This window comes from Boseongicola aestuarii (assembly GCF_900184815.1).
Lineage (GTDB): Bacteria > Pseudomonadota > Alphaproteobacteria > Rhodobacterales > Rhodobacteraceae > Boseongicola > Boseongicola aestuarii.
This window is the reverse complement of the sequence record NZ_FXXQ01000005.1, coordinates 115,343-227,934: the sequence shown is the minus strand read 5'-3', so window position 1 is coordinate 227,934 and position 112,592 is coordinate 115,343. Positions and strand designations below refer to the sequence as shown.

At 58.4% G+C, this 112,592-nt stretch carries 104 protein-coding genes, 1 tRNA gene, 1 pseudogene and 1 riboswitch (2 of these 107 running past the window's edge); of the genes and pseudogenes, 57 read left to right on the top strand and 49 right to left on the bottom strand.

Annotated elements, in window-relative coordinates; genetic code table 11:
• The 3 genes in view from BOA8489_RS09535 to BOA8489_RS09525 are tightly spaced (at most 7 nt apart) and all read left to right on the top strand, a layout consistent with a single transcriptional unit that may run on beyond the window.
• Positions 1-835, top strand: partial view of a biotin/lipoyl-containing protein gene (locus tag BOA8489_RS09535; protein WP_093973788.1) — the 3' portion only. The gene continues 137 nt to the left of window position 1, outside the view; the window shows 835 of its 972 coding nt (coding positions 138-972); its start codon lies off the left edge, out of view; it ends in the stop codon at positions 833-835.
• Between the two features lie 7 nt (positions 836-842).
• A complete protein-coding gene (locus tag BOA8489_RS09530) occupies positions 843-2,279 on the top strand; it encodes an NAD-dependent succinate-semialdehyde dehydrogenase (protein ID WP_093973787.1) in 1,437 nt (478 codons plus the stop codon).
• Between the two features lie 2 nt (positions 2,280-2,281).
• On the top strand, positions 2,282-3,157 hold the full coding sequence (locus BOA8489_RS09525) for a 2-oxo acid dehydrogenase subunit E2 (protein WP_093973786.1): 876 nt from the start codon (positions 2,282-2,284) through the stop codon (positions 3,155-3,157).
• A 157-nt stretch (positions 3,158-3,314) separates the two neighbouring features.
• Here the strand turns inward: BOA8489_RS09525 and BOA8489_RS09520 are convergent, their stop codons facing one another.
• Entirely contained in the window at positions 3,315-4,541 is a 1,227-nt protein-coding gene (locus tag BOA8489_RS09520; protein WP_093973785.1) for a urate hydroxylase PuuD, read from the bottom strand.
• A 97-nt stretch (positions 4,542-4,638) separates the two neighbouring features.
• Here BOA8489_RS09520 and BOA8489_RS09515 point away from each other — a divergent pair, with 97 nt between their 5' ends.
• A complete protein-coding gene (locus tag BOA8489_RS09515; protein ID WP_093973784.1) occupies positions 4,639-5,559 on the top strand; it encodes a LysR family transcriptional regulator in 921 nt (306 codons plus the stop codon).
• Here the strand turns inward: BOA8489_RS09515 and uraH are convergent.
• Positions 5,556-5,909 carry a hydroxyisourate hydrolase gene (uraH, locus tag BOA8489_RS09510; RefSeq protein ID WP_093973783.1) on the bottom strand — a complete coding sequence of 118 codons (354 nt, stop codon included), beginning with the start codon at positions 5,907-5,909 and terminating at the stop codon, positions 5,556-5,558. The genes BOA8489_RS09515 and uraH overlap by 4 nt on opposite strands.
• Positions 5,910-6,052: 143 nt before the next feature.
• Between uraH and puuE the strand changes: the two genes are divergently transcribed.
• Genes puuE through BOA8489_RS09495 form a run of 3 tightly spaced genes read left to right on the top strand, consistent with a single transcriptional unit; the run spans position 6,053 to position 9,418 of the window.
• Positions 6,053-7,471 (top strand): allantoinase PuuE, encoded by a 1,419-nt coding sequence (puuE, locus tag BOA8489_RS09505; protein WP_093973782.1) that lies wholly within the window; start codon positions 6,053-6,055, stop codon positions 7,469-7,471.
• Positions 7,468-7,953: an ureidoglycolate lyase gene (locus tag BOA8489_RS09500; RefSeq protein WP_093973781.1), complete on the top strand. Its 486-nt coding sequence runs from the start codon at positions 7,468-7,470 to the stop codon at positions 7,951-7,953. The genes puuE and BOA8489_RS09500 overlap by 4 nt, the downstream gene beginning before the upstream one ends.
• A gap of 22 nt (positions 7,954-7,975) precedes the next feature.
• Positions 7,976-9,418 carry an alpha/beta hydrolase gene (locus BOA8489_RS09495; RefSeq protein ID WP_093973814.1) on the top strand — a complete coding sequence of 481 codons (1,443 nt, stop codon included), beginning with the start codon at positions 7,976-7,978 and terminating at the stop codon, positions 9,416-9,418.
• Here BOA8489_RS09495 and BOA8489_RS09490 read toward each other — a convergent pair.
• The gene (locus BOA8489_RS09490; RefSeq protein ID WP_093973780.1) at positions 9,413-10,228 is read right to left on the bottom strand and encodes a bifunctional allantoicase/(S)-ureidoglycine aminohydrolase; all 816 of its coding nucleotides are present in this window, start codon (positions 10,226-10,228) and stop codon (positions 9,413-9,415) included. The two genes, BOA8489_RS09495 and BOA8489_RS09490, sit on opposite strands and share 6 nt — an antisense overlap.
• Positions 10,229-10,537: 309 nt before the next feature.
• On the opposite strand from BOA8489_RS09490, the gene BOA8489_RS20170 reads away from it, so the two are divergent.
• The gene (locus BOA8489_RS20170; RefSeq protein WP_176440257.1) at positions 10,538-10,945 is read left to right on the top strand and encodes a P-loop NTPase family protein; all 408 of its coding nucleotides are present in this window, start codon (positions 10,538-10,540) and stop codon (positions 10,943-10,945) included.
• Here BOA8489_RS20170 and BOA8489_RS09480 read toward each other — a convergent pair.
• Positions 10,942-12,177: a mandelate racemase/muconate lactonizing enzyme family protein gene (locus tag BOA8489_RS09480; RefSeq protein ID WP_093973778.1), complete on the bottom strand. Its 1,236-nt coding sequence runs from the start codon at positions 12,175-12,177 to the stop codon at positions 10,942-10,944. The genes BOA8489_RS20170 and BOA8489_RS09480 overlap by 4 nt on opposite strands.
• 39 nt (positions 12,178-12,216) lie before the next feature.
• On the opposite strand from BOA8489_RS09480, the gene BOA8489_RS09475 reads away from it, so the two are divergent.
• A complete protein-coding gene (locus BOA8489_RS09475; RefSeq protein ID WP_093973777.1) occupies positions 12,217-12,651 on the top strand; it encodes a GNAT family N-acetyltransferase in 435 nt (144 codons plus the stop codon).
• A 249-nt stretch (positions 12,652-12,900) separates the two neighbouring features.
• On the opposite strand, the gene BOA8489_RS09470 is transcribed toward BOA8489_RS09475, so the two are convergent.
• The 6 genes from BOA8489_RS09470 to BOA8489_RS09445 form a co-directional block, all read right to left on the bottom strand.
• Positions 12,901-13,980, bottom strand: coding sequence for a zinc-binding dehydrogenase (locus BOA8489_RS09470; RefSeq protein WP_093973776.1), 1,080 nt, complete (start codon positions 13,978-13,980; stop codon positions 12,901-12,903).
• 103 nt (positions 13,981-14,083) lie between these two features.
• Positions 14,084-15,286 (bottom strand): TCR/Tet family MFS transporter, encoded by a 1,203-nt coding sequence (locus BOA8489_RS09465; RefSeq protein ID WP_093973775.1) that lies wholly within the window; start codon positions 15,284-15,286, stop codon positions 14,084-14,086.
• An 89-nt stretch (positions 15,287-15,375) separates the two neighbouring features.
• Positions 15,376-16,164, bottom strand: coding sequence for a 3-oxoadipate enol-lactonase (gene pcaD / locus BOA8489_RS09460; RefSeq protein ID WP_093973774.1), 789 nt, complete (start codon positions 16,162-16,164; stop codon positions 15,376-15,378).
• Between the two features lie 15 nt (positions 16,165-16,179).
• Entirely contained in the window at positions 16,180-17,160 is a 981-nt protein-coding gene (locus BOA8489_RS09455; protein ID WP_093973773.1) for a threonine ammonia-lyase, read from the bottom strand.
• Positions 17,139-17,960 carry an alpha/beta fold hydrolase gene (locus BOA8489_RS09450; protein ID WP_093973772.1) on the bottom strand — a complete coding sequence of 274 codons (822 nt, stop codon included), beginning with the start codon at positions 17,958-17,960 and terminating at the stop codon, positions 17,139-17,141. Before BOA8489_RS09450 ends, BOA8489_RS09455 begins: the two co-directional genes overlap by 22 nt.
• Positions 17,960-18,646: a haloacid dehalogenase type II gene (locus BOA8489_RS09445; RefSeq protein WP_093973771.1), complete on the bottom strand. Its 687-nt coding sequence runs from the start codon at positions 18,644-18,646 to the stop codon at positions 17,960-17,962. The genes BOA8489_RS09450 and BOA8489_RS09445 overlap by 1 nt, the downstream gene beginning before the upstream one ends.
• A gap of 195 nt (positions 18,647-18,841) precedes the next feature.
• Here BOA8489_RS09445 and BOA8489_RS09440 point away from each other — a divergent pair, with 195 nt between their 5' ends.
• The 6 genes from BOA8489_RS09440 to BOA8489_RS20750 all read left to right on the top strand — a co-directional run bounded on the left by BOA8489_RS09440 (position 18,842) and on the right by BOA8489_RS20750 (position 25,778).
• Complete coding sequence (locus BOA8489_RS09440) at positions 18,842-19,270, top strand: FKBP-type peptidyl-prolyl cis-trans isomerase (RefSeq protein WP_093973770.1); 429 nt, start codon at positions 18,842-18,844, stop codon at positions 19,268-19,270.
• Between the two features lie 41 nt (positions 19,271-19,311).
• Entirely contained in the window at positions 19,312-20,562 is a 1,251-nt protein-coding gene (locus tag BOA8489_RS09435; RefSeq protein ID WP_093973813.1) for an MFS transporter, read from the top strand.
• A gap of 9 nt (positions 20,563-20,571) precedes the next feature.
• A complete protein-coding gene (gene neuC, locus BOA8489_RS09430; protein WP_093973769.1) occupies positions 20,572-21,753 on the top strand; it encodes a UDP-N-acetylglucosamine 2-epimerase in 1,182 nt (393 codons plus the stop codon).
• 25 nt (positions 21,754-21,778) lie between these two features.
• Positions 21,779-22,837 (top strand): nucleotidyltransferase family protein, encoded by a 1,059-nt coding sequence (locus tag BOA8489_RS09425; protein WP_093973768.1) that lies wholly within the window; start codon positions 21,779-21,781, stop codon positions 22,835-22,837.
• Positions 22,834-23,598 (top strand): hypothetical protein, encoded by a 765-nt coding sequence (locus BOA8489_RS09420; RefSeq protein WP_093973767.1) that lies wholly within the window; start codon positions 22,834-22,836, stop codon positions 23,596-23,598. The genes BOA8489_RS09425 and BOA8489_RS09420 overlap by 4 nt, the downstream gene beginning before the upstream one ends.
• 185 nt (positions 23,599-23,783) lie before the next feature.
• On the top strand, positions 23,784-25,778 hold the full coding sequence (locus tag BOA8489_RS20750; RefSeq protein WP_245813757.1) for a glycosyltransferase family 2 protein: 1,995 nt from the start codon (positions 23,784-23,786) through the stop codon (positions 25,776-25,778).
• 12 nt (positions 25,779-25,790) lie between these two features.
• Here BOA8489_RS20750 and BOA8489_RS09410 read toward each other — a convergent pair whose 3' ends face one another.
• The 10 genes from BOA8489_RS09410 to BOA8489_RS09365 form a co-directional block, all read right to left on the bottom strand.
• Positions 25,791-27,689: a beta-galactosidase gene (locus tag BOA8489_RS09410; RefSeq protein ID WP_093973766.1), complete on the bottom strand. Its 1,899-nt coding sequence runs from the start codon at positions 27,687-27,689 to the stop codon at positions 25,791-25,793.
• Between the two features lie 88 nt (positions 27,690-27,777).
• Positions 27,778-28,632 (bottom strand): SMP-30/gluconolactonase/LRE family protein, encoded by an 855-nt coding sequence (locus BOA8489_RS09405; protein WP_093973765.1) that lies wholly within the window; start codon positions 28,630-28,632, stop codon positions 27,778-27,780.
• Positions 28,629-29,234 (bottom strand): 2-dehydro-3-deoxy-6-phosphogalactonate aldolase, encoded by a 606-nt coding sequence (locus BOA8489_RS09400; protein ID WP_093973764.1) that lies wholly within the window; start codon positions 29,232-29,234, stop codon positions 28,629-28,631. The genes BOA8489_RS09405 and BOA8489_RS09400 overlap by 4 nt, the downstream gene beginning before the upstream one ends.
• Positions 29,231-30,142 (bottom strand): 2-dehydro-3-deoxygalactonokinase, encoded by a 912-nt coding sequence (locus BOA8489_RS09395; RefSeq protein WP_093973763.1) that lies wholly within the window; start codon positions 30,140-30,142, stop codon positions 29,231-29,233. Before BOA8489_RS09395 ends, BOA8489_RS09400 begins: the two co-directional genes overlap by 4 nt.
• Complete coding sequence (locus BOA8489_RS09390; RefSeq protein ID WP_093973762.1) at positions 30,142-30,909, bottom strand: SDR family NAD(P)-dependent oxidoreductase; 768 nt, start codon at positions 30,907-30,909, stop codon at positions 30,142-30,144. Before BOA8489_RS09390 ends, BOA8489_RS09395 begins: the two co-directional genes overlap by 1 nt.
• Positions 30,910-31,013: 104 nt before the next feature.
• Positions 31,014-33,095 (bottom strand): alpha-galactosidase, encoded by a 2,082-nt coding sequence (locus BOA8489_RS09385; protein WP_176440256.1) that lies wholly within the window; start codon positions 33,093-33,095, stop codon positions 31,014-31,016.
• Positions 33,095-33,943, bottom strand: a complete 849-nt coding sequence (locus tag BOA8489_RS09380) for a carbohydrate ABC transporter permease (protein ID WP_093973761.1) — start codon at positions 33,941-33,943, stop codon at positions 33,095-33,097. Before BOA8489_RS09380 ends, BOA8489_RS09385 begins: the two co-directional genes overlap by 1 nt.
• Positions 33,943-34,299: an MmcQ/YjbR family DNA-binding protein gene (locus tag BOA8489_RS09375; RefSeq protein ID WP_093973760.1), complete on the bottom strand. Its 357-nt coding sequence runs from the start codon at positions 34,297-34,299 to the stop codon at positions 33,943-33,945. The genes BOA8489_RS09380 and BOA8489_RS09375 overlap by 1 nt, the downstream gene beginning before the upstream one ends.
• Positions 34,296-35,219: a carbohydrate ABC transporter permease gene (locus tag BOA8489_RS09370; protein WP_093973759.1), complete on the bottom strand. Its 924-nt coding sequence runs from the start codon at positions 35,217-35,219 to the stop codon at positions 34,296-34,298. The genes BOA8489_RS09375 and BOA8489_RS09370 overlap by 4 nt, the downstream gene beginning before the upstream one ends.
• A 118-nt stretch (positions 35,220-35,337) precedes the next feature.
• Positions 35,338-36,603 (bottom strand): ABC transporter substrate-binding protein, encoded by a 1,266-nt coding sequence (locus BOA8489_RS09365; RefSeq protein ID WP_093973758.1) that lies wholly within the window; start codon positions 36,601-36,603, stop codon positions 35,338-35,340.
• Between the two features lie 151 nt (positions 36,604-36,754).
• Between BOA8489_RS09365 and BOA8489_RS09360 the strand changes: the two genes are divergently transcribed.
• The 8 genes from BOA8489_RS09360 to BOA8489_RS09325 all read left to right on the top strand — a co-directional run bounded on the left by BOA8489_RS09360 (position 36,755) and on the right by BOA8489_RS09325 (position 44,685).
• The gene (locus BOA8489_RS09360) at positions 36,755-37,567 is read left to right on the top strand and encodes an IclR family transcriptional regulator (RefSeq protein ID WP_093973757.1); all 813 of its coding nucleotides are present in this window, start codon (positions 36,755-36,757) and stop codon (positions 37,565-37,567) included.
• Entirely contained in the window at positions 37,567-38,625 is a 1,059-nt protein-coding gene (locus BOA8489_RS09355) for an ABC transporter ATP-binding protein (protein ID WP_093973756.1), read from the top strand. The genes BOA8489_RS09360 and BOA8489_RS09355 overlap by 1 nt, the downstream gene beginning before the upstream one ends.
• Positions 38,626-38,784: 159 nt before the next feature.
• Positions 38,785-39,300 (top strand): rRNA maturation RNase YbeY, encoded by a 516-nt coding sequence (gene ybeY / locus BOA8489_RS09350; protein ID WP_093973755.1) that lies wholly within the window; start codon positions 38,785-38,787, stop codon positions 39,298-39,300.
• Positions 39,300-40,187, top strand: a complete 888-nt coding sequence (locus tag BOA8489_RS09345) for a transporter associated domain-containing protein (RefSeq protein WP_093973754.1) — start codon at positions 39,300-39,302, stop codon at positions 40,185-40,187. Before ybeY ends, BOA8489_RS09345 begins: the two co-directional genes overlap by 1 nt.
• 3 nt (positions 40,188-40,190) lie before the next feature.
• Positions 40,191-41,714 (top strand): apolipoprotein N-acyltransferase, encoded by a 1,524-nt coding sequence (gene lnt, locus BOA8489_RS09340; protein WP_093973753.1) that lies wholly within the window; start codon positions 40,191-40,193, stop codon positions 41,712-41,714.
• 16 nt (positions 41,715-41,730) lie between these two features.
• Positions 41,731-41,782, top strand: a riboswitch (SAM-SAH riboswitch).
• A 6-nt stretch (positions 41,783-41,788) separates the two neighbouring features.
• Positions 41,789-42,970 carry a methionine adenosyltransferase gene (gene metK, locus BOA8489_RS09335; protein WP_093973752.1) on the top strand — a complete coding sequence of 394 codons (1,182 nt, stop codon included), beginning with the start codon at positions 41,789-41,791 and terminating at the stop codon, positions 42,968-42,970.
• Between the two features lie 99 nt (positions 42,971-43,069).
• Complete coding sequence (locus BOA8489_RS09330; protein WP_093973751.1) at positions 43,070-43,693, top strand: (d)CMP kinase; 624 nt, start codon at positions 43,070-43,072, stop codon at positions 43,691-43,693.
• A complete protein-coding gene (locus tag BOA8489_RS09325; protein ID WP_093973750.1) occupies positions 43,690-44,685 on the top strand; it encodes an aldo/keto reductase in 996 nt (331 codons plus the stop codon). The genes BOA8489_RS09330 and BOA8489_RS09325 overlap by 4 nt, the downstream gene beginning before the upstream one ends.
• Before the next feature lie 61 nt (positions 44,686-44,746).
• Here the strand turns inward: BOA8489_RS09325 and BOA8489_RS20420 are convergent, their stop codons facing one another.
• Both BOA8489_RS20420 and BOA8489_RS09320 read right to left on the bottom strand, forming a co-directional pair.
• Complete coding sequence (locus BOA8489_RS20420; protein ID WP_176440255.1) at positions 44,747-44,893, bottom strand: hypothetical protein; 147 nt, start codon at positions 44,891-44,893, stop codon at positions 44,747-44,749.
• A 3-nt stretch (positions 44,894-44,896) separates the two neighbouring features.
• Positions 44,897-45,157 (bottom strand): hypothetical protein, encoded by a 261-nt coding sequence (locus tag BOA8489_RS09320; RefSeq protein WP_093973749.1) that lies wholly within the window; start codon positions 45,155-45,157, stop codon positions 44,897-44,899.
• A gap of 100 nt (positions 45,158-45,257) precedes the next feature.
• On the opposite strand from BOA8489_RS09320, the gene BOA8489_RS09315 reads away from it, so the two are divergent.
• Positions 45,258-46,175 (top strand): LysR family transcriptional regulator, encoded by a 918-nt coding sequence (locus BOA8489_RS09315; protein WP_093973748.1) that lies wholly within the window; start codon positions 45,258-45,260, stop codon positions 46,173-46,175.
• A gap of 1 nt (position 46,176) precedes the next feature.
• Here the strand turns inward: BOA8489_RS09315 and BOA8489_RS09310 are convergent, their stop codons facing one another.
• Positions 46,177-46,356, bottom strand: a complete 180-nt coding sequence (locus BOA8489_RS09310) for a hypothetical protein (RefSeq protein WP_093973747.1) — start codon at positions 46,354-46,356, stop codon at positions 46,177-46,179.
• Between the two features lie 441 nt (positions 46,357-46,797).
• Here BOA8489_RS09310 and rpsA point away from each other — a divergent pair, with 441 nt between their 5' ends.
• The 5 genes from rpsA (at position 46,798) to BOA8489_RS09280 (ending at position 50,560) form a co-directional block, all read left to right on the top strand.
• Complete coding sequence (rpsA, locus tag BOA8489_RS09305; protein WP_093973746.1) at positions 46,798-48,477, top strand: 30S ribosomal protein S1; 1,680 nt, start codon at positions 46,798-46,800, stop codon at positions 48,475-48,477.
• Between the two features lie 332 nt (positions 48,478-48,809).
• Positions 48,810-49,091 (top strand): integration host factor subunit beta, encoded by a 282-nt coding sequence (gene ihfB / locus BOA8489_RS09295; RefSeq protein WP_093973744.1) that lies wholly within the window; start codon positions 48,810-48,812, stop codon positions 49,089-49,091.
• A gap of 13 nt (positions 49,092-49,104) precedes the next feature.
• Positions 49,105-49,449, top strand: coding sequence for a LapA family protein (locus BOA8489_RS09290; RefSeq protein ID WP_093973743.1), 345 nt, complete (start codon positions 49,105-49,107; stop codon positions 49,447-49,449).
• Positions 49,450-49,475: 26 nt separating this feature from the next.
• Positions 49,476-50,117 carry a phosphoribosylanthranilate isomerase gene (locus BOA8489_RS09285; protein ID WP_093973742.1) on the top strand — a complete coding sequence of 214 codons (642 nt, stop codon included), beginning with the start codon at positions 49,476-49,478 and terminating at the stop codon, positions 50,115-50,117.
• Complete coding sequence (locus tag BOA8489_RS09280) at positions 50,114-50,560, top strand: GNAT family N-acetyltransferase (RefSeq protein WP_093973741.1); 447 nt, start codon at positions 50,114-50,116, stop codon at positions 50,558-50,560. The genes BOA8489_RS09285 and BOA8489_RS09280 overlap by 4 nt, the downstream gene beginning before the upstream one ends.
• A gap of 108 nt (positions 50,561-50,668) precedes the next feature.
• Here the strand turns inward: BOA8489_RS09280 and BOA8489_RS09275 are convergent, their stop codons facing one another.
• On the bottom strand, positions 50,669-52,816 hold the full coding sequence (locus BOA8489_RS09275) for a transglycosylase domain-containing protein (RefSeq protein ID WP_093973740.1): 2,148 nt from the start codon (positions 52,814-52,816) through the stop codon (positions 50,669-50,671).
• A 264-nt stretch (positions 52,817-53,080) separates the two neighbouring features.
• Here BOA8489_RS09275 and BOA8489_RS09270 point away from each other — a divergent pair, with 264 nt between their 5' ends.
• From BOA8489_RS09270 to BOA8489_RS20415, 4 genes are all read left to right on the top strand, one after another.
• Positions 53,081-53,419 (top strand): P-II family nitrogen regulator, encoded by a 339-nt coding sequence (locus BOA8489_RS09270; protein WP_093973739.1) that lies wholly within the window; start codon positions 53,081-53,083, stop codon positions 53,417-53,419.
• A 24-nt stretch (positions 53,420-53,443) separates the two neighbouring features.
• Positions 53,444-54,748: an ammonium transporter AmtB gene (locus BOA8489_RS09265; RefSeq protein ID WP_093973738.1), complete on the top strand. Its 1,305-nt coding sequence runs from the start codon at positions 53,444-53,446 to the stop codon at positions 54,746-54,748.
• A gap of 196 nt (positions 54,749-54,944) precedes the next feature.
• Positions 54,945-55,151, top strand: coding sequence for a hypothetical protein (locus BOA8489_RS09260; protein ID WP_093973737.1), 207 nt, complete (start codon positions 54,945-54,947; stop codon positions 55,149-55,151).
• Between the two features lie 129 nt (positions 55,152-55,280).
• Positions 55,281-55,454 carry a hypothetical protein gene (locus BOA8489_RS20415; protein WP_176440254.1) on the top strand — a complete coding sequence of 58 codons (174 nt, stop codon included), beginning with the start codon at positions 55,281-55,283 and terminating at the stop codon, positions 55,452-55,454.
• On the opposite strand, the gene trpA is transcribed toward BOA8489_RS20415, so the two are convergent.
• Complete coding sequence (gene trpA / locus BOA8489_RS09255; protein WP_093973736.1) at positions 55,451-56,242, bottom strand: tryptophan synthase subunit alpha; 792 nt, start codon at positions 56,240-56,242, stop codon at positions 55,451-55,453. The genes BOA8489_RS20415 and trpA overlap by 4 nt on opposite strands.
• Before the next feature lie 200 nt (positions 56,243-56,442).
• Here trpA and BOA8489_RS09250 point away from each other — a divergent pair, with 200 nt between their 5' ends.
• The 5 genes from BOA8489_RS09250 to BOA8489_RS09225 all read left to right on the top strand — a co-directional run bounded on the left by BOA8489_RS09250 (position 56,443) and on the right by BOA8489_RS09225 (position 60,040).
• On the top strand, positions 56,443-56,637 hold the full coding sequence (locus tag BOA8489_RS09250) for a hypothetical protein (protein WP_093973735.1): 195 nt from the start codon (positions 56,443-56,445) through the stop codon (positions 56,635-56,637).
• A 70-nt stretch (positions 56,638-56,707) separates the two neighbouring features.
• On the top strand, positions 56,708-57,805 hold the full coding sequence (gene ychF / locus BOA8489_RS09245) for a redox-regulated ATPase YchF (RefSeq protein ID WP_093973734.1): 1,098 nt from the start codon (positions 56,708-56,710) through the stop codon (positions 57,803-57,805).
• Entirely contained in the window at positions 57,805-59,154 is a 1,350-nt protein-coding gene (locus BOA8489_RS09240; RefSeq protein ID WP_093973733.1) for an amidase, read from the top strand. The genes ychF and BOA8489_RS09240 overlap by 1 nt, the downstream gene beginning before the upstream one ends.
• A gap of 73 nt (positions 59,155-59,227) precedes the next feature.
• A tRNA-Ser gene (locus BOA8489_RS09235) sits at positions 59,228-59,317 on the top strand.
• Positions 59,318-59,632: 315 nt separating this feature from the next.
• Complete coding sequence (locus BOA8489_RS09225) at positions 59,633-60,040, top strand: dehydroquinate synthase/iron-containing alcohol dehydrogenase family protein (RefSeq protein WP_217897937.1); 408 nt, start codon at positions 59,633-59,635, stop codon at positions 60,038-60,040.
• 23 nt (positions 60,041-60,063) lie between these two features.
• On the opposite strand, the gene BOA8489_RS09220 is transcribed toward BOA8489_RS09225, so the two are convergent.
• The 5 genes from BOA8489_RS09220 to BOA8489_RS09200 are packed head-to-tail and all read right to left on the bottom strand — an operon-like array spanning position 60,064 to position 66,398.
• Positions 60,064-61,077 (bottom strand): 2-hydroxyacid dehydrogenase, encoded by a 1,014-nt coding sequence (locus tag BOA8489_RS09220; protein ID WP_093973731.1) that lies wholly within the window; start codon positions 61,075-61,077, stop codon positions 60,064-60,066.
• On the bottom strand, positions 61,074-62,444 hold the full coding sequence (gene pbfA / locus BOA8489_RS09215) for a (R)-1-hydroxy-2-aminoethylphosphonate ammonia-lyase (RefSeq protein ID WP_093973730.1): 1,371 nt from the start codon (positions 62,442-62,444) through the stop codon (positions 61,074-61,076). The genes BOA8489_RS09220 and pbfA overlap by 4 nt, the downstream gene beginning before the upstream one ends.
• Positions 62,445-62,489: 45 nt before the next feature.
• Positions 62,490-63,947 (bottom strand): phosphonoacetaldehyde dehydrogenase, encoded by a 1,458-nt coding sequence (gene phnY / locus BOA8489_RS09210; RefSeq protein WP_245813755.1) that lies wholly within the window; start codon positions 63,945-63,947, stop codon positions 62,490-62,492.
• A complete protein-coding gene (gene phnA, locus BOA8489_RS09205) occupies positions 63,944-65,203 on the bottom strand; it encodes a phosphonoacetate hydrolase (RefSeq protein ID WP_093973729.1) in 1,260 nt (419 codons plus the stop codon). Before phnA ends, phnY begins: the two co-directional genes overlap by 4 nt.
• A 13-nt stretch (positions 65,204-65,216) precedes the next feature.
• Complete coding sequence (locus BOA8489_RS09200; RefSeq protein WP_093973809.1) at positions 65,217-66,398, bottom strand: 2-aminoethylphosphonate--pyruvate transaminase; 1,182 nt, start codon at positions 66,396-66,398, stop codon at positions 65,217-65,219.
• Positions 66,399-66,502: 104 nt separating this feature from the next.
• Here BOA8489_RS09200 and BOA8489_RS09195 point away from each other — a divergent pair, with 104 nt between their 5' ends.
• The 10 genes from BOA8489_RS09195 (at position 66,503) to BOA8489_RS09145 (ending at position 78,469) form a co-directional block, all read left to right on the top strand.
• Positions 66,503-67,363 (top strand): LysR substrate-binding domain-containing protein, encoded by an 861-nt coding sequence (locus BOA8489_RS09195; RefSeq protein ID WP_093973728.1) that lies wholly within the window; start codon positions 66,503-66,505, stop codon positions 67,361-67,363.
• Between the two features lie 148 nt (positions 67,364-67,511).
• The gene (locus BOA8489_RS09190; protein ID WP_093973727.1) at positions 67,512-69,068 is read left to right on the top strand and encodes a sulfatase-like hydrolase/transferase; all 1,557 of its coding nucleotides are present in this window, start codon (positions 67,512-67,514) and stop codon (positions 69,066-69,068) included.
• A gap of 218 nt (positions 69,069-69,286) precedes the next feature.
• On the top strand, positions 69,287-71,326 hold the full coding sequence (locus BOA8489_RS09185) for an ABC transporter substrate-binding protein (RefSeq protein WP_093973726.1): 2,040 nt from the start codon (positions 69,287-69,289) through the stop codon (positions 71,324-71,326).
• Positions 71,327-71,443: 117 nt separating this feature from the next.
• Entirely contained in the window at positions 71,444-72,451 is a 1,008-nt protein-coding gene (locus tag BOA8489_RS09180; RefSeq protein WP_093973725.1) for an ABC transporter permease, read from the top strand.
• Positions 72,452-72,456: 5 nt separating this feature from the next.
• Positions 72,457-73,611, top strand: coding sequence for an ABC transporter permease (locus tag BOA8489_RS09175; RefSeq protein ID WP_093973724.1), 1,155 nt, complete (start codon positions 72,457-72,459; stop codon positions 73,609-73,611).
• Positions 73,608-74,606: an ABC transporter ATP-binding protein gene (locus BOA8489_RS09170; RefSeq protein WP_093973723.1), complete on the top strand. Its 999-nt coding sequence runs from the start codon at positions 73,608-73,610 to the stop codon at positions 74,604-74,606. Before BOA8489_RS09175 ends, BOA8489_RS09170 begins: the two co-directional genes overlap by 4 nt.
• The gene (locus BOA8489_RS09165; RefSeq protein WP_093973722.1) at positions 74,603-75,610 is read left to right on the top strand and encodes an ABC transporter ATP-binding protein; all 1,008 of its coding nucleotides are present in this window, start codon (positions 74,603-74,605) and stop codon (positions 75,608-75,610) included. Before BOA8489_RS09170 ends, BOA8489_RS09165 begins: the two co-directional genes overlap by 4 nt.
• 301 nt (positions 75,611-75,911) lie before the next feature.
• Positions 75,912-76,691, top strand: coding sequence for an SDR family NAD(P)-dependent oxidoreductase (locus tag BOA8489_RS09160; RefSeq protein WP_093973808.1), 780 nt, complete (start codon positions 75,912-75,914; stop codon positions 76,689-76,691).
• 396 nt (positions 76,692-77,087) lie between these two features.
• Positions 77,088-77,294 carry a hypothetical protein gene (locus BOA8489_RS09155; protein WP_141138264.1) on the top strand — a complete coding sequence of 69 codons (207 nt, stop codon included), beginning with the start codon at positions 77,088-77,090 and terminating at the stop codon, positions 77,292-77,294.
• A gap of 386 nt (positions 77,295-77,680) precedes the next feature.
• Positions 77,681-78,469 (top strand): inositol monophosphatase family protein, encoded by a 789-nt coding sequence (locus tag BOA8489_RS09145; RefSeq protein WP_093973719.1) that lies wholly within the window; start codon positions 77,681-77,683, stop codon positions 78,467-78,469.
• Here BOA8489_RS09145 and BOA8489_RS09140 read toward each other — a convergent pair.
• The 3 genes from BOA8489_RS09140 to BOA8489_RS09130 are packed head-to-tail and all read right to left on the bottom strand — an operon-like array spanning position 78,466 to position 82,784.
• A complete protein-coding gene (locus BOA8489_RS09140; protein WP_093973718.1) occupies positions 78,466-79,539 on the bottom strand; it encodes an ABC transporter ATP-binding protein in 1,074 nt (357 codons plus the stop codon). The genes BOA8489_RS09145 and BOA8489_RS09140 overlap by 4 nt on opposite strands.
• The gene (locus tag BOA8489_RS09135) at positions 79,536-81,755 is read right to left on the bottom strand and encodes an ABC transporter permease (protein WP_093973717.1); all 2,220 of its coding nucleotides are present in this window, start codon (positions 81,753-81,755) and stop codon (positions 79,536-79,538) included. The genes BOA8489_RS09140 and BOA8489_RS09135 overlap by 4 nt, the downstream gene beginning before the upstream one ends.
• A 3-nt stretch (positions 81,756-81,758) precedes the next feature.
• A complete protein-coding gene (locus BOA8489_RS09130) occupies positions 81,759-82,784 on the bottom strand; it encodes an ABC transporter substrate-binding protein (protein ID WP_093973716.1) in 1,026 nt (341 codons plus the stop codon).
• A gap of 248 nt (positions 82,785-83,032) precedes the next feature.
• Here BOA8489_RS09130 and BOA8489_RS09125 point away from each other — a divergent pair, with 248 nt between their 5' ends.
• Positions 83,033-83,671 (top strand): HAD family hydrolase, encoded by a 639-nt coding sequence (locus BOA8489_RS09125; RefSeq protein ID WP_093973715.1) that lies wholly within the window; start codon positions 83,033-83,035, stop codon positions 83,669-83,671.
• An 82-nt stretch (positions 83,672-83,753) separates the two neighbouring features.
• On the opposite strand, the gene BOA8489_RS09120 is transcribed toward BOA8489_RS09125, so the two are convergent.
• Positions 83,754-84,635 (bottom strand): isocitrate lyase/PEP mutase family protein, encoded by an 882-nt coding sequence (locus BOA8489_RS09120; protein ID WP_176440253.1) that lies wholly within the window; start codon positions 84,633-84,635, stop codon positions 83,754-83,756.
• A 309-nt stretch (positions 84,636-84,944) separates the two neighbouring features.
• On the opposite strand from BOA8489_RS09120, the gene BOA8489_RS09115 reads away from it, so the two are divergent.
• Entirely contained in the window at positions 84,945-86,786 is a 1,842-nt protein-coding gene (locus BOA8489_RS09115; RefSeq protein WP_176440252.1) for an extracellular solute-binding protein, read from the top strand.
• A gap of 153 nt (positions 86,787-86,939) precedes the next feature.
• On the opposite strand, the gene BOA8489_RS09110 is transcribed toward BOA8489_RS09115, so the two are convergent.
• From BOA8489_RS09110 to BOA8489_RS09055, 13 genes and pseudogenes are all read right to left on the bottom strand, one after another.
• Positions 86,940-87,803, bottom strand: a complete 864-nt coding sequence (locus tag BOA8489_RS09110; protein ID WP_093973713.1) for a sugar phosphate isomerase/epimerase family protein — start codon at positions 87,801-87,803, stop codon at positions 86,940-86,942.
• Entirely contained in the window at positions 87,800-88,753 is a 954-nt protein-coding gene (locus BOA8489_RS09105; RefSeq protein ID WP_281256181.1) for an NAD(P)-dependent oxidoreductase, read from the bottom strand. Before BOA8489_RS09105 ends, BOA8489_RS09110 begins: the two co-directional genes overlap by 4 nt.
• 721 nt (positions 88,754-89,474) lie before the next feature.
• Positions 89,475-89,777: pseudogene (locus BOA8489_RS09100) on the bottom strand (TetR-like C-terminal domain-containing protein); the annotation flags it as partial.
• 78 nt (positions 89,778-89,855) lie between these two features.
• Positions 89,856-90,014 carry a TetR/AcrR family transcriptional regulator gene (locus BOA8489_RS20410; RefSeq protein WP_176440251.1) on the bottom strand — a complete coding sequence of 53 codons (159 nt, stop codon included), beginning with the start codon at positions 90,012-90,014 and terminating at the stop codon, positions 89,856-89,858.
• An 89-nt stretch (positions 90,015-90,103) separates the two neighbouring features.
• A complete protein-coding gene (locus BOA8489_RS09095) occupies positions 90,104-90,931 on the bottom strand; it encodes a 3-oxoadipate:acetyl-CoA acetyltransferase (RefSeq protein ID WP_093973710.1) in 828 nt (275 codons plus the stop codon).
• Between the two features lie 9 nt (positions 90,932-90,940).
• Positions 90,941-92,266 (bottom strand): aspartate aminotransferase family protein, encoded by a 1,326-nt coding sequence (locus tag BOA8489_RS09090; protein ID WP_093973709.1) that lies wholly within the window; start codon positions 92,264-92,266, stop codon positions 90,941-90,943.
• Positions 92,267-92,275: 9 nt separating this feature from the next.
• Positions 92,276-93,247, bottom strand: a complete 972-nt coding sequence (locus BOA8489_RS09085) for a C45 family autoproteolytic acyltransferase/hydrolase (protein ID WP_093973708.1) — start codon at positions 93,245-93,247, stop codon at positions 92,276-92,278.
• Positions 93,248-93,256: 9 nt separating this feature from the next.
• Positions 93,257-94,714: a biotin carboxylase gene (locus BOA8489_RS09080; RefSeq protein ID WP_093973707.1), complete on the bottom strand. Its 1,458-nt coding sequence runs from the start codon at positions 94,712-94,714 to the stop codon at positions 93,257-93,259.
• Between the two features lie 15 nt (positions 94,715-94,729).
• Positions 94,730-97,474: an aminotransferase class I/II-fold pyridoxal phosphate-dependent enzyme gene (locus BOA8489_RS09075; protein WP_093973706.1), complete on the bottom strand. Its 2,745-nt coding sequence runs from the start codon at positions 97,472-97,474 to the stop codon at positions 94,730-94,732.
• 66 nt (positions 97,475-97,540) lie between these two features.
• Positions 97,541-98,515 carry a carbon-nitrogen hydrolase family protein gene (locus BOA8489_RS09070; protein WP_093973705.1) on the bottom strand — a complete coding sequence of 325 codons (975 nt, stop codon included), beginning with the start codon at positions 98,513-98,515 and terminating at the stop codon, positions 97,541-97,543.
• Between the two features lie 68 nt (positions 98,516-98,583).
• On the bottom strand, positions 98,584-99,015 hold the full coding sequence (locus BOA8489_RS09065) for a universal stress protein (RefSeq protein ID WP_093973704.1): 432 nt from the start codon (positions 99,013-99,015) through the stop codon (positions 98,584-98,586).
• Positions 99,016-99,027: 12 nt separating this feature from the next.
• Positions 99,028-101,799 (bottom strand): TRAP transporter permease, encoded by a 2,772-nt coding sequence (locus BOA8489_RS09060; RefSeq protein ID WP_176440250.1) that lies wholly within the window; start codon positions 101,797-101,799, stop codon positions 99,028-99,030.
• A 102-nt stretch (positions 101,800-101,901) separates the two neighbouring features.
• A complete protein-coding gene (locus BOA8489_RS09055) occupies positions 101,902-102,858 on the bottom strand; it encodes a TAXI family TRAP transporter solute-binding subunit (protein ID WP_093973703.1) in 957 nt (318 codons plus the stop codon).
• Positions 102,859-103,236: 378 nt separating this feature from the next.
• Here BOA8489_RS09055 and mgtE point away from each other — a divergent pair, with 378 nt between their 5' ends.
• Both mgtE and BOA8489_RS09045 read left to right on the top strand, forming a co-directional pair.
• Complete coding sequence (gene mgtE, locus BOA8489_RS09050; protein ID WP_093973702.1) at positions 103,237-104,619, top strand: magnesium transporter; 1,383 nt, start codon at positions 103,237-103,239, stop codon at positions 104,617-104,619.
• Between the two features lie 54 nt (positions 104,620-104,673).
• Entirely contained in the window at positions 104,674-106,287 is a 1,614-nt protein-coding gene (locus BOA8489_RS09045) for an FMN-binding glutamate synthase family protein (protein ID WP_093973805.1), read from the top strand.
• Positions 106,288-106,349: 62 nt separating this feature from the next.
• On the opposite strand, the gene gabT is transcribed toward BOA8489_RS09045, so the two are convergent.
• The gene (gene gabT, locus BOA8489_RS09040; protein WP_176440249.1) at positions 106,350-107,732 is read right to left on the bottom strand and encodes a 4-aminobutyrate--2-oxoglutarate transaminase; all 1,383 of its coding nucleotides are present in this window, start codon (positions 107,730-107,732) and stop codon (positions 106,350-106,352) included.
• Positions 107,733-107,959: 227 nt separating this feature from the next.
• Here gabT and BOA8489_RS09035 point away from each other — a divergent pair, with 227 nt between their 5' ends.
• The gene (locus BOA8489_RS09035; RefSeq protein WP_093973701.1) at positions 107,960-108,514 is read left to right on the top strand and encodes a cupin domain-containing protein; all 555 of its coding nucleotides are present in this window, start codon (positions 107,960-107,962) and stop codon (positions 108,512-108,514) included.
• 174 nt (positions 108,515-108,688) lie between these two features.
• Entirely contained in the window at positions 108,689-108,994 is a 306-nt protein-coding gene (locus tag BOA8489_RS09030) for an oligopeptide/dipeptide ABC transporter ATP-binding protein (protein WP_245813750.1), read from the top strand.
• A gap of 48 nt (positions 108,995-109,042) precedes the next feature.
• On the opposite strand, the gene BOA8489_RS09025 is transcribed toward BOA8489_RS09030, so the two are convergent.
• Positions 109,043-109,915 (bottom strand): MurR/RpiR family transcriptional regulator, encoded by an 873-nt coding sequence (locus BOA8489_RS09025; RefSeq protein WP_093973700.1) that lies wholly within the window; start codon positions 109,913-109,915, stop codon positions 109,043-109,045.
• Between the two features lie 118 nt (positions 109,916-110,033).
• Here BOA8489_RS09025 and BOA8489_RS09020 point away from each other — a divergent pair, with 118 nt between their 5' ends.
• The 3 genes in view from BOA8489_RS09020 to BOA8489_RS09010 are tightly spaced (each overlapping or abutting the next) and all read left to right on the top strand, a layout consistent with a single transcriptional unit that may run on beyond the window.
• The gene (locus BOA8489_RS09020) at positions 110,034-110,813 is read left to right on the top strand and encodes an N-formylglutamate amidohydrolase (RefSeq protein WP_093973699.1); all 780 of its coding nucleotides are present in this window, start codon (positions 110,034-110,036) and stop codon (positions 110,811-110,813) included.
• On the top strand, positions 110,813-111,370 hold the full coding sequence (locus BOA8489_RS09015; protein ID WP_093973698.1) for a TRAP transporter small permease subunit: 558 nt from the start codon (positions 110,813-110,815) through the stop codon (positions 111,368-111,370). The genes BOA8489_RS09020 and BOA8489_RS09015 overlap by 1 nt, the downstream gene beginning before the upstream one ends.
• Positions 111,370-112,592: the 5' portion of a TRAP transporter large permease gene (locus BOA8489_RS09010; protein WP_093973697.1), read on the top strand. Its footprint extends 106 nt past the window's final position; the window shows 1,223 of its 1,329 coding nt (coding positions 1-1,223); its start codon is at positions 111,370-111,372; its stop codon lies beyond the right edge, outside the window. Before BOA8489_RS09015 ends, BOA8489_RS09010 begins: the two co-directional genes overlap by 1 nt.

The following is a 112,592-nucleotide window of genomic DNA, read 5'->3' as shown; positions in this document are numbered from 1 at the left end:
GGAGGTCGAAGCGACGAGCGACGGATATCTCGCCGGTATCCGCGCAGAAGAGGGTGCGGACATTCCGGTTGGGGATATTATCGCGATGATCGTAGAGACCGCGGATGAGGTGGCGGAACATGCCTCCGCGTCCGTTGAGACGACCGAGACGTCCAAGAGTGCCGAGGGCGAGGTTGAGCCTGAAGCCAAGCCCGAGCCGGAGGCGGCGGTGACGAAGACCGAGGAGACGGTGCCAAATGAGTCTGTCGAAACGCCTGCGGCGGCCCCGCGCGCCACGTCGGGGCCGGTTCTGGCCTCGCCACTGGCCAAGCGACTGGCCAAGGAGCGTGGTGTCGATCTGGCAGCCTTGCGTGCCAGTGGTTTGCCCGAGCCGATCCATGCCGCCGACCTGTCACGCTCTGTGGCGGGCGGACAGTCTCAACTGAGCGCGCGGGTCGTCGCAGACGCCTTGGCGGCGCTTCTTCAACGCTCGCAAAACGCGGATCGCACAACGCTGTTGGCGGCCTTCACAGCCGGGGCGTGGCGTCAGGTGTTCGATACTGTCGACGTCACAATTGCCATTCGTGGACTTGACGGAGCGACTGCTCAATATCCCGCACCTCGCGATGGTGAAACTGGCACAGCGGCGGCGATCTCGCTGGTCGATCTTTGCGACACGCGCCTACAGGCCTATGCGCCAGCAGGTGGCGGGATCACGATTTCGGTCGGCGAAGGCGATAGCCACTTCGCACTGACGCTATCCTTCAACGAGGCGTCTTTGCCGATGCCACATGCCATCACGCTTCTCGACGCAATCGCGGCACGGGTCGAAGACCCGATCCGCCAACTCATCTGAGAGACCCATGAAAAACCTTAAAAACCAACTTTATATCGGCGGCGAGTGGCGTGACGCCTCGGATGGCGGGACATTTGATGTCCTCAATCCGGCTGACGAAACGGTCCTTTCCACCGTCGCTTCCGGCACGGTCGAGGACGCGATGGCCTGTCTGGATGCCGCCGAAGCCGCTTTCAAGCCCTGGGCCGCGAAAAGCCCGCGCGAGCGGGGTGAAATCCTGCGTCGGGCTTTTGAGCTGTTTACAGACAAACTGGACGAGATTGCGCGGCTTATCACGCTGGAGAACGGCAAGGCAGGGTCCGATGCGATGGGTGAGGCAAAATATGCGGCCGAGTTCTTCCGCTGGTATGCCGAGGAGGCGGTCCGATCGGAAGGGTATCTCGGCATGGCGCCTTCGTCTGGTGCACGGCTCATGGTGCATCAGAAACCGGCTGGAATCGGGGTGTTGGTAACTCCTTGGAACTATCCGGCGGCCATGGGCACCCGCAAAATCGGCCCCGCCCTCGCGGCGGGCTGTCCGGTGGTCCTGAAGCCCGCGTCCGAGACACCTTTGACGATGCTTGCGCTGATGCCAATTCTTGAGGAGGCGGGCGTGCCGCCGGGCGTTGTGAACATTCTTCCGTCGCGGTCCTCGGGCGCGGTTGTCGGCGCGATGCTTGCGGACCCGCGTGTGCGGGTGGTCAGCTTTACCGGGTCGACTGAGGTCGGACGCAAGTTGTTGCACGCAGCGGCTGACAACGTTGTGAAACCGGCCATGGAGTTGGGTGGCAACGCGCCGTTCATTGTCTGCAAGGACGCCGATATCGAAGCGGCGGCGGATGGTTTGATGGTCGCTAAAATGCGCAATTTGGGCGAGGCCTGCACGGCGGCGAACAGGATCTACGTGCACCGGGATGTAGAGGCGCCTTTCGTCGAGGCTTTCACCGCAAAGATGGCGGCGCTCAAGATCGGGAATGGTCTGGATGAAAGCGTCGATGTCGGCGCGCTTGTGAATGCCGAAACCCGCGACAAGGTCGATTTCTTCGTCCGTGACGCGGTCGACAAGGGGGCCACGTTGCGCCTTGGCGGGACGCGCCCGAACGGCCCGGGGTATTTCTACCCGCCGACGGTTTTGACAGGCGTGCCCGACGATGCCGCCTGTTTGCGCGACGAGATTTTCGGGCCGGTTGCGGCTTTGCAGACCTTTGAGGATGAAGACGAGGTTATCGCGCGGGCCAATCACACCGAATACGGTCTGGTGGCTTATCTTTACACCGCCGACATGGCGCGCGGGATGGGACTTGCCGAACGGCTTGAGTTCGGAATGGTCGGATTGAACCGGGGACTTGTGTCCGATCCGGCCGCGCCTTTCGGAGGCGTAAAGCAATCCGGTCTGGGCCGCGAAGGCGGCAAGGAAGGCATGCTGGAATTTCAGGAAACCCAATATATATCGACCGAGTGGTAGGTATGGCCGCGATTGCCAGTCCATCCGTTCGTAAGCTGGCCGCGGACCGTGGCGTGGATATCGACGCGCTGGCGGCTGAACTTGGCCGAGAGACCATCGCGCGCGAGGATGTGCTGGGGCAGACGGCTCCGCGCGGTGGCAGAGCGGTAACTTCTTCGTCCGGTTACTGGGACGTGGATCACGGCGATTGGGGGCCGGTGACTGTCGAGCCGCTGAACAGGATGGCGAAGGTCGCCTCGGCAAATCTGACTGCCGCGCAACAGTTGATCCCTGCCGTCACGCATCATGACAGCGCCGACGTGTCCCGCCTTGAGGCAACGCGCAAGGCATTGAAGGCGGAGGGCATGAGTGTCACCGCGCTGGCGTTTCACGTGGCGGTTCTTGCGCGATGTCTGAGGGAATTTCCTCGATTTAACGCGTCGTTATCGCCGGATGGCGAGTCGCTGATTTTGAAGGGCTATGTTCATATCGGGATCGCCGTCGATACACCGCATGGGCTTGCCGTTCCTGTCTTGCGCGATTCCGACAAGATGCGATTGTCTCAGATCGGCGGTGCAATACGGGACTTGGCGGGGCGTGCGCGGGACCGAAAGCTGAGAGGTCATGAAATGGGCGGAGCGTCGATGACCATCACCAACCTTGGTGGCATCGGTGGCGAGGCCTTCACGCCCATCGTCAACCCGCCCGAGGTCGCAATTCTAGGAATCACCCGAACGGACATTAGACCGGTCTGGGACGGCACGGCGTTCCGCCCGGTGCCAATGACCCCGCTTGATTTGTCGTATGATCATCGCGTCATCAATGGCGCGGATGCGGCAAGGTTTCTTACGCGCTATTGCGAGTTATTGGCGCAACCGGACGATCTGTTGGTGGGCTAGGGGTGCATCAATGCGTTTCTCAAATCCCGCGGGGCGAAACACTGCCGGATCATGGCACGAATCCGGTGATAGCCTTCGCACCGCACCCTCGGCCGAACTGAGTTCCGCACAAAAAACTGTTGCCTCGCTCGAAACGTCCGGGATTGTCCCATAGTCTTCAATTTGCAGCGCGGTACCATGCGACGATAGCGGCCCTGCTTTCAGCATCCATTTCGAAGGCGTTCGGGGGAGGCATGGCGTGGCTTATACCCGCTTGCAGGAAGATCTGGCTGGCGTGGCGCGCAACGTCGCCGTGGGTTTCCAGAACCACGCCCTTGGGTGCCCATCTGATACCATCCCAAACGGGCTCACGCGCGTGGCACATCGAGCAATTGCCAAGGATGACGTCGTATGCCTCGCTGAACCCGGCGGCCGAGGCAAACTTTTCCTCGTAGGGCGTGAGCGCGCGGGCTTCGGCTTCGTCGTATGTGTCGTGCATGTTGGTGGTAGAAAGCCAGGCGATGATGATGAACAGGATCACCGTCACGGCCCAGGTCCAATGCGGGCCTTTTCCGGTTTTGTGCATCGTGTTGAAGTAGTGCCGGATGGTTACGCCGGTGAGGAAGATCAGGCTGGCGATGATCCAGTTGTATTCGGTCGCGAAGGCCAGAGGGTAGTGGTTTGACAGCATAAGGAAGATGACCGGAAGCGTCAGGTAGTTGTTGTGTGTCGAGCGCAGCTTTGCGATTGCGCCGTATTTCGCGTCCGGTGTGCGGCCTTCCTGAAGGTCTTTCACCACGATGCGCTGATTGGGCATGATGATGAAGAAGACGTTGGCCGTCATGATCGTAGCCGTGAACGCACCTAGGTGGAGAAGCGCTGCGCGGCCAGTGAAGACCTGATCATACCCCCATGACATGATGACGAGGATCACGAAGAGCAGAAGCATTAACGCTGTTGGGTGGTCGCGAAGTTTGGATTTGCACATGAAATCATAGGCGATCCATCCGATTGTAAGGGATGCGGCGGAAATCAGGATACCCTGCCAAAGAGCAAGGTCAGCTTTTGTTGGGTCGAGAAGGAAGAGTTCGCCGCCAACCCAGTAAACGATCATCAAAAGGGCCGCCCCGGAGAGCCAGGTCGTGTAGCTCTGCCATTTGTGCCATGTCAGGTGTTCCGGCAGGCGGGCCGGGGCGACGAGGTATTTCGTGGTGTGGTAAAAGCCGCCGCCGTGCACTTCCCATTCTTCGCCGTATGCGCCTTCTGGCATGTCATCCGCGGGCTTCAGCATCAGGTCGAGTGCGATGAAGTAGAACGACGCGCCGATCCAGGCCATCGCGGTGATCACGTGCAACCAGCGGACGGCAAAGCCGATCCAATCCCACATCACAGCGAAGTCATACATGCGTCGTCTCCTTGAGGTCCTGTGCATCACACTAGGCGGACTGCTATTATTCTGCTATTGACCCTAAAAATCTAAGAGCATCAAAAAAATCCGAATAATGTCTTATCTTGATAATATCCGAACCTTTGTGCGCGTCTATGAGTTGGGCAGTATGTCGGCAGCCGGACGCGATTTGCGGATCTCGCCGGCGGTGACCTCGGCGCGGATATCGCAGTTGGAAGAACATCTGAGTGTGCGGCTTTTCCAGCGCACAACACGGAGTTTGACACCGACCGAGCATGGCAAAGCATTCTACACCGGGGCGCGCGAGGTTCTGGAATCCGTCGAGAACGCCGAGGCGCAGGTGGTGAATATCACCGACAATCCCAAGGGTTCGCTTTATGTGTCGGCACCACTTGGGGTTGGGCGGCGTCTGCTGGCACCCTATGTGCCGGATTTCATTGACGCTTACCCGGAGGTGACGGTGCGCCTGCGCCTGACGGATCGGTTGGTGGATTTGACGACGGAAGGGCTCGATCTGGCGTTCTTTCTAGGCCAGCCCGAAGACAGCAACCTTCGTATTCGAAAGATCGCGGATGTGCAGCGGGTGTTTTGTGCCTCGCCGGGATATGTCGAAAAGCGCGGGCATCCTGAAAGCGGGCAGGCCTTGGTTGATGATCGCCACGAATGTTTGAACCTGCGGTTTCCGGGCGCACCCGAGTTTCAATGGCGCGTCGTCACCGAGGAAGGCCCGCAGCGTTTGCGAGTGTCAGGGCGGTATGAGTCCGATGACGGGGATGTGCTGACAGACTGGGCACTGGCGGATCGAGGCGTTGTGATGAAACCCTTGTTCGAAGTCGCCGAACATTTGAAGGCCGGGCGGTTGGTGTCGGTCGCAACAAAGACGCCGCCCGAGCCCATTCAAATGGCGTGTTTGTTCACTCACCGCAGGCGTCAGGACCCGAAAGCCCGGCTGTTCATGGAATTCATGGTCGAGCGGATCGGGGCCGGGATTGCGGCGGCTGATTTCGGGGCCTAACTGCCGCGATAGGTGGAATAGCCAAACGGCGAGAGCAAAAGCGGCACGTGATAGTGCGACGCTTCGGACATGCCGAACCGGATCGGGATTTGATCGAGAAAGCGCGGGCTTTCGGGTGGTACGCCCATTGCGTCCAAATATGGGCCGGTATGGAAGACCAGTTCGTAGGTTCCCATAGCAAACTCGTCAGTGGGCAGGATTTGCTCGTCGGTGCGCCCATCGCTGTTGGTCTTGAGGGACCGCAGATGCGTGCGGGTCTCGCCGTCGAGACGGTAAAGGTCGATCAGAAGTCCTGCGGCGGGTTTGCCGTTCGCCGTATCAAGAACGTGGGTCGTGAGGTATCCGGCCATAATTTTTGCTCCCGTTTCGCTTGACGTAACATCGCGGTTTGTCAGGCTCTATACAAACCGGAAGGGCTGATACAGTCTTTCAAAAATTTGTTGAGAAACAGATCGACTGTTTTGGAATAGAACGGTCTGGCTTTGAAAAGGGGATGCCATTGTCTCGATATCCGCGCGATATGACTGGTTATGCGGGCCAGGAGCCCGTCGCGAACTGGCCGAACAGGGCAAAGATCGCTGTTCAGATTGTCGTTAACTATGAAGAGGGCGGCGAGAACAACGTCCTGCATGGAGATGCGGCGTCGGAGGCGTTTTTGTCCGAGATCGTTGGTGCGGCAGCTTGGCCGGGGCAGCGGCATTGGAACATGGAGTCGATTTACGAATACGGTGCCAGGGCCGGGTTCTGGAGGTTGCACCGGTTGCTGAAAGACCTCCCAGTGACGGTTTACGGCGTGGCGACGGCATTGGCGCGCGCTCCGCATCAGGTGGCGGCCATGAAAAACGCGGGCTGGGAGATCGCCAGTCACGGGTTGAAGTGGATCGAATACAAGGATTTCAGCGAGGCGGACGAGCGCGCGCATATGGTCGAGGCGATTGCTTTGCATACCGAGGTCGTTGGGGCGCGTCCCCGTGGGTGGTATACTGGGCGGTGTTCCGGGAATACGGTTCGGCTTGCGGCGGAAGAAGGCGGGTTTGCTTACGTCGCTGATTCCTATGCGGATGATCTGCCCTATTGGTCCGAGTTCGGGCGTCGGGATCAGTTGATCGTGCCCTATACGCTTGATTGCAACGATATGCGGTTTGCCACACCTCAGGGCTTCAATTCTGGCGATCAGTTCGAGGCGTATCTGAAAGACAGCTTTGATGTGCTTTACGCCGAAGGGGTCGCGGGCGCGCCGAAGATGTTGTCGATTGGTCTGCATTGCAGGCTTGTCGGGCGGCCTGGTCGGGTGGCGGCGTTGAGGCGGGCGCTGGATCATATGGCGGCGCATGAGGGAGTCTGGTTCGCGACCCGGCTGGAGATTGCCGAGCACTGGGCGGCCCAGCACCCGGCGCGCCGTATCCGGCGACCTTCCCAGATGAAGCGTGAGGAATTCGTCAGTGCATTTGGGGGCATTTTCGAGCATTCCCCTTGGATCGCCGAAGGGGCCTTTGATCTGGAATTGGGGCCGACGCACGATACGGCAACGGGCGTGCACAGTGTCTTGTCGAGGGTCTTTCGGTCGGCGACGGAGGAGCAGCGCCTTGGCGTTCTGACAGCACACCCTGACCTTGCGGGCAAACTGGCCGAGGCCAAGCGTTTGACGGCGGAATCGACGGCCGAGCAGGCGTCTGTGGGTCTTGATGCGCTGACGGACGAGGAGCGGGCGAGCTTCACGCGGTTGAACGATGCATATGTCGCGAAATTCGGGTTTCCGTTCATCATCGCGGTGCGAGACAACACGAAAGCCTCGATCATGATGGCCTTTGAAGCACGGATCGAGAATGACCGCGACACCGAGTTCGCGACCGCCTGTCGGCAAGTCGAACGCATCGCTGAATTGCGTTTGATTGAAAAGTTCGGGGCATGAGAGTGCCGATCCGCCTTGAACCCCTGACGGTGGAGGCGTTTCAACCGTTTGGTGATGTGATCGAGGTGACCGGCGCGCCGGACAAGATCATCAATCAAGGGCTTTGCGGGCGGTTTCACGACCGCGCAACATTTGATTTCAGCGATGGACGTGCGGGTTTGAGCCTGTTCAAAGCCGAGCCACGCGCGCTGCCCCTGACGTTGGAAATGGTCGAGCGCCATCCGGACGGAAGCCAGGCGTTCATTCCGATGAGCGAGCATGCCTTTGTCGTCGTCGTGGCGCCCGATCAGAACGGGACGCCGGGTCGGCCATTGGCGTTTCGCACCAAAATAGGTCAGGCCGTAAATTATCATCGCGGGACGTGGCATGGGGTTCTTGCTCCGTTGCATGAACCCGGACTTTTCGCTGTCATCGACCGCATCGGGAGCGGCTCCAACCTTGAAGAGCACTGGTTCCATGCGCCTTTTGTGATCGAGGCATAGGGCGGTATCGGTGGGATTGGCGGTGAGAACGATTGCGGCGTTTGCGGTCGCGCTAATCTCGCTTTGGGTTCTGGAGGTCGCACGCAATGGCGTGGACATCCAGCAGACATGGGTCGGCCAGACGCCGGTGACGATCTACGCCGCACCGGACGCCACCGGGCCTGCGGTTTTTGTCGCCCATGGATTCGCCGGATCCCAACAAATGATGCAAGGTTTTGCGCTGCCGTTGGCGCGGGCAGGATATCGGGTCTTTGCATTCGAATTTCTGGGTCACGGACGGCATCCCCTGCCGATGTCGGGGGATGTGACAACAGTCGAGGGAACGACGCGTTTTTTGATGGACCAGACAAACGAGGTCATTGACGCCTTGAAGGACGACGCTTCGCCAGTTGCCTTGCTTGGCCATTCGATGGCCACCGACGTTTTGGTGCGTGTAGCCACCGAACGTTCGGACGTTGGCCCGGTCGTGCTGATTTCGGCATTTTCGCAGGTGATCGACGCTGTGACGCCGCAAGACCTGTTGCTGGTGACCGGCGCATGGGAGCCGGGGTTGCGCGGGTTCGCGCTTGAGGCCTTGCAGATGGTCGTCCCTGAGGCGTCGGAAGGCGACACTGTCAAGAACGGATCAATCACGCGGCGTGCTGTGGCCGCACCGTTCACTGAACATGTCTCGATCCTGCAGAGCCGCGTTGCGCGGGCCGAGGCAGTCGCGTGGTTGGATGAGTATTTCGCACGGACATCGCGCGTTACGGTCTTGCCGACGGGTTTTGCGATCATCGGGCTGCTTGGCGGATTGGTGGTACTGTTCCCTGCCATTGCGCGGCTTTTGCCCCGCCGCGAGGTCTTTGCCGCCAGTCTTACAAAGGCGCAGTTGGCCGCGAGTGTGCTGGTGCCTGCAAGCGTCACGCCTTTGGTGGCAGGGGCGATTGAATTGGAGGTCTTGCCGGTTCTTGTAGCCGACTATCTGGCGCTGCATCTGCTGATCTTCGGTGTGCTACAGATTGTCTTGTTGCGATTTTGGGGCGTTGGGATCGGGCGGTTTTCCTGGTGCACTCTGGTTTTGCTGTTGGCGTGGTGCGGGGTTTTTGCCGTGGCGCTGGACCGATATGCGGCGAACTTCTGGCCGTCATCCGGACGGCTCTGGGTCATTTCTGCGATCCTGCTTGGCGCTTTGCCCTATATGCTGGCCGATGCCGTTCTGACGACGCGTGCGCCATTCTGGCGACGGTTGTTCGTGCGACTTGGATTTCTGGTGTCACTGGCTATCGCCGTCGCGCTTGATTTCGAAGGATTGTTCTTTCTTATCATGATTGCTCCCGTGCTTGTGCTTTTCTATCTGGTGTTCGGCACGGTAGGGCGACAGGCGGCGTACCGCGCGGGGCCCTTGTCGTCGGGCATCGCGCTTGGGATGGTTCTGGCGTGGGCCTTGGGCGTCAGTTTTCCGATGTTTCAGGCAGTATCATAGCTTCATGTGCCGGTTCACGTCCTTGTAGAGCAAGTAGCGGAACTTGCCGGGGCCACCTGCATAGCAGGCCTGAGGGCAAAACGCGCGTAGCCACATGTAATCGCCAGCTTCGACCTCGACCCAGTCTTGATTGAGGCGGTAGGCCGCCTTGCCTTCGAGCACGTAAAGACCGTGTTCCATGACATGGGTTTCGAGGAAAGGGATTACGGCGCCGGGTTCGAAGGTGACGATCGTGACGTGCATATCATGGCGCAAGTCAGTTGGATCGACGAAGCGCGTGGTTGCCCATTTGCCATCTGTTCCGGGCATCACGGTCGGAGCCACGTCCTGGTCGCGGGTGATGATGGCGTCTGGTTCGTCAAGGCCGTCGATGGTCTCATAGGCTTTCCGAATCCAGTGGAAACGGCTGACGGATCCGGAGGTGTTGTGAAGCGTCCAGACGGATTTAGGCGGCAAATAGGCGTAACCGCCGTGGGGCAGGTTGTGCGGCGTGCCGTCGATGGTCAGCTCGACCTCGCCTTCCACCACAAAGAGAACGCTTTCGACACCGGATTGCGTTTCGGGCTGATCCGAGCCTCCGCCGGGCGAGACTTCCATGATGTACTGCGAAAAGGTTTCCGCAAAGCCGGTCATCGGCCGAGAGAGCACCCAAAGACGGGTTTGGCTCCAAAACGGCAGAAAGCTGGTCACGATATCGCGCATCGTGCCTTTCGGGATCACAGCGTAGGCTTCGGTAAAAATGGCGCGGTCGGTCAGCAGTTGGTTCTGTCCGGGATGGCCACCTGTCGGAGAAAAATACTTTGGAGACATATGCTTGCTTTCGATGCGTCGGTGCGAGGGGTCAGTATGTTGCCGAGATGAGCTTTCGGCCAGCCGTACAAATTCGATGACACCTTTCGGGATGGTTTGAAAATCCCGCGCGGGCGTCTTGTTGTGCCAAAGTAAGTGAAATTTAATGATAAGTGTACGCTAAATGGGGCGAAATGGATTGGAAACGCGTGGTTTGAAAGTCTTGTTCGTGCATCAGAACTGTCCGGGGCAGTTCAAACATCTGGCACCGGCGATGGTCGAACGGGGCCCATCGGGTTTGCCGGCAGTTTTCACAGGGATCTCAGTGGGTTGCAGAACACGCGATTCGTGGCGCGGGTCTATGGCGTGGATACGAACCGGCTGGAGACTTTCGTGCGCGAGATGGCGGAGCTTGGCGATCATTTTCGATTGCCGTTTCGTACATATTCGGCCGGGATGAAGGCGCGGTTGGCATTTGCGGTGTCGATGGGGATCGACTTTGATACCTATCTGATCGACGAGGTTACAAGCGTCGGGGACGCGGCGTTTCGGGCGAAGTCTGAGATGGTTTTGGCCGACAGAATCCGGGATCGGGCGGCGATTGTAGTGTCGCACAACCTGCCGCTGCTCGCGCGGATATGCTCGGCTGCGGTGGTTCTGGAACAGGGTCGGGCGGTCTGGTTCGACGATGTGGACGCGGCCATTGCGACTCATCAAGGCGCGTTGGTGCCCGGTTAGTCGGGTTTGTGGACCGGCGCGCCGCCTTCAAAGGCGTTGGGGGCGGCGTAGCTGATCGGATCCTCCTGCATTTCAAGGTGTAGCCCCGTGCCGGTGTAAGGGTGCGCGCGAGCGAGAGCTTCGTCGACATCGATGCCGAGGCCGGGCGTGGTGGGCGCGCTGATGTAGCCGTCTTCCACGGTAATCGTGTTGCGGATCAGTGCCTTGTGGTAGTCGGTTTCGATGGTTTCGGCCATGAGGATGTTTGGGATGGACGTGGCGAAGTGGACGTTGGCGGCCCACTCGACGGGGCCGGCATAGAGATGCGGGGCCATTTGGGCGTTGTAGGTTTCGGCCAGCGCAGCGATCTTCTTGGTCTCCCAGATACCACCGGATCTCCCCAGAGCAGGTTGCAGGATATTGGCGGCGCCAGCGGCGAGGACGGCGGCAAATTCTGCTTTGGTTGTAAGACGTTCGCCGGTTGAGACGGTAATCGAAGTCGCGCGGGCGACCTCGGCCATTGAGGCGACGTTGTCGGGGGGGACAGGTTCTTCGAACCAGAGCGGGTTGTAGGGCTCGATCGCTTTGGCAATGCGGATGGCGCCGCCGGTGGAGAACTGGCCGTGCGTGCCGAAGAGGAGGTCTGCGCGGGGGCCCACAGCGGCGCGTATGGCGGCGCAGAAGGCGACCGAGGTCTCGGTGTCGTGGAGTGAGGGTTGGTGGCCTCCGCGCAGCGTATAGGGTCCCGCGGGGTCGAACTTGACCGCTGTGTAGCCGCGCTTGACGAGGTCTATCGCGCTTTCGGCGGCCATGTCGGCGTCGATCCAGAATTCTGGCAGGCGGTGGTGCGCCATTGGGTAGAGGTAGCTGTAAGCGCGGACGCGGTCGTTCATGCGACCACCGAGGAGCGCGTAAACGGGGCGGTCGCGGTCTTTGCCCAGGATGTCCCAGCAGGCGATTTCAAGGCCCGAAAAGGCACCGATGACGGTGGGATCGGGGCGCTGGGTGAAGCCGGCAGAGTAGGCGCGGCGAAACATTCGTTCAATGTTTTCAGGGTTTTCGCCTTCCATGTGGCGGGCGAAGACGTCCGTGATCACGGCGCGCATGGCGTCGGGGCCGACGGCGGAAGCGTAGCATTCGCCCCAGCCGGTGACCCCGGTATCCGTCGTGACCTTGACGAGTATCCAGTAGCGGCCACCCCATCCGGGGGCTGGCGGAGCGGTGACGATGATGTCAAGATCACGGAGTTTCAATGGCTTGGCCCTTTGTCGCTTGTCGCGTGAGTATGTGAGATGAACCCAATCACCATTCGCAATCTTGGTCCAGAGGATGCGCATGTTCTTGAGCGTGTGCGCGACGGTGTATTTGACGACCCCATCGATCCGTCATGGGCATTTGGCTTTCTGGCGACGCGGGTAAACGAGATCGTCGTGGCGCTGGATCAGGGGGAAGTCATTGGTTTTGCAAGCGGAACCGTGCTGATGCATCCCGACAAGCCGTTTTCGTTCTTTGTGAATGAGGTCGGAGTTCATGAGGATTATCAGCGCCGTGGGATCGCCACGCGGTTGATGAACCGGTTGTGCGATCTGGCGCGTGACAGGGGGTGTGAGGGCATTTGGGTGGCGACGGAAGACGACAACGACGCGGCGCGGGGGTTGTATCGGAGTCTTGGGGCGCGCGAGACTTCGGGGGTTGTGGTTTTCGACTGGGATCATCCGGATCTTTGACGTGGGATGGGCCGGGTGTCCGGTTTTCTTCGGGTCGGGTGATTCGTTGTTAAGACATTGGCGAATTTGTGGATTTGGCCACGACGGTAGCACGTCGGTTTAACGTCGGTATTGCGTCGGTGCGACCGTTCGCAAGTTGCTCTGGTTAACGCAACGCGCGCTGGAATTTGGGTGTCTCGCCGTTTGGATATTTGAAAACAGGTGAAGATCGTGGCGGAGTGCTTTGGTATCTAACGGTAATGCCCGATCTTAGTCGAAGAGGATGACATTTCGGCGCGCGGTGCCTGATTTGGTGTCGGCGATGGCCTCGTTGATCTGGTCGATGGACCAGCGGCCCGAGATCAGTTCGTCGAGTTTCAGGCGGCCTTGCAGGTAGAGATCGGCGAGCCAGGGAATGTCGCGCGCCAGCACCGTGTTGCCCATTTTGGAGCCGACCATGGACTGGCAGGCGGAGGCGAAGTTGCCGGGCTCGTAGGTGGAGGCGGCGCCTGTCGGCGGCATTCCGACCATGACGAGGCGGCCACCCGGTGCGAGGTAGCTCGGAGCATCGGTATAGACGCGGGCTACGCCAACGCTGACGAAGACCGCGTCCGCGCCTCGGCCGGTGATCTCGCGCAGGCGGTCCCAGGGGGCGGGGTCGGAGGCGAGGATGCCGTGGGTGGCGCCGAAGGCGCGTGCGTCGCTCAGTTTTTCTGCCGACAGGTCCACGGCGACGATGCGACGCGCGCCCGCGATGACCGCGCCCTGAATGGCGTTGAGGCCGACGCCCCCGGCACCGATCACGACGACGTCTTCGCCCGCCTGAAGGTTGGCGGTGTTGACCACGGCGCCGACTCCTGTGATCACGCCGCAGGACAGAAGCGAGGCGACGTCGAAGGCGATGGCCTCGGGGATGGGCGCGATCTGGCTTTGGTCGACGACAACCTTTTCGGCGAAGGCGCCGGAATACATCGCCTGTGTGACAGGCGTGCCATCGGAGAGTGTGAGGGGGGCAGGGCCGGTGGGGCGTTCGCAGATCACCGGTTTTCCGGCGCTGCAAGTCGGGCAGGTGCCGCAGGAGCGGATCAGTGTGACAATGACGCGGTCGCCGATATTGTAGCCTTTGGCGTCCGGGCCAAGGGAGGTGATTTCGCCGGCCGCTTCGTGGCCGTAGATGGCGGGCAGCGCGCCGCCCCAGTGGCCATCGATATAGGTAATGTCCGAGTGGCAGATCGCGCAGGCCCGGAGCGTGACTTCGACGTCTCGGCCGGAGGGGGCGGCGAGGTGGACGGTCTCGATTTTCAGTGATTCGCCAAAGGCATGGCAGACAGCGGCGCGGATTTTGGTCATGGGGTGGGCCTTTAGAGACGGGTTTTCATCAGGGTGTCGGTTTTCGGGGTGCGCGGCGTGTCGGAAACCGACTTCGGATGGCGCGAAACGGTCAATCTTTGCCTTAAACGGTTTGTTGACGCCTGCCGGCCAGAAAGACCAGGGCGCAGACGAGCATGAGGAACATCGAGACGAGGAAGGGGGCGCCAGGCAGGTAGAAGGCAGCGTCCTGGCGGGCGAAGGTGGCGAAGATTTGCGTCATGATCAGGGGTGAAATGATCGTGGCCAGCGCGGCGGTCGACGACAGTACGCCCTGAAGTTCACCCTGGCTATTGTCGGAGGTTGCGCGTGACATCATGCCTTGAACGGCAGGGGTGACGACGGCTCCGAGGGCTGTGAGCGGGATAAAGAGGATTGCCAGCGTGCCGCTTTCAATGAAGGCGAGGACGAGGAAGGCGAAGAAATTGAAGGCGAGGCCGTAGAGGATGGTGCCGCGGTCACCGAACCATCTGAGGATGAGGCGGATGAGGCCGCCTTGCACCAGCGCCATGGCGATGCCGAAGGCGCCGAGCGAGAAGCCTATCATGCGGGGCGACCAGCCGAAGCGCTCTTCGGTGAAAAAGGCCCAGATGGCGGGGTAGACCATGAAAGCGACCTGGTAGAGGAAAAAAAGCCATAAGAGGCGGCGCAGTTGCGGTGTGGCCGAGACGTTTTTGAAGGCACCGAGCGGGTTTGAGCGCGCGAGGGACAGAGGGCGGCGGTTTTCGGGTTTCAGGGTTTCGGGCATGACGAAATAGCCGAAAATGAGGTTTGTCGCGGCAAGGGCGGCGGCGGCATAAAAGGGCGCGCGTGTGCCGAATTCGGCGAGAAGGCCTCCGAGGAGGGGGCCGAACACGAAGCCCATGCCGAAGGCGGCGCCGATCATGCCGAAGCGGGCGGCTTTTTCTTCGGGTTTCGAGATATCGGCCATGAAGGCGGTGGCAGTGGATTGGGTCGCCGCGGCGATCCCGCCGACCATGCGGCCCACAAGCAGAACCCAGAAGGCTCCGGCCAGCGCCATGACGATGTAGTCCAGCGCCATGACCAGAAGCGAGATCAGCATGACGGGGCGGCGGCCATAGCGGTCGGACAATGCGCCGATGACGGGGCCGAAAAGGAACTGCATGAAGGCGAAGGCGGTGACGAGGACGCCACCGTAAAGGGCGGCGTCTGCGAGGGAGATGTCGGAGACTTCGCGCAGCAGGGCGGGCATTACGGGCAGGATCAGGCCGATGCCCATGGAATCGATCACTGTGGTCGCGATGACGAAAATCAGGGGCAGGCGCATTAACGGCTTTCTGCGGTCAGGTCGGGATGGTGATATGCAAGGCGGGGCTGCACGGGAACCGGAGTAAACGCGGATGGTTCGGGTTTTCGCTAAATGTGACCGATCTCTGTGAGGAAAGTCGTGAGAGTCTCGGCGTATTCCTCGGGTTTGTCGACGCAGGGCACGTGTCCGGCCCCTTTGATGAGTTGGAATTTCGCGCCCTTGATGAGCTCGGCGGTTTCGCGCACCAAATCGGGCGGCGTCGAGCCGTCTTCGCTGCCCGCGATGGCGAGCGTGGGCAGGGTCAGGCTGGCTGTCGTCGTGTAAAAATCGGTGCCGGCGATGGCGGCGCAGCAACCGACGTACCCTTTGATCGGTTGGCGCGCGAGCATGGCGCGCCAGGCGCTAAGCTCGGGCGTGCGGCGGAATTCCTTGCCGAACCACATCTCCATCACGGTATCGGCGATGCTGTCGAAGCCGTCGGTGGCGACCGTGTCGATGCGGGTTTGCCAGGTTTGAACCGTGCCGATCTTCGCGGCCGTATTGGACAAGACCATGGCGCGCACAAGGTCCATGCGTTTGACCGCAAGGCCCTGGGCGATCAGCCCGCCGATGGAAAGTCCGACAAAGACGCAGTTCTTGACACCGAGGTGATCGATCAGGGCCTCGGCATCGGAAATCAACGCGCCCATCGAATAAGGTGGGTCGAGCACATCGGTCAGGCCGTGGCCGCGCATATCGTAGCGGATCAGGCGCAGGGATTTCGGCAGACGGTCGATGACCTTGTCCCAGAGCCTAAGGTCAGTACCGAGCGAATTGGCGAAAACCACGGCATGACCATGCGGGTCCCCGTCGTCGCGGTAGTGGGTCTTTAGACCATCGAGATCGGCAATCAGCATGAGATCTTCCTTGCGTTAAGCATATTTCTCCAATGCCATACGAAACAGTGGCGCGTCTACATTGCCGCCGGACGCGACGGCAATGACGTCCCGCGAATCCGCGCGGTGGAAGAGGGCAGCGGCAAGGGCGACGGCGCCGCCGGGTTCAAGCACGATCTTGAGGCGCGTGAAGGCGATGGCCATCGCGCGAAGGGCGTCATCGTCGGAAACGACGACGCCCGGTCCGCAGTGGGCGGCGAGAATTGGAAAAGTCAGATGGCCCGGGCTTGGGGTGATGATGGCGTCGCAGATCGACCCGGATCGGCGGGGGTTCGTCTGGATCGTACCGGTCGCAAGCGAACGGGTCACATCGTCGAAGCCTTCCGGTTCGACCGGGCGCGGCGTCAAGTCGGGGGATTTCGCAGCCAGAGCAATGGCGATGCCGGACGTCAGACCGCCGCCACCGCAGCAGATCAGAACGTCGGCGCCGTCAATGCCGGCAAGCCGGGACTGTTCGGCAATCTCAAGTCCCGTGGTGCCCTGACCTGCAATCACGTTGGGATTATCGAATGGCTTGATCAGAGAGAGGCCGCGTTCGGCGGACAGGCGCTCGCCGATTTCGTCGCGATCTTCGGTCTCGCGGTCGTATAGCACAACTTCGGCACCAAGCGCGCGCGTGTTAACGATCTTTAACGACGGAGCGTCTGACGGCATGATGATGACAGAGGTTGCGCCCAGTTCGCGGGCCGCCAGCGCGACTCCCTGAGCATGATTTCCGGACGAGAACGCGATCACTCCGGCCGCGCGCTGGGCGTCGCTAAGTGCGGCAACGGCGTTGCGCGCGCCGCGGTATTTGAAGGAACCGGTCTTCTGCAGGCACTCGGCCTTGACGAAGATGCGACGCCCGAATTCAGCGTCCAGAAGGGGCGCGTTCAACAATGGCGTGCGTTCGGCATGGCCCTTCAGCCGGGCCGCTGCAGTTTCGATATCACTGATCAGGGGAGACGTGTCAGCCATGTGTTCAGGACCTTTAGCGAGTTGGGTTCATCGAGGAAGGGAACGTGGCCGCGATCCTGCACGTTTGCGAATAGAATGTCGGGTCGCCTGCGCCTCATTTCCTGCGTTGTTTCGGGCGAGAGCAGATCGGAATTCGCGCCCCGGATCAATGCCAGCGGCAAACCTTCCATCGCGTCGAAGAGTGGCCAGAGGTCCGGCATCGGCTGGGTTCCGGCGGCCAGGACTGCGTCGCGCAAGGCGGGATCATAGTTAATTTTGAGGCCGTTTTCGGTTTTGACATAGTGTTTTTCGACTTCTTCCAGCCAACGGCTTTCGGGAACGTCGTGAAAGCCAGAAAGGAGGCGCGCACGCATCGCGGCGGCGTCCTGATATGTGGTCTCGGAGGGGTTCTTGCCGATGTAGTTCCTGATGGTGTCAAGGCCCGCAGCGGCCAGTTCAGGGCCGATATCCACGAGGCACACGCCGCTAAGGCGGGACTTTGCGGTGGCGGCCAGAAGCATGGCGATCAGACCGCCACGCGATGTGCCGAGGATTGCCGCTTTTTCAAGGCCGAGGTGGTCGAGGAGGGCCAGTGCGTCACCCGCTTCGACCGGGATCGTATAGGTCTCGGGCCCCGACCATTCAGACTGACCTCGCCCCCGGTAATCCATTCTTATCAATCGGGTATCAGGCAAGTGGGGGGCAACATAGTCAAAGTCGCTGCCGTTTCTCGTCAAGCCCGCCAAGGCCAAAACCGGCGTGCCATGACCCTGATCGGTATAGTGAATACGCGCGCCGTCTGGGGCAAGAAATTCGGGCATCAGAGCGTGCCCGCAAGGTCGGGAATGCCGCTGAGATCGGGAAGGATATGTCCGGGGACGCCGGGAAGCCGGTCGACCGGTTCACTGGCGCGATTGATCCAGGCGGTCTGAAATCCGTAGGCCGCCGCGCCCGCCGCATCCCAGCCGTTGGCCGACACGAAAAGGACCTGCTGGGGCGTGGCCCCGAGGCGTTTTTCAACCAGATCGTAGACGGCTTTTGCAGGTTTGAAGATCTTAACGTCGTCGACCGAGATGACAGCGTCGAGAGACTCGCGCGTGCCGGAGAAATCGACGGCACCATCCAGCATTTCAGGCGAACCATTGGACAGGATCGCGGTGTTGAAACCGGTGGCTTTCAGCAAGGCAAGAACGGTGTGCGCCTCTTTGTAGGCGGGCAGTTCCCAGTAGAGCGCAAGGAGCGTTTCGCGCAGCACTGGGTCGTCGATTTCGGCGGCCTCCATAGCCCAGTCGAGCGCATCCTTGGTAACCTGCCAAAACGGAACGTAGGTGCCAGTCACGGCCCGCAGCCAGCTGTACTGAAGTTGTTTCAAGCGCCAGTCCGCCGCAAGCTTGGGCCAGATCGCCGCCAGTTGGTCCTGACCGGTTTGTTCCGCGGCGCGCCGGGCAGCGGCGGAGACATCGAACAGGGTTCCGTAGGCATCAAAGACGCAGGTGGTGACGGGCATTTTGCTCACTCCTTTTTCGGGCGAGACACTGGCACGCGCTCCGCGTTGAGAAAAGGGCAGTCGGGCACGATTGGGGTTAAGATTGGTAAATTATCGCGACTTTTGGGCGCCGTTAACGTTTATGAACAGACGCGGCGCGCAAAAATTGTTAGGTTGCGACACGTTCTATTCAAATTCTTACGGAAAGAGACGCTTATGACTGCTGCAAAATCGGGCGACACCGTTCGTATTCACTATACCGGGACACTTGCTGATGGATCGACGTTCGACAGTTCGCAAGGGCGGGATCCGCTGGAGTTCAAATTGGGAACCGGACAGGTGATTGCGGGTTTCGATGCGGCCGTGGACGGTATGAGTGTGGGCGAGGAAAAGACGGTCGAAATCGAGGCGGAAAAGGCCTATGGGCCGCATAATCCGGACGCGCTTCAGGCGTTTCCGCGGGAAAAAATCCCGGACAATATTCCACTGGAAATCGGGACTCAGCTGCAGCTTCAGTCGTCGCAAGGCAACCCGATGATGGTGACGGTTTCCGAAGTTACCGAGACCGAAGTGATCCTTGACGCGAACCATCCGCTTGCGGGCAAGGACCTGACGTTTCAGATCGAGTTGGTCGAAATTGCCTGAGGCCCGAGCCCGCGTGATCGCACGCCATTGTGTCGGCTGAAATGACCGCGCAATCGGGAGTGGCGCGCAATATTGCGCTTTATCCTTGGTTCAAGTTTTTCCAGAATTTGCTGTTCTGGCAGGCGGTATGGTTTCTGTTCTTTCAGGACGTCCTGTCGGCTGCCGAGGCGGTAATCCTGTATGCGATTTACGATTTGGCAACCACGGTTTTCGAGGTGCCGTCGGGTTATTTTTCGGATCGCATAGGGCGCCGACTGACGCTGTTGACAAGCGCATTGGCGGCAGTCGCCGCGGCGTTCCTGTTGTTGCTGGGATCGTCGTTCGAGGCCTTTGTTCTGGCACAGGTTCTGTGGGGGATCAGTGCGGCGTTCGTGTCGGGCACGGACAGCGCGATCTTGTACGAGTCGCTGGCGGCGGCAGACCGATCTGACGAGGTAGAGACGCAGGAGTTGAGGGCCTGGCGCTTTTCGTTTTCGGGCCTGGCGGCCTCGGCGATTACGGGGGGCGCGATGTCCCTTGTGGCCTACGATCTGGCTTTCGCGGCGTCCGCTGTGGCGATGATTGCCTGGGCGATTTGCGCATTTCTGATGGTGGAGCCGCCACGCGAGGAGGCCAGCCAGATTACGGAAACTCTCAGAATTGTTCATTTGAAAGAAGCGTTTAGAAATCCGGTTCTGATCTGGTTGTTCGTTCTGAGCACTTTGATGTACGGCTTCAGCCATATCCCGTTTGTCTTCGGTCAGCCCTTTATTTTCGAGGCTTTGGACGCGCGGGGATGGTCGGGTGAGGCGCCGTTTGTGAGTGGCTTTGTGTCGACCGTGATGATGCTTGTGTCGGTCGCGGCGTCGTGGCTGGTGCCGGCGCTGCGCAGGCGCATCGGGTTGGCGGCAATCCTGCTTTTCGCCATGTCTATTCAGGTTGGATTGGTGGGCGTTCTGGCGACCACGAACTCGGTTCTGGCGGTGGCTTTCCTGTTCTTGCGCATGGTGCCGTCGTCGATCCATGGCCCTCTCTTGATCGCCCGCGTGCAACCCGTCTTGAACGACGACAGCCGGGCGACATATCTGTCGATAAAGAGCCTCGTGGGGCGTCTGATGTTCGCGGGTTCGCTTTGGTTGGCAGCGAAAGCCACAACCGACATCGGATTGATGTCCTATCGCGAAATCCAGACCGTTCTGGGCTGGTATTTCGTCATCGGCCTGATCGCGTTTTGCGGACTTTGGATCATGGCCCGACGCGTTTCGATTGAACCGCCCGCATCGGTTATGGCGGCGGCCGTTAAAGAAGGTTAATACCCCTCCATGACACGTCGTATCGCCGTATTTACCGGAAACAGGGCAGAATACGGGCTATTGAGCCCGGTGCTTCAGGCCATTTCGAAAGAGCCTGCTCTTAAGCTGCAGTTGATCGTGGGAGGTGCGCATCTCGATGCAACCTATGGGAGAACGCGCGACGAAATCTTGGCGGACGGATTTGAGATTTCCGCCGAGGTCTCTGCCGGTTTGGGGGAGGATACGGCGCGGGCCATTGGCGAAGGTATTCTTGCGGTAGCCGATGTTCTGGACGACCTGAAGCCCGATGTTGTGGTGGTTTATGGGGACCGATTTGAGGCCTTCGCCGCTGTGATCGCCGCGTCGCAATCGAATATTCCGGTTGCGCATATCGAGGGTGGAGACAAGACCGAAGGCGGTGCTTTGGACGATTCTGTGCGCCATGCCATGACGAAACTTGCGCATATTCATTTTGCGACCAATCCGAAGGCTGCCCTGCGGATCGCCGCTATGGGCGAAGAAACCTGGCGAATTCATGATGTTGGCTTGCCGGGGATCGATAGGATCAAGGCCGGCGATTTCCCGGACGCGGACGAGGTGGCGTCAACGCTTGGATTGGATTTGAGCCGTCCCGTGATCTTGTTCACGCAGCACGCGATCACGACTGAACCCCATCTTGCGGCCGCGCAGCTTGCGCCCAGCCTTGCGGCAATGGAGCGCGCTATCGCTGAATACGGTGCGCAGATCGTCGCGACTTATCCCAACAATGACGACGGCGGCGAGGTAATTCTTGAGCGACTGAAGGTGTGGGCCGATAAGCAGCCACAGGTTGTATTGCGACAGAGTCTAGGGCGCGCGCTATACCACGGTACGCTGAATGTTGCGGGGCGGATTACACGGGGTGCTTGCATTGGCAATTCATCAAGTGGGCTGAAAGAGACCCCGGCTTTCGCCTGTCCAACAGTGAATATCGGGACGCGTCAGTCCGGTCGATTGGCGGCTGAAAACGTTCTGAATGTTGATTATGATGAAGAAGAGATCTCGAATGCATTGACGCGCTGCATAGCCGATGACGAGTTTCGATTGATTTCGGCCACCTGCGCGAACCCGTATGGAGACGGAAATACCGGTCCAAAGATCGTTGAGGTTCTGAAAACAATGGATATTTCCGATGCACGGCTTTTGCAGAAGAAACTGACGCTGGACCCTTAGGCCGCTTCGCGCGAGGATGCCATTTATGGATAACGAAACGTTAAAGGCTCTTACGATCACGCGCGATGTTTCGGTGCGCGACGCGATCGCGACGATTGACAGGTCGCGCCGCCAGGTTGCCTTGGTAATTGATGCGGACGGCCGGCTGATTGCGACCGTGACCGACGGGGACGTTCGGCGGGGGATTTTGCGTGGCGTCGATCTGGACGGGCCGGTGTCTCAGGTAATGCACGAGTCGCCGACAGTTGTGCGCGAAGGCGAAAATGACCGCGAGGTCCGACGTCTTATTCGGGACCGGAAACTGCAGCATATTCCGGTAATCGATGCGTCCGGTCGATTGACCGATCTGGCGACGGTCGATGAATTGTTCGGAGTGGCACCACGGGACACGCGGGTCGTTTTGATGGCTGGCGGTTTGGGAACGCGGTTGCGTCCTTTGACCGAGAAGATTCCAAAACCGATGTTGCCGGTGGGGGGCAAGCCGCTTTTGGAACAGATCTTGGGCGTGTTCGTGGACCAGGGATTCCAGCACATCTCAATCTCTGTTAATTATCGCAAAGAGATGGTTCAGGATCATTTCGGTGACGGCTCGAAGTTCGGCGTGGATATCGACTACATCGAAGAAAACGAGCCGATGGGAACCGCTGGCGCCCTGTCGCTGCTGAAAGAGCGACCCACACGTCCGTTCATCGTCATGAACGGCGATCTTCTGGTATCTTTACGATTTGACAGACTATTGAAATTCCACAAGGAAATGTCTGCAATCGGCACGATGGTCGTCCGTGAGTATGAGTATCAGGTGCCTTACGGAGTGGTTCGCGCGGACGGTGACCTGATGATCGGTATCGACGAAAAACCGACCGAGCGGTGCTATGTGAACGGCGGTATTTACGTTTTGTCGCCCGAGGCGCTTGAGGCTGTCCCTGACGGTCAGGCTCTGGACATGCCGACGCTGTTAACGAACCTTAAGGATGACAAGAAACGCGTTGCCGTCTTCCCGATGAGTGAATACTGGCGCGATATCGGCCGCATCGACGATCTGGAAGCGGCGCGAACGGAATTCGATACAATTTTCCGCAAATGAACCGGTCGTCGAAAGAGCCGCCCCACACACTGTTTATCGGTGCGCCCACGGCGCTTGGTCATGCGCTGAATGCTTTGGTGCGCGGGCAGACCGTTTCGCTGGGAAGCGCGGGTGTGGCTGCCCATCCGAACAAGATCGTGACTTATGCTTTGCGGGCGGCGATCGGCGATCGCCCCGACCCCACACACTTGAACGCGCTGGTTTCCACGGCGTCTGATAGACACCTTTTCCTGTCAGCTTTGTTTGCGTTGGGGCGGCCCAGGACGGCGCTGCGGGACAACGAATTGTTCCCCGAAGCGGAGAGGATGCTTGGCGAAATATCGGCTGTGCTGGGCGATCATGTGGAGCGCGTGGTACTGGCGATCGAACCAGTGCATCACCTGCTTTTGTCGGTGGAGCGGGAACAGGTTTTCTCGCGGCCGGGGGGCGTAAAATGGGACGCCCTTTACGAGGTGAGCTGGGCGGATCTGGTAGATGTTGTCGCGACGTGTTTTGGCGGGGCCGAGCTGGTGGTTCTGACACCTTTTTCGGTTGGAAATGGTGCTGCGCCGATTTTGTATTATCTCTTTGGAAACAAAGGATTTGATCTGGCAAGTGAGGCCGCGGGCGAGGGCTTTTTGCGGGCTGCGCAGCGGGTGCCTGTACCGGACGAAATCAAAGCACATACCGGGCTTGATCGCGTCGCTTGTGACCTTCTCTTGCAACGTTTTGACGAGGACGTGGCCACGATTTCCAGACGTTCTCGGGTACGGGTTTTCTGAGCGTGGGCGCGGAGTTCAAACGACGTCATCTGGAGGCTTGTGAAACGTCGCACGGGTGGCTTTTGGCGGCGACGGCTGCGGCGGGAAAGGGATATCGGACTTACTTGTCAGGAGCGCCTGACGAGACGATCTGCACATCGCTCGCAGAGAGACTGCTGTGGCACCGGCAGATCGGCGGAGGGGTAATGGCTGTCACTTCGGATACTGACGGCTGCGTGCCTGCAGAAACCGATTTATTTAACGCTAAACGATGTTTGCTGGCGCTGAGGAATGGCGAGAGCGTCGATGCGACGATGGATTGGGTGGGATACCATTCCGCTTTCGGTGTGAGCGGCATTCTGGTTTTTGATCGCGCCGCGCCCGGTGAAGACGAGGAGTATGCGTCTGAGTTAGAGGCACGATTAACGGCATTGGGGGACGGGGCGCCTTTCGTTTTGTATGTCACGGCGTCGCGACCGATGGGGCGGTCGGGGGCCGCGGATGCGCGGCTTGCGGCGACAGCTCCGGTGGCTCCGGGACATATCCAGGCGCAGGTTCACGCGCCTGATCCATGGCATGGAGAGTTCAGCGAAACGGTCCTTTTGGAGACGTTGAGGCGGCGGTTTCTGGGGAAGGCGGCGTCGGTTGCTTTTCTTAACATTTCGGACCTTTTGCTGACCGGGCGACGCGGTGAAACGGCTTTCGACCGGGCGGAGGCATTGCCGGGACGATGTTATCTTTTGGAGGGGAAAGAGTATTATCCATGGCGGCTGCGAGGGGACGAGGCGCGGCATGTTGATCATGTGCATTTCCGACGCGATGAACCGCGCAAGGTGACGCGGTGGTGCGTTGCGCCGACGACTTTGGAGGACCCGTCGGTCTGGCGGATGATCCGGGTCGGTGGGGCGCGCGGCGTGGTCGAGGGCGCGCGGTTTGTGCGGGCCATGGGGGTTGCTTATCCGGGAGCGAAGGTCGGTCAATTGGTGCAGAAATCGGCTTTGGTCGAGGACTTCGGCGTGAGATCGGCTCTGGAGGAAGCGTTTGGAGACAAGGCTTTGGCCGCTCCGGTGCGCGTTGAGCCGGCGTCTGGCGGCAACGGTGTGACGGTTGTGACAGCGATGAAGAACGAGGGCCCGTTTATCCTTGATTGGATTGCGCATCACCGCGTTGTCGGGGTGGATCGGTTTTTGGTCTATACGAATGATTGCGATGACGGGACGGATGAGGTTCTGGACGCCTTGGCCAAAGAGGGTGTGGTCGTGCGGCGGGATAATCCTTATCGCGAAACCGGGAATGTCCCCCAGCACGCGGCATTTCGGGCGGCGGAATCCGAGCCGATTTTGACCGATGCGGAGTGGTGTCTGACGCTGGATGTGGACGAATACATCAATGTTCACAAAGGTGAAGGAACGCTTCAGGATTTGTTTGCCGCGACCGACGGTGCGAACGTGATTTCTATGCCCTGGCGGTTGTTCGGAAATGGGGATCTTGAGGGGTTCGAGGACGCGCCGGTGACGCATCAGTTTCATGCCTGTGCACCGGAGTTTTGTTCGCGGCCGCATCAGGCCTGGGGATTCAAGTCGATCTATCGCAACGCCGGTCTTTTTCGGCGTTTGGGGGTGCATCGCCCTAAAGGGATCATGGATGAGAGCCGGTTGCGTTGGGTCGGTGGAGACGGTCGGCCCTTGCCAGCGAAAATGTGGAAAAACGGCTGGCGGATGACATCGGGGACCTGGGGTTATGATCTGGTCACGCTGAACCATTATGCGGTGAGGAGTGCGGAGAGTTATCTGGTGAAACGGGACCGGGGGCGGGTCAATCACGTCGATCGGGGGCAGGGTGTTGCCTATTGGTTTCGGATGAATCACAACGCGGTCGAAGACTCTTCGATACGTCGGTATGACGCGCGGGTCGCGGAGGAGCGAGCGCGTTTGGCGGCTTTGCCTGGGGTCGGGGAGACACATGAGGCTTCGGTGGCCTGGCATCGAGAGCGGATCGCCGAGCTGATGCAAGTCGATGAATTTGCAGAGTTATATGGCGAAATTACCGGAGTCCGGCTGCGGCATTTGTCACGGATGTTGAAGCATTTCGGGTCGAATGTCTTTTTGTCCGGACCGGATGTTATTCCTGACGAGGTGCTGGAGCGGCCCGCCTCTGGGGACTGGCAGTTCACCATTTCCAAGCCGAAGCGCGCCGATTAGTTTAACGTTAAACTAAATGTCGACCCAGTGTAGTCCTGCCGGGGGAATGACAATGCCTCGCCAGTGCACAGGGGCTGCGCCATAGTTGAAGGCGAAGCGATGTGTGGCGGTATCGCGCACACGCAGGCCGGGTGGGAGGACTTCGAGATAAAGGCCCGCTGCGGGCGCTATGAGTTTCAGGATGTGGTCCCATGCGGCGCGGTCGGGCCAGCCGGCGAGGTAGTGCAGGGTGCCCGAAGTGACGAGGGCGGGGTGGTCGTTTTTGGTTTTGAGCGTGACGTTTGCGGTGCCTTCGAGGCGTTCGGACCAGTGGACGAAACTGCCAGCGTCTTCGAGCAGGTCCTGCGCGCCGGGGGGGATGCTTTCGACGAAGGTCACCGTTGCGTCGAGGCCGGGCAGATTTGGCGGAAGCGGGACGGGGATGGCACCGTCTTGGTCTTTTGATCCCGAACGGGGCCCGACGATGACGTGGCCATCGTGTTCTGCGAGGCGGGTTTTCAGGGTGTCATCCATGATGGCGAGGCCGGGGGCGACGACGAGTTTGTAGCCGGCCAGATCGGCGTCTTTGGGCAGGATATCGATGGACAGGCCCGCGCGGCGCAGGGCGCGATAGGCGTCGAGGACAAGGCGGAAATAGCTGAAGTCCGCACCTTGGGGTTGGGTACCGAAGACCCAGTCAGCCTCATAATCGAAAAGGAAGGCGACGTGCCCTTGGGCGGGGATGACCTCGCCAAAATCTTTGATTTCGCGCGCAACTTGTGCGGCTTCGGCGAGGGCCGGGGCTGCGACGCTGTCGGGGCGCAGGAGGCCGGCATGGTTTTGTTCCTGAGCGAAGGGGGCCTGGCGCCAGCGGAAATAGCAGACGGCTTCTGCTCCGTGGGCGATGGCCTCCCAGGCCCAAAGGCGGGCCATTCCGGGGAGCGGTGCGGGGTTCCAGGGCGCCCAGTTCACGGGACCAGGTTGTTGTTCCATGATCCACCAGCGCCCGCGGCCGACGGCGCGGTAGAGGTCGTGGTGGAGAGCCTGATTGTCGGGATCGCCTTGGCGCAGGTAGCTGGTCTTGTCGGCTTCGTCGGCCTCGAGCCGATCAGAGAGGAAGCCGATGGGGTAGCTGTCCCAGCTGGCGATATCGAGGTCTGCTCCGAGTTTGAAATGGTCGAATGTCAGCTCGCGGCCCATGTAGTTGTGGATCAGGGGTTTGTCAGTAAGGGGGCGGAGCGTGTCGGTCTGGACCTTGTTGAAGGCGATGACCTGATCGGAAGAATAGCGTTTGAAATCAAGGACGTGGGCGGGGTTCGGTTCGGTGGTGGTGAGGTTTGGCAGGTCGATCTGGTCGAAGTCGTCGTAGTCCATGGACCAGAAGACATTGCCCCATGCGCGGTTCAGGGCGTCGGTGCTTTGGTATTTCTGGGCGAGCCAGTTGCGAAAGCCCGATAGAGCGGCTTCGGAATAGCTGAGGGTGGTATTGTGGCAGGCGTATTCGTTGTCGATCTGCCAGGCGTGGACGTGTTCGTGGCGGCCGTAGCGTTCGCCAAGAATGCGGGCGATGCGGGCGCTCTCGGCGCGGTAGCCTTCATGGCTGAAGCAGTAGTGGCGGCGGGAGCCGAATTTGCGGATCTGGCCTGAGACGTCGCGGGCCAGCATGTCGGGATGTTTGTCGATCATCCAGCGGGGCGGGGTGGCGGTGGGTGTGCCGAGGACGACTTTGAGGCCAGCGTTTCCAAGTGTGTCGATGGCGCGGTCGAGCCATGCGAGGTCAAGTTGACCCGGTTTGGGCTCCATGCGGGTCCAAGCGAATTCGCCGATGCGCACCCACGTGAGGCCGGTGTCGACCATGCGTGCGGCATCGGTTGCCCAGATCTCTTCTGGCCAGTGTTCGGGGTAGTAGCAGACGCCTAGGGTGGGGTTCATTCTTTTGTCGCCTCTCCCGAGGCGATCCGCCGGGAGGGCGCTGCCCTCCCGGACCCACCCGGGATATTTATGGGCCAATAATAGGAGGTCATAGGAGGACTTGGTGTTCGGCCTGGCCTTTGGTGGTGGTTTCCATCGAAAAAACTTTGCCGTGGTCGCCTGATTTGGCGCGGTCTGCCTCCGTCACGCGACCCCCGGCGGTGGTGCAGAAGAGCGTTGTGAGGTCGGCTCCTCCGAAGGCGGGGCAGGAGGTGTGGGCGGCGTTGATCTTGACCTCATCGAGGAAGGTGCCGTCGGGGGCATACTTGGCGATGCGCCAGCCGTTCCACTGGGCGTTCCAGATGTTGCCATCTGCGTCGATGACCGCGCCGTCTGCGCCGAAGGGTTTGCCAGAGAGGTCGAGCCAAACCTCAGGCTCGCCTGTGGGCCAGCCCTCGGCGTCGAGGGAGACGCGTTTCATCAGGTTGTCGATGGTGTCGCAATAGTAGGCCTGGGATTTGTCGGGCGTGAAGCAGATGGCGTTTGGGATGGTGATCTGGTCGAAGAGGGGGCGTATTTCGCCTTTGTAGTAACGATAGATCGTGCCTGCGGGGGTGCGTTCGTGTTTCGCCATGGTGCCGATCCAGAAGCCGCCATAGGGGTCGGCGCGCCCGTCGTTGGAGCGGGTTTCGGGGTTGTCGGCTTCAAGCGGAACGATGTCTTCCTGGGCTCCGGTTTCGACGTTGAAGCGGAAGAGGCGGGTTTCAGAGGCGGCGAGGAGGTGGGTGTCGTCGACCCAGCCTGCGGCGGAGACGTCTTCGTCAAAGCTCCACGTGCGGGTTTTGCCGTCTTCTCGGGTGTGGAGTTTCTGGCCGTGGATGTCGAACCAGTAGAGTTGGCCGCGCAATGGGTGCCATAGCGGGCCTTCGCCGAGTGAGCAGATGGTGTCGTCGTAGATGTTCATGCGGTAATCTCGTCCCATGCGGCGACGGTGTCGCGGGCCTTGGCGGCGATGTCTGCGACGGGGTCACCCGGTTTGTAGAGGAAGGAGCCGAGGCCGAAGCCGTTTGCGCCGGCTTTCAGCCAGTTGGCGAAGTTTTCGGGGCCGACGCCGCCGACCATGTAGACTTGGGTTTCGGAAGGCAGGACGGCGCGCAGGGCTTTGAGGCCGTCTTGCCCCATCTGGAAGGCGGGGAAGACCTTGAGTCCATCCGCGCCCCATTTCAGGGCGTTGAAGCATTCGGTTGGCGTGAGCACGCCCGGAAAGGAGTGCATTCCCAGGGCTTTGGTTTCTTTAACGACGGATTTGTCGACGTTGGGGGAGACGACGAGTTTGCCGCCTGCCTTGCGGACCCGTTTGACATGTTTAGCGGTCAGCACCGTGCCGGCGCCGATCAGAGCGTGTTTGCCGTGGGCCTGCGCCATTCGGGCGATGCTTTCGAAGGGGTCGGGCGAGTTCAGGGGGACTTCGATGCGGTCGATGCCGGCGTCGATGAGGGCGGCGGCGACGTCTGCGGCTTCGCGGCGGTCGATGCCGCGCAGGATGGCGATCAGGGGGCGGCTCATTCGGCTGGTTCCTGTGTCAGGGCGCGAGCGGCGCTGAGGCCTGCAAGCGTGGTTTCTTTGGCGTCGGCGATGTGGCTTGGCGCGCCTTGGGTCTGGAGGGCTGTGGCGTAGTGTTCCGAGAGGGTCGGATCGCCGATCAGGACGATGTTCTGCCCGAGCCAGTAGGGGCGCGCGGCGGCGAGTTCGGCGCCGATAAGGAGGCCCGAGAGGCGGGCTTTGGCGCGGCCGGGATCCGTGGCGTTCAGGAGTTGGTCGGCGCGGATGGCGAAGAGATTGGCGGCCATGGCTTCGGGGCGCGACAAGGTGTCGGTGACGGCTGTGGCGAAGGCCTCGTCGTGCCAGCCCGCGCCGACAGAGTGGCGCAGGACAGAGGTTTTCGCAATGAGACCAAAGAGTTCCCCGGTCATGAAGGTGCGGAAGGAGACGACTTCGCCCGCCGAAATGTGGACCCATTTGGTGTGGGTGCCGGGCAGACAGGCGACGCCGTCGAAGTTGGGCATGGCCGCTAGGAGGCCTGCGATCTGGGTTTCTTCGCCGCGCATGACGTCGGGGGTGTCGGTCTGTTTCAGTCCGGGGATGACGTGGACGTTGATGCGGGGATCTGCGGTTTGGGGTTTGGCGAAGGGTTGACCGTGGGGTTTGCAAGGGACGGTGCCATAGGGGGCTTCGACCCAGCCCTGACGCGCGCCGACCATGCCGCAGGCGAAGACGGGGGTTTTGGCAGTGCCAAGCCAGGGGTTGATGAGGGCAAGGAGGGCGGGTTCGAACTCGGGCTTCGTGAGCGATCCCATGCCCTTGTCGGATGTGGCCTCGGCGATGGCCTGATTGTCGCGCATCGCCCATGCGCGCAGGTTCGACGTGCCCCAGTCGACGGCGATCCAGTCGGCGTATGTGGTGCGGCCTGACATTACCCGGTGACGACCACGCCACCATCAACGACCATGGCTTGACCTGTCATGGCGCTGCTGGTTTTGGAAGCCATGAACAGCACCGGGCCGACAATGTCGTCGGGTTTCAAGTGTTCTTTCAGACACATACGTTCCATGTGTTTGGCGAGGCCTTCCGGGGTTGCCCATTTGTCCATCTGTTTGTCGGTCAGGACCCAGCCGGGTGCAATAGCGTTGCAACGGATATTATCGGGGCCGAACTCGCGGGCCATGGAGCGGGTAAGGCCGTTGATGCCGGAATTGGCCGAGGTATAGGCGGGGTAGTCGCCCATACCCATCATGTAACTGATTGAACTGAAATTGATAATCGAGCCGTGTCCGGCTTTTCGCATGCCGGGGATCACGGCCTGACCGGCAAAGAAGTAGGCTTTGAGGTTGATCGCCATCATCCAGTCCCAGAAGTCCTCGGTGACGTCGAGGGTATTGTGGCGTTCGTCGTTGGCGGCGTTGTTGACGAGGGTGGTTATGGGGCCGTGGGCCTCGGTTGCCTCGGCAACGCGTTGTTTCAGAAGGTCTGTTTTGGTGATGTCGCATTGCAGGAACAGCGGGCGGTTGCCGGTTTTTGCTTCCATTTCGTCGACAAAGGCGGAAGCGTCGGAGCGGCCGACGAAAGCGACCTTCGAACCCTGGCGGAGGAAACCTTCGGTGAGGTTCGCGCCGATGCCGGAGCCGCCGCCGGTGATGAAGACGGATGCGTTTTTCAGGTCAGGGAAGATGGCGTCGGTCATGGTGAATGCCTTGTCTGTGGAGCGTCGGTGTTACGTTGGTGCGTTGGTGCGGGGCGTAAGAGATTATTAGCCTCCGGCGGTGGTATTTTGAAAAGGGTGAAGCATTAAAGGCGTTCTCCTTCGACAACCCACATGGTTTCGGGGAAGGACCAGGGGAGGGTGAGGCCATGGCTCATGAGGTACTGGCCGGACAGGGTGACTGCGCCTTCTTTGAGGGCCGGGGTGCCGCGTGAAAGGGTGGAGGCGGACGTGCGGTTGATGAGGGTGACTTTGTAAAGCGCGTCCCGATCCAGGCGGGTGAGGCGCAGGGGGCGGGGGACGATCTGGGTGGAGGTTGTCGCTTTGCCGGCGAAGACCACGAAACGCGTGCCGTCGCGGGCGGCTTGTTGTTCGGCGATGACGGCGGGGTCCGAGCTGTCGAGGCGCAGGATGTCGGCGGTCGTCATCCAGTGGCGGTTGTGTTTCCACCATGCGGTGACTTCGGTCAGAACGGAGACTTCGTCGGCCGTGAGTTCGCGGGGGTCCATCTCGAAGCCCATGTGACGCTGGGCCGCGACCCATGCGCGAAAACGGATGTCAAGGTGGCGGCCCGAGGTGTGGCAGATGCGGGGGCCGACGTGGCTGCCGGTAATGGCGGCAGGCAGGAAAAGCGCGGCGTTGTGCTGCATCTGGAGGCGCTCGAGTGCGTCGTTTGAATCGGAAAGCCAGACGCGTTGGGTGCGCTGGAGGATGCCGAAGTCGATGCGCGCGCCACCAGATGCGCAGCTTTCAATTTCGACGTCCGGGAAGTCGGCGCGCAGACGATCGATAAGCGCGTAGGAGCCCCGGGTTTGCGACGCGTCGGGCATGGGCAACACGCGGTTGTGGTCCCATTTGATGTAGTCGATCGGGTATTCGGTAAGGATAGCGTTCATGCGGTTGTAGATGAAGTCGCGTACGTCGTCGCGGGACATGTCGAGGGCCATTTGCTGGCGACCGAGGATTTGATCCTCGGACCCGGCGGCCCAGTCGGGGTGGGCGCGGAACAGGTTCGAGTTCGGGTTGATCATTTCCGGTTCGAACCAGATGCCAAAAGCCATATCGAGGCTGTGGATGTGGTCAATGAGCGGGTGCAGGCCCTCGGGGTATTTCCGGGGGTCGACTTCCCAGTCCGACAGGGATTGCGTGTCGTCGTCGCGGTTGCCGAACCAGCCGTCGTCGAGGACGAAGCGTTCTGCTCCAAGCTTGGCGGCGCGGTCGGCGATGTCTTTCAACACGTCGAGTTTGTGGTCGAAATAGACTGCTTCCCAGCAGTTGTAGTGCACCGGGCGTGGGCGGTCAGCGTGGGGCCAGGTGACGATGCGGTCCCGGACCTGACGCTGGTAGCTGACGGCGACTCCATTGAGACCGTCGGAGGAATAGACCGCGTAAAGGGGAGCGGTCTTGAAGTGGGTTTGGGGTGCCGGTTCCATGCGGGCGGCATGGCCGAACTGAATTTGGCGGCGGCCGTCGGGGAGTTCCTCGGCGACCATGCGGTGACCGCCGGACCAGCCGTAGTGAAAGCCCCATGCTTCGCCTTGCGTGTTGGTCGCGCCTGCGCCCAGCACGATGAGCGCGGGGAAATGTTCGTGGCCTGTGCGCCCGGTGCGGTTTTCACGGTAGCGGATGCCCGGAGACCATGCGGTCTTGTTCAGTTGGAATTCGCCGCACCAGCGCCCGGAGACGTCGATCATCTCGGCACTGTTTTGCGGCGCGGGCAGGACCGGGGCCGACAGCCAGTGAAGGTGGACGGGGGTGGCGGCGTTGATCTCGGATGTCAGTGTCAGGACGTGGGTTTCAGGGTCCAGCGCGATTTTCGCGGTATAGGTCAGTCCGTTGTCGGCATCGGCGTAGGTGAGCGCGAGGGACTGTTCGGTGGTTTCCTCGCTGGCGTAGCAGAATTTCGGCAAAAGTGGTGTGCCGTCGTGGCTGCGCAGGATCAGGCCCGGCTGACCCGGAAAGGTGCGCACGGCTTCCGGGCAGATTGAAAGATCGGGGTTCTCGTCGAGCATGCCGCCGGTCACGTCGAGGCGATGGGCCTCGGCCAGCGTTTCGAGGGTTTCGTTGCTTGGCAGCGGCGCGCCCCAGTAGATAACTTCCGGCAAGCGCGCGCGACGGGCGGCCAGGACAAGTGTCTGCCGGTCGTCGTCCAGTCTCCAGGTTTGCATTATTTCACGGCACCAAGTGTCAGGCCTGCGATGAAGTGCTTTTGCATGAGGAAGAACATCAGCACGGGGGGCAGGGCAGCGACAATAGAGCCCGCGCTCATCAGATGATAGGCGGCGCGGAATTGCGCGTTGAACGATGTGATACCGGCGGTGACAGGCTGGCTTTCGGGGCCTTGCGTCAGCACCACGGCCCAGAAGTAGTCGTTCCAGATGAAGGTGAAGATCAGCACAGCGAGGGCCGCGAGGGCGGGTTTCATCAGCGGCAGGACGACGTACCAGAAGATACGCCATTCCGCGATACCTTCGACGCGGGCCGCTTCGATCAGCGGGAAGGGCAGTTGGCGGATGAAGTTTCGCATGAAAAGGGTGCAGAACCCGGTCTGAAAGGCGATGTGGAACAGGACGAGGCCGGTTTTCGTGTTGTAGAGCCCCATGTCGAGGGTGAGGTCGCGCACGGGCACCATGAGGATCTGAAACGGCACGAAGTTACCCGCGACGAACATGAAGAAGATCCAGATGTTCGATTTGAAGTTGTAGATGCCAAGGGCGAAGCCGGCCATTGCCGAAAGGGCGACGGCACCGATCACTGTCGGGATGGTGATCAGGAACGAGTTCAGCATGTAGCGCGGCATGTCGGAGTTGAAGAACACCATGCCGTAGTTGGTGAAGCCCTCGAATGAGCCGGGCATGCCCCAGTAGTTGCCTTGGGTGAAGTCGGTGTCGGGTTTGATCGAGAACACGGCGACGGCGATCAGTGGCAATAGCCAGACGATCAGCGCGATCGGCAGGAAGGTTTTGTAGGCGATCTGATTTGCGACGGGGCGTTTCTGGATTGGGGTAGGGAACATCAGATGGCCTCCTCGCGGGTGGGCAGGGTGCTTTGGGCTTTTTTGGTGAGGCCCGAGCGGATGGTGTCGTAGCTGACGGCGATCCGGTGTTTCAACTCGTCTTTTGTGGTTGTGTTGGGCAGGTGGATCCAGCTTGCGTGCATGTATGGCGCCTTGGTGCCGACGCCTGCGTCTTTCAGCATGGTCGCTGTTTCAAGGTCGGGGCATTTCACCGAGATGCCTTTGTCGTTGCTGCCCATGAGGGCGAACATCTTGCTGCCGACTTTCCAGACATCGTCGCCGGGGCCGAAGGGTTCGGACCATTCCGCGCCCGGCATCGCTTTGCAGAGTGCGTTTGCTGTGGCGCGGAAAGTCATCGCGCGCGCTCCTCTTGCCACATGGACCACAGGAAGTAGGCGATGAAGACAAGCATGATGAGGAACAAAACGACCGCGATGGCCGCGCCGTAGCCCATGCGGAAGCCGAATTCGGCGAGAGCTTTTTCGAACATATAGAACGACAGCACGCGGGTCTGGCCGAAGGGGCCGCCGTTGGTCATGATCGAGATAAGATCGAACGAGCGCAGAGCGCCGATGATCGTCACGACGAAGGCGATGAAGGTCGCGGGCTTCAGTTGGGGAACGATCACATACCAGAGCATCTTCCAGCCCTTTGCGCCATCAAGGCGGGCGGCTTCGACCTGTTCGGGGTCAACGGCGTTGAGGCCTGTAAGGTAGAGGATCATGCAATAGGCGGTCTGCGGCCAGAGGCCTGCGGCGATGATGCCGTAGGTGGCAAGTGTCGGGTCTCCGAGGACGTTGATGGGGCCAAGGCCAACGAGGCCGAGGATACCGTTCAGAAGGCCTTCGTTGGGCAGGTAGAACCATGAGAACACCAGGCCGACGACGACTTGTGAGATCACGAAGGGAAAGAAAAACAGGGACTTGTAGAGGCGGATGCCGGTCACGGTCTGGTTCAGGAACAGTGCGATGAAGAGGCCTGCCGGGATGGCGAGAAGGTAGAACACCAGCCATTTCACGTTGTTCCAGAGCGAGACTTCAAAGGCGGGGTCGTCGGCCAGTTGGACGTAGTTATCAAGGCCGACCCAGGTTTTCTCGCCCAGGCCGTCCCAGTTGTAGAAGGACAGGTTGATCGACTGGAAGATCGGAATGATGACGTAGACCGCGAAGAACAGGATTGCCGGCGCGAGGAACAGCCAAGGGGTGACGGCGATCTCGTTGCGCTTGTACCAGCCTCGGCCCTGACGGTCGATTTCGGTTTGCGGAGCTAATGTCATGGATGGTTCCCTTCGCTCGGGCGGCACATGCGGAAAGCCCTTTTCGGGGGATTTGCGGATGGGTCGCGTGGGGCGGTGGGGGTGGCCGGGCAACCCAGAGGTCGCCCGGCCGAAGTCTTTACTGATAGACGCGCTGACGCACGCTTTCGAGGCGGTTCAGGATGTCGTCCAGATTATCAGGGAACACCATGAATTCCTGGAAACCCTGCATCGCTTCGGCGGCCATTTCAGCCGGGAAGTCGCGGTCGAAGAACTGCGCAACACCGCCCGGGCTGTTGGTCGAGAGCATCGCGAAGCCTTCGTTCAGGAACTTGTCGTTGTCCACAGCCGAAGCTGCGTTCACCGGAAGCTGGCCTAGGTTCTGACCGTTGTTGATTTCGGTCTGAACGTTTGACGAAACAACGAAGCGCAGGAATTCACGTGCGGCTTCCTTGTTGGTGGCACCCGACGGTATGTGGAAAGTGTCGGTTGGCGCATCTTCCGCCAGTGCAACGTCCGGGTTGATCGCCGGGAACTGGTAGAAGTCCAGTTGGTCGTCGGTAAGGCCTGCTTCGCGCAGCGGTGCTACGGCGAAGTTACCCATCAGGTAGCCGGCGCTTTCGCCGTTGACCATGAAGGGCAGGGCTTCCTGCCACGAGTAGTTCTGGTGGTTTTCGACGAAGGCACCCATATCGATCAGCTCGCGCCAGTTGGCGAAGGTCTGACGCACGCGGTCATCGGTCCATTCGACATCGCCTGCGGCCATGTCCATGTGGAAGTCAAAGCCGTTGGTGCGCAGGTTCAGGTAGTCGAACCAGCCGCCAGCCGTCCAAAGGAATTTGGAGCCGATGGTGAAGCACGAGCGACCCGAGTCGACGATGGCCTGGCAGTTTGCCTTGAACTCGTCCCAGTTGGACGGCTCGGACAGGCCCAGCTCTTCGTAGATGTCTTTGCGATAGTAGACACCCCACTGGTAGTACGTATACGGCACGCCCCACTGTTTGTCGTCGATGGTCATCGCGCCTTTGGTCGAGGCCAGATTTTCGGCGATTTCCGGTTCGGCCCAGAGGTCCGATACGTCTTCGAACAGGCCAGCTTCTACGTAAGGGCGCATCCGGTTCGCAGCATACCATGTCGCGACGTCTGGTGCGTCAGCGGTCAGGAAGTTCCGGATTTGCGTCTTGTACGCTTCGCGGTCAATCACGGTCGTCTCGATGTTGAGATTCGGGTGAATTTCAGCGAAATCCGCGATCATCGCTTCCATGGTCGCACGGGGCGCCGGGTTCGATGTGTCGAGGAAGATTTTAAGGTCGCCAGACAGGCCGTGGCCGTCTGCGATTGCCCCGCCTGCCGTGATGGCAGTGAGGCCGAGCGCCGCGACGGACGCCTTGAACATGGAACGCATTGGTTTCCTCCCTGAGAGTTCCATTATAATTTGAGTTCCATTATTTGAAACTCGGTTTTGCATATTGAAATCTTAACACGGAATCGGTAAGGGTTGTCAACAGGCCGCAGAAGGAGACGCTGAATTACAGCGCGCGGCAAGGGAGGATAGCATGGCTGATCGTTCGGCCGGGGACGGAACCGTCGGAAAAGCACTGGAAGTGCTGGATCGCGTTGCCGCGTTCGGTCGTCCCGTGCGGTTTACCGAATTGCTGGAGGACTCTCCGTATCCGAAGGCCACGCTTTACCGTTTTGTTCAGACGCTGACCAATCAGGGCATGTTGTCGTACGACTCCGAGCGGCAGACCTATGCGATGGGTATCCGTCTGGTGCGGCTGGCGCATGTGGCCTGGCGGCAGTCGTCTTTGGCGCCGATGGCGCGCCCGCATCTGGATGCTTTAGCCGAAGAGGTGGGCGAGACGGTGCATCTGGCGCAACTCGATCATGCACAGGTGCTTTATGTCGACAAGCGCAATGCAAGTCGGCCGGTCGAGATGTATTCCTCGGCGGGCAAGGTCGGTCCTGCCTATTGCACCGGCGTTGGCAAGGTGATGCTGGCCTATCTGGACGAGGCGGTCTTGGCACCCATACTGGAACAGCAGAGCTTCCACCGGTTTACCGAGCATACTTTGACGGATGCAGAAGCGCTGAAAGCCGAGTTGCGTGCGATCCGCCAGATCGGGTACGGATTTGACCGCGAAGAGCATGAGCCGGGCATCATCTGCGTCGCCGTGCCGATCCTGACGGCTGGCGGGCGTGCGCTGGGCGCGCTTTCGGTGACCTCGACAACCGAGCGTAATTCTCTGGCGGGCCTTGAAAAGCGCGTCTCCCGCATTCAGCAAGCGGCCCGGTCCATCGCGCAGGTATCGCGGGACTGGGGTTTTCCGGACCAACATTCATCCAACAGACAAGTGGAGACCAACTGATGTCAGGCGTAACGCTTAATGAAGTGATCAAACGGTACGGTGATGTTCAGGTGATCCACGGTGTGGATCTTGAGATCGAGGACGGCGAGTTCTGTGTCTTCGTCGGGCCGTCGGGTTGCGGCAAGTCGACACTATTGCGCATGGTTGCGGGGCTGGAAGAGACCACGGGTGGCCAGATCAACATCGGCGCGCGGGATGTGACGCGGCTTGATCCAAGCGAACGCGGTGTGGCGATGGTGTTCCAGACCTATGCGCTTTATCCGCATATGACGGTCGGCGAAAACATGGGGTTTGGCCTGAAGATGAACGGTCACCCGGCGGCCGAGATCAAAGAGAAAGTGTCGGAAGCGAGCCGCATTCTGAAGCTTGATCCTTATCTGGATCGCAAACCGGCGGCCTTGTCGGGCGGTCAGCGCCAGCGTGTGGCGATCGGACGTGCGATTGTACGGGGGCCGGAAGTCTTCCTTTTCGACGAACCCCTGTCGAATCTCGATGCGGAATTGCGCGTCGAAATGCGTGTCGAAATTGCGCGTCTGCACAAGGAAATCGGTGCGACGATGATTTACGTTACACACGATCAGGTTGAGGCGATGACCCTGGCCGACAAGATCGTGGTGTTGCGTCTGGGCGTTATCGAGCAGGTCGGAGCACCTTTGGATTTGTATCGTGATCCCGACAACAAATTCGTTGCAGGCTTTATTGGTTCGCCTGCGATGAATTTCATGAAAGGCACGGTCAAGGGCGGTGTGATCGAGGTTCCCGCGCTGGAGATGACTGTGAATCCTGACATCACATTGCCATCCGAGGGGACGGATGTGATCGTCGGTTTGCGCCCCGAACATGCGGCGATCGACAGTTCCGGCGATGCCTTCACTGTCGAACTGACCGAGGCGCTGGGCGGAGTCAGCTATGCCTATCTGACGGCGAAAACGGGCGAAAAGCTGATCATCGAAGAGCGCGGGGACACGCGTTCCAGCATCGGCGATACGGTGAGTCTGAGTTTCGAGATGCGGCGGATTTATGCTTTCAACGCCGAGACGGAAGCGCGGATCAGATAGGACGGGTGCCTCCGGCGGGGATATTTCAGCCAAAAAGAAGCGATAATCTAAGACAAATTGCCCTTTCTTTGCGACTGAAAAATCCCGGGTTGAGCGCGTTCAGCGCGAGGGGCAGAGCCCCTCTGGCGCTACGTCAGGATTATTGGCAGAAGGCGCGGCATGAGCGTGGATGTAATCATTGAGGACGACCGCTGGGGGACGGCGGGGCTTGAGGCGTTGGCCGAGCGTGCGGTTGGGGCGACTTTGCGGCATGTGGGATTGGAGCCGGAAGCGTGGGAGATTGCGGTTCTGGCAGCGGATGATGCACGTATTTCGACTTTGAACGAGGGGTTTCGCGGCAAGGCGGCTGCGACCAATGTGTTGTCCTGGCCTTCGGCGGAGCGTGGTGCTTTGGCAGAGGGGATGCGGCCGGATTTGCCGGTTGGCGATCCGGAGTTGGGCGACCTTGCACTGGCCTTTGAAACCTGCGTCGAAGAAGCCGCAGCGGGCGGTCTTGCGTTTGATGCCCATATCACCCATCTGGTCGTTCACGGAACGTTGCATATTTTGGGCTACGATCATGTGAGAGATGGTGATGGTGACTTGATGGAAGCCACCGAAATCGCGATACTTGAGGCACTTGGAATTGCGGACCCCTATTCGGGGAACGGTTCCGGGGGTGATGGAAAGGATTGATGGGCGAACAGGGCGAAGGGTCCTCTGGTGCGGCGCAAAGCGCGCATGAGGGTGACGAGGATGAGAGTTCGAGGGGCTTTTTCGGACGCATTATTGATGCGCTGAGCGGCTCGGACGAGGCAGGAGATGACTCGCGCCGACCTCGGTTGGTCGAAGGGGGCGCGTCTTTTACCGGCGGACTTGCGAACCTGACACGCTTGCGCGTCGAGGATGTGATGATCCCGAAGGTCGAGGTCATCGCCGTCTCGAACGACATTGCGAAAGACGATCTGGTTGCGGTCTTCGCTGAAAGCGGACTGACGCGTTTGCCGGTATTCAAGGGAACATTGGACACGCCGGTGGGCATGGTTCATCTGAAGGACTTTGCGTTGAAGCACGGCTTCAACGGCAAGGGAGAGCGGTTCGTTCTGTCCAAGATGCTGCGGCCCTTGCTGTATGCGCCGCCGTCGATGCCGATCGGGGTTCTGTTGCAGAAAATGCAGACCGATCGGATGCATATGGCGTTGGTGATCGACGAATACGGTGGCGTTGACGGTCTGGTGACGATCGAGGATCTGATCGAGCAGGTCATCGGCGAGATCGAGGACGAGCATGACATCGCCGAGGGGCATTTCTGGACCGTAGAGTCGCCGGGATGTTATCTGGCGCAGTCGCGCACACCGATTGACGATTTCGAGGCGGAGATCGGAGAAAAGCTGATCGAGCCGGAGATGGAAGAAGAGATCGATACGCTTGGCGGTCTGGTCTTCATGCTGGCGGGTCGGGTGCCTGCCCGGGGCGAGGTCGTGAAGCATCCGGGCGGCGTTGACTTCGAGGTCGTTGATGCGGATCCGCGGCGGATCAAGCGGCTTCGGGTTCGATTTCGCACAGCTAAGGCGGCCGAGTAGAGCGTGAGCAGGCGCAGACTTCTGGGGCTGTCGTTTCTGGCGGGGGTGCTGGCGGCTTTGGGGCATGCGCCGTTTGGGCTTTGGCCGGTGTCTCTGGCCGGTTTTGCTTTGCTAATTTGGTGTGTTGCCGGGGCGCTGCCCCGGACCCCGGGATATTACAGCCAAAAAGAAGGGCATCGAGCTTTTGCGGCGTGGGCGGCCTGGGCCGGGGGGGTCGGGTATTTTGCGCTGTCCTTGTCGTGGATTGTCGAGCCGTTTCTGGTCGATGTGGCGCGACATGGGTGGATGGCGCCGTTTGCGTTGGTATTGATGGCCGGTGGGCTGGCGTTGTTCTGGGCGCTTGCGGGTTGGATCGGGGCCGGGCGGGTTTTGATCTTTGTGGTGGCTTTGGCGGCGGCTGAGATGCTGCGGGGGCATGTGTTGACCGGGTTTCCCTGGGCGTTGCCGGCTTACGTTTGGGCGGACACGCCGATGCGGATGCTGGCGTCGCTGGTCGGGCCTTATGGGTTGAGTTTCATCAACTTGTTTCTGGCCGCTCTGCCGGTTTTGCTGCGGGGACGGCAAGGCCCGCGACCGATTTGGCAGGGGACGGGTATTCTGGTCTTGTTTCTGGCCGTGGCGGGGTTGCAGGGGTATGGGCTTTTGCTGAAGGCCAGTCCTCAAAGCAGTTATGATCTTGGGACGGTGCGACTGGTGCAACCCAATGCGCCGCAGGATGAAAAGTGGGATCCCGAGCGGGCGCATCTTTTTGTGGAGCGTCAGATTGGGTTTACGGCGGCACCGAAAGAGGGTGTGGATCTGATCGTCTGGCCGGAGACGGCCTTGCCTTATCGGCTGGATCGCGCGGCGCCGGTTCTGGGGCAGATTGCCGGGGCGGCGGAAGGTGTGCCGGTGGCCACGGGCATCAACCGGAGCGAGGCCGGGCGCAATCACAATGCATTGATTGTCATCGGGGCCAATGGGCAGGCCGGGGAAGTGTATGACAAAGTGCATCTGGTGCCGTTCGGGGAGTATATTCCGTTCGGGCAGGTGGCGCAGCTGGTGGGCCTCAGGTCATTTGCGGCGCGGGACGGCTATGGGTTTTCGCCCGGGGCGGGCGTTCGGTTGATCGAGACGTCTTTGGGCCGGGCTTTGCCGCTCATTTGTTATGAGGCGATATTTCCAGGGCATGGGCGCGGGCTGGAGCGGCCCGACTATCTTTTGCAGATCACCAATGATGCGTGGTTCGGCACGGTCTCGGGGCCGTATCAGCATTTGGATCAGGCGCGGTTTCGTGCCGTGGAGCAGGGCTTGCCTTTGATCCGCGTGGCGAACACGGGCGTGTCGGCGGTATTCGATGCGACGGGCGAGGTGGTGTCGTCTCTGGAGCTGGGCGAGGCGGGGTTTGTGGATGTCGCGGTGCCGAAGGGGCGCGGGGCCACGCTTTATGCGCGCAGTGGTGATCTTCCTGTGGCCGTTTTCCTTTTGGTAACTCTGGGCGCGCTAACTGTCGCGGCGCGGCGCAACGGGATTGCAAAGCCTTCGTGAAGGCTTTAACGCGGGTGCACTGTCACAACGGCTTCCTGACGTGACAGGCTGAATCTCATAACGGAGCACGATCCATGAACCGCCAGAACTATATCTTCACGTCCGAGAGCGTCTCGGAGGGGCATCCCGATAAGGTGTGCGATCGCATTTCGGACGCCGTGCTGGATGCGTTTTTGACCGAGGAGCCGGAAGCGCGGGTGGCGGCGGAGACGTTTGCGACCACGAACCGGGTGGTGATCGGCGGTGAGGTGGGTCTGAGCGATGCCGGGCGGCTGGACGAGTATCTCGGGCGGATCGAGGCGATCACGCGCGAGTGCATTCGCGATATCGGCTATGAGCAGGACGAGTTTCATCACGCCACCTGTCAGGTCACCAATTTGTTGCATCGCCAGTCGGCGCATATCGCGCAGGGTGTGGATGCCTCGGGCAACAAGGACGAGGGTGCGGGCGATCAGGGGATCATGTTTGGCTATGCGGTGAAGGAAACGCCGGAGTTGATGCCAGCACCCATTCACTATGCCCACGCGATCTTGAAGCGTCTGGCGGAAGCGCGCAAATCCGGTGATGAGCCGACGCTGCGCCCGGATGCGAAGAGCCAGTTGTCGCTGCGCTATGAGAATGGCAAGCCGGTTGAGGTGACCTCGATCGTTTTGTCGACGCAGCACGCACACGAGAGCCAGACGAGTGAGGACATTCGCGCGATCGTGGAGCCTTATATCCGGGAAGTGTTGCCGGATGGTTGGTTGACGGAGGCCACCGAGTGGTGGGTCAATCCGACGGGTGTCTTTGTGATTGGCGGTCCTGACGGGGACGCGGGGCTGACCGGGCGCAAGATCATCGTCGATACATACGGGGGCGCGGCGCCGCATGGCGGCGGTGCCTTCTCGGGGAAGGACCCGACGAAGGTGGACCGTTCGGCGGCTTATGCGGCGCGGTATCTGGCCAAGAACGTCGTCGCGGCAGGCATGGCCGAGAAGTGTCTCATTCAGTTGTCTTATGCGATCGGGGTTTCGAAGCCTTTGTCGGTTTATGCAGATACGTTCGGGACCGGTGATGTTGCGCCGGAGCGGATCGAGAAGGCTGTGCGCGCGACAATGGATCTGAGCCCGCGCGGTATTCGCGAGCATCTGGAGCTGAACAAGCCGATTTATCAGCGCACGGCGGCCTATGGGCATTTCGGGCGTGCGCCGGAAGCGGATGGTGGGTTTTCCTGGGAGAAGACCGATCTGGTGGACGCGCTGAAGCGCGCGGTCTAGGCTTTGCGCCGGGCCTTTGGCCCGTCGCGGTGGGTGGGGGACGCTGTCCCCCACGACCCCCTGGGATATTTTTTGAACAAGAGAAGGGCTGGTCGGATTTTGCGCTTTACGGTTGCGATTGATGGGCCTGCTGCTGCCGGGAAAGGCACAATTTCGCGTGGCCTGGCGGAGCGGTTCGGATTTGCGCATCTGGACACCGGATTGTTGTATCGCGCGACCGGGCGGAAGGTTCTGGAAACCGGGTTGGCGCCTGAGGCGGCGGCGCGGGCTGTCGGGCCTGAGGATTTGGCGCGTGATGGTTTGAGAACGCAGGCCGTGGCTGAGCTGGCGTCTCGGGTGGCGACTGTGCCTGAGGTGCGACACGCTTTGGTGGCGTTTCAGCGCGATTTTGCGCGTCGGGACGGTGGGGCGGTTTTGGATGGGCGCGATATCGGAACGGTGATTTGCCCGGACGCAGAGGTGAAGCTTTATGTCACCGCCAGTGCCGAGGTGCGGGCGCGACGGCGGTTCGAGGAGTTGCGCGCGTCGGGTCAGGCGTCAGATTACGAGGATGTGCTGGACGAGGTTCTGAAACGGGATGCGCGCGATATGGGGCGCAAGGATGCGCCGATGCGGGCGGCGGAGGATGCGGTTCAGATCGATACATCCGAGATGGATATTGATGATGCTTTGGCGGCGGCGGTGGCTGTGGTCGAGGCGCGATTGCAGGGACGAGGGACATGAAGACAACGACGCTTGGGGTGAACGGGCCAGAGATCACGCAGTTTGGGTTGGGAGCAATGTCCTTTGCCGGGGCTTATGGCGGGACCACACAGGAGAAGTCGAACGAGGTGTTGGACGCCTGTTATGACGCCGGTGTGACGCATCTGGACACGGCGAATATTTATGGCGAGGGGCGTTCGGAAGAGATTTGCGGTGAGTGGCTGAAGGCTCGTCCGGGGATGCGCGACAATTGGGTGATCGCGACCAAGGCGGGGATTATTCTGGGCGATCCGGGTCGGCGGTTCAACAACGAGGGCGCTTACCTGGAGGCGGAGCTCGATGGGTCTTTGAAGCGGCTTGGGATTGACTACGTTGACCTGTTTTATGTGCATCGTCGCGAGACGGCCATTCCGATCGAGGAGGTTGCGGGTTCGCTTGGGCGGTTGGTTGAAAAGGGCAAAGTCAAGGGGATCGCCTTTTCCGAGATTGCGCCGAATTCCTTGCGCGAGGCGCACGCTGAGTTTCCGGTGACGGCTGTGCAGTCGGAGTATTCCTTGTCGACGCGGGTGTGTGAGATGGGTCTGGTGCAGACCTGTGCGGAGTTAGGCGTGACCTTGGTGGCGTTTTCGCCGGTGGGGCGGTCGTTTCTGACGGATGCGCCGTTCACGCGCGAGGCCTTGGAGGGCATTCCGTTCCTCAATGGCAATCCGCGTTTCATGGAGCCGAATTATTCGAAGAATCTGGAGGCGGTGAAGCCGTTTCTGGCCTTGGCGCGCGAGATGGGGGAGCCGGCGGCGGCTTTGGCTGTGGCGTGGTGCCGGGCGAAGGGTGACCATGTGGTGCCCATTCCGGGGACCAAATCGGTGCCGCATCTGGCGGAGTTGATCCGGGGGGCGGAGTTGGATTTGTCGGAGACGCAGGTTCAGGCGATCGAGGCGGCGCTGCCTCTCGGGTGGGCGCACGGGGATCGGTACAACGAGACGCAGTGGGTCGGGCCGGAGAAGTATGGCTGAGACCTGTCGCCTTTCTATCTGAATGCGCCCGGAGCTGGTCTGGCTCCGGGCGTTTTGCGTTTTAGCGCCGGCTGATCGGCGGATACATGAAGAACGGCAGGTCTTGCTGGGAGCAGACGAAGTCGATGAGGAGATCGTCGGTGGACTTTGTGGGGCGCGGGGCCGGGGTACCGTCGATAAGGCGGATGATGAGTTTTGTGAGGCGCATGGATCAGGCCTCGAGGAAGTAGTCTAGTTGTTCGATGAAGCCGCGCTCGCGCATGAAGGTGTCGCCGTCGGCGGAGCGGGAGGCGGCGCGTAGGCCGTCGAGGTCGGTGACATTCATCACGACGGCAATTTGGTTCTTGTCTTCGGGATGGGCGAAGGCACCGGCGATGGTGGCGTATTGGCCGAACTTGGCGTCGTGTTCAGCGATCCAGTCTTCGCGCTTTTTGCTGGGGTCGATGCGGGCGATTGAGATCATGCGGGTCATGGTGTGTCCTTGCTGTTGATGTGGTGATTTCACATTGCAGCATGAGGTATTGCGAGATAATCCGTGATTTCTGTGTTTTATTGTTCTATGAGATCGCACAATGTTGGATCAGATGCATAGAATGGCCGTTTTCAAGGCCGTGATAGACGCCGGCTCGTTTCGGGGGGCAGCGAAGAAGCTGGGGCTGTCGCCTTCAGTGGTTAGCCATCATGTGAGTCAGTTGGAGGATCATCTTGGCTTTGCGCTGCTCTATCGCACGACCCGACGGATATCGCTGACGGATGCAGGGTCGGAGTTGCTGGAGAGCGCGCGGCGGATGACGGACGCGGCGGAGGCAGGACTGGGGGCGATGTCGCGGCGGCGGGAGCAACCCGAGGGACGTCTGAGGATCACCATGCCGTCAGGGTCGGCGCATCCGCTCTTTCAGGGATTTCACGTCGCGATGGTTGCGCAGTTTCCAAAGCTGCACCTGACGCTGCACTTCGGGGATACCCTCGTCGATCTTGAGGGGTCGCATTATGATCTTGCGATCCGGGGCGGGTTTCGGGGTCTGGCGGATTCGCCGTACAAGGCGCGCAGAGTATATCGCGACGAGGTCTGGTTGGTGGCGAGTGCTGCGTATGTGGCCGAGCGCGGGATGCCACAGAGTTTGGACGACATTGCGGGATGGGACTGGATCGAGAGCCCGGAAGGCGCGGTGCCGAAGGTGGTGTTGGCGGAACCGTCGGAGTCCGTGCCGGACATGCCGGTGCGGGTCACGATGGATTCGGTCATTATGGGCGCGGCGTTCTGTGAAGCCGGATTTGGGGTGTTCGCGTCTGTGCGCTGCGACCTGATTGGTCCGGTGAGCGAAGGGCGCCTGGTGAGGCTGTTGCCGGATCTGGTGCTGAACCCGGTGGAGCTTTATGCGGTTTGGCCTGCAAATGTGGGGCCGGATAGCCCCGTGCATCTGGTGGTCGACCATCTGGTGACGCATTTGCAGGCCTACACGGAACGCGTGGCGGCGTTGGCGCAGTGACCTAGCCGCCGACGTAGGTGCCGCGAGGGCGGAAGAAGACCTTTTGATTGTGCAGACGGCCCAGAAGATCGTGGATCCGGCGTTTGTCGATGTCTTGGTCGCGCTTGGCTTTGTGCAGCGCGGTCTCGATCAGGTCGAGATCTTCGACGTCGAGTTCAAACTTCGTGTTCGGCTTCGGCATGGGATTGCGGTCTCCTGTTTTCGTAGTGGTGCAAATAGGCGGAGAATGACCGCTTTCAAGGAATTATCTCCATGTTTTCAGTGTGTTCTATGGTATACAGTATGGGCCGCATCGCTCGGAATCGGGATTTTGTATGTTTTCAGATAAGTAAAGCGAAGGCAGGTGCCTTGGTCGGTGGCGGGGTTGCAGGCGCATATCGGCCGCGAAGTCGCTGAAAGGCTTGCGTTACAGGGCCAATCGCCCTATGAAGCGCGCGTCAAAGCGGTGGTTACAATCGTGAGCGCAGAGACTTGAGTAGGGTCGGTTACCGCCGGCCCTTCTATTTTGCGTTTACGCGGAGCAACCGCAGACCAAACCGTCTCACCCAAGGTGGGCATGAACCAAGACCGGCGGAGACAACCGCGCGGCCAGACAAAACCGTAGATAGGAAACGAAAAACGCATGTGCGCTAAAGCAACTATGGAGGAATTCGAAGCCCTCCTTTCAGAAAGCTTCGAAATGGACACACCCGACGAAGGGTCTGTCGTCAAAGGCAAAGTCATCGCAATCGAAGCGGGCCAAGCCATCATCGACGTCGGCTACAAAATGGAAGGCCGCGTTGAACTGAAAGAATTCGCCAACCCCGGTGAAGCCCCAGAAATCGCAGTTGGTGACGAGGTCGAGGTGTTCCTTGACCGTGTCGAAAACGCGCGTGGTGAAGCGTCGATCAGCCGCGACAAAGCCCGCCGCGAAGCTGCATGGGACAAGCTGGAAAAGGCATATGCCGACGAAACCAAGGTCGAAGGTGCTATCTTCGGTCGCGTCAAGGGCGGCTTCACGGTCGATCTGGGCGGCGCGGTTGCGTTCCTTCCCGGCAGCCAGGTGGACGTCCGTCCTGTGCGCGACGCTGGCCCGTTGATGGGTCTGAAGCAGCCGTTCCAAATCCTGAAAATGGACCGTCGTCGTGGCAACATCGTTGTCTCGCGTCGTGCGATCCTTGAAGAAAGCCGCGCCGAACAGCGTGCTGAAGTCATTGCGAACATCACCGAGGGCGATGCCGTCGACGGTGTGGTCAAGAACATCACCGAGTACGGTGCGTTCGTAGATCTGGGCGGTGTCGACGGTCTGTTGCACGTCACGGACATGGCATGGCGTCGTGTGAACCACCCATCCGAGATCGTACAGATTGGCGAGACGGTGAAGGTTCAGATCATCAAGATCAACAAAGATACCCACCGCATCAGCCTTGGCATGAAGCAGCTTCAGGACGATCCATGGGATGCGGTCGAAGCGAAATACGCGCTTGGCACAACGCATCAGGGCCGCGTGACGAACATCACCGATTACGGTGCGTTCGTTGAGCTGGAAGCCGGTGTCGAAGGTCTGGTTCACGTTTCCGAAATGTCCTGGACGAAGAAGAACGTCCATCCCGGCAAGATCGTGTCGACGTCTCAGGAAGTCGAAGTCATGGTTCTGGAAATCGACAGTGCAAAGCGCCGTGTATCGCTTGGTCTGAAGCAGACACAGCGTAACCCATGGGAAGTCTTTGCGGAGACGCACCCTGTCGGCACGAATGTCGAAGGCGAGGTCAAGAACATCACCGAATTCGGTCTGTTCATCGGGCTTGAGAACGACATCGACGGCATGGTTCACCTGTCGGACCTGAGCTGGGATCAGCGCGGCGAAGACGCCATTCAGGACTTCCGCAAGGGCGACACGGTTCAGGCCGTTGTCACCGAAGTGGACGTCGAGAAAGAGCGTATCTCGCTGTCTGTGAAGGCACTGGATGACAGCTTCACCGAAGTTGTAGATGGTGTGAAGCGCGGCTCGATCATCACTGTTGTCGTGACATCCATCGAAGACGGTGGTGTCGAGGTCGAATACGAAGGCATGAAGTCGTTCATCCGTCGTTCCGACCTGTCTCGTGATCGTGCCGAACAGCGCCCTGACCGGTTTGCGGTAGGCGACAAGGTTGACGTGCGCGTCACCAACGTCGACGCCAAGACCCGCCGTCTGGGTCTGTCGATCAAGGCCCGCGAGATTGCAGAAGAGAAAGAGGCCGTTGAACAGTATGGTTCCTCGGACTCGGGCGCTTCGCTTGGCGACATCCTTGGCGCGGCCTTGAAGGGCGACGACAAGTAAGAACGTTCCCGGCTTTCGGGATGGAAGGGCCCGCGGTTTTCACCGCGGGCCTTTTGCTTTTCCGGGTGGCTGTCGGGGCGTCGACTGACGCGGAATCCGGCACGAATCGCATCCCCCGCCGCGGAGCAGAAAAAACGCCCGCGCAATTTTCGAACCCGCCGAAATCACGGCTGGTTCGCGTTTTCCCACGTTTTTCAGGGCGATAGAGCAAATTTTCGGCGCAAATGAGATGCCATATTGGTTTTTTCTGCTGCGGTTTGCGCCTATAGTCTCTTTACCTACTGCGTCCGCCAGAGACGCGGAGCAATGCAAAACAACCCAAGGGGGGATACATGATCAGATCAGAACTGGTCCAAAAGATCGCAGACGAAAATCCCCACCTGTATCAACGCGACGTCGAACGGATTGTGTCGACGATCTTTGACGAGATTATCGATGCCATGGCACGCGGCGACAGGGTAGAGCTGCGCGGCTTTGGCGCGTTTTCCGTCAAGAAGCGGGATGCCCGCACTGGCCGCAACCCGCGCACCGGTGAAAGCGTTCAGGTGGAAGAAAAGCACGTGCCGTTCTTCAAGACCGGCAAACTTCTTCGCGACCGTTTGAACGGAAAATAGGACAGAGGCGTCTATGCGCTATCTACGCTATGCAATACTGGCCGCGCTTGCGATCGTCATGGTGACGGTCGCAATCGCGAACCGGGGGCCTATTACCTTGCGGCTGCTGCCCGAGGAACTGACGGGGCTGTTCGGGTTTTCGTGGCAAATCACCTTGCCCGTGTTCGTGGTCCTGTTGATTGCGGTCATGTTCGGCGTGGTGCTTGGGTTCGTCTGGGAGTGGATCCGCGAGCACAAGTATCGCCGAGACGCTGTGGTGGAGCGCCGCTCACGCGTAGAGTTGGAGCGTGCCATTGGGGCGGCCGGGCAGAAGCAGAAACCCGGTGATGACGTATTGGCCTTGCTCGAGGGCAAATGACCGCCTGCCGAGGTTGAGCGCCTGAAATGACACGACGAACACGTACCAAAATCTGTGGCTTGTCCACGCGCGAAACCGTGGTCGCCGCTGCCGAAGCTGGCGCGGCATATGTGGGCTTTGTCTTTTTCGCAAAATCGCCACGCAACGTGACGATCGCGCAAGGGGCTGCCTTGTCGCTGGCCGTGCCGCCCGGTGTTGCGAAGGTGGCTTTGGTCGTGGATGCAGATGACGCGTTCCTGAACGCGCTGACCAGCGGCGTCGGTTTGGACATGTTGCAGCTTCACGGACACGAGGACGTCGCGCGGGTGGCCGAAGTGCGCGCGCATTTTGGGTTGCCGGTGATGAAGGCGGTTGGTGTTTCGCAGGAGGGCGACCTTGATGCGGTGCGGGCCTACGGCGAGGTTGCCGATCAGGTGCTGATCGACGCCAAGCCTGCGGCGGGGGCCGATTTGCCGGGGGGCAACGGGCTTGCGTTCGATTGGCGCCTGCTGGTCGGGCAGAGGTTCGCCTGCCCCTGGATGCTGGCTGGCGGACTGACGCCCGAAAATGTGGCCGAGGCGGTTGCTCTGACAGGGGCGCGGCAGGTCGATGTGTCATCGGGCGTGGAAAGCGCCCCCGGCATCAAGGACATTGCCGCGATCAAGGCTTTCATTGAGGCGGCTGGATGACTTTGGCGTTCCGCGTAGCGGGTCGGCGCGACGTTGCGGCTGCCGTTGAACTACTGCGCGATGACGGCCTGGGGCAGATGCGCGAAACCGCGACGCCCGAAATCTATCTTGCGGCCTTTGCCGATATGATGGCGATGCCGGGCAATCGCCTGATCGTTGGCGAGCGTGAGGCGCGGATCATCGCGACCTATCAGATTACGATCATACCGGGCATATCACTGGCGGGTGCGCGGCGCGCCCAAATCGAAGGTGTTCGCGTTGCGTCGGGCTTCCGTGGGCAGGGAATCGGGGCGCTTCTTGTAGAAGATGCCGAAAAACGCGCGCGCGCTGCGGGGGCGGTCTTATTGCAGCTCACTATGAACAAAAATCGCGACGAAACGCGCCGGTTCTATGAACGGGCTGGGTTCGTGGCCAGTCATTTCGGGTTCAAGAAGGCGCTCTGACGCCTGCAATTCCGGCGGCTTTCTTTTTGGCGAAAATATCCTGGGGAGCGCGAGGGGCAAAGCCCCTCGCATGGATCGCCCGCGATAGCGGGGGAAAGACAGCTAACCTCAGTTGCCGAACAACTCGTTCAGGACGTTCAGGATAACGCGCTCGACCGTGTTGTCACCGCCGCGGTTCCCGTCGCGGCGCGGGCGCTGTTCGGTTGCGACCTGACGGGACGGGGCAGGCGCGGCCATCGGCAGGCTGCGCGCGGGCAAGCCTTCGTGAACGCGCGTCATGGTTTCGTGCCAAATCTCGGCGGGCAGACCACCGCCCGTGACTCCTGACAGCGGCGTGTTGTCGTCGTACCCCATCCAGACGCCCGCGACGTAATCTGCGGTGAAGCCGATGAACCAGGCGTCACGTGCGGCCTGGGTCGTGCCGGTCTTGCCTGCGGCCGGGCGGCCATCGAGGCGGGCGCGGGTGCCGGTACCGCGGTAGATCACTTCGCTCATCATATAGGTTAGCTGGCGTGCCGCCTCTTCAGTGATGACGCGCTCGCCGATGCCGCCTTCCTGTGACAAAAGCGGATCGCTGTCGCCCTTCAGGCTGAGTTCGACAAGGCCGTAGGGGGCCACGGAAGAACCACCGTTCAGGATCCCTGCGTAGGCGCCTGTCATTTCAAGCAGCGTGGATTCGGATGTGCCAAGCGCAAGCGCAGGGCCGACTGCAAGGTCGCTTTCGATGCCGAAGTCCGAGGCGATCTTGACCACCGCTTCGCGACCGACGCGGTCGAAGACCTTTACGGCGGGAATGTTGAGTGATTGGGCGAGCGCTTCGGTCAGGGTAACCAGGCCTTTGTAATCGCGGGAATAGTTCGAGGGACACCATTGGCCCGAGCCGGGGACGTCCATGCAGAGGGGTTCATCGGTGACGGTGTCGTTCGGAGAATATCCAAGGTCGAGGGCCGCGCCGTAGACAAAGGGTTTGAAGGCCGATCCGGTTTGGCGCTTGGCCTGTATCGCACGGTTGAACTGGCCAGCGATACCGCGGAATTTGCGCCCGCCGACCATGGCGCGCACGGCGCCGTCGGCGCTCATCACGACGATGGCGGCTTGGGCTTCACTTCCCTCGCGGACCTTGTTGTCGAAGACCCATTGCAGCGCCTCTTCGGCGGATGTCTGGATTTGCTGGTCGAATGTCGTCCGGATCACCACGTCCTCGGTGGTGTCGTCGGTCAGGAAGGCCGGCCCCTGGTCCATGACCCAGTCGGCAAAGTAGCCTCCGGCGCGGGCTTCGGCGGCCTCGGACAGGGTGGCGGGGTTGGCGCGTGCGAAGCGGGCTTCGTCTGCGGTGAGTTTGCCCTGATCTTCCATCAGGCCGATGATCAGGTTCGCGCGATCGCGCGAGCGTTGAAGGTTGGCTGTTGGTGCATAGCGCGTGGGGGCGACGAGGAGGCCTGCAAGCATCGCGGCTTCGGAGGGCAGAAGCTCGTTCGCGGAGCGGCCGAAATAGCGTTGTGCGGCGGCTTCGAACCCGCGTGAGCCAGCGCCGAGATAGGCGCGGTTGAGATAGATCGTCAGAATATCGTCTTTGGAATAGCGCAGTTCCATTGCCATCGAATAGACGGCTTCTTTCATCTTGCGCACCAGCGTCGTGCGGCGGCAGTCGGTTTCGAATTCGGCCTCGGACATGCCACTGGTAGGGTCAAAAGGCGTGCCGAGGCAGAGGAGTTTCGCCGTTTGTTGGGTGATGGTCGAGCCGCCGTGGCCGGACAGGGGGCCGCGTCCTTCCGAAAGGTTGATGCGGATCGCGCTGGCGATGCCGCGCGGCGAGAGACCGAAGTGGCTGTAAAAGCGGCGGTCCTCGGTGGCGATGATGGCGTTCTTGAGAAAGGGCGAGACGGTTTCGGCGGTGATCTGGCCGCCGAATTGTTCGCCGCGCCAGGCAAAGACCTGGCCTGTGCGGTCCAGCATAGTGACCGAGCCGCGTGCGCGGCCATCAAGAAGCGTGTTCACCGGTGGCAGCGTAGCAGCATAGAAGACGACGGCACCGCCGACCAGCATAGTGGCGATGGCCGTGACGCGCCACCCGATACCCCAGACAAGCCGGAGCAGAAACCGAAATAGCCACACGAACGGATTGCGCGACCGCGTGCGTTGCACGGGTTTCTTGCGTCTGGTTCTGGTCGTGCGGGGTTTTGCTGCTGCTGTTGCTTTTTTCGACTGTCTTTTGTCTGCAACCAGCGGCGGCCGCCCTTTGCCCGTGCCACTCATACCGATGGGTCCAATACTGCTCTGGTATCTAACATAGGCACTGAATCACAAAATGTAGAGAGCGATTTCCGCTCGGTCCGTTGCGTCAGGGCGTTATCTGAATGACTAAAATTTAATCGAAACGCCTAATTTGTGCAAAAATTGTGCAAGTCGGTTGTTTTTTGCCCTGCAAACAACCCCTCGGTTCCTTGCCGCCGCGGTGCGGCAACGCTCTTTGTTGCCCGTGATGCGAGCGCAGGGGCTCGCTTAGTCGGAAGGGGAACGATGAAACTTATCATTGCAGCAATTAAGCCGTTCAAGCTGGAGGAGGTGCGCGAGGCGCTCACGTCCATCGGTGTGCGCGGCATGATGGTGACCGAGATCAAGGGCTTCGGCTCGCAGTCGGGACACACAGAAATCTATCGCGGCGCCGAATATGCCGTGAACTTCGTGCCGAAGGTCAAACTTGAGATCGTGGTCGCAGCCAGCATGGCGGATCAGGTCGTCGAGACCATCGCGACAACGGCAAAGACCGACAAGATCGGTGATGGCAAAATCTTCGTTCTCGATGTGCAAAGCGCTCTGCGTGTCCGCACGGGCGAGACGAACGACGACGCAATTTGATCCGCGCAGAAGGGGATACGCGAAATGAACTATAAAACACTCATCACTGCGACGGCTGGTGCGGCTTTGCTGCCGACCTTCGCTTTGGCGCAAGACGCAGCGCCTGACATTCAACCTTACATCCTGACCACGCTTTTGTTCCTTGTTGGTGGTTTTTTGGTGTTCTGGATGGCAGCTGGTTTTGCCATGCTGGAAGCGGGCCTTGTGCGTTCCAAAAACGTGACAATGCAGCTTACAAAGAACATCGCCTTGTTCTCGATTGCTTCTGTTATGTACTGGCTGGTCGGGTTCAACCTGATGTATCCGGGCGAGTTCAACGGCTACTTTGCCTTCAACTTCGTGCCGACATCTCTGGAGCCGGTTGGTCTGGCGGCGGCTGATGCCTCGCTTGATTATGCATCCGTCGGTTCGGACTTCTTCTTCCAGTTGATGTTCGTCGCCGCAACGGCGTCGATCGTGTCCGGTGTTCTGGCCGAGCGCATCAAGCTGTGGCCGTTCCTGGTCTTCGTTGTCGTCCTGACGGGCTTTATGTATCCGATCACGGGTTCGTGGCAGTGGGGCGGCGGTTGGCTGTCGGAGATGGGTTTCTCTGACTTCGCCGGTTCGACGATCGTTCACTCGGTTGGTGGCTGGGCTGCTTTGGCTGGTGCCTTGGTGCTTGGCGCGCGTATCGGCAAGTACAAGGACGGCAGAGTGCATCCGATGCCCGGCTCGAACCTTGCGCTGGCGACTTTGGGTACGTTCATCCTGTGGCTTGGTTGGTTCGGTTTCAACGGTGGTTCGCAGCTTGCTGCCGGCACCGTGGGCGACATCACGGACGTCTCGCGCATCTTTGCCAACACCAACATGGCGGCAGCTGCTGGTGCGATCGCAGCTCTGCTGATGACGCAGGTCATGTACAAGAAAGTCGACCTGACGATGGTTCTGAACGGCGCGCTTGCCGGTCTGGTGTCGATCACTGCCGAGCCTCTTGCGCCAACCTTGTTCGGTGCGCTGTGGATCGGTGCGGTCGGTGGTATCATCGTGGTCTTCACGGTTCCGATGCTGGACAAGCTGAAGATTGACGACGTGGTCGGTGCGATCCCGGTTCACCTGTTCGCAGGCATCTGGGGCACCATTGCGGTTGTCTTCTACAACAGCGACGCGAGCCTTGTGGTTCAACTGACGGGTATCGTCGCTTACGGTGTGTTCACATTCGTTGTCAGCTACATCCTCTGGATGGTGCTGAAGGGACTGATGGGCATCCGCGTTAGCGAAGAAGCCGAAATCCAGGGTCTCGATACATCCGAGCTTGGTATGGAAGCCTATCCAGACTTCTCGAAAGGCTGATCTCCCTTCCATTCAGTCAATTGAGTAAACTTGACCCGGGCGCGCGCGCCCGGGTTTTTTAATGCTTGGACGGCAGTCGGAATACGGCGGATCCGAGGTGAAATTGAGGCGTAAATGCCCTCATTGCGCCCAAATATGGCCACATAGATAATCTATAAACCTAGCTGTAAATCTTTTGTGTTGTGAGTGTTGTGTTATGAGTGAGATTTGGCTTCACCTTCCCTATGTCTTGTATTCCGTGCCGTTTATCGTGGCTGCGGGTGTGCTTATCAAAGCGCGTCGGGATGCGCGTCGTGAAGAGCATGTCGCCGACTACGAGCGGTTCATCTGGCCTGACCAGCCGGAAGAGACCGAAGTGGCGGATCGTCCAGTTCATCGTCGCTATATCTCTTACAGCAGTTAATCGGTAGGGCCCGCGCTGACGGCGAGGCCGTGGCTTTTGGCCTGACCTGTCGTTGTGTCCGCTGTCCGATTTCGCCAGCGGTGCGAGCCCTGAATTTCCATCCGGGGGCGAGTTACGAGGAATGTTGTTATGGAAGTACTGACTTTGGCCGGAATTATCTTGTCGGCATCGATATTGGAGTCTTTTTTGGGTGTGATCTTCGGGCGCCGGAAACCGGAAGATCCAGAGGACGCACCTTTGGACACGCTGATGGAGCAGCGGTATTCGCGGCTTGGCTCGGAATACGACGAGATCGAGGCTTAGGCGCTGTGCGCGCCATCCGCGAGTGACTTTACAAAGGACAGCACATCGGCCGGACTTTGACCTTTTGCAATCTTTTCGACAATCGCCGAGCCGACCACCGCGCCGTCTGCGACGCGCGCGATGTCGGCGGCCCCCTCGGGGGTCTTGATGCCGAAGCCCACGATGATGGGCAAATCGGTTTGCGATTTAATCCGAGCGACTTCGGGGCCGACATCGGTAGCGACCGCGTTGGCCGCGCCGGTGATCCCTGTGATCGAGACGTAGTAGACGAAGCCCGAAGTGTTCTGGAGCACCTTCGGCAGGCGTTTGTCGTCTGTTGTGGGAGTGGCGAGGCGGATGAAGTTCAGGCCCGCTTTCTGGGCCGGGATGCAGAGTTCGGCGTCTTCTTCGGGTGGAAGGTCCACCACGATCAGCCCGTCGATGCCGGCCGCCTTGGCATCTTGGAGGAATCTGTCCACGCCGCGAGAGTAGATCGGGTTGTAGTAGCCCATGAGCACGATCGGGGTGGTATCGTCGCTTTCACGGAAGGCGCGGGCGAGATCAAGTGTGCGTTGCAGCGTCATGCCGCCTTCGAGGGCGCGCTGGCCGGCAAGTTGGATCGTGGCGCCGTCGGCCATCGGGTCGGTAAAGGGCACGCCCAGTTCGATCACGTCGACACCGGCGGCAGGCAGGCCGCGCACGATCTCGAGCGAGGTGTCGTAGTCGGGGTCGCCAGCCATCACATAAGTGACGAAGGCCTTTTGGCCTCTGGAGGCGAGGTCGGCGAATTTGGCGTCGATCCGGGTCATGGCGGTGTACTCTTGTTGGTCAGGGTTTTAAGTCGCTCAACTGGCGGTGGGATGCAAGTGTTGCGCCGCCATTTTGGGTGTCGCGGGGAGGGAGATGCAGTCCCCCGCCTCCCTTTGGTCGGCGTCTTGGATATTTTCGCCAAAAAGAAGGGGTGGCGGCGGAGTGGACAGGAGCCGGGTGGTTTCTTATGTGAAGGAGTATGAATTATATTCTTGCGATCCTTTTGCCGCCTTTATCGATTGTTTTTGCCGGCCGGCCATTTCTGGCGATTGTCGTGTTTCTGATCTGGGTGCCGGCGCTGCTTTTCTCGGGCGGGTTGACGCATCCGATGTTCATTCTGCTGGCATGGTTCATCATTTTTCAGGCCGCGACGGCGCGGGCGAGGCGTGATTAGGGCTGCGGCGCTTGCCTCTTTCGGGGGTGGGGGGTAGAGCCATCTCGCGACATGCCAGGGAGAGCGTCAGATGGGCTTCAAGATGGGAATTGTGGGACTGCCTAATGTGGGCAAGTCGACGTTGTTCAATGCGTTGACGCGCACGGCGGCAGCCCAGGCGGCGAATTTTCCGTTTTGCACGATCGAGCCCAATGTGGGCGAGGTGGCGGTGCCTGATGCGCGGCTGGACCGGTTGGCGGAGATCGCCAAGTCGAAGTCAATCATTCCCACACGGATGACGTTTGTGGATATCGCGGGATTGGTGAAGGGGGCCTCGAAAGGTGAGGGGCTTGGAAACCAGTTTCTGGCGAACATTCGCGAGGTAGACGCGATTGCGCATGTTCTGCGGTGTTTCGAGGATGGCGACGTCACTCATGTTGAGGGGCGCGTCGATCCGGTGGCTGATGCGGAGACAATCGAGACCGAGTTGATGCTGGCGGATCTGGAAAGCATCGAGCGACGCTTGCAGAACATCGTGCGCAAGGTGCGTGGTGGCGACAAGGAAGCCGTGCAGCAGGAACGGTTGTTGAATGAAGCGCGCGCTGTCCTGGAGGCCGGTCAGCCGGCGCGGACGGTTGACGTCGCTGACGAGGATGCGAAGGCTTGGGGGATGTTGCAGCTTTTGACCTCGAAGCCGGTGTTGTTCGTGAGCAATGTGGCGGAGGATGAGGCCTCGCAAGGCAATGCGCAGTCGGCGCGCGTGGCCGAGATGGCGGCGGCGCAAGGCGCGGCGTCGGTGGTGATTTCGGCGAAGATTGAGGAAGAGATATCGCAGCTTGAGCCGGACGAGGCCGAGATGTTTCTTGAGGAGCTTGGGTTGGCTGAGGCCGGATTGGATCGGCTGATCCGGGCGGGCTATGAGTTGTTGAATTTGCAGACCTACTTCACCGCCGGGCCCAAGGAGGCGCGGGCATGGACTATTCCGGCCGGCACACGGGCACCTCAGGCGGCTGGCGTGATCCATGGAGACTTCGAGAAGGGGTTCATTCGCGCCGAGACCATTGGTTATGAAGATTACATCACTTTGGGGGGCGAGCAGCCTTGCAAGGACGCGGGCAAGATGCGCGCCGAGGGTAAGACTTATGTGGTGAAGGACGGGGATGTCCTGCACTTCCTGTTCAATAATTAATGGCAGTTTTTCAGACAGTTGGGGCGTCTGGCGCGCCTTTGGAGAGTGCGCTGTCGTTGCGTGACCAATTGGCGTCAGGTGATTTGAAGGCGCTGGCGTTGGTCGATCGCTGCATTTCCCGTATCGAAGCGCGTGAGGCGGATGTGCGGGCATGGGTGTGGGTCGATTTCGAGTTGGCGCGGGACGAAGCACGGCGATTGGATGCGCATCGTGCCGCTGGAGGCGTTTTGGGGCCTTTGCATGGGGTGCCAGTGGGTTTGAAGGATGTGATCGATACGGCAGGGATCGCGACCGAGAATGGCTGTGCTTTGGACAAGGGGCGGGTGCCGGAGCGGGATGCGTTTGTCGCGGAAAGGCTGCGCGCAGCAGGTGCGATCATGATGGGCAAGACCGTCACGACCGAGCTGGCCTATTTCACGCCCGGAAAGACGCGCAATCCGCACGATCTGGGGCATACGCCCGGCGGGTCCTCGTCGGGTTCGGCAGCAGCTGTGGCGGATGGCATGGTGCCTTTGGCCGTCGGCACGCAGACGGGCGGGTCGGTTGTGCGGCCTGCGTCGTTTTGCGGGGTCACGGGCTTCAAGCCGACATTCGGGGCGATCCCGCGGCGCGGGGTTCTGAACCAGTCCGAAACGCTTGATACTTTGGGCGTGTTTGCAGCAGATCCTTTGAGCGCGGCGATGGCGGCGGAGGTGCTCTTTGGGCATGACCCGGCCGATGCGGCGACGCGGTCGATTGAGGCGCCTGCGTTGCTTGCGCCTGCGAGGGCGGATCTGGGGCGCTCGCCTCGGTTCGCGTTTTTGCGGCCTCAGGCCTGGAGTCGGGTGGAGCCGGAGTATCGAACGGCGCTTGAGGCGTTTGCCGCGGGTTTGGGTGAGGCGGTTATGGTCCGCGATTTGCCGGACGTTTTCCAGACTGCGGAGGCAAATCGCCGGTTGATCAATTTCGCCGAGATGGCGGTGAATTTTCAGCATTATGTAGAGCGCGATGTGAGTGCGCTGGGCGCCGAGACTCAGGCGGCAATTGCCGAAGGGCGAGCCATTGCGGCAGCGGACTATGAGGCGGCGAAGGGCTGTCGGGCGGCGTTGAATGCGGCTCTTGCGGGCATTTTCGAAGCGGTCGACGCGATCCTGTGTCCGTCGTCGCTGGGGCAGGCACCGGTGGGTTTGGCGTCGACCGGAGATTCGGTGATGAACGGACTTTGGACGATGGCGGGCACGCCTGCGATCAACCTGCCATTGCTGCGCGCTACAAGCGGCTTGCCGCTTGGGGTGCAACTGGTTGGGCGCGTGGGCGAGGACGCCGGAATGCTGCAGATTGCCAACTGGCTTTACGCACGGATGGCCTGAGGGCCACGCAAAAATGCGAAGTGGTTCAATTCTTGCTTGTTTCCGGCGTGGCGAACCTGTTAGAGCCGTCAGCGGAGACGTGGCCGAGTGGTCGAAGGCGCTCCCCTGCTAAGGGAGTAACGGGGAAACTCGTTCGAGGGTTCGAATCCCTTCGTCTCCGCCACTGACCCCAGTTTCTGTGGCAATTTCATTTTCTTCCCTATTATGTCGCGATTTTTCCGAGGCTTGCCGTGGACGTTCGGCGTCGGAGACGTATGTCATCGACGCAGTCTTCCCATTCTGTGCTGCTCGTCTCTGTCGGGTGCATCACGCGCTTCGGTTCACACTTGGCTGGCGCGGTGTCGAGGCCAGGCTGATCGCCGGCGATCACAAACCGACCCCAGATCAAACCTTGCTGCGCGCTCTGGCATATGCGGCTTGTGAATGCGTATTTGCAGTGCGCCTATGCAGACGGGGCGATTAGGAAGCGCGGGTTCAAATGATGTCTGCGGTCGCCATGGGCGCGACTGCTTTTCAAAAAGGGTTGGGAGGGGTCCATGCTTTGTCGCATCCCTTCGGCGCGATTTATCATACGTATCATGGCACCATGAATGCGGTCTGCATGCCGGCGGTTTTGCAGTTTAGCAGGCCGGCCATTGACGGCGCGATCGGGCAGGCGGCGGCCTATCTTGGAGTGTCCGAGGAATTCGATGGGTCTTGCGCTTTTGTGGACGATTTGATCGCTTCACTGCAAATTCCGCCGTCGCTTCTCGGATTGGGTATTGAAGTCCCTGACATTGAGCGGATCGTTTCAGGCGCGCTAGAAGATCCGAGCACAGGCGGTAATCCCGTTGAGATCACGGCTGAAAACACGCGAGAGATTTTGTTAAAAATCTTTTGCGTTTAGGCGCTTAAAGCGAGGGTTTTGCGTCAGTCGCGAAAGCGAACGTTGGTGCTTTGGGCGCGTAAGCGCGGGTCCTGCGACGCTACTTGCACGGGGCGTCCGTCCAATATTTCGAAGCAGCGCTCAAGTGTTTCGGCTTCGAGCCGGTGCATTGCTTCGGTTGTATAGAAAGTCAGGTGCGGGCTCAGGATAACGTTGTCGCGGCCAAAGAGCGGGCTCAATGGATGGTCGTTCAAGGCCAGCGGTTCGGCACTGAAAACATCAAGGCCTGCTCCGGCAATCTCGTTTTTATCCAGCGCTTGGATCAAGGCTTGTTCGTCGACAATCGCGCCGCGTGAGACGTTTATCAGGTAGGCGCTTGGCTTCATTGCTTTGAAGGCGTCGGTGTCGATGAGATGGTAGGTTTCGTCGTTCAGGACAGAATGGATTGAGACGAAGTCGCTTTGAGCCAGCAGTTCGTCGAGCTTTTCGCATCGCGTTACACCGGCCGCGTCAAACACGCTTTGCTCTGTGTGCGGGCTGTAGCCGATGACGTTGGCACGGAACCCGGCACCCGCCATTCGCGCCATGGAGCGTCCGATCCGACCGAGGCCAATGATGCCAACCGTGCTCTCGGCGAGGTCGCGGGCAAGCCAGCGCTCTTCGGGCCAAGCCCAGCCTTTCGTCTGCATTTGGTGGTGCAAAGCGGGCACGCGTTTGGCCAAGGAGAGCATCATCGTGAACGCACCCTCGGCCACAGTTTCTTCCGCGTATTCCGGGATATTAACCACGGGAATACCGCGCGCGATGGCGGAGGGGATGTCAATTGCGTCGATCCCGACACCGTACTTGACGATGCCCTTCAAGTTCTTTGCAGCCGCGATGACAGCCGACGTGATCGGCTGATAGCACATGAGCAAAAGATCAGCTTGCGCGACAGCGCGGCAGAGATCGCTTTCGCTGATACCGTCCGGTAACAACGTCAGGTCGTGGCCAGCTTTTCGAAGCTCAGCGTCCAAATGCGGCGTGCACAATTCTGAGTCTGTGCGAACGATCTTCACGCCGCGACATCGCGGATTGCTGTTTCGACAATGCCAAGGGCGCGGTCCAAGTCTTCCTGCGCGATTGTCAGTGGTGGAGAAAGCGTCAGTACGGAACCGGAGCTGATTTTGAAGCTCAAGCCCTGTCCCAGACAGGCATAGTAAATCTTCTCAGCCGTTTGATTGTCGGGTTCGCGTGTGTCGCGGTCTTTGACAATCTCAACTCCGAACATCAGGCCGCGTCCTCGGATGTCGCCAACGGCCGGGTGATCCCCGAGGGCGTCCTGTAGCCGGTCCATTGCTTTGCGTCCCAAGTGATTGGAGCGCTCCACCAGGTTTTCGTCTTCGATGATATCCAATGTGGTGAGCGCCGCCCGTGCAGTGACGGGGTTCTTTTCGTGCGTGTAGTGGCCGATTGCGAAATCACCGCAAACATCCAGATCGTTGCGAGCAATCACGGACGCAATTGGCAAGACGCCGCCTCCAAGCGCTTTTCCGAGCGTCACAATGTCCGGAATGATGTCGTCATGGTCAAAGGCAAAGAAACGACCTGTCTTGCCCAATCCCGTTGGAATTTCGTCCATAATGAGAAGCGCTCCGTGGCGATGGCAGGCATCGCGTACGGCCTTCCAATATCCGGGAGGAGGCACTACGGGAACGGCCCGCATCGGTTCGGCGATCACGGCCGCAACATCGCCTTCGCGGCCAAGAACATAGTCGACCATTTTGGCGCAAGCCAATCCGCAGGCCTTTGGTCCGGGGTGGCCGTAAGCGCAGTGGTAGCAATGAAACGGCGCCACGTGTTCGGCACCTGGCATCATTGGACCGGCGATATGACTACGAAACGTGGCTTCGCCGCCGACAGAGGCGGAGCCAAAACCCGCACCGTGAAAGGCGTCCCAAAAGCTCAGAGTTTTGAAGCGCCCGGTGGCTGCGCGGGCGATCTTGAGCGCGACTTCGTTGGCGTCCGAGCCGCCGGTGGTGAACAAGACTTTGTTCAGATCGCCGGGTGCCAACTGCCCCAAGCGTTCTGCCAGTTCAACCGAAACGTCATTTGTAAAGCGACGGGGAGAAAATGGCAGTTCGTTCAGCTGGGCCGTGATAGCCGCAATTAGGCGAGGGTGACCGTAACCGATGTGGTGCACCGAATTTCCATGGAAATCCATGTAGCGCCGACCGGCGGTGTCCTCGACCCAGATGCCCTCAGCCTTGGCGATTGTGGCAACGCATGGAGACGACAAGGACTGATGCAGAAACGCGTCCGAATCCCGCGCCAAGAGGCGTTGCGTTGGTGCGTGAGTCTCGCGCGCAGCCCAAGCCGCGCGCGCGGCGCTTGTATTGGCCTCGCCCTCTGTGTGGTGGCCGATTTCATCGTTCTCTTGTTTCAAAGTATCCCCGCCGGAGGCAGTGGTTTTTTGAAGAAAAAGCGCACTCTAGTTTGGCCATGGCAGCGAATAGGTCTTCACGTTCGTGAAGAATTTCATCGCTTCTATAACGCCTTCTTTCACACCGTTGCCACTGTCCTTGATCCCTCCGAAAGGAGACATCTCAATGCGGTATCCGGGCTGCTCCCAGATATTGCAGGTGCCGACATCCAAGCCGTTGATGTAGGCAATGGCACGGTTCAGGTCATTGGTGCAGACGCCCGAGGACAATCCAAATTCGGTGGAATTGGAGATCCGCATTACTTCGGCGTCGTCGTCTGGAACGCGCACGATTGGGATGATGGGTCCAAAGGTTTCTTCCATCACCAATTCGCTATTGTGAGGCACCTTGTCGACCACAATCGGCGGCAAAAGAGCGCCGTTGCGGCCCGGGTGATAGAGAATCTCTGCGCCGTCACTTTCTGCCATAAAGACGCGTTTTTCAAAGAGCTCCGCCGCGGCAGCGTGGATAACACAGCCGAGTTCCGTCGCTGGGTCTTGCGGGTCGCCGAACTTGATTTTCTTGGCCTTCTCCAAAACGAGCGGGACGAATTTGTCCGCGACGCTTTCTTGGACAAGAATGCGCTTCACAGCGGTGCAACGCTGGCCTGAGTTACCAGTTGCGCCCGCAACGGCAATCGTTGCTGCCTTGTCGAGGTCGGCGTCGCTCAGGTCATTGCACACAATGAGAGGGTCGTTGCCGCCAAGCTCGAGTGCCTGACGCTTGTAGCCGGCTTTATTTGCGATGATTTTGCCAACGGGCACACCGCCGGTGAAGGTGATGATGTCGATGTTTTTGTTGGTGATCATCTCGTCGCCGATATCTTCGGGCAATCCGGTGACGATCTGGAACATCTCGGGCGGCAGACCGGCCTCGTAGAGGATGTCGGCCAAGGCAATCGCCGTGAGGGGGGTCAACTCGGTTGGTTTGCACACCATGCAATTGTTCGTCGCGATAGAGGGTGCGATTTTGTGGCTGACCATGTTCAGCGGGTGATTGAAGGGGGTGATCGCCGAGATGGCCCTTACGGGTTCGCGTTTGGTGAAAATCTTGCGCTCTTTGCCGTTGTGGGTCAGGTCACAGGAGAAGATCTCGCCATCGTCGTTCATCGCCTGAGCGGCCGCGAATTGGTAAACGTCCTGCGCGCGCTTGGTTTCGTAGATTGCGTGTTGGTGGCAAATGCCCAGTTCCAGCGTGAGCCATTTCGCCAAGAACTCGCGCTTTTCGCCGATCAGTTCACCGGCGCGCTGAAGGATTTGGCTGCGCTCGTAGCGGCTGAGTTTGGACTTGTAGTTTGCGGCGATCTCGAAGGCTTTGGCGGCGTGCTCAGCGGTCCCGGCGGGCACAGTGCCGATCACTTCGTCGGTGTAGGGGTAGTGCACGTTGATGACTTTGTCGGTGAAAACAACTTCACCGCCGATGCGCATTCCTTCGTGACGAATGTCTGTTTTGTCCATTTTGTTCATGCGTCTTGCTCTTCCAGTGCTGCTGCTTGTGCTGCGTAATAGAACGCATCAAAATTTCGAAGGGTCGGTGCGGTTGGCAGGTCGATCTTCCGGTTAACGATGAAAGGGACGGCCTGTTCGGTCAAGCCGCCGTGCGAGCGCAATGGCTCTTTAAGGGCGGCGAGATCGTGGCGGTGGGCCGAGGTGCCGATGGTCATGTTCTCGGTGGAGACCATGACAATATCGCCGATGCGATCTCCGGGGAGTTCAAAGCGTTCGATTGCCTCTTCTTTGGTAAGCACTTCGAGCATTTCGGGAAGCGCTTTGAGGCGGGCGATGATGTCGGCTTGATCGGCCTGGGAGGGCAAGTAGGCTGTGGCAAAGCTGCCCAAGGCACCGTGGTGGACCACGTAGGGGTCAGTGATGGGCAGGATCACGCGGGCGGCGGCTTTGCCCAGCCACGCATCGAGCAAGTCTTGGACATAGATCACGGCGGGGTCGCCGTTGGCGTCGTGTTTGGGTTTCATGCCGTGGTCGGCGGTTACCACGATGGCCGCGCCCATTGCGTCGAGCTCGGCGAGGTAGCGATCGAACATGGCGTAGAAGTCTTTGGCGCCTTGCTCATCGGGGGCGAACTTGTGCTGGATGTAATCTGTGGTCGACAGATACATCACGTCGGGGTTCCATTCTTTGAGAAGCTTTACACCAGCGGCGAAGACGAATTCGGAAAGTTCGGCTGAATACACTTCGGGGACGTCCATTCCGAGCCATGCGCTGGCGTTGTCGATGCCGTGCTCGGACTTCGTAGTCTCGGCTGCGCGCTCCGAGGAAAACGCAATCGCCCGGTCGTCGTCAAAGCTGAGACCGGCCCCTAAGAGCGCGCGCAGTTTGTCTTTGGCCGTGACCACAGCCACCCTTGCGCCCGCTTCGTAGTATTTTGAGAAAAGGGTTGGCGCGCGCAGGAAGCGTACGTCATTCATCATCACCTCTTCGCCGGTATCGGGATCAAAGAGGAAGTTACCGCAAATTCCGTGCACTGCTGGTGGGCGGCCCGTGGCAATGGACATGTTGTTGGGGTTGGTGAAGCTCGGGATTACGGAATGTGCCAATCGGTCCGTTCCGGTTTCGCGAATGCGTTTTAACGTCGGCATCAGACCTTCGGCGATGGCGACTTCCAAGTATTCGGGCTCGCAGCCGTCTAAGCAAATAGCAATCGCGCAGGTTTTGGGGACTGCGTAGGTGCGCTCGTTGGCGACGACCTCGTTGGTGATCGGCATGTTGGTTCGGTCCTTATAATGCGGCAAGTTTCTTGCGTTCGTTCAAAGCGATGGCGGGTGGGGCGGCGCTGACCACTCCCATGTCAGATAGAGCGTCACGCGCGGCTTCCACCACAAGGTTCATAACGTGAGCATCCATCTGGCCGATACAGCCGATGCGGAAGCTATCAACAACTGTGAGTTTGCCGGGATAGATGATGAACCCCTTGGATTTCATCAGATCGTAGAACTGAGAAAATTGAAATGCCGGGTCAGCCGGACAGAAGAACGTCACGATGATCGGGCTGAGCCAACGGTCATCGAGCAAGGTTTCGAATCCAAGTGCGCGCATTCCAGTGACAAGAGCATCTCGGTTGTTTGAATAGCGCGCAGCGCGACCTTCGACGCCGCCTTCCTGAGCGTGTGCTCTTAGAGCCTCGCGGAATGCCGCCACGACATGGGTTGGCGGCGTGAAGCGCCATTGGCCAGTTTTGCTCATTGTTGACCATTGGGCTTCCACGTCGAGGCTGAGCGAATGACAGTTGCCTTTTGCGGCTTCAAGTTCGCTGGTGCGCGCTATCACAAATCCGAATCCCGGCACGCCTTCGATGCATTTATTGGCGGAGGACACCATTGCCGTGTAGCGCAGCGTGGCCAAGTCCATGGGCACGCCGCCAAAGGCGGACATGCTGTCGATCAGAAGTTTGCGTCCTGCCGCGTGGGTTGCCTCGGCGATCTCGTCAATCGGGTTCAAGATGCCGGAGCTTGTTTCGCAATGAATCGCCAATACATGAGTTATCGCAGGATCTTCGGCCAGAGCGTGTGCGACGTCATCGCCGCGCGGAGGGAGATAATCGCCTTTGTCGATCAAGGTGTGGGCGCGGTTCAGGTAGGTCATAGTCTGTGCCGCGCGCAGGCCGTAGGCGCCGTTGGCGAGCACCAGAACTTTTCCGTCTTTTGGCACGAAGGTTCCGAGCATCGCTTCGACGCAATATGAACCGGACCCTTGGATCGGCACGCAGTCGTAGGCCTCAGCGCCCGGGCCGATGAGGTCGAGTATCCCGGCGCGTATCTCGCGCGTCAAAGCGCGGAAATCATCGTCCCAGCTTCCCCAGTCCTTCAACATGGCTTCTTTAACGCCAAAAGAGGTTGTGAGCGGCCCAGGCGTGAGAAGGTAGGGTTCACCCAATTTCGGGGGCGGCAAGGGTGCAGGCATAGAGGTGACCTCTTGTTGCGGATACCGCTTAGATGGGCCGGCTTGACGCATATGTAAAATTTTCATTTTATATTGATCTATAATTTTTTTGTATGGAGAGCGCCATGCGCTATAGCCAACTTCGCGCCTTTCACTTTGTCGCCTTGTATGGCGGGTTTTCGCGGGCGGCGGAGGCTCTCAATCAGACCCAGCCTGCGCTGTCGGATCAGGTGCGAAAATTGGAGCAGACGCACGATACTTTGCTGTTCCGCCGTGAACACCGACAAGTTCGTCTCACTGAGGCGGGTGAGGGTTTATTTCGGATGACAAACCAGTTCTTCGAGCTTGAAGACGGGATTGGCGATTATCTTGGCCGCGCGCGGGCTGCGGTTCAGGGCAAGCTGAGGATTGTGGCGGATTCTGCGATCCACATTACAGACGCGCTCAGCCAGTTTCGCTCGGAGTATCCAAAGGTTTTTGTGACGATCGAAAGCGGGAACACGGCGGCCATCTTGTCGAAGTTGCGCAACTATGAGGCTGAAATTGGTATCGTTGGAAATCTGGATTCTGGTCCTGATCTTCAGAGTTATCGGCTGGGTCAGTCCCCGATTATTGCTGTTGCGGCCAAAGGTTTCCTGCCCAAGGGAACCCACGCGATCAGTCTTGACGACTTACCTGACTATCCTCTCGTTTTTCGGGAGAACGGCTCATACACGAGGCTTATTCTTGAAGACGTCGCCAAAAAGCGGAAGGTGACTTTGCGACCGGTGATAGAGGTCGATGGGCGTGAGGCGATGCGCGAAGTGGTAGCGTCCGGGGCAGGGCTGGGATTTGTCAGCGAAGCTGAGTTTGGGCATGATGATCGGTTGGAGCGGGTGTCCATCCAAGGGACTGATATCGCGATGACTGAGACCTTGGTTCATTTGTCGATGCGCACCGACGTGCCGGTTATTCGTGCATTTTTGCGCAGCATTGGCCCTCTTTAGTCGGATCTGCAAAGGTATTGCGCAGTAATCCGGCAGACGGCGTTGTTTTTCAAAAGAGTTCGCAAAATGCGACCATGACACTTGCCACATCGCTGAAAAGCGGATTTGCTCGTCCAGGGGAATACGGGAACTGGGGAACGCTGTCGACGTGACGGACCGTCCGAATATTCTGTTTGTTGTAATAGATCAGCTTCGCGCGGATTGCCTTACGGGCGCTTTGGCCGACCACGTCGATCTACCGAATTTGCAGGCTTTGCGGGCTGACGCTGTCACATTTCTCAATCATTACTCGGTGTGCAATCCGTGCGGGCCTTCCCGGGCGTCTATTCTCACCGGGCAATATGCGATGAACCATGGATCCGTGCGTAACGGCACGCCATTACCGCATGATACCCCAACATTGGGAACAGAAGCGCGGCGGGCGGGGTATCGTCCGATGCTATTTGGATATACCGATATCGCGCGAGATCCACGCCAGCATCACCCTAATGATCCGGACATCCACACTTACGAAGCAGTAGCGGCGGGCTTTGATGAGTTGGTCGAAATGCGCCTTGATGAGAGTTTTCCCTGGAGAGCCTATCTGAAATCGAAAGACTATGACCTGCCTGACTACTCATTATTTTATGCGCCTCAAGGGAGTGATCCTTGTGATCCCGCATTTTATCGAGCCGAGGACAGCGACACAGCTTTTTTGACGGATTGTGTTCTTCGCGATTTGGCCGTTCGTCCACCGGGATGGTTTGCGCAAGTGACGTATATTCGCCCGCATCCGCCCTTCGTTGCGCCTGAGCCTTACAATCGCATGTATGATCCGGCATCTCTCCCCAGGCCCGAAAGCGTGAGTGTGGAGCATCCATTTCTTGACGCGACAAGGCAGAGCAAAACCGCGGCGAGTTGTGTGCAGGGCTTGCCTGATTTGCCGGATAGTGAGGAAACCACAGCCAAACTCAGAGCTCTGTATTTGGGTCTGGCCAGCGAAGTGGATCATCACGTTGGTCGATTGCTGAGCTTCCTGAAAGATACCGGACAGTTTGACGATACGATGATCGTCATCACGGCCGATCATGGCGAGACGTTGGGTGATCAGGGGTGCTGGGGCAAGTCAAGCTATCTGAACTCTGCCTTTCATACGCCGCTCATTATCCGTGATCCTCGAAAGCCAAATGGCCACGGCAGAGATGTGGTTCAGCCAACCGAATCAATAGACCTCACGCCGACGATTTTGAGCAGGATCGGGGTTATGCCGCCGGATACGATGGACGGTCGCGATCTCGGAGTTTTCCTTGATGGTGACGTGCCGACAGACTGGCGGAGTCACTCTTTTTCGGAGCTGGATTTTGGCGATCCGATTGAGGCGACGAATGTACAAGTTAGCCTTGGCTTGGGAGCGTCTGAGGCAAATCTTGCGATCTTGCGTGATGGCACTCACAGCCTTGTTCATTTCAATGGTGGATTGCCCGCAATCCTGTTTGATCACACGGATGAAGGTGAGGCGCGCAACATCGCGGATGACCCTCAATCGGCAGAAAAAATGCTGATGCTTTCGCAGAGCATGCTTGATCATCGCATGTCCAATCCTGGCGGTCGGTTTGCGCAAACCATGGTCAGTGCCGCCGGTGTAAAAACCGCTCCGCGGCATGCTTCAGGCGATAAAACGAGTTTGAATGTTGCAAAAGTTTTACGAGAAAGTGCAAGCTTATGATAGAGATACAAGAGCTAGGCGCTTTCAAAGCGCGCAGCGACGTTGTCCTGATGGTTAGCAGTCTTGGGGGACGACAAGCGGGTGAAAAGAATTCTTCTCACTTCAAATTGCAAGACGGCGAAAACGCCGCTTGCTTCAAGCGATCTGGAGGCGGTCTGCGTTTCGCGTGAATCCGCTGACACAAAAAACGATAACTACTTCGTAAACTGGGAGACAAAATGAAACGAATCTTATTAAGCGGCGTTGCGGTGCTGGCCATTCCGGCGGCAGCCTATGCCAATTGCCCGGCCATCACGATGGCGGATATGGGCGGCGTTGCGGCGGGTGCTTATCCGCAGCAGTTTGACCTTATGGAATTTCAGGCAGCCGCTGGCTGTACGATGGAGTTCTCTGAGCATCCCGATATCGCAAGCCTGAACAGCCAAATTGTCGGGAATGGCGATCTTGCTCCGGTCGCGGATCGTTTGCCATCCGAGCCTCTGGTTGTGGTGCCTTACGATAGTGTTGGGCAGTACGGAGGCGTTTTGAACGTTCTTTCGAACGCTACGGAAGCTGGAACATCGGACTTCCTTTCCGTGCGTCACGTGAACCTCGTGCGCTATTCAGATGATCTTCAGACGATTGTGCCGAACATCGCGAAGTCATGGGAGTGGAACGACGATTTCACCCAGCTGACGTTTAAGCTGCGCGCAGGTCACAAATGGTCAGACGGTGCGCCGTTTACATCGGCTGACGTGGCTTTCTGGCATGACAACCTTATGCTCGACACCAATATTTTCGAAAATCCGAAAGACTACGTGACCGTCGGTGGTGAGACGATGACGGTCGACACACCGGACGATGTTACGGTGATCTTCAACTTGCCGGCACCTAAGCCGGGTCTTTTGGCGCACTTTGCCACGCACTTCGGTCAGGGCTTCCAGCCGAAGCACTTCCTTGGTCAGTTCCACCCGGATATCAATGCCGATGCGGACAGCTATGCTCAGAGCCTTGGTTTTGAAAACGGCTATGACGCGATCAAGGCCTATTACGGGAATTCGGACTGGACGGATACGCCTACTCCGATGCTCTCGAAACCTGACCTTGTAGACGGCTTGCCCAAGCACACTCACCCAACACTTGAGAGCCATATCTACATTGCTGACACCACTGAAGGGCGCCGCCTTGTGGCCAACCCTTACTTCCATCAGGTGGACACGACGGGCCAGCAGCTACCATATATCGGTGAACAGGATGAGGTCTATATCAACGACAATGAGGTGCGTATCCTCAAGATCGTGAATGGGGAAGTAGACTACAAATCGCAGTCCTTGCAGCTTGCCTCGGCACCTCTTCTTCTGGAGAGCCAGGAGAGCGGCAACTACACGGTGCAGCTAAAGCCTGAGATCACAATTGGTGCTTTTGGCTTTAACGTCACGCACGAAGACCCTGCCAAGCGTGCGGTCTTTGGTGATCTATCGTTCCGTGAAGCGATGTCTTTGGCCATCAACCGCGAGCAACTCAACGAAGTTGGCTTCTTCGGGCAAGGTACGCCGATGCAATACACCGGCTTCTCTCCGATGCCTGAGTTTATTGAAGGTGACTGGCAGAACTATATGGCCGGATTCGACCAGGCCGGTGCCAATGCACGTCTTGACGCTCTTGGTATGGCCGACACGGATGGTGATGGCTTCCGCGAACTGCCGAATGGCGACAAGCTGGTGTTGAACCTGAACTATTCGACACAGGGCATCGCCGGCCAGACGGTCGAACTTGTCAGCCAGTACTGGGCCGACGTGGGCATTCAGTCTGTCGTGAAGGAGGTGACACCGGACGAGTATCGCTCGGCGCAGTCCTCCAACAAGCTCGATGTCTCGATGTGGCGTAAGTCACAGCCGCTGGCAATCGTCCTTGGCAATAACGAGCTGTGGGTGCCCCCGTTCGAGAACTACTTCGGCAACCGTAACGGTATGCTCTGGGCCGAGTGGGTGGACAGCAACGGATCTGCTGGCGTTGAGCCGCCTGAGGATGTCAAACAGCTGATTGCTGACATCAACGCGTTCCAGTCTGCGGATCAGAGCAGCGATGAGTTCAAGATGCTGGGCAACCGGATGGTCGAGAACATGACGTCGAACTTGTTCTTCATCGGTACGGTCAACGCGCCTGCACCTTTGATCAACAACAACGATCTGAAGAACTTCACCGAGTTCAAGACGCACAGCTACGAGTACTACCGTACGTACCCATATCGGGCGACACAGTGGTGGTTGGACGAATAATCCGTCACGCGTAAACTCAGACAAGGTTCGGGCGGGGGTCTCGCCCGAACCAGACGACAAAGACCAGCCAAAACAGGACGCGGACCAACCGCGCCGTTTTAATGACAGGGACGATAGATGCTCCAATTCGCCAAGTTCGTGATGACACGTGCAATCATGGCCTTGATAACGCTGGTGATTGTGTCCTTGGTCGTCTTTTCTCTGATGGAACTGGTGCCTGGTGACTGCGCCGAGCGGTATCTGGCCTTTAAGAACACCCAAGGTTCCAGCATTCAGATTGCCAATGAACTTGAAGCCGAGCGCGCGCGCCTCGGTCTTGATCGACCCTTCCTTGAGCGTTGGGGCAGTTGGATTGCCGGCGCGTTTCAGGGTGATTTTGGCGATAGCTGTATTCTGCGCGTGGATATCGCTCAGCTTTTGGGCGACAAGTTTTGGATTTCTTTGGCGCTATGTGTGGCGTCGCTTGCATTGGCATATGCCATTGCCATCCCGGTTGGGATTATCGCCGCTGCGTCTTCCAGCGCCTTTTTGAACAACTCACTGCGTCTGTTCAGCTATCTCGGTCTGGCGCTTCCGAACTTCCTTTTGGCGTTGATGATTATGCTGTTCGCGACGGTCTATTTCGGAAACACCTTGACCGGGCTGTTCTCACCTGAATTCCGAGATGCCGATTGGAGTTGGGACAGGTTTGTCGATCTGTTGTCACACGCTTGGTTGCCTATTTTCATTCTTGGATGGTCCGCAACAGCGTTTGCATTGCAGACAGTGCGCGCCTTGATGTCTGACGAGATTGGCAAGTTGTATGTCACCGCTGCGGCTGCACGCGGGGTTTCGGGCGGTAAGCTTTTGTGGCGCTATCCGGCGCGGCATGCGCTTGGTCCGATTGTGAATTCGCTCGGTTTTGATTTGAACCGCATCTTCAACGAACTTCCGATTGTGGCGCTCATTCTAACACTCACCGAGGCTGGCGCCTTGTTGATCGAAGCGCTCGCGCGGTCAAACGATCAGCAACTGGCCGGGGCCATCATTTTCTTGCTGACCGCCTCCATCGTGACATTGAACTTTTTGACCGATGTCTTGTTGGCGGTCTTGGACCCGCGTGTTCGCAAAAGCATTATCAGGTAAGCGCCATGACCGATCAAATCACAAACCCCGCCTCCGCAGGAATGTCGGATCAGAAGTCCAAGGAGGCTTATTTTACCGCCTCTCAGGGGCAGTTGATTTGGGCACGTTTCAAGAAACAGCGCGCAGCCATGATCGCCGCGAGTGTGTTGGTGGTTCTTTTGCTCTCGGGATTGTTTGCGCCGTTCTTGTCGCCCTATAATCCGACGGTCGCTGGCAAAAACGACGATTACACGAACGGTGCACCGCAAATCCCGCAGTTCTGCGACGATGCCGGATGTAGTTGGCGGCCCTACGTCTATGGGGTTGAGCGCGAGCGGTCGATGGAAACGAACTTCAGGTGGGTGACAAAGATCAACACGGATGATCGTAAGTACCTGTCTTTTTTCGTTGAAGGATGGGAATACAAGCTTTTTGGCTTCATTCCGATGGACACTCATCTTTTCGGGGCTCCGGACGGCTTTGTGCATCTCTTTGGGACCGATGCCACAGGTAAAGACATCTTCTCGCGCACGCTGCATGCGATTTTGACGTCGATGCAGGTTGGGACAATTGGGGTGTTTATCGCCTTCGTTCTGGCGCTCGTGATAGGGGGGATATCGGGCTATTACGGTGGCTGGATTGACAGCGTTTTGCAGATGATCACGGACGCTGTTCGAACGGTGCCTGCGATCCCTCTATTCATGGCAGTGGCGGCCTTTATGCCCCCTGAGTTATCTGCGGAATCGAGGTTCTTTTACATATCCATGATCCTCGGTTTGATCGGTTGGCCGACATTGGCGCGAAGAGTGCGTACGCATCTTTTGACCGAACGAAATCAGGAATATGTTTTGGCGGCACAGCTCTGCGGAGCTTCTTCCGGGCATGTGATCCGGCGGCATTTGTTGCCGAGTTTCACAAGCTACATCATCGTCGATCTGGTGATTTCATTTCCCTACATGGTTTTGTCGGAAACCGCGCTGAGCTTCATTGGTCTTGGCCTGAAAGATCCGGTCAACAGCCTCGGCGTGATGCTTCAAAACGTGACCAGCGCTGACGTGCTTTTGAACTATCAGTGGTACTTTATTCCGGTCTTCTTTTTCATTGCTCTGGTGATGGCATTTGTCTTTGTGGGCGATGGATTGCGAGACGCGGCTGACCCCTATTCGGACAATAACAAATGAGCAATCTGATAACGGTTCAGAATCTGACACTGAAATTCCGCACGGATGAAGGTCTGATTACGGCGGTTGAAGACGTCAGTTTTCGACTGCGAAAAGGTGAAGTGATTGGCCTTGTCGGAGAGAGCGGATCGGGGAAATCCGTGACGGCCAAGGCATTGATGCACCTTAACGCCAAAAACGCGGTTTATTCGCCGGAGTCCAAGATCATCCTTCATACTGATGAGGGCGATGTGGATGTTCTGTCGTTGCGCAAGGCCAAGGATATGAAGGTGGTGCGCGGCGGTGCGATCTCGATGATTTTCCAGGAGCCAATGGCCAGTTTTGCACCTGCTATTTCCATTGGAAAACAGATGGTCGAGCAATTGATGCTGCATTCTGACATGTCAAAGGAGCAGGCGCGCAAACACTCCATCGAGATGTTGGACCGCGTCGGAATCTCTGATCCTCACAAACGCGTCGATCAATTTGCATTCGAACTGTCGGGAGGCATGCGTCAACGCGCGATGATTGCCATGGCTCTGTCGACCAAGCCCAAACTTCTGATTGCAGATGAGCCGACAACGGCATTGGACGTTACAATCCAAGCTCAGGTGATTGATTTGATGAAAAATCTCGTCACTGAGTTCGACATGGGGATCATCTTTATCACGCACGATCTTGGCGTCGTTGCGCAGACGGCTGACTACGTTTCAGTCATGTATTTGGGTCGCCTCATTGAGAAGGGTCCCGTGCGCGAAGTGATCCGCGATCCGCGTCATCCCTACACCCAAGGTCTGATCGCGGCATTGCCGAAGCTTGATGATTTGGAGAACCCGCTCTTGCCGATCCCAGGGGACATTCCATCACCTTTGGAGCGTCCACCTGGGTGTGTTTTCAACACGCGTTGTTCAAAGATTGTGGGCGACGCCTGCATGTCGGTTTTGCCGCCCGATATCAAAGTCAATCCGGTGCATCGCGTTGCGTGTCACATTTATAAAGATGAGGGGGTGGCATGAGCGACGACACACTCATATCCGCCCGAGGTCTGTCCGTTGGTTTCAGCATCGGAAAGGGCCTCTTCGATAAGCGTATCCTCAAGGCGGTGGACAACGTCGATATCGATATTCAAAGCGGGTCATTCTTTGGACTTGTTGGGGAAAGCGGCTCTGGAAAGACCACGCTTGGGCGCGCCTTCTTGAAGGCTGTTACGATAACTGGCGGCAGTGCGACCTACAAAGACGGCGAAGTGGAGTATGACCTCACCACGCTGAATGGCGCTAAGCTCAAGGATTTCCGAAAACGCGCGCAACTGATTTTTCAGGACCCATATGCAGCGCTTTCGCCACGGATGACGGTGCGCGATATCATCGCCGAACCTTTGGAAGTTATGGGGCTGACAAGCTCGCGGGAAGAGACCGACGAGCGTGTCCGTGAAATTGCTGCGAAGTGCCGTCTGAACCTCGAGCATCTGCGGCGGTTTCCTCATGCGTTTTCCGGGGGGCAGCGCCAGCGGATTTCAATCGCGCGAGCGCTTGTGTCGGGGCCGAAGTTTGTGGTGGCCGATGAGAGTGTCGCAGCACTCGATGTGTCGATTCAAGCCGACGTGTTGAACTTGTTGAAGGAGTTGCAACGCGATCTCGGGATTACTTTCCTGTTCATCAGCCATGATCTTTCTGTGGTTGCCCATACATGTGACCATGTGGCTGTGATGTATCTTGGTCGTTTGGTTGAAAGCGCGACGACGCGGCAACTTTTTGAGGCCCCGCGCCATCCTTATACCAAGGCGTTGTTTTCGGCGATTCCGTCACTGGATCCCGACGACGAAAAATCCGCTCAAAAGCTTGAAGGCGAGATCCCGTCACCGACAAATCAGCCGCCGGGCTGCAAGTTCCACACCCGCTGTCCGTTTGTCATTGATAAATGCAAGGCCGAGGAACCTGTGCTGGAACATGCGGACGGAACCGGTCACGAAGTTGCCTGCCACCGTTGGGTTGAGCTGATGGAGCAGAAGGCGCTTTGATGAAGCGGACGATATTTGTGTTGCCTTGAGTTAGTCCAATTGTTCGCTTTGTCAGAGGAAACTTGCTTGTGCGGGGTAGGGCGGTATTGCAGCGTCTAGGGGTGACGCCCTCGCGTGTAGACACACCGCGAGCGAGAGAGCCGACTTTGGCTCAGACGCAGCGAAAGCTCACAAGTCCCGCATAGCGGTCATTCGCAGTGATACGCATCGACGTCCGCTTTGCGGGACTATGTGGTCGGTCCCATAGCTTGAGCCAAGGCATGTCTTTGGTCTAATGCTATATAAACGGCGGGAGTTCGAGATGGATCTGGGATTAGAAGGCAAGCTGGCGGTTATCACGGGTGGCTCGAAGGGGATTGGTCTTGGAATTGCCCGAGCGTTCGCTGCTGAAGGTGCAAATGTCTTGTTGAACGCCCGCACACAGGACGTTGTCGAAAAAGCGGCGCGAGCAATTAGCGAGGAATTTGGCGTCGAGGCAACTTCTGTGACAGCCGACGTTTCCACCATGGAAGGATGCAACTCGGTAATCGACGCGGCGGCGGCGTCCGGCGGCGCGGACATCTTTGTCTCGAACGCTGGTACTGGTTCGAACGAGACGGTCGCCGATGCTCCTGATGAAAAGTGGCTCGACTTTTGGAACTTGCATGTAATGGCCGCGGTACGTCTGTCGAGGGGACTGGCAGATCAGATGGAAGCAAAGGGAGGCGGAGCGATGCTGATGAACGCCTCGATCTGTGCGGTTCAACCACTTTGGTATGAACCAATCTACAATACTACCAAAGCTGCACTCCTTATGTTCGGCAAGTGCCTGTCTTCAGAAATGGTAAAGCGGAATATTCGGGTCAATACTGTCAATCCGGGTCTCATCCATACTCCAGATTGGGAGAATACGGCCAGGGAACTGCGGGGTGACGATTGGGAGGCATACTTGCAGGAAGTTGCAAATGAGAATGCCGACATAAAGCGATTTGGAAGCGTAGAGGAACTCGCGAACTTTTGTGTCTTTCTGTGTAGTTCACGTGCTTCCTACTCTGTGGGGTCGGCATACCATGTTGATGGCGGAATGCTGAAAACCGTGTAAGCACGGGTCGGCATGGACGAAGAGTGACCTTGTGAACACCTCGTGCACAGGAAGATGTCCGCTTTGCAATCAATTCGTCTTTTTGAGACGCTTCCCCCCCTCTTGAATAACACCTCAGTGAAAACGGAACTGGGCGGCGGGTCTGCGGTAAAGCGGCTATCAAGATCTGGGTGGGGGGTATTTAGACCCTCATTGGCCAAATCCCACCGACCGGTGGAGGGGGTCAAATTCACGCATCCACAAATCAAAAATATTGTGGGTGACTGCGCAAGAGGGTCGAGGCGACGCGATGTTGCCAAATCTTGGCGCTCGCGCGATTTTGGTGTGGTAGATCGTGTGGTGTGCGATTTGCGTTTCTGAAATTTGTTTTTTAAAACAATGACTAAAATGTTTTACATGACGGACTTCGTCTCCGCCACCACACATTGCGTGTTGTTATCAACGTCTTTCGTCTCGATGTCCAAGGAGGTGTTGCCCAAAATGGACCACAACAAGGCCGAGATAGAAGACATGCGATACCTCGTTCAGCGTCGCCGCCCCGGCAAGCGCTGGGTTTTTCGGTATGTAACGCTGCTTGAACTGGTAGGCGTTTCGAAGGTTTGAACATAAGAAATCTGCTTGAGGGGGGCAGGGCGGTCCAGCATCTTCGCTGGATGATTGAATCCAGCCCAGTTCGCGACTTCAAGCCCAGTTCTGACATCATCCAATTTGCAACGAAGATCAACGGCGAGACAAATAATCTGCAGCGCGCTGTGGATCATGAGGGCGAAGTATTGGCAGCTTACGTCAGCGCATCATGGAAAAGTGACTGCTAGTGCAATCTGATGTATAGGTCTCGGCATCATTGTGCGGCGATAGTCTAATGCGCGTGCAGCAAGCGACGGCTTCATTCTCGAAACGGCCTTTGCATTGTACTCGAAAGTGACCAAACTCAACTATGCGCTGGCGATGGTCGCTTGAGTAGAACAGCATTTGAGAGAAGAGATTGAATGCCCGAAAGAATTGAAGTCTTGGAAGATATTTGCAGACAGGCAGGACGCCTGGCGCTGCAATACTTCCGGAATCAGGCCAGCTTGGTAATTGACCACAAGGGCCATCAGGATTTTGTTTCGCAGGCGGATCGCGAAGTGGAATTGCTGACACGCAAACTGCTTTCTGAGAATTTTCCAGACGACGCGATTGTGGGTGAGGAACATGCACCCTCGCCTGGCACGTCCGGGTTCACATGGGTCATCGATCCCATCGACGGCACGACGAATTTCATCAACGGGATCCCTGCTTGGACCGTCGTTGTGGCGGGCGTTCGCAACGGCGTGACCGAGTGTGGCGTCATTCACGACCCTTGCAACAACGAAACCTTCGTTGCGGTGAAGGGGCGTGGGGCAACGCTGAACGGGGCGGCCTTGACTCTGTCGGACGACCGCAGGCTATCGCAAGGCACCGTCGGGATTGGCTATTCAAGCCGTGTCGAGGATCAGGGCATCGTTCGTCTTGTGACTTCCTTGGTGAATGAGGGGTCCATGTTCTATCGGAACGCGTCTGGCGCGTTGTCTTTGGCCTATGTCGCCGCGGGACGCCTTCTGGGATACTCGGAAGAACACATGAACGCATGGGATTGTCTGGCCGGACAATTGATCGTCGCTGAGGCGGGAGGATGTGTCGAAGACCAGAATGCGAACGACATGATCCGGAACGGCGGGCGTGTTGTCGTTGGCACGCCAGCGATTTTTGAGCCACTGCTGACCTTGTCAAAGACGGCGTTTGGCCAGAAGGCCTAGGCTTCGGGCAGCAGCACCGGGCCTTTCTTCGAAAATCCGACGGTAACCTCGGCGCCGATTTGGAACGGAGCGTCCACGTCCTCGTGGACCGCGAACATCGTTCCGAAACTGGCCTCCAAGGTGTACTCCATCCGCACGCCGACATAGGTGGCTTTGGCGATGGTCGTCTTGAACCCGTTTTCCGCGCCGATCACCAGACGAGACGGCCGCACCGCCAGTTTCGCCGGGCCCGGCGCAAGGCCGCGCGCCGGGAGAACATGCCGGTAATTCTCGATTGCGATGGTTGCCATGTCGCCATCGACGCTGTCGATTTCACAAGGTAGGATGTTCGCTTCGCCGATGAAGTCCGCGACAAACCGGTCGACCGGAGCGTCGTATAGGCTGCGTGGCGTGCCGATCTGCGCAATCGAGGCATTGCGCATCACGACGATCTCGTCGGAGACGGCAAGGGCTTCCTCCTGATCGTGCGTGACGTAGACGACGGTCAGGCCGAGGTCCTGCTGAATTGCGCGGATGTCTTCGCGCACCTGCCGGCGCAGTTTGGCGTCGAGGTTGGACAAGGGTTCGTCGAACAACAGAACTTGCGGTTCCAGCACCAAAGCGCGCGCCACAGCGACCCGTTGTTGTTGGCCGCCGGACAATTCGCTTGGCAGGCGGCTGTCAAAGCCTTTAAGGCCGACCAACTCGAGCCCGGCCAAAGCACGCGCCTTTGTCTCGGCTTTGGAAAAGCCCGAAAACGTCAGGCCGTAAGAGACGTTTTCCAGCACACTCATGTGGGGAAAGAGCGCGTAGGACTGGAACACCATCGACACGTCGCGGTCTGTTGCGGGCAAAGTTGTTACGTCGCGATCCCCGATCAGGATGCGCCCCGAGGTTGCCATCTCCAACCCGGCAATCATCCGCAAGGTGGTGGTCTTGCCGCAACCTGAAGGTCCGAGAAGGGTGACGAGTTTGCCAGCCTCGACATGCAGATCGATGTTATCTACCGCGACGACATCACGCCCAAAACTTTTGGTGACGTTTTCAAAGCGGACCGGAGCGGCCTTGCTGGCTATCAGTGTTTCGCTCATGTCTGTTCCTTTGCCCCGAATTGCGTGCGGCGTCCGATCTTGGTGCGCCCGACCAACAATTGCAGCAACCCAACGGCCGCCAGCATGACGAAGATCAGCGTTGTCGAATAGGCAATTGCAAGGCCGTAGTCGTTATTTTCAACGCGGCCAATGATGTAGCTGGTTGCCATGTCGTATTCCGCGGACACCAGGAAGATGACCGCGGAGATCGCGGTCATGGCGCGCACAAAGCTATAGACCAGTGCGGCCAAAATGGCGGGTTTCAGAAGTGGCAGGATCACTTTGCGGAACGTTTGCCACGAGTTTGCGCCAAGCGTGAGTGAGCTTTCATCAAGAGATTTGTCGAGCTGGCTCATGGAGGCGATGCCGGCGCGCACACCGACCGGCATGTTCCTGAAGATGAAGCTTACGACCAGAATGATGCCGGTTCCGGTGATCTCGATCGGCGGTACGTTGAACGCCAGAATATAGCTCACGCCGATAACCGTGCCGGGGATCGCGAAGCTGAGCATGGTGCCGAACTCAAACGCGTTTTTGCCCGCGAAGGTTTGGCGTGTAAGCAGGTATGCGGTGATAAGCCCGACGATTGCCGTGAGCGGGGCGGCGGCGGCGGCGATATAGATCGTCGTCCAGAAGCTGTCCCATGCCGCGCCGGTCCAGCGGATGCCGGTTTCTTCGAAGCGGACCGAAAAGGCGGTGACGTAATGCTTGAACGTCAGTGTGTTGTTCACGCCCCAAAGTTCGACGACGCTGCCGTAAAGAATCATGCCGTAGACGACGACGGTGAACAAACCCCAGAGGCCTGCCGCGATGAACACCGGAATGGCGAGGCCATTGGGCATTAGTGGATGGACGCCGGCGTCGCCTTTGCCGGAAACGGTCGTGTAGCTCTTTTTTCCAAGCCACATGCGCTGGGCGTAAAACGCCGAGAGCGTGAAGAACAGGAGCACCATCGCAAGGACCGCCGCGCGGCCCTGATCGTATTGCGCGCCAACAATGGCGAAGAAAATCTCGGTCGACAGGACGTCGAAGTTGCCGCCGAGGACCAGTGGGTTACCGAAGTCGGCCATGCTTTCGATGAAGCCGAGGAGGAACGCGTTGGCAAGGCCCGGACGCATCAGCGGCAGCGACACCGTGCGGAAGGTTTGCCAGCGGTTTGCGCGTAGAGTCTGAGCGGCCTCTTCCATTGACGGTGACACGCCTTCAACGACGCCGATCAGCACGAGGAAGGCGATGGGGGTGAAGGCGAGTGTCTGGGCGATGAGGACGCCGGGCATACCGTAAAGCCAGCGCGTTGGTTGAATGCCGAGCAACTCGGCGACGAATTGAGTGACCGTGCCGGAAAGGCCGAACAGCAGGATCAGAGCAAGGCCGATGACGAAGGGCGGTGTGATGATCGGCAGAACCGTCAGTGCCCGAAGCGCACGTTTGTAGCGAAAGCCCGAGCGCGTCACGACCAGTGCAAACACCAGTCCAAGAACCGTTGTCAAAAGGCCGACGAGCACAGCGAGGAACAGCGAGTTCCAGGCGACTCCGCAGCGACCGCCCGTCAGGCAGTTTAGGCTCCAGAGCCGGTCATCGAAAAACTTGGAAGCGAAGACGGAGGCCGAATATCCACCCTCTTCAGTGATGAAAGCGGCCAGAAGCATCTTGGCAATCGGGAAGAAGACGAAGACCGTCACGATGACGATGACGCCGCCGATGGCGCTGACGACAAAGACGTCCCCATTCACGGCTCCGCGCGCGGCGATCCCTTGGGTGAACAGAAACAGAAAGGCCGAGGCGAGCAGCAAGGCGCCATAGCCCATCCCGAACTGGCGGTCGCCAAGCTCGCCGAACAGGGCGTTCAACCAGTCGAAGTTGAAGCCTCGGATGCCGATGCCGAAGCCCTGGGCAATAAGCCAGCCAAAGCCGAACGCGCCGGACAGGAGTAGAATCTTCGCATAGAGCGGGTCACTTTTCTTGCGACCAAGCGCGAAAACCGACGTGATGAGCGGAATAAGAAGTGGGGTCAGCCACAGCTTTTCGCCCTGTGCGATCAAAAACGCAGCCGGGGCATAATCCTCATCAAACGGATAGCCATCGACCAGCCATTCAAACGTGAAGAAACCGTCTTCGATCCCGTACCAGGGCAGAAGGCAGAACCCGACCCACCCGGCGACGATCCAGAAGATCAGCGCCGGATGGGTGGTCGTTTTACTTGAAATGTCGCGCAAGTCTTACTGCGGCAACGTTGAGACGTCTTCATCCCATTTCTGAAGCAGACGCTTGCGTTCATCGGATGAACCATAGGTCTTGAAGTCATAATCGATCAGTTTGATCGTCGACATGTCAGGCGCGGATGGCGATGTCTCGGCGCCCACGTTCGACGGCACCTGGAACGCGTTTACCTGCAGCGCAAGGTTCTGGGCGTCCGCTGATAGAGCCCAATCATAGAACTGCTTGGCTTCGTCCATGTTCCGCGCGCCTTCGATGATAGACATCGAGCCGATCTCGTAGCCGGTGCCTTCGCACGGGGCCACCACTTTGACCGGGAACCCGGCAACAGCCTGCGCCACGGCGTCGTGCATGAAGACGATGCCAATGGTGGTTTCGCCGCGACCCGCCGCCTTGATCGGAGCGGACCCCGACTTGGTGTACTGGTTGATATTGGCGTGGAGCCCTTTCATGAATTCAAAGCCTTCGTCCTCGCCGAAGATCTGCACCATCGAGGCCAGCGTCGTGTAGGCAGTGCCGGACGAGTTCGGGTTCGCCATCTGCACATGGCCTTTGTATTCAGGCTTTGTCAGATCCATCCAGCAGGATGGCTCAGGCAGATTGTTCCCCGCCAAAAGCTCGGTGTTGTATCCATAGCCAAGAGCGCCGGAATAGATGCCGATGGTCTTGTCGCCAGCACTGGTTGCCTGACTGATCGCCCAGTCGTGAAGTTCGGCCCGCATTGGCGAAACATAGGCCGCCGTCAGGTTTTCTTCAGCCGCCTGCAGATGTGGATCGCCCGTGCCGCCCCACCAGACGTCGCCCCGTGGGTTCGTAGATTCTGCCTTGATCTGGGCGAAGGTCTCGCCGGACGACTTGCGCGTCATGTCCACGTCGATGCCCGTCGCATCCTCAAAGCTGCGCGCCATCAATTGGCACCAGTCTTCCTGGGCCGAACAATACAGCGTCAGTTTGTCGGCCTGCGCAGCCGAAACGCCTGCGGTTAGCGCGACGATAGATGTCAACGCGAGTGTGCTTAATCTCTTCATGGTATTCCTCCCGTGGTCGGGCCCGAGGCCCTTTATTTTGTCCCGTCAACACAGTCTTGGTGCGGACAAGAAGTGTGTGACAGCCGCATTTTTTATTGCAGTCCTGATCCCACAAACCTTACGGTAGCGAAATTTTCGAGTTTGTGAAGTGAAATGGACCACGGCTGTGGTTTGGGGATACCGACGCCTGTTCAGTCTGTTAGTTGGTGATTACGCATGTCCGGAACGATGATTTGGGAAAAGTCAAAATGATTACCGCGCTCCTTCATACTGACGGTGATGAGGTTCTCGAAATTACATCTGATACCTGGAGAAATGTGATTTCGCAGCGCGGCTATCGAGCTTTCATTTTTGATTGTGACGGAACGCTCGTCGAAAGCTCCGAAGTGCATTTTCAGTCCTTTTCGCAGGCGATTTCAGAGCAGGGACAGGCACTGGACCGCGATTGGTATCTTGAAAGAACAGGATTGGATCGTGTTTCTCTTTTCAAGGAGTTCTCGGCAGTCATGCAGCCCCTCGACATCGAACTTGCGTGCAAACGTAGTATCGAAGCGTTTGTCGCAATCAGTGACAAGGTCGTCGCCATACAAGACACCAAAAGTTTGGTTGAGGCGCTGTCGAAGGTCGGTCCAATGGCCGTTGGAACGAACGCGGAAAGACCCGTTGCAGAGGCGTCGCTTCAAGCGACAGGATTGCGGGAATACTTCGATCACATCGTGGCGATCAGTGACGGTTTACCCCCGAAACCAGCGCCGGATATTTTCCTCCGCGCCGCCAACTTGCTTCTATCCGATCACGGAGTCCTTGTGATTGAGGACTCTGTTCAAGGTGTCGCTGCTGCCAAGGCGGGAGGCTTTGACGTAATTCAGCTTCTATCGGTAGGTTAAGGCGGTGCACGCAATCCGCATACCCCCTTGAACGAACCCGACAATCCTGGACGCAAATTTCATCACTTTGCAGCCGACGAAACTATCGCGCTCGACGTCTCAATGCGTTCGCTTTGCTGTGATAGTCATCAAAACCAATCTGGCGGCGCAGATCGGCAAAGTCCAAAAGGTGCTCTTTTGTGGATTGTCCTGCAGCGAGGTCCGCCAGGGCGGCATTCATCGCTTTCATCGCGGCCGAAAGCAGCGTGATTGGATAGGCTGCGATAGAATATCCGAGTGCTTCGAGTTCATCGGGAGGAAGAATTGGCGTTTGGCCGCCTTCCAGCATGTTTGCCATGTGCACACCTTGGATGGACTGGCAAATCGTCGCCATCTCTTCGGTTGAGTAGGGTTCTTCTATGAAGAGAATATCTGCCCCGATTTTGGCAAACGCCTCGGCGCGGGCGAGGGTTTCGTCGAGCCCGTGCTCTCTGCGCGCATCTGTTCGAGCAAGAATTACGGTATCGTGGTCGGCGCGGGCCTCTACTGCCGCGTGAATGCGTTCGATGGCTTCGTTACGATCCACAACGCTCTTGCCTTCGGTATGACCGCAGCGCTTTGGAGCGACCTGATCTTCGATCATGACTGCAGCGCAGCCTGCGCGCGCCAAACCTGTCACGGTGCGCATGACATTCATCGGATTTCCATAGCCTGTGTCGCCGTCTGCCATCATGGGGATTGTAAGCGGCTGCATGGCATTGCGTGCTTGATCAAGAACCTCGCCATAACTCATGAGTCCGGTATCGGGCGCCCCCAGCCTTGAGGCCGAGGCGCCAAAACCGGAAAGAAAAGTCAGCTCGAACCCAGCTTGTTCGATCAGTTTTGCAGACAGTGCATCAAAGCAGCAGGGCATTTTGATTAATTCGCCTCGCGCAATAAGCGCGCGCAATCGGTCCGCCATAGGGTTGGCAATTGACTTAGGCATGAGCATCTCCATCCTTGATCAAAGACGAGCATTGGCCAATGTCGTCCGTTGCCGAGCCAACGGTCTGCCAGGCTCTTTGGTCCTGTTGTTACGAAAGCGTCCCTTTGGACTAGTATCAAGCGATCTGCGCAGCAAGACCATGAAGCGGAAATACGACCCGTGATCCTTTATCGTTGCGGGCAATTCGGGCACCGCAGGCGGCGCCTTAGAACCCAAACTCCGACATCGGCAAAGAGTGAACAGCGCGCCCCTTGACAGACCCGCCTCCCGCGCCCTGTGATGGGTCTTGTCATCAAAGGAAGTGAACCCATGTCCCTGCGCGCTGCCACCGTCTTCGCTGCCCTCGTCTTTGCCGTCCCGGCTCTGGCGGAAAACACTGTCAGCCATGGCTACTCCGCCTTCGGCGATCTGAAATACGGCCCCGATTTCAGCCATTTCGATTATGCCAATCCCGAGGCACCGAAGGGCGGCACGATGAGTCAGCGCCAGCTTTACGGCACGCCGACTTTCGACAGCCTGAACACTTTTATTATCAAGGGCGACAGCGCGCCCGAAGTCGGCGTGCACATGTATGACAGTCTTATGGTGCGGGCCTATGACGAACCTGACGCCTACTATGGCCTTGTCGCGGAAACCATCGAATACCCGGAAGATCTGTCATGGGTCGCCTTCAACCTGCGGCCTGAGGCGCGGTTTCACGACGGTGAACCGGTCACTGCCAGCGACATCGTATTTACTGTCGATGCGTTGAAGACCATGGGGCACCCTTACTACCGCAACCTGCTCAGCGACGTGTCCCTTGTTGAAGCAGAAGACAAACACCGCGTGCGGTTCGATCTTGGCCCCGGTGCCGGCGCAGCGTTCCCCGGCGATCTGGCCAGTCTTCCGGTGCTGCCGGAGCATTTCTATAACGCCCACCCGTTCGACGAGACATGGATCGTCGCACCGCTTGGGTCGGGGCCGTACCTTTTGGATCGGGTCGATCCGCCACGCACGGTGCGGTTCTGCCGCGATCCCGACTATTGGGCGCGTGATCTTCCGGTGAACGTCGGTCGCAATAATTTCGACTGTTTCGCCTATGAATACTTTGCGGATGACACCGTTGGTCTGGAAGCATTTGCCGCCGGTGAATACACGATGCGGGTTGAATACCGGTCGGCCTCTTGGGCCACCGGATATGATTTCCCGGCCGTCCAGCGCGGCTGGGTCAAACAGATGATCATTCCCGACGGGCGCCCCGCCAACGCTCAGGGAATCTGGTTCAATCTGCGCAATCCGGTTCTTCAGGACCGCCGCGTGCGCAAAGCGCTGGAACTTGCATTCAATTTCGAATGGACCAACGACACGTTGTTTTACGGGACCTATAAGCGCACGGACAGTTTTTTCGAGAACACCGACATGCAGGCGTCTGGCCTGCCCGAGGGCGGCGAGTTGGCGCTTTTGAATGAATTCCGGGACCAATTGCCAGACGAGATTTTTACCGACCCCGCCTATGTTCCTTATAGTGGCTCACCACAGCCCCGTGATCGTTCCGCCATGCGCCAGGCCTCAGCCCTTCTGGACGAGGCCGGCTGGACCGTGGGCAGCGACGGTATCCGTCGCAACTCTGACGGAAACGTGCTGTCGCTGGAGTTCCCGGAAGACAGCCGTAGCCTGGAGAGAGTCATGGTTCCATTCGTCCAAAATCTCCAGGCCCTTGGAATAGACACAGAGTTCGAGTTGATCGAACCCTCATCGCTGACCGAGCGCCGCCAGCAGTTTGATTTCGACCTTTCTGCGACCGCGTGGAGCGTGGCCGTGACCCCCAGTGCGGAACTCAGGGCCTTTTACGGCTCAAAGGCCGCAAGCGCGGAAGGCAGCAACAACCTGACCGGCCTGGCCGATCCGGTTGTCGATGCGCTGATCGAACGCGCGGTGAATGCTGGGAGCCGGGACGAGCTTGTAACGGCAGCACGTGCGCTCGACCGGGTGCTGCGCCAGAAGCTCTTGTGGATCGGGAACTGGCATCTGGGTGCGCACCGCGTCGCGGTTTGGGACATCTTTGGAATCCCGGAAACGCCTGCGCCTTATGATTTTAACCGCAATGTCGATTTCTGGTGGTTCGATCAGGCAAAATTCGACGCCATCGCCGCCGAAGGCGGACTGCGGTGACCGTCTGACGCGAAGCTACCTACAGGTTCTGCCAGTCGCATTCGAAACGGTCCGAAAGTGGGCAGGGTGGCCGTCGCTGGTAGCGCGAGAGCAGAGCTTGAAGGCTGGTTGTTGGTCGGCTGAGTCTCATGTCCTCAAGACCGTGGTCCACACTTACCCAAACACTTCCTTGAAATAGGGAATGCATTTTCGAAAGCCTGCCTCAAAGTCTCCATCACCTGAATGAAACACACTCTCCAGCGAGATCACGCCGTCGTAATTGTCGCGCGCCAACGCTTCTGAAATAGGGGCAAACAGCGGTGCGATCTGACCATGTCCCAGCTGCTTGATTTCCAGAAATGCGCGTGGCGTGTCGACCTGAACATCCTTGATATGAATATGCCCGAGATAGCCGTCTCGTACCTGATCATAGCCATCGGGATAGGCAGTCTCGTGGCACCAGCAATTATTGGCCGGGTCCCACAACACTTGGAGAACATCCTTTGCATCCAGATCGTCAATCAAGCGACGCGCAGTATAGTTTGAGTTGACCATTGTCCCATTGCCTGTTTCGACAACTAACGTCACACTGGCCTCGCGTGCCAGATCTACTGCGGGTGCGATCAGCGGCAACATCGCGTCCCAGGCGCCGCTTGCAACGTTCCATTTTTCAGCGCCATTTGAGCCCCAAAGAATCTGCTCTTTTTTCGGCGTCATTATTCTGACCAGCGGACTGCCAACGATGTGCGCCATGTCAATCACACGTGCCAAAGCGTCCATGTGCTGAGTGTGCAGTGTGTCCCCAACCTTGTTTGCTGATGTCATCCCCGCAAAAATATGACGCGACAGGCATGACACGGGTTTGCCCCGGTCCCTTAATAACCGATCGATCTGGCCGATCTCGTGCGATGTATGGTCACCAACCTCTGTGTTACCGACGAACTGTAATTCCGCATATTCGAGATCGAATTCATCCATGACGTCGATCGCATGAAACAAGTCACGGCTTATGCCATCACATATGACACCCAGCTTCATGGTCTGCCATTACGGTGCAACTCCGCTCCGATAATTTCTTCTATGACGCGTGTGCAAACCCAGTTGTCTCCGTTTGGGTATTTGGTCCGCCCTGCGTGAAATATCTGCATTGCAGAGGCGGCGGTATGAAGGGGCACGCCCAATTCCTCGCCAAGCCCCATCGAGATGGTGAGATCTTTATGCATGGTATTGATGTGGCTGCCCGTTCCTTCGAACTGGCGGTCGATGACTTTTTCCAGCGCATTGTTCACGACTCCGCAGCCGGCCGAAGATGTGCTGAAGACGTCGAGCAATACCTGTCCGGGCACACCCGCCTTGGCCGCAAGTGCAGCCGCTTCAAACGTGGCCGAGAACTGTGCGCCGATTAGCGACTGCAGACAGGCTTTGACTGTCTGTCCATCACCAGCATTGATGCCGACACGGTGGATATTGGCGGACACGGCATCCATGAAGGGCGCAAACCTGTCCAACACGCCGTCGGGGGCGGCCGCCATCATCGTCAACGTGCCACTCTGAGCTCCGGGAAACCCGCCCGAAACCGGGGTATCAATCAAGTGGACCTCGCTCCCGCGCATTGCCTCTCCGATCTCGCGGGCTTCTTTGGGCTTGATCGTCGCGCTCAGGATTATGGCGCCTCCTTTGGGCAGGTGCGCAACTAGCCCGTCGTCGCCTAAAATCACGTTCTTGGCCTCGTCACCCGTCATAACCATGACAAAGACGGCCTGCGATGCTGCAGCGACTTGTGCAGGGGTCTGCGCAGCTTTGCCGCCCATTGCAACAAATGCCGCCATGCGCTCGGGTTTGAGATCAATACCCGTTACTTCAAAGCCGTTCTTAAGCAGGTTCTTTGCCAAACCGCTGCCCATATCTCCAATGCCGACGATCCCTGCAGTTCTCATGAAACACTCCCGTTTTCTCGCAAAAGGGCTTGCCCTTGCGGATTTTGAAATCAGCCGATCTTTGGACCAGCGCCTTTCGCGGGGATTTCACGCGTCAGATGAGACGTCGGGCGGGTCCGGAAGACACCCCGCTGCCCGGTTATGTCCCATCAGGCTATCACTGAGATTTTGGATTTGACAAGCGCGGTTTCATCTTTGCAGCACTCTGATCGAGAGCTCGTTGATTTCTTTAGACTTTGCGAGGTCTTGTTCCATGCAATCGAATTGGGGTTGCTGGGTCTGGGACACTATTCCCCCTAGTCCTTGATGGGTGCTGCGTTTGTGCTGTTATCGTCGGAGGGCCATTCATAGATCAGGCGAATGAGGAGGGCTGCCGCGAGACATTGACGCGTGGCGGGCTAGATACTTCTGCGGCCTTGTAAAGGGGCGGAGCTTTCTCGACCGCTCTGATCGCGTGCAAGTCCTTTTCGGGGAACCCGGCTTCAGGCGAGGCAGGGGCTGGTCAGAAGGATCCGGAATAAGGCATTAGGTGATTTTTCAGGACAAGCGGGCTTGAGCCCGACGGGGTGCTCGCACGCTGTCCACGTGTCTTCACACAGTCGCCATATCTTATTTGAAACCCTAACCAAGATCACGGACACAAGAGAGATGCTATGCTGTCTTTCCCGGCTATCGCATGGGAACGTTGAAGTCTGGCCGGCGTACTGTTGCTAGAGGTTCACGATTTTACCCCGAATGCGTCGAATGCTGCACCGCGCTATAAAGTCGGCTTTCAGCACTGCAAATCGGGGATGATGTCCAAAATATTCATGCTTGGTTTATCATCCTTTTTGAAGCGGTTGGCTGTCAATAACTGCGCATAACCATGGACCAAACTCCACGCGAACAACTGCTGTTTGGCATCAACTTCTGTGGCTCTTCCCTGAAATCGTCCGAAGTCCTTTGAGATTTCGACAAGGATAACAATGCACCCTCGGACATTGCGCATGAGTTCCGCGTCCCTCGATGACACCCCGTCTTGTGCATATATCAATTCGTAAATCGTGGGATGGGCCTGTGCGAATGCGACGTAACCAAGAAGTGCAGCGTCTCATCGCGCTTCGCAGTCAGTCGCCTCATTTGTTCTTCGACGCATATAGGTTTCCAAATCGGTTTAACCCTGCGTTGCCAGAGCCGTCAGAAGCGCGGCCTTGTTGGCAAGATGGTTTTGCGGTGCGGTCGCGCTGACACCGACTGCCTCTGCACACTTGCGCAAGGACAGATTGCTCTGGCCTTCGGTCTCGGGCAGTTCGATCATCCAGTCGCGGGACACGCTCGATTTTCGTCGGCTTCGGACCGCCAAGGGCGTGTCGGTCCCCGCGAACCCCTGCCAATGCGCTGGCCGGGAGTGGGCGAGATCGGCTAGGGGTGCAGCCCAAGTATGTCACGCGCTTGGGCCGGGGTGGCGACCGGCCGGTCGTAGCGCGCACAGATTTCGGCGGTGCGTTCCACAAGTGCGGCGTTGGACGGGGCGAGGGTGTGTTTGTCCCAGCGCACGTTGTCTTCCAGTCCGGTGCGCGTGTGGCCCCCCGCAGCGATCGCCCATTCACTGACGATGATCTGTCCCGCGCCGACGCCCGCCGCGCACCATTTGGCCGTTGGCGCGATGCGTTTGACGGTTTTTACATAGAAATCAAATGTTTCGCGGTCTATGGGCATGGCGTTCTTCACCCCCATGACGAACTGCACATAGAGATCACCAGGGATGCGACCATCGCGGTTCATCGCGGCTGCCTGGTGGATATGGGAGAGATCAAAAGCTTCGATCTCGGGTTTGACGTCATGGGTGCGCATCTCGGACGCCAGCCAGTCGACCAGTTGTGGCGGGTTTTCGTAGACGCGGGTCGGAAAGTTATTCGAACCGACCGCAAGGGACGCCATGTCGGGGCGCAAGGGCAGCATTCCGCCGCGCTCGTTACCTGACCCTGATCGTCCGCCAGTGGAGAACTGTATGATCATGCTGGGGCAGTGTTTCTCTATACCTTCCTTCAGGGCGGCAAATTTTTCCGGGTCGGACGACGGCGTCTGATCATCGTTGCGTACATGGGCGTGGCAGATGGTTGCGCCTGCTTCGTACGCGGCATGGGTGGACTCGATCTGTTCTGTGATCGTGATCGGCACGGCGGGATTGTCTTCTTTGCGTGGAACCGAACCGGTGATGGCAACGCAGATGATGCAGGGATCTGACATGGTGGTCCTTCAGCTGGTCAAAGCGGTTTCGATCGCAACCGAGAGCTTCCCGACAAGTTCATCAATCTGATCGTCGCTGATGATGAAGGGCGGGGCCAGAAGCACGTGATCGCCGGATTGTCCGTCGATTGTGCCACTCATCGGGTAACAGATCATGCCCGCCTCGAACGCGGCTTTCTTGACCTTGCCGGCCAACTTTCGCGAGGCGTCGAACGGAGCCTTGGAGTCTCTGTCCGCGACCAGTTCGACACCTTGGAACAATCCGCGCCCACGAATGTCGCCGACGTTTGGGTGCTGGCCGAGTTTGGCGTGTAGCGCCGCCATCAGTTTTTCGCCCTGCGTGGCCACGCGGGGGATCAACTGGCGTTCCAAAAGGGCATTCACCACGGCGACGCCTGCGGCGGCGGCGGTGGGGTGGCCAAGATAGGTATGCCCATGCTGAAAAAAGCCAGAGCCATTCTCGATAGCTTCGTAGATTGCGCGACTGCAGAGCATTGCCCCAATGGGCTGATAACCAGCCCCCAACCCTTTTGCGATGCAGAGAATATCCGGGGATATGCCGTCCTGTTCGCAGGCAAAGAGGCTGCCGGTCCGGCCCATACCGCACATGACTTCGTCAAGGATCAGCAAAATTCCGTATTTGTCGCAGATCTCGCGAATGCGTTTGAAATAACCGGGTGCGGCTGTCAGCGCACCGGCTGTCGCGCCAACGACCGGTTCGGCAGCGAAAGCCATGACGTTCTCGGGGCCGACGCGCAAAAGCTCTTCTTCAAGCAGGTTGGCGGCGCGAAGTCCGTATGCTTCAGGCGTTTCACCATCGCGCTTCAGGCGGTATTCGTAGCAAGGGTCAATGTGGCTCATGTCGATGAGCAACGGCCCGAACTGTGCACGTCTCCAGGCGTTGCCGCCCGCGGAAAGCGCGCCCATCGTGTTGCCGTGATAACTTTGCTTGCGGGCAATCAGGCGACCGCGCTGTGGTTCGCCCTTTTCGACGAAATACTGGCGCGCGAGCTTCAGCGCGGCTTCCATCGCTTCGGAGCCGCCGGAGACAAGATAGACACGGTCCAGGTCGCCAGGCGCATGTGTAATCAGTAGGTCGGCAAGGGTCTCGGCAGGCTTTGAGGTCAAAAACCCGGTGTGGGCGTAGGCCAGTTGGTCAAGCTGCGCCTTGACGGCATCAATAATCGCGCGGTCGCCGTGCCCAAGGCAGGAGACCGCAGCGCCGCCGGAGGCATCCAAGTATTGTTTGCCGGTGTCGTCGTAGAGATAACACCCTTCACCGCGAACGGCGACCGGGGGCGGCTGTTTGGTGTGGCGAGGAAAGATGTGTGACATGGCTAATCCTTATGCGGCGCCCGGGATTTGGACCCGGCGGCCACCTTCCTGGAAGTCGTCCATCCCGAGGCTCCATGTGGTGCCTGGCCAGCGCACCTCCAGTTGTTGCAAGCGAGGGCGGTAGACTGCGGTGTAGAGCGTGCCGAACCCGGCATCGAAAGCCGTGGAGTACAGCGGGGGTCGAAGGAACGCGCCAATGAACTTGTTCTCGGGGTCGCGGTGCAGGGTCAGGCGCTGAAGCAGGAACCGCTCGCGCTCGACTGTTGCGGTGAAGCGCGCATGGCTCAGCCATTCGACGTTTTCCTGATGGTTGGTCGCCACGGCGGCGTGCGTGATCACGGTTGGTCGGTCGGGGGCCATCATTGCCGTCAGGAAGTGGCGCTTGGCGTCCAGAACAGTGACGTTGTAACTCATGTGTGTGGGCACACGTTGTAGCACTTTACGGGCATCTTCGGCCGTTGAGCAGGTCTGCAAAACATAGCGCAGGATCAGGGGCACGCCGAAGCCATCCCCCACAACGCGCCTGCCGCCAAAGGTCAGTGAAATCGCAAGGCCTGCGTCGTTCATTCCGTCAACCAGCCCCCACAGACCGTCTGAAACGCCGACGACGCGGCGCCCTTGCCAGCCGGTTTGCAGGACAAGGCTGTCGAATGCATCGGGGTTGTAGTCGTAGTTGCGCACCAGGACGGGTTCTTCGCCGGTCCAGATCGCCTGACTGCATCCGGACAGGTATGGGGGAGGGCAGTAAAAGCTGAGGAAGCGAGATGCCTGATCTCCGCCACCGGCAAGATCGCAAAGGCTTTCATAGAGCGGCACAATCTCGGGCATATGCTCTTTTAGTGCGCGGCGGCTTTCAAGATAGGTGGGACGCGCTGCATCGCCCTCTTTCAGCCACCAACGCCTGTAGTCTGGCCAGTATTCGGCAAAAAGCCCGGCCCATTTCGGGCCGGGGGTATGTTCGCTGAGGGCGCGCCAAAGCATGGGCAGTCCTTACATGATCTTGAAGGCAGGTTCCGCCAGTGCCGGGCCGGCATTTGCCACGGGAAGCGGCTTGCCTTCCACGGTTTGCTTGATGCCGTGGATCCACTTTTTGGCGCGTTCGTTCAACTGGAATCCTTTGGTCATCGACCGGCCACGGGTCACGAGGATACCGATATCGGCACCTTCGTAACGATAGTCGCCCGGCTGAAGGATGCGCAGGAAGAACGCTTCGTTTTCGCTTTCTACCGCGCGGCGGTGGTAGTCGAAGCGATCATAGACGACGCTGCCGTCCGCCAACATTTTGTAGATGCCGGTTTCAGGTGCTGCGGTGCAGATATCCACGCTGTCCTCGGTGTGTTTGATTACCATCTGTGACCAACTGTCGATCATGTCCGGGTCTGCCCAGCGGCTGTTGAGTTCATCCACATCGAGGTCGAATTTCTTTTTCGAAAACTCAAGCAGGTGGAACAGGAACAAAGGCGCGTCTGCGTGAGCAAAGGCCGCATGGTTTGTCATGGACGACGCACCTGTGATGCGGGGGTTCAGCTCGCCCAGCCACAAGTCACCGGTCTTTTTGTCGATCAGGAAATCCAGTTCGAAATAACCGCGATAGCCTTCCTTGCGCAGCTGCTCTCCGAATTTGAAGGTCAGGTCGCGGGCTTTTTCACGCACCTTCGGCGGAAAGGCTGTCGAGAGGATCTCGTTGCCGCACCAACCGCCGCGATAGGGCGTCAGTTCCTTGAAGCCGACAAGTTCCGTCATCAGCGGACCGACGATTGTGCCTTCCTTGGTGGCACAGGCCTCGATCGCGGAGCCACGACAGTCGATCCGCTTCATGATCTTGATTTCACCTTCGCCGATGATCTCGTGTTCGTGCCGGCGGAAGTCAGCTTCGGACTTGATGAAAAACGTTGTGTGGCCACTGTCACCGAAGGCCGACTGCAAAACCAGATCGTGCCCGATGCCTGCCTTTTCGCAGGTCTTGCGCAGGTCCTCATAGGACTTCACTTCGGCCAACACATTGGGGACGGATGGGACACCCGCCTTGTTGCCGATCCGCACGGTTTCGATCTTGTTGTCCATGCTCGTGCGAAGCTTGGCTTTGGGAAACCAGACATCGGCACCCAGCTCCTTGGACAGCCTTTCCGTTTCCTCGTCAAACATCAGGAACACGAATTTGGGCTTGCCACCGCGCCGCTTGATGAAGTCGATGACCTCTTTGTGCTGCAACAGGTAGTTGTTTATATCCTCGATCGACTGGAACTCGGCATGGGGTTGCTCGGACGGGCAGAACACGTTGGGGTGCTTGCCGCCATAGCAGTCGATATAGCAGATGTATTTGAAGTTCTTGACCCATTCATCGAGGCCAAGAAGGTTGAAGTTCGTCGCCGAGATAAAGTAAATCGGGTCTTCGTTACGGTGGAAGAACCTGCGGATCTCCGAGATATTCCTGAGTACTGTTGGCATTGAATTACTCCTTCTTCATTCGGCAGCGGTTTTGATTGCTTTGGCCTTGGGCAAGGCGGCCAATGCCTCCGGTGTAAAGACGCGCAGACCAAGATCCGGGCGATATCCGTGGATTTCGTTGACATCGAGAGCCAGCATGAACGCGAGGATTTCCTGACTGATGACCTGACCCGGCACAAGAATTGGAAAACCCGGCGGATAAGGGATAATGAAGCTGGCAGAGACGACTTCCTCGCCCGCATCCAGCGCATCTTTCAGTGACCCGGTGAGTTCAAGGTAATCGCAATTCGATTCCTCATAGCTCAGGTAGTAGGCCGTTCGAATGTCGCCTTCTGGTGTTACATTGTCAGGGCGGAAGGCATCGTGGAACCGGCTGAAATCAGGCAGCGGCGGATAGTTTTCGGTCAGGTTCTTCACCCGTCGCTCAAACGATAGGCGCTCCATTTTCGAGGCGTCATCCAGGAGGTCGTCCAACTCATTCGCAATCTCGACCAGGACCTCTATCAGATAGGCAACCGACGATCTTGTGGTTCCGATGTTGGTCATGAACAGAACGGTGTTGCGGGATGTCTTGTTGATCTGGATGCCGTACTTATCCATCAGGACATCATTCTTGAACGTATCGCCATCCCAGCCAGTGCCACCGACGGATAGTGTGACACGCGTGGCGTCCAGAACGAAGTCGTCCTGCTCCCAGCAGTCCCACATATCTGTCCAGCCCTGTTCATTGTCGAAGTAGCTGGTGACACCGCTTTGGCGGTGATGTTCGGGGATCATGTCGCCCGCTGTCAGAACCTTGAAGTATTTCTGTAGCAAGGGATGGCTGCTGATCGCCTTGCGCATCGCCATCGCGGCCTCGATCTGGCGCTGGACGAATTCGAACCCTTCAAGCTCGACCTGGCGACGTCCCACATCCAGTGATGCGATGATCTGATAGTTGGGCGAGGTCGAGGTGTGCGTCATATACGCCTCGTGGAACGACTGTTCGACTTCGCCTTTGAAGTCCTGATCACTGACGTGGATCATTGAACCCTGCCGCAATGAGGTCAGTGTCTTATGTGTGGACTGTGTGGCATAGACTCGCACGCGCGACGTCGGCGGAGCAATCAGCCGTGTGTTCAGCAGGTCTTCGTCAGTGGCGTCTTTCAGCTCCATTTGCTGCTTTGCATAGGCCTCGGCATGCTGCTCGGTGCGGAACCGTTTGCGCAGGTTGTTGGACGTGCGCATTGCCGTTCGCTGGCGGTAGGTCGGGCTGAAGCGCGCGAAGGCGAACCATGCTTCGTCCCACAGGAAGATCAGGTCGGGCTTGATGGCCAGACATTCCTCCATCACGCGTTCCACGTTATAGACCAGACCATCGAATGTGCAGTTGGTCAAAAGCAGCATTCGCACACGATCCAGTTTGCCCGCGGCCTTCAGGGCAAGCAATTGATGCTTGATTTCACGCAGCGGCACCGCGCCATACATCGAGTATTCATTCAAGGGATAGCTATCGAGGTAGACGACTTCGGCGCCGGCCAGGACCATGCCGTAATGGTGAGATTTGTGGCAATCCCGGTCGACCAACACGATATCGCCTGGACGCACCAACGCCTGCACGACGATCTTGTTGCAGGTCGATGTTCCGTTTGTCGCAAAGAAGGTCTGCTTTGAGCCAAACGCCCGGCTTGCAAGCTCTTGTGCTTGCTTGATGGGGCCATGCGGCTCCAGAAGGCTGTCGAGGCCGCCCGAGGTCGCGGAGGTCTCGGCAAGAAAAATGTTGGGCCCGTAGAACGCACCCATGTCTTGGATCCAATGCGACCGCGTGATCGATTTGCCTCGGCTGATCGGCAACGCGTGGAACACGCCCGTCGGCTGCTTGGAGTAGTTTACAAGGGCGGTAAAGAAGGGTGTTTTGTTGCGCGCCTCAACGCCCCGCAGGATGTTGAGGTGCAACTCCATGAAGTCTTCCTGATTATAAAAGACCCGGCGACAAATCCCCAAGTCCAGACCGGCGATATCCTCGACCGAGCGTTCGGTTACCAGATAGGCGTCAAGTTCTGGTCGTACGCGCCCGATCAGGCGGCAAAGCTCCGGGCCATAGTCCTCGGGTTTCATGGCATCGATCGTGTCGCTGCCGCCGGCACTGTTGAGGTATTTCTGAAGGATTTCGTTGTCGATCCTGGACTTCAGAACCAGCCCCGGGCGCACAACGATCGCCTGAATATTGTGATTGAACAGCACCGCAATCAGGGCGTCTTCTAGGCTTGGGACAACGACCGCTTCATAGACGAACGGATCCTCGGGGCGGCGCATCTTGGCGACGTTGCTTTTCAGCCAGTGGTCCTGCTGTTCGCTGACGTTATCGACAATGAGAACTTCAAAATAAGGCTTCGCCAGTGCCCGCGCTTCTGGCGAGAGCAGAGCTTCATCGTCGTATTCTTCCTGGGTATTGAAATTGTCGCGCTCAAGCGGGATGCGACGACGACGGTAGGCCCCGGTCGTGAGGGCGCGGGTGACGCGGTGGACACCGAAGGCAAGGTCTTCGAAGCTGTTGTGATCAAGCTGACGGCGCAGGTGATCAAAAGCGGCCATTCCGGGAAATGCCCAATAGGGTTCGATCAAGGCCAGCGACTCGAACAGCTCTTGTGCGCGGGCTCGGTCGAGTGCGGAAATCTTGTTGCCGGGTGCACGGGCAATTTCGCTGGTGACTTCCCTCAGTGCGCTCCATCTGTCAGAACGCAGCTGCGTTGCAGAGTAATAGTCACTCACAGAATCCATCGGTCGTTCTCCCAATTAGAGCCTTCAGAAAACGACCGTCCCGCAGGGCGTGACAGCCGCTTGCGGTCAGCCGCTAGATGTCTTGCCCATGACGGGCGATAGTCCCAGCGCGCGCGCGCGGGCCGTGGCATGTGCTTCGGCCTCGGCGGTTGCTGGCAAATCTACGTGAAGGCCGGCGCGCGACCCCTGTTGCGGTATTTCAAGCGGTCCAAGCGACTTGAGATAGGCGTCGGTGCCACTTTCGCGGTCATAGACCGAGAAATCACTGGACCGGTCACGGAAGCTTTTCAAAACCTGCCCAAGACCCTTCATCCCGGTCTCGCGCTGGCGCCGGACCATGGAGAGGTCAACTTCTATTGGGAACATGTCCTCTTGACCGGCAGACTGGTGCAGAACCAGGGACGTCGGGTCTACAACGAGGGATTTCCCGACCCCGCCAGCGCCTAAGCCATTGACATCAATGACATAGCATTGAAATTGCGCAGCCGTTGCACGCGCAATCGCCAATTCCGCGTCGCGGTCGGTTGTACCCGTCAGGACGGGGTGCAAAAGCACTTCGACGCCCTGCGAGGTCAATTGGCGTGTGGTTTCGGGAAACCACATATCATAGCAGATCGACAGACCAAAACGGCCCACGTTGGGCACATCGAAAACGCAGAAATCCGTGCCAGCTGCAATACCTGCCTCGTAGGGCAGGAACGGGAACATCTTGGCGTAGCGGCGCACGATATTTCCATCGGGATCAATCACCAGAGATGTGTTGTAGACGCGACCGTCATCCGGCGACGTCAGGAACATCGAGCCGGGGATCAGCCAGACTTTGTGGCGCCGCGCAGCCTCGCAGAACTTGTCGATGACATCGTTCTCCTGCGGCAGTTTGAACTTTTCCAACGGCCCAAAGGGGGCCAGTTCGCTGAAAAGGACCATCTGTGTCCAGGGAAAGCGCATCATTAGGATATCAAGGCGTTGCATCATGCCATCGACGTTGGAATGAAGCGCGTTGACGTACATCTGCACGCCTGCAATTGCGAAAGGGGTCATGTCTAAAAATCTCCGTGAAAACAGAGGCGGCCCGACGTGGCTCGCAGTATCTCTGCCTCACGCATTCATTACGCCCTTACGACCAGAACGGAAACAGGTGATCTGCGCACAACGCGGTCGGCATTCGAGCCAACCAGGAATTCGCGAACGCGATCTGGTTGATGCGAGGCCATGACCACAAGGTCGCAACCGGTTTCTTCGATGCCGGCCAGCACTTCATCATGGATTTTGCCGAAGGCAAGGTGCTGTTTGACGTTGATTTCCTGCGGAACTTCCCTCGTCACGAGGTCATTGAGGGCCGTATTCGCGGCCGAAATGGCCTGCTTCTCAAAGTCCGGTGGGAAGAAGCTCTCGACCATTGGTGTTCCCAGGTCAGGAACCACCGAAAGGACATGCAGCGTGCCTTTGGAAGCGCGTACGATTTCCACGGCTTGCGGCAGCGCCTTTTCCCAAGACGCCGGATGGTTAAGGTCGATCGTCAGCAAAACGCTTTTGAACATGACTTGCCCTTTCTATGCTGCGGCTTCTTTGCGCGTGGTCGGCGTGTTGCGACCGCGCTGCAAAAAGATGACCAAACCGAGAAGCAGGAGCGCTGGGATGAACATCAGGTACTTGGTCGGCTGACCCACGGGGCGCAGGACCCGCAAGACTTCCTGATCCCAGTCGAGGCCTGCGGTTTCGGCGGCGCTTCCAAAGCTCACGTCGTCAATGATAAGCGCGTCGCCGTCTTCCCGGAAGAGCAGCCCTGCATTCTCAAGCCGCTCTTCGCCGGTTGCACCTTCCTCGATCGCCAAGAGGGCCACGAATTCGATCGGGTCACCCAGATCGTTGACCCCAGCGACCCTTATGCGCAGGTCTTCACCGACAGGAGTGGCCAGTGCGGCCGCTGCAATTTCGGTCGGGTTTTCTTCGGTGTAGGGTGGATAAACCATATCCATCCAGAACCCCGGCCGGAACAGAGTAAAGGCGATCAGCAGCAACGCGAAGGTTTCGTAAAAGCGATTCTTAGCGAGGAACCAGCCTTGCGTTGCCGCCGCGAACAGCAGCATCGCTATGGTCGCGACAACGAAGACAAAGATACCTTGCGCCCATGTCACACCAATCAACAAAAGCTCGGTGTTGAAGATAAACAGGAAGGGCAACGCGGCGGTGCGCAAGCTGTAGAAGAATGCCACGACACCGGTCTTGATCGGATCGCCTCCTGATACGGCGGCAGCGGCGAAACTTGCCAAGCCAACCGGCGGCGTCACGTCCGCCATGATGCCGAAATAGAAGACAAAGAGGTGCACCGCGATCAGCGGTACGATCAGGCCGTTTTGCTGGCCGAGTGTTACGATGACGGGTGCAAGCAGTGCCGAGACCACGATGTAGTTCGCAGTGGTCGGCAAGCCCATTCCGAGGATCAGTGAAAGGATGGCCGTCAGGAACAGGATTGCCAGTATATTGCCGCCCGATAGAACCTCTACCACATCGGCAAGTGCCGAGCCGACCCCGGTTTGGCTGACCGCGCCCACGATAATGCCGGCAGTTGCCGTAGCGATACCAATGCCGATCATGTTGCGCGCGCCGGTTTCAAGCCCGTCGATCAGGTCCTTGCCCCCTTGGAGGACGGCGGAACCGAAGGCGCTATCACCCCGCATCAGCGCGGTTAATGGCCGTTGGGTTACCAGGATGAAGACCATGTATGCAGTTGCCCAGAACGCGGACAGTCCAGGGGACAGGCGGTCAACCATCAGCGCCCAGACCAGTACGACCACCGGCAGGATGAAGTGCAATCCGGATCGTATGGTAGGTCCTGGTAATGGCAGAGCCGTCACCGGCGCATTGGGATCATCCAGTTCAAGCGGTTCTTCTTTTGAGGCGACATAGAGCAGACCCACATAGACCAGAGTCAGGAATGCGAAGATGATATAGCCTGCCGAGTTCGGGAATGCAGGGCGGATCCAGCCCATGCCATAGTAGACAAGGAAGGATATCGCGCAGATCGCCGCGATGGTGAAAGCGATTCCGATCAGACGACCGACCAGTGGTTTAGGTGTGTAAGCGCGTGGCAGCCCTTCCATTCCGGCCTTCAGGGCCTCGAGGTGGACGATGTAGACAAGCGCGATGTAGGAAATCACCGCAGGCAGGAACGCGTGCTTGACCACGTCGAAATAGGGAATGCCGACATATTCAACCATCAGGAAGGCCGCAGCGCCCATCACGGGTGGCATGATCTGCCCATTGACGGAACTGGCAACTTCGACGGCTCCGGCTTTTTCGGAACTGAACCCGACCTTCTTCATCAGAGGGATGGTGAATGTACCGGTGGTTACGACGTTTGCAATCGATGAGCCAGAGATCAGACCGGTCATGGCCGAAGACACCACGGCGGCTTTTGCTGGCCCGCCCTTCATATGGCCCATCAAACTGAAGGCGACTTGAATGAAGTAGTTGCCCGCCCCAGCCCTGTCGAGAAGTGATCCGAACAGAACGAATAGGAATACGAATGAGGTCGACACACCCAATGCGATGCCGAAAACGCCTTCGGTCGTAATCCATTGATGGTTCACGATTTCCGAAAGGCTATTGCCCTTGTGGGCGATAATACTGGGCATATATGGCCCGAGCACCGTGTAGATCAGAAAGACCGAAGCGACGATCATCAGGGCAGGCCCAAGAGCGCGGCGTGTCGCCTCAAGGAGCAACATCAGGCCAATCACCGCGACCACGAAGTCTTGCATGATCGGCGCACCGACCCGGCCCGCGATGTCGCGGTAGTAAACGAAGAGATAGAGCGCAGCGATAGCACCGATGACGGCAAGCGCCCACTCCCAAACAGGTATGCGTTCTTTTGGAGAGCCGAGAACGACTGCTCCGACGAGAACGAGACCTACGATGGGGATCCACCATGTCGCGGTTCCCTCTTTGGCACCGGTCATGAAGAGCAGCGCAAGTATGACGGGGACTGCAATGCCCAGTCCCAGTTGAAATTTCGTGCGGGCCGCGGGGAAGGCTGCGAACGCCAGGAAAATGGCGAAGGCGAGGTGAATGGAACGGCTTTCGGTGTCGTTAAAGACGCCCCAGCCGACAATAAACGGAATAGGGGAAGCGATCCAAAGCTGAAAAAGCGACCAGGCGAGTGCAACGCAGGTCAGGAATATCCCGACCGTGCCAGCCGTGCCACGACCACCGGTATCAGAGGATGCAACGAGGGCATCGAGCTCTTCCTGGCTAAGTCCTCCGCGTCCGGCGGCAGCATTCTCAACGGCGGCAGCTTGCTGTTGGTTTGGATTGTCCGACATGTCAGTCCCCCTGCGGCCTATCGAAAGGCACGGCATCTCTTTAGGTGGCGTCAGGTGGGCGGCGCGCGACCGCCACACCCGTTTTCAATGCAGGCGGTCGACTTACATCCAGCCGCGCTCTTTGTAGTAGCGCTCTGCACCGGGGTGCAGCGGAGCGGATAGACCGTCGCTGATCATTTCTTCTTCGGTCAGGTTCTCGAATGCAGGGTGCAGACGCTTGAATCGGTCGAAGTTGTCAAAGACGGCCTTGACGACCTGATAAACGACTTCGTCGTCGACATCCGCAGAGGTAACGAACGTCGCTTTGACGCCAAAGGTCTGCACGTTGTCCGGCGAGCCTTCATACATACCACCGGGAACGGTCGCGGCAGCATAGTAGGGGTTGTTGGCAATAAGCTGGTCAATCTCGGGGCCTGTCACCGGGACAAGTACGGCTGCAGTCGTCGAGACGGCTTCCTGGATCGAGCCGTTCGGGTGACCGACAGTATAGATGATCGCATCGACCTTGTTGTCGCCTAGTGCGGCGGCTTGCTCGGCAGGCTTCAGCTCGGACGCCAGCGCAAAGTCATCCATGGTCCAGCCAAGAGCATCCATAACGACTTGCATCGTTGCATACTGTCCCGAGCCAGGGTTGCCGATGTTTACGCGCTTGCCCTTAAGGTCAGCAAAACTTGTGATCCCGGAGTCTGCGCGGGCGATCACAGTGAAGGGTTCGCCATGTACCGAGAACACAGCCCGTTCGCCCTCGAACTGGTTGCCCTCGAACTCGGATGTTCCGTTGTACGCGTGGAACTGCCAGTCGGACTGGGCCACACCCATATCCATATCACCAGCCATGATCGCATTGATGTTGGCGATCGAGCCCCCTGTCGACGGTGCCGTGCACTTGAGGTTGTGGTCAGCGGTGCCACGGTTCACCAGACGGCAGATCGACTGACCTACAACGAAGTAAACACCGGTCTGGCCGCCAGTACCTATTGTGATGAATTGCTCCTGTGCGGTTGAAGCGGTTCCAGCCATCATGGCTCCCGCAAAAGCGAGGTATTTGATCATTTTCATAATTATCTCCCTGTTTCTCATGACGTTTGTCTTCCTTGCCGAAAGATCTTAACTCCGACACGCGCCGACATCCTGATGCGTCTCGGTTCATGGCACGTGCCGATATTTTGGCTGGGTTGGGAAATCTTCAATTCAACCACGCTATTGTGCCAATTGATTACCAAGACTGACGAAAGACGGTGATTTCCGCAACTGAATTTGTGAAAAATCATCAATTTTGTTTATTATTTTGAACAAAAGGGCTACGCCAAGGGCCACAACTGGCCACAAGCGGCACCTTTGCGCGGCGAAAAGTGACCGGGTTAACGCCGGATCCTCATAGAATCGCTTTTAAGTTTGGGGGCGCTTTCCGGCCTGCAAATTCGAAGGGAAAAGTGCATGACGCCAACACAGTCGCTTGAAGACGTCCAGCCCGATATCGATATCACCGAGTCCGTTGAAAGCGCCCTGAAGGAGGCCAATGCGGCGGAACTGAACGTCTTGCTGGAAAGCGTCACCATCAGCGAGGCGCTCCGTGTTGTTCTCGCGTTTACGCCTGACGAACGTGACAGCCTGATTTATCTCATTTCGGCGGAACTTGCGTCCCGGCTGATTGATGAGGCACCGCTTGAACTGGCCGGCGAACTTATTGAACGGCAGGAGAGCGAAAAAGCCGCCGAGATCTTTGACGAGCTGGATTCGGATGTGCAGGCTGACGTCATCGCCGAGCTTGATCCGAATGATGCAGAGGCGATTCTGGCTTCGATCAAGCCGGAAGACGCCGCGGCGGTACGTCGACTGACCGAATATGACCCGGACACGGCGGGCGGTCTGATGCTTGCCGACGCTTTCAAATTCCGCGCTGACCAGACGGTCGGAGCGGTGCTGCGCAGCCTTGCCAGCGACGACGAAGACCTTGAGCGCTACAATGGTCAGCATCCTTATATCGTTGACGAAGCGAACCGTCCGGTTGGAGTGGTTTCGCTTCGTGGTTTGCTGACGGCGAAGCGAAGTGTGAAACTGGATGAAATCATGGTCGCGCCGATGACCGTGACGGCAAATGCGTCGCTTACGGCGTTGCAAGATTTGTTCAACGACCATGATTTTCTGGGCTTTCCGGTGGTCGATGGATCAGGTGAGCTTGTCGGTGTTGTATCCCGTACTGCCGTTGACGCGGCCATTCTGGCGCGTGCTGAAGGCGAAAACCTTCGTATGCAGGGTATTGTGGGAGACGAACTGCGGACGATGCCGCTGGCGATCAGATCACGCAGGCGGCTGGCCTGGCTGTCGGCAAATATCGTTCTCAACATCATCGCAGCCAGCGTCATTTCGGCTTACGAAGAAACACTTGCCGCGGTGATTGCAATCGCGGTGTTCCTGCCGATGGTTTCCGACATGAGTGGTTGCTCGGGCAACCAGGCTGTTGGCGTTACGATGCGCGAGCTTTCGCTGGGTTTGGTGCGCCCAAAGGACGCCATGCGCGTGTGGCTGAAAGAGGTCTCGGTTGGGGTGATCAACGGCATCGTGCTTGGGATTCTCATTGGCATCGTTTGCTGGATCTGGAAAGGAAATCCGTACCTGGGTCTGGTCATTGGACTTGCTCTGGCGGTCAATACGGTGATTGCCGTGTCTATTGGTGGCGTGGTGCCGCTCTTGCTCAAAGGAGTGGGGCAGGACCCTGCTGTCGCAAGTGGCCCGCTGCTGACGACAATCACGGATATGGCCGGGTTCTTTCTTGTGCTCAGTCTCGCAACGCTGATGATGCCCCTGCTTCTGCAGTAGCCGGACAAGTGGCCTTCTGTCTTTATGCCTACGACACCCGAAAAGGAGATGACCATGCAAATCAAATATGACCTTGGACGCTTCACCGCTTTCGCACTTTGCGGTTTGTTGACCATCGCATCTCTCATCGGGTTGTTTTGGACTGCGTGGGCTCTGATTCCGTTGATTTTATTCGCCGCGCTTACCGCGCTGGGGGTTGTCGATGTTGTCCAGAGCAGTCACTCGATCCTGCGAAACTACCCAGTCATCGGGCACATGCGTTTTTTGTTTGAAGGTATTCGCCCGGAGATTCGGCAGTATCTCATCGAAAGCGATCAGGACGAGGAACCGTTCAGCCGGGATGCACGATCGCTGGTCTATCAAAGGGCAAAAGGCATGGAGGACAAGCGCCCTTTTGGCTCGCGCATGCGGGTCTATGATGCCGGTTATGCCTGGGTCACCCATTCGGTCATGCCGAAACACCTGACAGACACCGACTTCCGGGTCACCATCGGCGGGCCGGCCTGCGCGCAGCCTTATGAGGCCTCTATTTACAATATCTCGGCGATGAGTTTCGGAGCATTGTCCGCCAACGCGATTTCCGCGCTGAACAAGGGGGCGAGAATCGGAGGCTTCGCTCAGGATACGGGCGAGGGCGGGGTCAGCCGATACCACCGCGAAGGCGGCGGTGATCTGATTTACGAGATCGGATCGGGCTACTTTGGATGCCGCAATGACGATGGCACGTTCAACGTCGACAAATATTCCGTGCAGGCCGCAGAGCCGCAGATCAAGATGATCGAACTGAAGCTGAGCCAGGGCGCGAAACCCGGTCACGGCGGGATGCTGCCTGCCGCAAAGATCAGTCCGGAGATCGCAGAGGCGCGGGGCGTGCCTATGGGGCAAGACTGCGTTTCGCCCGCCAGTCACTCGGCATTTTCCACACCTTTGGAAATGATGCAGTTCATCGGCACCCTGCGCGAGAAATCGGGTGGCAAGCCGGTTGGTTTCAAGCTGTGCATTGGCCATCGCCGCGAGTTCATGTGCATTGTCAAAGCCATGCTAGAGACCGGGATCGTTCCGGATTTCATCGTGGTCGACGGCACCGAAGGGGGAACGGGTGCCGCCCCGCTGGAGTTCGCAAATCACGTCGGGATGCCTATGATGGAAGGTCTGACGTTCGTGCACAATACGCTGCGCGGTGCAGGCCTGCGGGATCAGATCAAGCTGGGTGCTGCAGGTAAGCTCGTTTCGGCTTTTGACATAGCGCGGGCGCTTGCGACAGGCGCGGATTGGTGCAACTCAGCGCGGGGTTACATGTTCGCAATCGGGTGCATACAGGCTCAGGCCTGCCACACAAATCATTGCCCGGTCGGTGTCGCGACACAGGACGCGCTCCGACAACGTGCCCTTGACCCCGAGGACAAAAGCCAGCGTGTCGCGCGGTTCCACAGGAACACATTGGCAGCTTTGGGCGAGATGACGGGGGCTGCGGGTTTGTCGAACCCGGGCGAGTTCCAGCCGCGCCATTTGATGATCCGGCAGTCGGACGCGCAAATGGTGGCCGGGGATGAAGCGTATTACAGTCTTGGGATTGGTGCGCTTCTGGAGCCATCAAAGGACGATCCCGGAGGCTATCACGCGCGCTGGGCGCGGGCGGATGCTTCGCAGTTTGCTGCTCTTGAATGATACGAAAAGAGGCGAACCCGAAGGTCCGCCTCTTGCTTCCTGCTCAGTTCCTTGGGGGAATGTCAGAGCAGATCGTTCAGTGCATCGGCAAGTGCCGCCTCGAAAATGGTCAGACCTTCTTCGATAATCTCATCCGAAGCGGTCAGCGGAACCATGATCCGCAGGGCGTTGCCGTGCATACCGCAGGCCAGCAAGATGAGGCCCCGCTTCAATGCATGAGCCACAACCGCCTTGGTCAGGTTGGCGTCGGGGGTCGCTGTATCGAAGTCGGTCACGAATTCAACAGCCAGCATCGCGCCAAGGCCGCGAATGTCCCACATCCGGTAGGGTGCGACGCGCGCGCCAATATCGGCAAAGCGTGCGCGGAAGGTTTCGCCCAAAGCGGTCGAACGGGCCAGCAGGCCCTCTTCCTCAATTGCCTCAATTGCGGCAAGAGCGGCGGCACAGGCGACGGGGTTTCCGCCGTATGTTCCGCCCAATCCGCCGGGGATGACGGCGTCCATGACGTCTGCCCGGCCGATAACGCCGGCGATCGGGTAGCCACCAGCCATGGATTTCGCGACAGTGATCAGGTCGGGCACAACGCCCGAATGTTCAATTGCGAACCATGTGCCAGTGCGGCCGAAGCCCGCCTGGATTTCATCGGAGATCAGCATGATTCCATGCGTGTCACAGATGTCGCGCAATGCTTGCATCATCTCGAATGGAACAGGTGTATACCCGCCTTCGCCTAGAACGGGCTCGATGATGATGGCCGCAACGCGCTCGGGCTGTGCATCCGTCAGGAAAAGGTTCTGCAAGCCAGTCAGTGCATCCTGAACGGTTATGCCGTCTCGCACGCTCGGGAATGGCGCTCGGAAGATGTCTGAAGGGAAGGGGCCAACGTCTTTCTTGTAAGGCGAGATTTTCCCCGTCATGCCTAACGTCAAAAGCGTGCGTCCGTGATAGCCGCCGGTGAAAGCGATAACGCCGGGGCGACCCGTCGCGACCCGCGCAATCTTGACAGCGTTCTCGACGGCTTCTGCGCCGGTCGTCACCAACAGTGATTTCTTGGCGTGGTCACCCGGTGCCAATGCATTCAGCTTCTCGGCCAATGCGACGTAAGGCTCGTAGGGGACTACCTGGAAGCTGGTGTGTGTGTAATGGTCTTCCTGCGCCTTCGCGGCAGCAATGACCTTGGGGTGACGGTGACCGGTGTTCAGCACGGCGATGCCGCCGGCGAAATCGATAAAGCGGTTGCCTTCGACGTCCCAAAGCTCGGCGTTCTCGGCACGCTGGACAAAGATCGGTGCAGCCGAAGCCACGCCGCGTGCGACGGCAGCTTCACGGCGGGCGATCAGACCGTCATTCGTTGTTGCGGCCCGAGCGACGTCAGGCACCACGGAAATGGTTGCCTGGCGCTTGGACGCCGGTTTGCGGGATTTCTTTTTTACGTTGGTCGTCATTTCGGAAGGTATCCTTATTAGAGACAACACAGGCCAATTCTGGGGTGTTTAAAATTCTCATAATACGTTTAATTTAGCTGTCAATGCAAATGCGATGGTTCGTCTCGGGGTCAGGAGTGACCGTCTGACGCAGTCAGGGATTGTGCAGCAAAAACGGTATTAATCCCCACTTTGATATATTACGTTGCTTTAACGGAAGAATTCCAAACAAATTCAAAGGTTCCGGCGTGGACATTGGAAAGAGACTGCAATCAATCCGAAAAGAAAGAGGGTTGTCACAGCGTGAACTTGCCGCTCGGGCGGGGCTGACCAATGGTACGGTCTCATTGATCGAAAAGAACAAGACGAGCCCTTCAGTTGCCTCGCTGAAAAGCTTGCTGGATGCGATTCCCATGAGCATCGCCGAGTTTTTTGCCACGATCGAGGAAGGCACCGACAACAAGATCTTCTACAGCGCGGAAGAATTCCTGGAGGTTGCACCGCAAGCCGGTTTTGGTGGCCTGTCGTTGCGCCAGCTTGGGGACGCCAGCACGCACTCAATACAGTTATTGGATGAGTCTTATCCGCCAGGTGCAGATACCGGTCCCGAGATGATGTCGCATGTGGGTGAAGAGGCCGGTATTGTCATTGAAGGCGAGATTGAAATCACGGTCGGCGATCTGGTCAGAGTGCTAAAAGCGGGCGAGGGGTATCTCTTTGAAAGCCGTCAGCCGCACCGATTTCGCAATAACGGCTTGGTGAGCTGCCGCGTGGTCAGTGTGTGCACCCCGCCAACCTTCTAGATCGAGCTACATTCCTGATTTCAGCGCGGCATCGAAGTCAGCTCAGGACGTGGGTCAGCCGAGCTTTCTTGATTGGTGAAAGATGCGAGACACAGACGCGGCCTTGGAAAACAGGTTCGCATGTGCCCGGCGTGACCTGAGCGTTGTGGCCCATGTCTGTGACTTGCTGCGGTGATGTATCTGGGGCGCGTTATTGAAACAGCGCCGACACGAACGCTGTTTTCTAACCCGCGTCATCCCAATACGACGACTTTGCTGTCTGCGAATCCTTCTCTTAATCCAGACGACCGCGGCCGCGCGCAAATGCTGGAAGACGAAATTTCCTCACCGACCAATCCCCCGCCGGGATGGAAGTTTCAGACCCGTTGCCCACATGCGATTGACCTTTGCTGCGTCGAAGGGCCGGCAATGGAGACTGCGGGAATCGAGCACTTCGTCGCGTGCCATCGCTGGAGAGAACTCCGTGAGCCGGCGCTTTGATGTTGCTTTCGGAGGGTTCGAATTGAGGCTGGCTGGCGCGCATGTGGCCTAGGTGAACTTTCGAAATAGCTTTGTTTGATCGAACATGTCCTCCAATGCTTCCATTCGATCCTTGGTGTCGCCCCAGGTCAGGCCCTGAACGCTTGAGATCATCGTTTCCAGCAACAACAAAGGTGTTGCGGCAGAATCCCAGGCGGACGGCACGACGATCCGGCAGCTAAAGCTGATCTCGGCCAGATGATGCACAGGCGATCGCCACTGGTCGGTGAAAAGGATAATTCTTGCGCCTTTGGAATGCGCCATTTCAGCCAGTTTGAGCGTGTTGTTTTCGTAGCGGCGCATGTCGAAAATGATGAAGACATCGCCTTCCTTAACGTCCAGCAGATAGTGCGGCCAGGCGTTTGAGGTGGATTGGATATGCGTGATCTTCGGTCGGATCACCTGCATGTGCAGGAACAGATATTCCGCCAGCGTGTGTGTGATGCGGCCTCCAACGATGAAAAGATTGTGGGTGGTGTCGGCGCTGAGTGCGCAAGCCTTGTCGAAATCCTCGGGATCGATCTGACCCAGCGTATGTCGGATATTGTCAATCACGGCATCGGTAAGACGATTTAACAGGTGTTCGGACGGCGCACCGTCTGCCCAGCTGTCATGCTTGGAGATAGGGTCCTTGGCCTTTGCTTTAAGCTCTTCGCGCAGTTCCGCCTGAAACTCAGGGTATCCGTTGAACCCGAGTTTCTGGACCATGCGGGCGACCGTCGGCACCGAGACTTCGGCGTCTTTCGCAAGCGCGCTGAGCGGCCCAAGGCCAGAGGCAGGGTAGTTTTCCAGGATCGAATGGGCGAGCTGACTCTCGGCGCGCGTCAGGTCATCCAACTGGCTTTGGATGCGATCTGAAATTGTGAGCCGCGCTTCGTTCATTTGGTCGCCCTATTTTTGATCGATAAAATAACATACCCGTTTCGATTGTTATATAATTTTCATTATTGTGTTGACGGATGCCTGTTTTGGCAAGAGGGTTGATCGAGCGGGAGGGCAAATGAAACACCGTGACATCAAAACAGAAGATGGCTGCGTTTCCTTGGCGAATGCCGGTGGCTCATCGTCCGTTGTTCTTGTTTGCGAACATGCCTCAAATGACATTCCGGCACGTTTCAATGGATTGGGGCTGTCGGCTGATGACCGCAAGAGCCACGCGGCCTGGGATCCGGGGGCGCTGGGCGTTGCGCAAAGCCTGTCCAGGCACCTCGATGCGCCGCTTGTTTCAAGCAGAATCTCCAGATTGGTTTACGATTGCAACCGCCCGCCTGAGGCGCCCGACGCGATGCCGGAGCGCAGCGAGGTGATCGAAGTGCCGGGAAACAGGTCCCTGAGCGCCATTGATCGAAATGAGCGTGTGGCGGCTTACTACCTGCCCTTCCGCGCGGCCCTGAGCCGGACGATACAGCAGATGACCCGACCGATTATCGTGACCGTTCACAGTTTTACGCCGGTGTATCACGGCGCGTTGCGCACGGTTGAAATCGGTGTCCTGCATGACAGCGATACCCGGCTGGCGGATGCCATGCTGCAAACGGCTGATGCGCATACACGCGCTGATGTGCAGCGCAACCAGCCTTATGGGCCGGAACACGGTGTGACGCATACACTGAAGGAACACGCGATCAGGGACGGGCATTTGAATGTCATGCTGGAAATCCGGAACGACCTTATCGCTTCGACCGAGCAACAAGAAAACTTTGGCGCGATGATTGCCGGTTGGCTGGTGGATGCAGTGGCTTTGATCGGGATTCAGGGGGATGTGAAGTGTCACGCCTGATGCATGGGTATATCCGCATCGTGGATGCAGTGAACTTGCGCGTGGGACGTGTGATGATGTACGGCATTTTCGCCCTCATGGCGATCCTGCTGTGGTCGTCGATCAGCAAGGCGTTTTTTGTGCCGTCGCTTTGGACGCTGGAAATGGCGCAGTTCGTGATGGTGGCCTATTACATTCTTGGCGGTCCTTACTCGGTCCAGCTTGGGTCCAATGTGCGCATGGATTTGTTCTATGGCGACTGGTCTCCGAAAAAGAAAGCGTGGTTCGACCTGTTCACCATCTGCCTTTTGATTTTCTACCTTTGTGTTCTGCTTTATGGGGCAGTCAGTTCGACCGCCTATTCGCTGGGATACTGGGGGAGCGAGCCGTTTTCGTACCTCGGAGGGCTGGTGACGGGCGCAGAAGAGCTCGGACGGCTGGAGCGATCGTCCACCGCGTGGCGACCTTATTTGTGGCCGATCAAGGCGGTCATAGTTTTGGGCATGTTCCTGATGCTGCTCCAATGCATCTCGGAATTTTTCAAGGACTACCTGCGTATCAAGGGTGAAGCGATCTGATGTCGTATGAATTGATTGCGATACTGATGTTCTCATCAATGATGCTGATGCTGCTCACCGGACAACGCGTTTTTGGGGCAATCGGCTTTATCGCGGTCGTCGCGGCGCTTTTGTTGTGGGGAGATAGGGGCGGTTTTGACATTGGCTTTTCCGCAGCGATGAAGCTGATGAAATGGTATCCGCTTCTGACGCTGCCGATGTTCATTTTCATGGGTTACGTGCTGTCGGAGAGCAAGATCGCCGATGACCTTTACCGGATGTTTCACGTCTGGATGGGGGGCTTGCGCGGGGGACTTGCGATCGGAACGATTGGCCTGATGGTGCTGATCTCGGCGATGAACGGATTGAGCGTCGCGGGCATGGCAATCGGATCGACAATCGCTCTGCCGGAGTTGCTGAAACGGGGTTATGACAAGCGGATGGTGACGGGCGTTATTCAGGCTGGATCCAGTCTGGGTATCCTTGTGCCGCCCTCGGTCGTGCTGGTTCTTTACGCGATGATCGCGCGGCAACCTGTCGGTCAGTTGTGGTTGGCAGGCGTTCTTCCTGGTCTGATGATGGCCGGGTTGTTCATAGTCTACATCGTTGTGCGCTGTTGGATTAACCCGGTTCTGGGGCCGGTGTTACCGGCCGAAGAGCGCAATATTCCGCGCGCCGAAAAGCTGCGCCTCCTGCGCGCTGGACTGCTGCCGATTGTCATTTTCGCAACCATGATGGTGCCTTTCGTGAATGGCTGGACCTCACTGGTCGAAAGCTCGGCGATCGGGGCGTTGGCCGCTTTCGTGGCGGCGGTCCTCAAGGGACGCATGACGCGAGAAGTTTTCGAAAACTCGGTCCGCAATACGCTTGGCATTACCTGCATGTTCATGTGGATCATCCTCGCGGCTTTGGCATTTGGCGCGGTATTCGACGGGTTGGGAGCTGTGAAAGCCATCGAGAGCGTCTTTACCGAGCGCCTGAACCTCAGCCCGTGGATGATCCTGATCCTGATGCAACTCAGCTTCATTCTGATGGGCACGTTTCTGGACGATACCGCCATGCTGGTGATCGTGGCACCTTTGTATGTGCCTCTGGTCGGAGCGCTTGGCTTTGATCTGATCTGGTACGGCATTCTTTATACGATCACGACGCAAATTGCGTATATGACGCCGCCGTTTGGGTATAATCTGTTCTTGATGCGGGCCATGGCGCCGCCGGAGATTTCGATCCGGGACATCTATGC

What these genes read in the sequence shown, in the direction of transcription:
- BOA8489_RS09530 (WP_093973787.1), top strand. Translation starts at nt 843, where the DNA reads ATGAAAAACCTTAAAAACCAACTTTATATCGGCGGCGAGTGGCGTGAC.
- BOA8489_RS09525 (WP_093973786.1), top strand. Translation starts at nt 2,282, where the DNA reads ATGGCCGCGATTGCCAGTCCATCCGTTCGTAAGCTGGCCGCGGACCGT.
- BOA8489_RS09520 (WP_093973785.1), bottom strand. Translation starts at nt 4,541, where the DNA reads ATGTATGACTTCGCTGTGATGTGGGATTGGATCGGCTTTGCCGTCCGC.
- BOA8489_RS09515 (WP_093973784.1), top strand. Translation starts at nt 4,639, where the DNA reads ATGTCTTATCTTGATAATATCCGAACCTTTGTGCGCGTCTATGAGTTG.
- uraH (WP_093973783.1), bottom strand. Translation starts at nt 5,909, where the DNA reads ATGGCCGGATACCTCACGACCCACGTTCTTGATACGGCGAACGGCAAA.
- puuE (WP_093973782.1), top strand. Translation starts at nt 6,053, where the DNA reads ATGCCATTGTCTCGATATCCGCGCGATATGACTGGTTATGCGGGCCAG.
- BOA8489_RS09500 (WP_093973781.1), top strand. Translation starts at nt 7,468, where the DNA reads ATGAGAGTGCCGATCCGCCTTGAACCCCTGACGGTGGAGGCGTTTCAA.
- BOA8489_RS09490 (WP_093973780.1), bottom strand. Translation starts at nt 10,228, where the DNA reads ATGTCTCCAAAGTATTTTTCTCCGACAGGTGGCCATCCCGGACAGAAC.
- BOA8489_RS09475 (WP_093973777.1), top strand. Translation starts at nt 12,217, where the DNA reads ATGAACCCAATCACCATTCGCAATCTTGGTCCAGAGGATGCGCATGTT.
- BOA8489_RS09470 (WP_093973776.1), bottom strand. Translation starts at nt 13,980, where the DNA reads ATGACCAAAATCCGCGCCGCTGTCTGCCATGCCTTTGGCGAATCACTG.
- BOA8489_RS09465 (WP_093973775.1), bottom strand. Translation starts at nt 15,286, where the DNA reads ATGCGCCTGCCCCTGATTTTCGTCATCGCGACCACAGTGATCGATTCC.
- pcaD (WP_093973774.1), bottom strand. Translation starts at nt 16,164, where the DNA reads ATGCTGATTGCCGATCTCGATGGTCTAAAGACCCACTACCGCGACGAC.
- BOA8489_RS09455 (WP_093973773.1), bottom strand. Translation starts at nt 17,160, where the DNA reads ATGGCTGACACGTCTCCCCTGATCAGTGATATCGAAACTGCAGCGGCC.
- BOA8489_RS09450 (WP_093973772.1), bottom strand. Translation starts at nt 17,960, where the DNA reads ATGCCCGAATTTCTTGCCCCAGACGGCGCGCGTATTCACTATACCGAT.
- BOA8489_RS09445 (WP_093973771.1), bottom strand. Translation starts at nt 18,646, where the DNA reads ATGCCCGTCACCACCTGCGTCTTTGATGCCTACGGAACCCTGTTCGAT.
- BOA8489_RS09440 (WP_093973770.1), top strand. Translation starts at nt 18,842, where the DNA reads ATGACTGCTGCAAAATCGGGCGACACCGTTCGTATTCACTATACCGGG.
- BOA8489_RS09435 (WP_093973813.1), top strand. Translation starts at nt 19,312, where the DNA reads ATGACCGCGCAATCGGGAGTGGCGCGCAATATTGCGCTTTATCCTTGG.
- neuC (WP_093973769.1), top strand. Translation starts at nt 20,572, where the DNA reads ATGACACGTCGTATCGCCGTATTTACCGGAAACAGGGCAGAATACGGG.
- BOA8489_RS09425 (WP_093973768.1), top strand. Translation starts at nt 21,779, where the DNA reads ATGGATAACGAAACGTTAAAGGCTCTTACGATCACGCGCGATGTTTCG.
- BOA8489_RS09420 (WP_093973767.1), top strand. Translation starts at nt 22,834, where the DNA reads ATGAACCGGTCGTCGAAAGAGCCGCCCCACACACTGTTTATCGGTGCG.
- BOA8489_RS20750 (WP_245813757.1), top strand. Translation starts at nt 23,784, where the DNA reads ATGGCTGTCACTTCGGATACTGACGGCTGCGTGCCTGCAGAAACCGAT.
- BOA8489_RS09410 (WP_093973766.1), bottom strand. Translation starts at nt 27,689, where the DNA reads ATGAACCCCACCCTAGGCGTCTGCTACTACCCCGAACACTGGCCAGAA.
- BOA8489_RS09405 (WP_093973765.1), bottom strand. Translation starts at nt 28,632, where the DNA reads ATGAACATCTACGACGACACCATCTGCTCACTCGGCGAAGGCCCGCTA.
- BOA8489_RS09400 (WP_093973764.1), bottom strand. Translation starts at nt 29,234, where the DNA reads ATGAGCCGCCCCCTGATCGCCATCCTGCGCGGCATCGACCGCCGCGAA.
- BOA8489_RS09395 (WP_093973763.1), bottom strand. Translation starts at nt 30,142, where the DNA reads ATGTCAGGCCGCACCACATACGCCGACTGGATCGCCGTCGACTGGGGC.
- BOA8489_RS09390 (WP_093973762.1), bottom strand. Translation starts at nt 30,909, where the DNA reads ATGACCGACGCCATCTTCCCTGACCTGAAAAACGCATCCGTCTTCATC.
- BOA8489_RS09385 (WP_176440256.1), bottom strand. Translation starts at nt 33,095, where the DNA reads ATGCAAACCTGGAGACTGGACGACGACCGGCAGACACTTGTCCTGGCC.
- BOA8489_RS09380 (WP_093973761.1), bottom strand. Translation starts at nt 33,943, where the DNA reads ATGTTCCCTACCCCAATCCAGAAACGCCCCGTCGCAAATCAGATCGCC.
- BOA8489_RS09375 (WP_093973760.1), bottom strand. Translation starts at nt 34,299, where the DNA reads ATGACTTTCCGCGCCACAGCAAACGCACTCTGCAAAGCGATGCCGGGC.
- BOA8489_RS09370 (WP_093973759.1), bottom strand. Translation starts at nt 35,219, where the DNA reads ATGACATTAGCTCCGCAAACCGAAATCGACCGTCAGGGCCGAGGCTGG.
- BOA8489_RS09365 (WP_093973758.1), bottom strand. Translation starts at nt 36,603, where the DNA reads ATGCGTTCCATGTTCAAGGCGTCCGTCGCGGCGCTCGGCCTCACTGCC.
- BOA8489_RS09360 (WP_093973757.1), top strand. Translation starts at nt 36,755, where the DNA reads ATGGCTGATCGTTCGGCCGGGGACGGAACCGTCGGAAAAGCACTGGAA.
- BOA8489_RS09355 (WP_093973756.1), top strand. Translation starts at nt 37,567, where the DNA reads ATGTCAGGCGTAACGCTTAATGAAGTGATCAAACGGTACGGTGATGTT.
- ybeY (WP_093973755.1), top strand. Translation starts at nt 38,785, where the DNA reads ATGAGCGTGGATGTAATCATTGAGGACGACCGCTGGGGGACGGCGGGG.
- BOA8489_RS09345 (WP_093973754.1), top strand. Translation starts at nt 39,300, where the DNA reads ATGGGCGAACAGGGCGAAGGGTCCTCTGGTGCGGCGCAAAGCGCGCAT.
- metK (WP_093973752.1), top strand. Translation starts at nt 41,789, where the DNA reads ATGAACCGCCAGAACTATATCTTCACGTCCGAGAGCGTCTCGGAGGGG.
- BOA8489_RS09325 (WP_093973750.1), top strand. Translation starts at nt 43,690, where the DNA reads ATGAAGACAACGACGCTTGGGGTGAACGGGCCAGAGATCACGCAGTTT.
- BOA8489_RS20420 (WP_176440255.1), bottom strand. Translation starts at nt 44,893, where the DNA reads ATGCGCCTCACAAAACTCATCATCCGCCTTATCGACGGTACCCCGGCC.
- BOA8489_RS09320 (WP_093973749.1), bottom strand. Translation starts at nt 45,157, where the DNA reads ATGACCCGCATGATCTCAATCGCCCGCATCGACCCCAGCAAAAAGCGC.
- BOA8489_RS09315 (WP_093973748.1), top strand. Translation starts at nt 45,258, where the DNA reads ATGTTGGATCAGATGCATAGAATGGCCGTTTTCAAGGCCGTGATAGAC.
- BOA8489_RS09310 (WP_093973747.1), bottom strand. Translation starts at nt 46,356, where the DNA reads ATGCCGAAGCCGAACACGAAGTTTGAACTCGACGTCGAAGATCTCGAC.
- rpsA (WP_093973746.1), top strand. Translation starts at nt 46,798, where the DNA reads ATGTGCGCTAAAGCAACTATGGAGGAATTCGAAGCCCTCCTTTCAGAA.
- ihfB (WP_093973744.1), top strand. Translation starts at nt 48,810, where the DNA reads ATGATCAGATCAGAACTGGTCCAAAAGATCGCAGACGAAAATCCCCAC.
- BOA8489_RS09290 (WP_093973743.1), top strand. Translation starts at nt 49,105, where the DNA reads ATGCGCTATCTACGCTATGCAATACTGGCCGCGCTTGCGATCGTCATG.
- BOA8489_RS09285 (WP_093973742.1), top strand. Translation starts at nt 49,476, where the DNA reads ATGACACGACGAACACGTACCAAAATCTGTGGCTTGTCCACGCGCGAA.
- BOA8489_RS09280 (WP_093973741.1), top strand. Translation starts at nt 50,114, where the DNA reads ATGACTTTGGCGTTCCGCGTAGCGGGTCGGCGCGACGTTGCGGCTGCC.
- BOA8489_RS09275 (WP_093973740.1), bottom strand. Translation starts at nt 52,816, where the DNA reads ATGAGTGGCACGGGCAAAGGGCGGCCGCCGCTGGTTGCAGACAAAAGA.
- BOA8489_RS09270 (WP_093973739.1), top strand. Translation starts at nt 53,081, where the DNA reads ATGAAACTTATCATTGCAGCAATTAAGCCGTTCAAGCTGGAGGAGGTG.
- BOA8489_RS09265 (WP_093973738.1), top strand. Translation starts at nt 53,444, where the DNA reads ATGAACTATAAAACACTCATCACTGCGACGGCTGGTGCGGCTTTGCTG.
- BOA8489_RS09260 (WP_093973737.1), top strand. Translation starts at nt 54,945, where the DNA reads ATGAGTGAGATTTGGCTTCACCTTCCCTATGTCTTGTATTCCGTGCCG.
- BOA8489_RS20415 (WP_176440254.1), top strand. Translation starts at nt 55,281, where the DNA reads ATGGAAGTACTGACTTTGGCCGGAATTATCTTGTCGGCATCGATATTG.
- trpA (WP_093973736.1), bottom strand. Translation starts at nt 56,242, where the DNA reads ATGACCCGGATCGACGCCAAATTCGCCGACCTCGCCTCCAGAGGCCAA.
- BOA8489_RS09250 (WP_093973735.1), top strand. Translation starts at nt 56,443, where the DNA reads ATGAATTATATTCTTGCGATCCTTTTGCCGCCTTTATCGATTGTTTTT.
- ychF (WP_093973734.1), top strand. Translation starts at nt 56,708, where the DNA reads ATGGGCTTCAAGATGGGAATTGTGGGACTGCCTAATGTGGGCAAGTCG.
- BOA8489_RS09240 (WP_093973733.1), top strand. Translation starts at nt 57,805, where the DNA reads ATGGCAGTTTTTCAGACAGTTGGGGCGTCTGGCGCGCCTTTGGAGAGT.
- BOA8489_RS09225 (WP_217897937.1), top strand. Translation starts at nt 59,633, where the DNA reads ATGATGTCTGCGGTCGCCATGGGCGCGACTGCTTTTCAAAAAGGGTTG.
- phnY (WP_245813755.1), bottom strand. Translation starts at nt 63,947, where the DNA reads ATGAACAAAATGGACAAAACAGACATTCGTCACGAAGGAATGCGCATC.
- phnA (WP_093973729.1), bottom strand. Translation starts at nt 65,203, where the DNA reads ATGCCGATCACCAACGAGGTCGTCGCCAACGAGCGCACCTACGCAGTC.
- BOA8489_RS09200 (WP_093973809.1), bottom strand. Translation starts at nt 66,398, where the DNA reads ATGCCTGCACCCTTGCCGCCCCCGAAATTGGGTGAACCCTACCTTCTC.
- BOA8489_RS09195 (WP_093973728.1), top strand. Translation starts at nt 66,503, where the DNA reads ATGCGCTATAGCCAACTTCGCGCCTTTCACTTTGTCGCCTTGTATGGC.
- BOA8489_RS09185 (WP_093973726.1), top strand. Translation starts at nt 69,287, where the DNA reads ATGAAACGAATCTTATTAAGCGGCGTTGCGGTGCTGGCCATTCCGGCG.
- BOA8489_RS09180 (WP_093973725.1), top strand. Translation starts at nt 71,444, where the DNA reads ATGCTCCAATTCGCCAAGTTCGTGATGACACGTGCAATCATGGCCTTG.
- BOA8489_RS09175 (WP_093973724.1), top strand. Translation starts at nt 72,457, where the DNA reads ATGACCGATCAAATCACAAACCCCGCCTCCGCAGGAATGTCGGATCAG.
- BOA8489_RS09170 (WP_093973723.1), top strand. Translation starts at nt 73,608, where the DNA reads ATGAGCAATCTGATAACGGTTCAGAATCTGACACTGAAATTCCGCACG.
- BOA8489_RS09165 (WP_093973722.1), top strand. Translation starts at nt 74,603, where the DNA reads ATGAGCGACGACACACTCATATCCGCCCGAGGTCTGTCCGTTGGTTTC.
- BOA8489_RS09160 (WP_093973808.1), top strand. Translation starts at nt 75,912, where the DNA reads ATGGATCTGGGATTAGAAGGCAAGCTGGCGGTTATCACGGGTGGCTCG.
- BOA8489_RS09155 (WP_141138264.1), top strand. Translation starts at nt 77,088, where the DNA reads ATGACGGACTTCGTCTCCGCCACCACACATTGCGTGTTGTTATCAACG.
- BOA8489_RS09145 (WP_093973719.1), top strand. Translation starts at nt 77,681, where the DNA reads ATGCCCGAAAGAATTGAAGTCTTGGAAGATATTTGCAGACAGGCAGGA.
- BOA8489_RS09140 (WP_093973718.1), bottom strand. Translation starts at nt 79,539, where the DNA reads ATGAGCGAAACACTGATAGCCAGCAAGGCCGCTCCGGTCCGCTTTGAA.
- BOA8489_RS09130 (WP_093973716.1), bottom strand. Translation starts at nt 82,784, where the DNA reads ATGAAGAGATTAAGCACACTCGCGTTGACATCTATCGTCGCGCTAACC.
- BOA8489_RS09125 (WP_093973715.1), top strand. Translation starts at nt 83,033, where the DNA reads ATGATTACCGCGCTCCTTCATACTGACGGTGATGAGGTTCTCGAAATT.
- BOA8489_RS09120 (WP_176440253.1), bottom strand. Translation starts at nt 84,635, where the DNA reads ATGCCTAAGTCAATTGCCAACCCTATGGCGGACCGATTGCGCGCGCTT.
- BOA8489_RS09115 (WP_176440252.1), top strand. Translation starts at nt 84,945, where the DNA reads ATGTCCCTGCGCGCTGCCACCGTCTTCGCTGCCCTCGTCTTTGCCGTC.
- BOA8489_RS09110 (WP_093973713.1), bottom strand. Translation starts at nt 87,803, where the DNA reads ATGAAGCTGGGTGTCATATGTGATGGCATAAGCCGTGACTTGTTTCAT.
- BOA8489_RS09095 (WP_093973710.1), bottom strand. Translation starts at nt 90,931, where the DNA reads ATGTCAGATCCCTGCATCATCTGCGTTGCCATCACCGGTTCGGTTCCA.
- BOA8489_RS09090 (WP_093973709.1), bottom strand. Translation starts at nt 92,266, where the DNA reads ATGTCACACATCTTTCCTCGCCACACCAAACAGCCGCCCCCGGTCGCC.
- BOA8489_RS09085 (WP_093973708.1), bottom strand. Translation starts at nt 93,247, where the DNA reads ATGCTTTGGCGCGCCCTCAGCGAACATACCCCCGGCCCGAAATGGGCC.
- BOA8489_RS09080 (WP_093973707.1), bottom strand. Translation starts at nt 94,714, where the DNA reads ATGCCAACAGTACTCAGGAATATCTCGGAGATCCGCAGGTTCTTCCAC.
- BOA8489_RS09075 (WP_093973706.1), bottom strand. Translation starts at nt 97,474, where the DNA reads ATGGATTCTGTGAGTGACTATTACTCTGCAACGCAGCTGCGTTCTGAC.
- BOA8489_RS09070 (WP_093973705.1), bottom strand. Translation starts at nt 98,515, where the DNA reads ATGACCCCTTTCGCAATTGCAGGCGTGCAGATGTACGTCAACGCGCTT.
- BOA8489_RS09065 (WP_093973704.1), bottom strand. Translation starts at nt 99,015, where the DNA reads ATGTTCAAAAGCGTTTTGCTGACGATCGACCTTAACCATCCGGCGTCT.
- BOA8489_RS09060 (WP_176440250.1), bottom strand. Translation starts at nt 101,799, where the DNA reads ATGTCGGACAATCCAAACCAACAGCAAGCTGCCGCCGTTGAGAATGCT.
- BOA8489_RS09055 (WP_093973703.1), bottom strand. Translation starts at nt 102,858, where the DNA reads ATGAAAATGATCAAATACCTCGCTTTTGCGGGAGCCATGATGGCTGGA.
- mgtE (WP_093973702.1), top strand. Translation starts at nt 103,237, where the DNA reads ATGACGCCAACACAGTCGCTTGAAGACGTCCAGCCCGATATCGATATC.
- BOA8489_RS09045 (WP_093973805.1), top strand. Translation starts at nt 104,674, where the DNA reads ATGCAAATCAAATATGACCTTGGACGCTTCACCGCTTTCGCACTTTGC.
- gabT (WP_176440249.1), bottom strand. Translation starts at nt 107,732, where the DNA reads ATGACGACCAACGTAAAAAAGAAATCCCGCAAACCGGCGTCCAAGCGC.
- BOA8489_RS09030 (WP_245813750.1), top strand. Translation starts at nt 108,689, where the DNA reads ATGTATCTGGGGCGCGTTATTGAAACAGCGCCGACACGAACGCTGTTT.
- BOA8489_RS09025 (WP_093973700.1), bottom strand. Translation starts at nt 109,915, where the DNA reads ATGAACGAAGCGCGGCTCACAATTTCAGATCGCATCCAAAGCCAGTTG.
- BOA8489_RS09020 (WP_093973699.1), top strand. Translation starts at nt 110,034, where the DNA reads ATGAAACACCGTGACATCAAAACAGAAGATGGCTGCGTTTCCTTGGCG.
- BOA8489_RS09015 (WP_093973698.1), top strand. Translation starts at nt 110,813, where the DNA reads ATGCATGGGTATATCCGCATCGTGGATGCAGTGAACTTGCGCGTGGGA.